Here is a 110921-nt window from a genome sequence, read left to right as displayed (position 1 = left end):
GCAGCGAGGCGTTCCACTGCAATCTCTTTTAATTCATCAGCCAGTCTTTTAACCGCTTTTTCTGTTTTCTCTTCAAGTGTAAAACCCAAGACAGCCCAAAAACGGAGAGCTCTCATGATACGGAGCGGGTCTTCCATAAACCGCTTTTCAGCGTCTCCGACCGTTTTGATTTTCTTTTCCTTTAAATGCTGCCGTCCGCCGAACGGATCGTGCAAATTTCCGGCCGCATCCATCGCCATGGCATTGATCGTAAAATCTCTTCTTGAAAGATCTTCGAACAATGAATCAATATACTCCACAGAAGAAGGATGACGGCGGTCAACATAAGTGCCTTCTTTTCTGAAAGTAGTCACCTCATATGAATTATGCTGTTCACGCACGATAACGGTCCCGTGCTCCATGCCGACAGGGATCGTTTTTGCAAAAAGCGAACACACCTCTTCTGGAAGCGCAGAGGTGGCGATATCAATATCTCCGATGTCCCGGTTCAAAAGGTAGTCCCTCACACATCCGCCAACCATATACGCCTGGTAGCCGGCTTGCATCAGCCGGTCCATGATAATATGTGCTCCGGCAAAAAGATCGCTCATGATTATCCTATCCTTTTAGCACACTGTAATATAAATCCTCATAATCTCCTACAATCTTAGAAGAATGGAAATGATCCCTGACGTGCTGCATCGCTTGATAGGCGAACGTCTGCTTTTTGTTCTCATCAGTCAGAATAGAAAGGGAGGCCGCTGCGATGCCGTCTATGTCTCCCAGCTCGCAGATATAGCCGGTCTCTCCGTCCAGGATCACTTCTGGAATGCCGCCAATATTCGTACCAACAACGGGCACCCCGCACGCCATAGCTTCAAGAAGAACAAGGCCGAAGCTTTCTTTCTCAGAAAGGAGGAGCTTTAAATCACTGATCGAAAATAGTTCTGCCACATTTTCCTGCTTGCCGAGAAAAAGTACATGATCCTCGATATCCAGTTCCTGCACCATTTTGCAGGCTACCGTAAATTCCGGCCCGTTTCCGATCAAGAGAAGTTTGGCAGGAATCGTGCTCACGATCTTATGGAAAGCCATGATGACATCCGGCACCCGTTTGACTGAACGGAAATTGGAGATATGGATGATCACCTTTTCTTCCGGTTTAATGCCGTATCCCTTTTTAAGATGTGTAGCTTCCTGCTTAAAGTATTCCCGTTCATCGACAAAATTGTAGATCGGTTGAATCTCGTTCTTTACGCCGAGCAGCTTATAGGTATCATCCTTCAGACTGTTAGAAACAGCGGTCACCGCATCTGAATTCTCGATGCCGAATTTGATCATCTCTTTCAGTGAAGGATCGTATCCAAGCACCGTGATGTCGGTTCCATGCAGTGTCGTCACAATCTTTAGTTGTTCGCCGGCCATCTGCTTGGCAAGAAAAGCGCAGATCGCATGAGGAATGGCATAATGCGCGTGGATGATATCAAGTTTCTCGCGTTTGGCGACCTCCGCCATCTTGCTAGCCAATGCCAGATCATATGGCGGGTATTTAAAAACAGAATAGTTGTTCACCTCAACCTCATGATAAAAGATGTTGGCGTATACTTTCCCGAGCCGAAACGGCAGGCTCGAAGTGATAAAATGGATCTCATGCCCCTTTTCTGCCAGCAGTTTTCCGAGCTCAGTTGCTACAACACCCGATCCACCTACAGTAGGATAACAAGTGATTCCTATTTTAAGCTTCATAGCTGTTCTCCTTATAATTTCTTTAATAACAGGGGTTTCTTCATCATAAAGCCTTCCGCATAGTCTACGCCCGCTTCCTGCCCGAACATCTTCTCCCTCGCGCTCACCGACTCGATATAGCCGTTGACCAGCGGTGTATCAAAGCTGTCATCCTGCTTTATGAACTGGCTCTTATAGCATTGAAGCGCAGCTTTCTTCTTCTCATAGACGCTTGAAACATCGACCAATATCTGAGGCTTATGAAAACCATTGATAAAATAATAATAGATTTTCTTTACCCTGTGTGGCGGCAGGTTGTCAGGATCAATAATATTCCTCACCCCGGCTGAAAAAGCGGCTTCCTCTGCGAGCCTTGAGCAGTTGCCATGATCGGGATGGCGGTCCTCCCAATACGGGATAAAGAGACAATCAGGCTTCTTGCGCCTGATCAATGAAACGATCGCCAGTATGTATTCTTCTTTCATCAACAGACCTCTGTCCGGCAGCTCAAGATTCAAACGCTCGGAAACACCTATAACTTCTGCCGCATGGCCTGCTTCTTCCTTGCGCAGCTCCACTGTTCCATTGGAAGACAGTTCGGCTCTTGTCAGGTCACAGATTGAAACCTTGCCGCCATTGGCCGTATGGATCGCTATCGTACCTGACATTCCGATCTCAACGTCGTCAGAATGGGCGCCGACAGCCAGCCAGCTCTCTTTGTTCATGATTGATTTCCTTCTCTTTCTTTAATAATATTTCTCCAGTTGAAATCGCCTCGCTCCATCGCCCGGATAAAAAGTTCCCCACTCGCCACGTTCGTCGCGACAGGAATCTGATATACATCACAGAGACGGATGAGTGCAGAGATGTCCGGTTCATGCGCCTGCGAAGTTAATGGGTCCCTAAAAAAGAGCACCAGATCCATTTTATTCTGAGCGATCAGTGCACCGATCTGCTGATCCCCGCCAAGCGGGCCTGATTGGAACCGATGGATGTCCAGTCCGGTTGCGTCCATTATCTTTTGCCCGGTCGTTCCAGTGGCAAACAGCTCGTGTTTTCTTAAAATCGGTTCATAAGCCATGGAAAAGTTAATCATTTCCTGTTTTTTATTATCATGCGCAACCAAAGCTATTCTCATCGTTCCCCCACCTTTTACTCTATAATATTTTCCAAGCCATACACGAGATGATCCACATTTACAACCGCTTCTACCGCCATCTTAACACCAGGCATAAACGAAGCACGGTTCATCGAATCATGTTTGATCGTTAAGGTTTGTCCCTCTCCGCCTAAAATGACTTCCTGGTGGGCAACAAGCCCCGGCAGCCTGACACTGTGAATCCGTATTCCATCAAGTTCAGCACCCCTTGCTCCAGGAAGATCTTCTCTCTCATCAGGATGCCCTTGGGATTTTGGCTCTCTGACCTCTCTGATCAGCTGTGCTGTCTTCAAAGCCGTTCCGGATGGGGCATCGAGTTTTTGGTCGTGGTGCTTCTCGATAATCTCAACATTAGGCAAATACTTGGAAGCCATCTGAGCAAACTTCATCATTAAGATGGCACCAACCGCAAAGTTGGGGGCGATGATCGCCCCCAGTTCGTTTTCTTGAGCGAGGTTTTTCAGGCGCTCTAAATCCTCATCCGAGAAGCCTGTCGTTCCGATGACAGGCCTGACATTATGCTCGAGCGCCTGTTCAAGATGGACTTTCCCGATCTCAGGCTTCGTAAGATCGATCAAAACATCCGGCCTGATTTCTGAAAAGCAAAGTGTTGCGTCATCGTATACCGGAATATCGAGGGATGGCATTCCCTCCAGATCTTTCAGTTTCATTCCTGCATGTCTGGAATCAATCACTGCTAAAAGTGTAAAATGTGGAGTTTCGTTGACCAAGTTCACGGCTTCACGCCCCATTTTTCCTCTTGGCCCGGCAATGACAATGGTTATTTGTTTGCTCATGCTACTTTTCCTCTCCTTCTTCGATGCGCGTCCATCGGTCTTTATCTCTCGTATTAAACTTATTCATGACCATATCAAAGGCTTTTTCCATACTAATATCTAGTGAATTGGCAAAACATAGTAAGACAAATAAAATATCACCCAATTCTTCTTCAATGGTCTGCTCTTTTTCAGTGGATTTTTTCGGTTTTTCACCGTAATAGTGGTTAACTTCACGAGCAAGCTCGCCAAGCTCTTCTGTCATCCTGGCCATCATCGCAAGGGGGCTGAAATACCCTTCTTTAAACTGGCCGATATATGTATCAACTTCTTGCTGCATTTCCTGCATGGTTTTTTTCAACGATATCACCTCTTCGACAATCCTACGTTTATGTTAGCGAAGAATAAGACATTTGACAAATTTCACGAGCGATTGAACCCCCCTTCTTTTTCCTTTATAATGAAAACGCAAACAGGGTATCGCATTAGTCTCAGGAGGCACATAAATGACATTTCCGATTCGCAGCAAAAACGTATTTTTTATTTTATTTGGTTCCGCCATCTTTTCATTTGGCATCGTTCACTTCAATATGGCAAACAATCTGGCAGAGGGCGGATTTACAGGAATCACCCTTATTCTTTACTTTTTGTTCCATATTGACCCTTCCTATTCCAACCTCGCCCTCAACATCCCTCTTTTCTTTGTAGGATGGAAGCTGCTTGGAAAAAACGCATTCATTTATACGATGATCGGCACGCTGGGTGTTTCACTGTTCTTGTTCCTCTTCCAGCGTTATTCAACTCTTACTATTAATTTAAAACAGGACATGCCTCTCGCCGCTCTTTTTGCCGGGGTTTTCATCGGTATCGGCCTAGGAATCATCTTCCGTTTCGGGGGAACGACAGGCGGTGTCGATATTATTGCGAGGCTCGGCCATAAATTCTTCGGCTGGAGCATGGGAAAGACCATGTTTATGTTTGACGCGGTGGTCATCACGATGTCGCTAGTTTACCTCAACTACAAAGAAGCGATGTACACACTTGTCGCCGTTTTTGTCGGCGCCCGCGTCATCGACTTTATGCAGGAAGGCGCCTATGCCGGCAAAGCCGCAATGATCATCTCCGAAAAAAATACCGAGATCGCTGCACTGATCATGAAAGAACTCGACCGCGGCGCGACCTTGCTCAGCGCTAAAGGAAGCTTTACTGGCAGCCAGAAAGAAGTTCTTTATTGCGTGTTCGCGCGTAACGAAATCGTCCGGCTTAAGCAAGTAATTGAACGGGTCGATCCCCATGCCTTCGTAACCGTTAACGACGTACACGAAGTCCTCGGAGAAGGCTTCACACTCGATAGTGATAAGAATCCGATAGGGATATGAGAAAAGCTGAAGCGCAAGGTTTTTGTGTTGGGGTGAGAGAGTGAAGTCATCGAGTCTTTAGGCGCTGAATCTGGATCCCAACTGAAGGAAGGCGTGTTGAAGTAATCAGACTTCAGCACGCTTTTTTTGCAGCAGCTGTGTGAAATTGAAAGAATATTCAGTGTGGTTCAAATAACCGCTAGTTTGGTTTAATTATTTTTTCTACGGTTCAATTCTTCACTCAATTGAATCAATTCCGCTCACATACCCGCATTCTTCATCCATCGCACCACAAAAAACAATAAAACCCCTGCCTGAGCAGGGGTTTCGTCATTTAATCGTCATTATTCATTCCAGCAAACATGAGCACGAAGCGTAGAAGCTCCAATACAGCGACCAATGCTGCTGCTACATATGTCAGTGCAGCGGCATTAAGGACTTTTCTTGCCTGGCGCTCTTCGTTGTTGCGGATCATACCGGTGGATACGATCTGATTCATCGCCCGGCTGCTTGCGTTAAATTCGACCGGGAGTGTGACCAGCTGAAAGAGAACCGCGGCTGCCATGAAGATAATACCCACTAAAAGAAGGTTAGCAGAGGCGAAAATAGCTCCTGCAATGATCAAAAGATAAGCAAAGTTGGAACCTAAGTTAGCAACCGGCACTAGTGCATGCCGGAAACGCAGCGGCGCGTAGCTTTCCTTATCCTGAATGGCATGGCCGACTTCGTGGGCGGCTACTGCAGATCCTGCAATGGAATGGCCGTAATAGTTTTCTTCGGATAGGCGGACAACTTTTGAACGCGGGTCATAATGGTCGGACAGCCGCCCTCTGACCGGCTCAACCGCGACATTGTATAGCCCGTTGCGGTCCAGTATTTCACGGGCGACTTCCGCCCCTGTTTTTCCGGTTGAGTTTTCAACTTTTGCGTACTTTTTATACGTGCTTTTCACCCTCATCTGTGCCCAGATCGGGATGATCAGCAACAATGCAAAATAGATGAGAAAAGACATTTATAGCATTCCTCCACTATAGTAATTACTTTAATTTTATGATTATCGCCATATATATGTCAATCAGAATGCTTTACCGCTTATCTACAGCCTTCACGTTTTCCTTCTCCGCTTTGTATTTTCTCCATCCTACATAAAATAATGTAGAGAAGATGATTCCCCCGATGGAAAAGATCAGCCAGAACAGGGAAGGTTCAGAGTTGTCTTCTTTTGCAGCAAACAGTTTTTCAAAATCGGCCCTCACGGATTCAAGTTTCTTCTTGTCCGCTGAGGATGTGAAAATGCTGGTCCGGCTGCTGTCGATGAACTCGATATCTTTATCCACCTGATCAAAAAAAGTATCTTCAACGTCCATGCTGACTGCCGGGCGGATCATGGCGTAGTTGGCCAGAAACTCGTTTGCCGCCTCCTGGTATTCCTGATTATGATTCTTCCGTAAAGCCAGCTGCATGTGCTTTAATGGATTGATGAGCTGATACTCCGTTTGTTTCCACAGCGGCTGATGGTCGGAAATCAAGGCGTCGACAAGCAGCCTTACACCTGTAAGCCGGTGGAGTTTAACGTCGCGCGGTTCTTCAGCTTTTCCAAGCGTTTCAATTGTATCTTCTACTGTGACATCAACCATGCGGATTTTATCTTCAGCCAATTCGGACTTCAGGGCGCCCTTACCAAATTGAGATGACAAATAGAAAAGGACTTCGCTCGCTTCTTTATACCGTTCCTCTTTGGCAAGCTCCAGCGCTTTATCCGATAATTGAGTGACGTTTTCAAGGCTGCTGTTCTGTCCGCCGTTCGCGTGCGCAGCAATCGGAAGACTAACCAGCAATAAACTGAACACAGCGGCAAATTTAAATTTCATTCCTTGTCCCTCCCATACGGTATAACAAATCATATGAGGAAATGGACAAGGTTAGACCTTTATTTGCCGGAGTGAGCCGGCTTCTCCCTCGTTAAATAATACACAAGGACGACGGATACCACACTGAGCCAGAAGGTAAGATATCCGATCAGCTGCATATGTTCCCAGAGTACGTCGTACCTCGGCATCATACCATAAACATAATCGATAATTTCGTTATGAAATACCCAGAGGCCCGCTACCGCCAGATGCCGGAGCTGAATTCGATAGTACGGTGTATAAAGGAGGCCTTCGATCGCCATCCCCAGATGGGAAACGATGAGCATATAATTGGCCCAATACATAGGAGGATCAACTACACCGCCTGCAATATTCATGCCAACCGCCCAGATTCCGTACTTAAAAAGGCTTACCGCGGCCAGTGCTTCGATGTATGGCAGGTTTTTTCCGAAAAGAAACGCAATGAGCACGAAGACAAAGAACAGACTGGCCGTCGGGCTGTCTGGCACAAAAAGAACAAACTTCAGCGGTGTTTCAGCGAGCTGGTCTTTATACCAGTAATATCCGTAGGCCGTTCCAAGAATATTGATGATAAGCAAACTGGACAGGAACCATTTTTGCTTCAAAATTCCATAAAGATAAATCATTCTTTTTCTCCTCACTTGCCGATGATGTAAAAAAAGCCGACTCTGCAAGCCAGCTTTTTTTGATGTTTATTTTTTCAGTTTTGAAATGAATGTGGCCAATTTTTTCAAATCGGCTTCATTGCCTTTATAAGCGTTTGCAGGCATAGCCCCTCGCCCTTCCTTGGCAATCTTCATGATCTGTTCAGGTTTTAAACCGGTTCCAATAAGTGATGGCCCCGTTCCGCCTGTCAATTCCGATCCATGGCAGCCTACACAGGACTGGCCTTTGAAGACTTGATAGCCGGGATCGTTCTTGTCGATGTTGGTCTCCACGATTTTACCCTGTTCTTTCGCCTTTTCCCAGTCATGGGTAACAACGGACTCCCATGTTAAATATGTAATGGAAATAAGGGCAAGCAGCATTAATCCTGTAGCAACAGGACGGCGTGAAGGACGGCGTTCCGGCCCTCTGTCCAGCCATGGTGCGAGCAGCAGCGCTCCGAAAGCAAGTCCAGGAATAACAATCGTTCCGATTAAAACGTAATCACCGGCAGCATACTTGTATTTCAAGAGCTGATACAAGAATAGGAAATACCAGTCAGGAAGCGGAATATATCCTGCATCTGTCGGATCTGCTTTACGCTCCAGCGGAGATTCGTGAGAAATGGTTAAGATTAAATACCCTATTAAAAAGACGGCACCTACCATCCATTCTTTCAAAAGGAAGTTTGGCCAAAACGCTTCCGTTTTTCCAGGATACTCAGAGTAATCCTTCGGAATGTTCGGCTTGCGCTCTGCAGGAACACGGGAGTCTCCTACAAACTTCATTCCTTTGCCTCGATGCATCTTTCTCCCTCCCTTTTTTAGCGTCTAGAAGCTTATCTGCTCTGACGCAGATGAGCTTTATCTGCCAAGATATATCTCTGATGTAGAGAATGGTCACTCAATTTTAAAAATAAAGATAATTAAAAAAGCAATTTTACAGCGGACCCGAGATACCCTGTTTGCGGATCATGATAAAGTGGGCACCCATGAGCGCGAGCAGTGCAGCCGGCAGGAAGAATACGTGTATCGCAAAGAAACGAGTTAATGTCTGTGCTCCGATGATTTCTCCGCCTGCTAGGAATGTTTTTGCGATCGGTCCGATCACAGGGATTGTTTCTGCGATCTGAATCCCTACTTTTGTAGCGAACAGCGCTTTCATATCCCATGGCAACAAATAGCCTGTGAACCCAAGTCCAAGCATAACACCAAAAATTAATACTCCTACTACCCAGTTCAATTCACGAGGTTTTTTGTAAGCGCCCTGGAAAAATACGCGCAAGGTATGTAAAAACATCATAACGATTACCAAGCTGGCTCCCCAGTGGTGCATTCCTCTTACGATGACACCGAATGCCACCTGATTCTGCAGATAATATACAGATTCCCAGGCATTCACAATATCCGGAACATAGTACATCGTTAAGAACATTCCAGACAAGATTTGGATTACCGTAATAAAGAACGTTAATCCCCCGAAACAATAAACGAACGCGGAAAAATGATGGGCCGGGTTAACGTGCTCTGGCACTTCATGGTCAGCCACATCGCGCCAAAGCGGCGTAATATCCAAACGCTCGTCTACCCAATCGTAAATTTTTTGCAGCATCTATTACGCCCCCTTTCGTGGTTTTGCCTTTCCTAGATACAACTTTCCGTCCTTCACCTTGCTGTCATAAACATCGAGAGGCGCAAGCGGCGGTGTACCTTTAATATTCGTACCGTCTTTCTCATAACGGCCTCCGTGGCAAGGACAATAAAATTGGCTTGGGTGGCTTGGATCAGTGTTCCAGTCGATGGTACATCCCAAATGCTTGCAAACCGGTGAAAGCGCTATTAATTCGCCCTTGCCGTTTTTGTAGACCCACGCAGATTGGGTGACCTCTGATTCGTACCATCCGTCTTTTTGCTTGATTTTAAAGTTAAATCGTTTTGGTTCCTTGCCGATCTTGCTGACTTCAGTAACCGCTACCATATCCTGGTCCGCACCCTTTTCAAGGATGGGGTCGATGGCAAAACGCACCATTGGCATTAGCATCCCTGCAGCCATGAACCCTCCGACACCGGTCAATGTGTAGTTCAAAAACTGGCGTCTGGAGATATCTTCCTTAGACATTTCGTTTCCCCCCCTTGCTGTAAATAAAGTCCATCCGGACAATTGTTTTACACACATATTACTAGGACATTAACATGATAGCGTAAGTTGTCTTTTACTGTCAATATGAACATGTATCTCCAGTGCTTGGTTTTTTAGCTTTCCTGCCACTTATGAAGGATGATCTGAAACAGCTGTTTGACCTGTTCTTTAACGATTTCTTCCTTATATGACGAATCCATCGTCTCCATCGGTATGACAGGCATCCAAAGGAGTGTTTCTCTTAGCTCATGTTCAGCTTTTTTCCAATCGGCATCGCTCGTCAAGAAAAAAATATGGCGGAACCCTTCTTCCTTAAGTTCACTGACCCATGAGTGGAGCCGGGCCATGAGAGCTTCTTCACTTTCCAGCTTCAAATAGGTAAAGGAAGGCATGAGAAACAACCGCCCGTGCAGCTGACGTTCTGTCTCTTCTGCAATGAGAAGGGAATAATCAGCCATCCCTGCACTTGTCCTCATGGAAGGGCCGAAAGACAGAGGCTGAAGGGGAATGATGACAGTATCCACAAACTCTTTCGACTGCTGATAAATATTAATATCACCTGAACTCCATTTCATCTGTGAAACTCCTTTTATGTATAAATAGTTTAATATGTATTCCATCGTATCAAAAAAAACAAAATAAAACCCTCTTTTTAAAAAAGAGGGTTACAATTTTCTAAGTTCTTCGGTAAGCTGCTGGAAAGTTTCTTCATCTTTTTGGTCCAGCGCACGGTCAATGTTAACGAGTATTTTCTGTTTTTTAAATTGGGATACCGATTGGTCAAGAATCAGTTCTGCCCACAGTCCATATTTTCGGTCTGTTACCATATTGTCAGGCAGATGCGGATTTTCTTCCAGTACCGAGGCATACTCGGGCGTCAATCTTGAAGAATTAAAGTTTAGTTCAATAAAGATGTCTTCTTCCTGGTTAAGCCGGATATCGTGGAATGATTTTTCTGCATCCGTTGTCAAGACATTCTGTTTATAAAAACGGAATGGAACACCATCGGTACATTGAGCGGACATAATAATGGCTTTAGGGCAATACTCTGCTTTCTCCACAAAGTGAACCTTTTCCATGAGCTGGTCGTCACTGACAAGGTAGTTTAACAACCAGACGCACTCACGTTTTTTTAGTTGATAATGATTTAAAAACCATTTAATAAAATCCTTCTTTTCAAGGACAGAAACGGTGCTGCTCATTGTGATCCCCCCATCATTCCTAACCAAAGTATATTACTTTAGTATATTCTTGCCCTGCTTGATAAATCCTTCTAACCGGAAAGAATATTTAAAGAAAAAAGCGGGTTGATTAGTACTCTTCCAGCCGGCTGATTATTTCTTCAACATGGTGAAGGTTCGGGTTCAATGACAAGGCTTGTTTCAGGATGCCGGCTGCCTTTACAGGTTCCCCTTCTTCGATCAGAAACATGCCATACTCTTCCAAAAAGACTTCATGGTTCGTGAAGGAAGGAAAGGCCGCTTCATATTGTTCTCTGGCCTGTTCATATTCTTCTGCTTCTTTGTATGCAAAGGCCAGATCCCAGATCATCTCCGGCGTTTCGTCACCCTGCTCTGCAACATGTGTGAGCAGTTCGACCATGTCAGCAAAACGTTCTTCTTTTTTAAGCATGGAAGACAAGTGAAGGACAGCTTCAGCATTTGAAGGATTGAGCGCGATAACCTCCCTCGCGTACTTTTCGCCTTCTTCTTTGTTTCCTGTCCGGTACATGAGGCGTGCGGCACGTACTTTAAGGTCTTCGTTGAATTCATCCTTGCTGATTCCTTCCCGGATCGCCTCGATCGCCTCGTCAAGGGCCCCCTCTTCCTCATAGGATGAAGCAAGCCAAGGATAAAGCGTCGTATACTCAGGGTCCAGTCCTTTTAATTCTTCAAGCGCAGATATCGCTGTTTTATACTCCCCTGTTTTATACGCGGTCAATCCGTATCCAAACAGACTGTGCAGTTCTTTTTTGGATTCCAGGCCTTTTTTATAATAGTCAAGAGCTTCTTCAAACTTACCGCCTCTGCTCAGCGCTTCGGCAAGCCTTAGGTAAAGATCCCCTTCGGGAAGAGTCGACGCAATCGGTTCGGCTTCCTTGAAGAAGGCAGCGCTTTTGATAAAATCGCCTCGTTCAAGATACAGTTCACCAAGAGCAAAAGCAAGAACTGGCTCATCTGGTTTGGTCTGCTTGGCTTTCAGGAGCTTTTGCTCCGCAACTTCATGGAGTCCTTGCATAAAATAAAGGTCAGCCTGCAATAGGAGCGATTGGATGTAAGAATCATCGTATGCACTGATTTGTCCCAGTATCTCCAGAGCTTCATCTTCCTTTTCCATCTCAATGAGCAGCTCGGCGGCAAAGATGCCGAGGTCGCCATCCTCCGGGTAAAAAGCTCTCAACTGAGCAACGATCTTCATCGCTTCCTCCAGATGTCCCCAGTTTTCATAAACCCTCGCAATATCATAGAGTGTTTGATGGTCGGCTTCCTTTGTAAGCATTTCGATGAGCTTCATGCCCTCACGGACATGTCCCATTTCAACAAGGGTGATGGCTTCTTGTAACTTTTCCAATAACAAAAACTCCTTCTCTTACGGCAATCTATTTTGTTTTCATTATACATGAGAGGGTGTGTTCACTTCAAAATCTACGATTCGCCTTCGCCCTTATATAGACAGGCTATGAGCGCACCTGCAAAGATATGAGTATAGGAAAACAAAAAAAACCCTGACTTTGAAAGCGCTGTCAGGGAAAACAATAATATGGATAGGAGTGGAGAGAAACCATATTAGTTATATTATAGCAGTAGCGCTTCAAAAATCAACAATATTTTTCGAAAATTTTGAATTTATCGAGAAAGAGGCCGAGCAGGCCCCTCTTCTCTGATGGATTTACACGGTTTCTTTTTCTGTGTTTCCTGACATCAGCAAATAATTTTCCAGATGCTCAATGATCTCCCCGTTCTGCTGCTTATCGCCGATCGTTATTCTGAGGCTTGTAGGAAAGCCCAGTGCTGATCCAGAACGCACAATGTAGCCTCTTTCAAGAAGATGCTGAAACAAAAGATTTGAGTCTTCCTTAAAATCAATTAGGATGAAATTCGCTTGAGAAGGATAGTAAACCAATCCGCGTTTCTGGCAGAAATCATAAAATTGCTGCAGCCCTTCTCTGTTTCTTTCAGAGCAGGTGCTGATGAAATCCTGGTCTTTGATCGCAGCACGGGCTGCTGCCTGTGCAATGCGTGATGTGTTGAACGGCTCTCTGGCCGGTTCAATGGCTGTGATAAGCTTCTCATCACCGATTCCATAACCGATCCGGAGTGCAGCAAGTCCGTAAGCCTTAGAAAACGTCCGCAGGATCACCAAATTCGGATATCGGTCCAAATAAGTGATGGTCTCTGGAAAATCTTCGGCTTCAACGTATTCATAATACGCTTCGTCACTCACTACCAGTACGTGCGGAGGAACTTCAGCCATAAATGTTTCAAACGATTTTTGATCAATGTAATGGCCGGTAGGATTATTCGGGCTGCACAGCCAAACGATTTTAGTTTGTCCGTCGATCGCTTTGAGCATCTCATTCAGGTCATGTTCTCCGTTAAGCAGCGGAACTTCGCGAACTTCCGCCCCTTCAATCACAGCGTTATGCTTGTACTGAGGAAAGGTGTTCGCTGCCATGACCGTGTTCGTTCCTTCATGCAAAAAGCTTCGTGACAAGATCTGCACGACTTCGTCGGAACCATTGCCAAAAATCAAATTTCCTTTTTTTACTCCTAAAAATTCTGAAAGCTCCTCCCGCAGTTCAGCGCTGTAGCCATCAGGATACAGCCCTAAGTGAGCGGCTTCTGAAACGATAGCGGCCTTAACCGAAGGCGAGCTTCCGTATGGATTCTCATTTGATGCCAATTTAACGATTTTGTCCAGCCCGTACTCGCGCTTCACTTCCTCGATTGGTTTTCCCGGCTGATAGGGTTTTAAATTCAACAGCTGTGATTTTGCCTCCACAAAGACCCTTCCTTTCTGTTAACTGTAAACATTCAGCGGGACCAGCTTGGAAAGAAAGTCAGAGAACGTTTGAAGCGCTTCTCTTTTCTTGTCCTCCCTGAGAAGATCTGGTCCCAGCTCCTCAATTTTTGATACGATCGTGCTCCCCATGATAAAACCATCACATTTCCCCTCAAATTGCTGCATCTGCTCTCTGCTCGACAAGCCGAAACCGATCAATACCGGAACCGAACTCGCAGATCTCGCTTCATCCAGAAAGCGGTCCAGGCCGTTGGCAAACGAAGTCCTTGCCCCGGTAACACCAAGTGAAGAGATGCAATAGAGAAACCCCTGTGCAGCCTCTCCGATTTCTTTTAGCCTTCCTTGAGAAGTAGTGGGCGCAGCGAGAGAAATGAAGCTTAGATCATGGGCGGAACATGACTTCTGAAGGTCTTTGCTTTCTTCAAAAGGCAAATCCGGCACAAGCAGCCCATCAATTTCGTTCTGTGATGCCAATTCAAAAAATTTCTGTTCTCCCAATTGTAACAAAAGATTGTAATAAGTAAAGATAATAACCGGAATGGTTAAACCGGCTGCGCGCATGTTTGCGACGAGCTTCATGGCTTTTTCCAAACTCATATCTTTTTCCAGCGCCCGTTTGGAAGCCCGCTGGATCACCGGCCCGTCTGCAAGGGGATCAGAATATGGAATACCCAGCTCCAGTGCATCCGCCCCTTCGTTTTGAAGAGCGAGAGCCAGGTCAACCGTAACCTCAGGAGAAGGATCACCTGCTGTGATAAAGGGTACGAACAATGGCGATTTCTTTGACTGAAACTCTTTCATTCTACTCCCCATGAGAGACTTCCTCCTTCTGCTGTTCAAAAAGTGTATGAACGTCTTTATCTCCCCTGCCGGACAGGCAGACGATGATGTTTTCGTGAGCACTCATGCTTCGTGCTTCTTTTAATGCTTGTGCCACAGCGTGTGCGCTCTCCAGCGCACATAGAATGCCTTCTTCACGGCAAAGGAGATTCAGTGCCTCAAGCGCTTCTTCGTCCGTGATGTTTTCATATTTGACACGTTCAGTTGATTTTAAGAAAGCATGTTCCGGTCCTACTCCAGGATAATCCAAACCTGCTGAGATGGAATAAGGCTCCTGGATCTGGCCTTCCTGCGACTGAAGGAGGTACGTCAGTGATCCATGGATAACACCGGCTGTCCCGTTCGCCATCGTCGCGGCATGCAGGCCGGTCAAGAGTCCTTTGCCTCCCGCTTCAACCCCGACAAGAGAAACATCTTCATCGACGAACGCTGAAAAAATACCGATCGCATTGCTGCCGCCCCCTACACAGGCCACCACTTTCTCAGGAAGGCTGCCCTCCTTTAGTTGAGCAAATTGTGCTTTTGCCTCGTATCCGATTACACTCTGAAACTCTTTGACGATCTTCGGATACGGATGCGGTCCAACGGCTGATCCAATCATGTAGAAAGTATCTTCAACCGATGCAACCCACTGCCTGATCGCTTCATTTGTCGCGTCCTTTAACGTTTTTGTTCCGCTGCTCACTGGAATCACTTCCGCTCCCAGCAGTTTCATGCGGAATACGTTTAGAGCCTGACGGCGGATGTCTTCCTCGCCCATATATACTTTGCATTCCAAACCATACCTAGAAGCAGCAGTAGCAGCCGCAACGCCATGCTGTCCTGCTCCTGTTTCAGCGATGATCTTTTTCTTTCCCATCCTTTTTGCGAGCAGCGCCTGGCCGATCGCATTGTTGATCTTGTGGGCGCCAGTGTGGTTCAAGTCTTCTCTTTTCAGGTAGATGGATGCTCCGCCGGTCTTTGCACTCAGCTTTCCTGCATAGGTTAAAGGTGTAGGCCTGCCGGAGTAATCTGTCAGTTCATGCTGAAGTTCCTCCATGAACTCAGCGTTTTCAATCGCTTCACTAAAACCTTTCTCAAGGTCTTCCAAAGCAAACATGATCGTCTCGGGTACAAACTTCCCGCCAAACTCTCCATATCTTCCCCGGCTGTCAGGATATACTGTTTTCATATTGCATCATCATCCCTTCTAAATCCTTTATTTTTTTCCGGCATTTTTTACCGTCTTCCTCAATTCCGCTGCTGATGTCTATGCCGTCCGGACTATAGCTCAGCAGTTTTGAAATGTTTTCTGCATGAATCCCCCCTGCAATAAAACAAGGAACACCTTGCCGTTCAGCCTCCTGTAAATACATCGGAACAGCGTCCCAGTCAAAGGCTGTCCCTGTTCCTCCGTAAGCTCCCTCTACCCGGGCATCAATTACATAACCGTCTGCGACCCCGGCAAACTCTTTCAGGTTGTTCCATCCGCCTGGCTCGTGGCGTACGGCTTTCCAAATCGTTATTCCTGTTTTTTTCTTTAGTTCTTTTAGAAATCCGGGAGTTTCATCACCATGGCATTGAACGATATCTAAAGGCACGTTTGCTAAAGCGGCCTGTATTTCATCAAGAGAAGGGTTCACAAATACTCCTGTTAATTGCTGTTTGAGCGGCTGATTTCCCCTCACCCATTTGCCCGCATCTTCAGGGGCTACCCTTCGTTTGCTCGGGGCAAAAATAAATCCTGCCAGATCTGCGCGTGACTCTTTTACAAGAAGCAGGTCTTCCTTGCTCCGGCATCCGCAAAATTTAAGAAACGGAGTCTTACCGGCCATACAGCGTCTTGATCCCTTCGGCCGGAGATGAAGCACGCATGAGCGTTTCGCCGACTAAAATCGCGTTGATGCTGTGACTGCGCAAGTAATGGAGGTCGTCAGTTTCTTTTATTCCGCTCTCACTCACGGTTAATATGCTCTCTGGAATATGGCTGGCGATGGCCGCTGTATGTTTTATATCCGTTTTGAACGTACGGAGATCCCTGTTGTTGATCCCGACGAGCTTTGGTGTGAACTGCTTAAGGACGCCTTCCAGTTCCTCTACAGAGTGAACTTCCACCAGGCATTCCAGATCATGCTCATGAGCAAACTCGTATAATCCGTGCAGCTTTTGCGGTGTCATCGCAGCTGCGATCAGCAAAATCGCATCAGCGCCGATATGAGCACTCTCGAGCACTTGGAGCTTGTCGATAATAAAGTCTTTTCTCAAGACCGGAAGAGAGACCATCTGTTTTACAGCGACCAGGTCTGCCGCATGTCCCTGAAAAAAACGCTGATCCGTAAGCACCGAGATTGCAGCCGCTCCTCCCTGTTCATATTCAGCAGCAATCTCTGCAGGAACGTAATGCTCCTTAATCGTCCCCTTTGAAGGCGAAGCTTTCTTAACTTCAGCAATGAGCGCAGGCGCATTTTCTGATGTTCTGATCGCCTCATAGAGAGATGCCTTTTTTCTGTTATGTTTTATAGTGAAGTTGTTTTCAAGCTTTGTGATTTCTTCCTTTTTTTGATCAAGAATTTGTTGCAGCATAAGGCAATCCTCCTGTTTGGTTCTGAATCATTTCTAAATGGCGGCTGGCTTTCCCCGTTGCAATAATGTCCCGTGCCAGTTTAACCCCTTCATGGATGGTTGAGGCTTTTCCTGTCAAATATAAAGAGGCTGCGGTATTATAGATCACGATATTTTGTGCAGAAGCAGAACCATTACCGCTCAGAACTGCTTTGATCAGGGCTGCGCTCTCCTGGCTGGAGGCCACCGTCACCTCTTCTAAAGTTCCATATGGGAGTCCTGCATCTTCAGGAGTGAGTGTGAATTCGTTCACGTTCCCATTATCCACTTCGAAAAAGTGTGTCGGTGCGAATATGGAGCATTCATCCAATCCGTCTGCTCCTGAAACCACTAAGGTTCTCTGCTCTTTGAAATCAGCAATCGCATGCGCCATTTTTTTTGCCGTTTCCTTGTTATATGCACCGATCAGCTGATGTGTTGGATGGGCCGGGTTGCATAACGGACCGAGAATATTAAAAACTGTTCGGAAAGACAGTCCCTTTCTTGTTTTGCTCGCATGCCGGAGTGCCGGATGATAGTTTGGCGCAAAAAGGAAACATAGAGAGAACTTCTCCAGACTCTCTGCGATTTCAGACGCATCGCCGCTTGATCCGATCCCGAGCTGCTGAAGCACGTCTGCGCTTCCGCTTTTCGATGTAACAGCTGAATTGCCGTGCTTGGCAACTTTAATGCCCGTTGATGCGAGCAATAAGGAAGACGCAGTGGATATATTAAAGGTTGACGCCCCGTCTCCGCCTGTTCCGCACGTATCAAGGATTTGCGGATATTCCAGGTGAAGCGGCACGGTATGATCCAATATTGAAGTTGAGAATCCAACGATTTCTTCGATGGTTTCCCCCCGCAGCCGGAGTATGGTCAGCAAACTGGAAAGCTGGACTTCCGTCACTTTTCCTTCCAGTATTTCGTTCATCATTTCGTAGGCTTCTTTTTGTGAGTAGGTTTCTCCAAGAATTCCTTTTTGGAGAAGTTCTTTGACGGCCATTGCAATCCCTCCTTAAGATTATAAATATAATAAGGCAGCAACGATCCGTTCATGTAGGGGATAAATAAAAAGATAGACATAACATTGTGATTATTCACCTCCATCAAAAATGGAGAATGAATGAGGCGAAAAAGAGGTGCAAAAAAACCCATGCACGAAGAGGCATGGGTACTATGTATTCATAACCCTCTGCTCGGCTCCACTCATCATTCTCAACTATTCTCATCTCTCAACTAAACTGCTCTCTGGGCTAAATTATCCTGAAAATCTAAATCGTTAAAACACAAGATAAAGCATTACGCACAGTTTGTCAACCCAAAGGGCTGTTCATTTCTGAACTAGACAAGCGGTTTCTGATAAAGAAAAGCTTCCCTTGGCTGCAGATTAAAGCGGCCGGGGTGAAAGATCTGCTCCGTGCTGCCCACGAACAGATAGCCTCCGGGGCGCAATGACTCTGAAAACTTATGAAACAATGCTTCTTTTGCATCTTCTGTAAAGTAAATCATAACATTACGGCAAACGATGAGATCAAAGCTCTTCTCAAAGGCATCTGCCAATAAGTTATGCTGTTTAAACACAATTGGTTTTTTTAGTGCTTCCGTAACCGCAAACCCTCCAGCTTTTTGCCGAAAACTGCTGTTCCTGACTGACTCAGGCACGTTCTTAATCGATGTTTCAGCATATAAGCCCTCCTTTGCCCTTCGCAGCGCAAGCTCATCGAGGTCCGTTGCCAGAATGGAATAGGTGATGTTCCGTCCTGTTTCCTGCAAAAGCGAAGCAAGGGTGTAAGGCTCCTCTCCCGTTGAACATGCGGCACTCCAGATCTTCAGTTTGTTCGTCCTGCTTAAAAGTTCTGGTATGATCTTATCCTTCAAAACCATCCATCGTTCCGGATTCCGATAAAACTCCGAAACATTGATCGTCATCCGGTCAAGTAATTCATCCAGCAAGCGGCGGTCTTTCATAAGAGCTTTCGAAAAGACAGAGAAACTTTCAAAGCTCTTCTTGTCACGAAAAGCAGTGAGGCGCCTCTTCATCTGTGCCTCTTTATACAGTGACAGGTCAATAGATGTTATGGATTGAACGTCTTTAATAAAATTTGAATAATCTTGATCCACGTTTCTTACCCCTTTATGCATAGCGTTACTTTAACTATCGGCAAATAAGAAACATTCCTTAACGCTAAACACGCCAAATAAAAAAACCAGCCGTGGCTGGCTGGTTTATAACGCTTACAATTAAATCCAAGAAGAAACCGCTTTCTCGTAATTGACAAGTTCTTCTTCCTTGAAGAAAAGACCAATTTCACGAACAGCACTTTCAGGAGAATCCGAACCGTGAATGATGTTATTGCTTACGCTTACGGCAAAATCTCCGCGAACAGTTCCTGCAGCTGCTTCTGAAGGATTGGTTTTTCCCATCATGTTACGAGCAGTAGCAATCACGTTATCTCCTTGCCATACCATAGCGAAAACTGGACCAGAAGTGATGAAGTTTACCAACTCGCCAAAGAACGGACGCTCTTTATGTTCTCCGTAGTGGTTTTCTGCAAGCTCACGTGAGATTGTCATCAATTTGGCTCCAGCAAGCTGAAATCCTTTTTTCTCGAATCTTGAAACAATCTCTCCGATCAAATTGCGCTGTACACCATCTGGTTTTACCATTAGAAACGTTTTTTCCATAATAGTTCTCCCCTATCTTCTATGTATTGGTTCAGGGCTTGTAAGCTAGCTGTGACCCCTAGAAAATAGTATCAAAAATAGTACGATTTAGCAATGAGCTAAAATTTGCGCTTTCCAATATATTTGGCAATCTTGATCATGCTGTTTCTTGCCTGTCCTGCCGGAAGCTGATCGGCGGCGGCAAAAGCATCTGCCAGATAGGATTGGGCAGCCATGGAAGCTTTCTGAATGGATCCGCTTTTTTTGATTTGAGCAATAATGCCGGAAAACTCGCCCTCATCCCAGGTTTGATAATAACGCTGGATACTGCCTTTTAATTCTGGTATCTGGTCCATTGCATAAAAAACAGGAAGGGTAATGTTTCCCTGCTTCAAGTCGCCGCCTGCAGGTTTGCCCAATTCTTTTTCAGTTGCTGTAAAATCCAGAATGTCATCCGTGATCTGATAAGCCATGCCAACGGAATAGCCAAAACGGTACAGCTGTCTTTGCAGCTGAACAGAAGCATTGGAAGCAATAGCTCCAAGCTGGCAGCTGATAGCGATCAAGAGGGCTGTTTTTCTTTTGATGCGCCGCAAGTATTGTCTTATGTTCTGATCCAGATCAAACTGCTCTTTGATTTGCTGGATCTCACCAAGACACATCTCTTTCATGGAATAGGACAAGACTTGATGTGCTGCAATCTGGCTGACATTGGTCATCATCTCGATCGCTTTGGCAAACAGAAAGTCCCCTGTATACATCGCCACTTTGTTGTCATACTCAGCTCTAACCGTCTTTGCCCCTCTTCGCAGCTCGGCATCGTCAATCACATCATCATGGACGAGTGATGCCATATGTATGGTTTCCAGTGCGGCAGCAACTTTCTTTACATTGCGGATATCGTATTCGCCGAAATGTGCGGAAAGCAGTACGAAAACAGGCCGGATTCGCTTGCCTCCAGCTTTCAGAAGCTGGCTTCCAGCCTTTTGCAAGATAGGGTGGTCTGCTGATATCGATTGCTCCAGTTCGGATTCAATCTGAAGCAGATCTTTTTTTACATGTGAATAGAGTTCAGTCAGTTTCATAGCTTTCACCTAAATGCCCTGTAAGGAGTAGTTAAAAAAAGTAAATTCGGGAACCGTCTGTATCAGTGAATGCTTATTGGCGAGCTCAAAATAATGCTTCAGCCCTTTCAAATGGCTTTCCCCGAAATCATAATTGATGCCATGAAAATAGTTTGCCCAAAAAGAGTATTCCCCTCCATGGGCAGGCAGGATATGGCTGATCATCTCATGATATTGGTCTGACTTTGTCTTTTGTTTGCTCTCTGACATTTCAAATAAGAGCTTCTCCAGAAGAGCCGGCTCTCTTTCAATGCTGTCGTTTCGCACGGCCATGACGGCATAGGTCATCGGAAGCTCTGTATGCTTATACCACAGTTCACCCAGATCATACACATGAATGTCTTTCTCCTGCCGCCAGTCGGCTTTAATGGCATCCTCCCCGATCAGCAGGCAGGCTGAATGATTCTGCAGCATCTGATCATAGTCTGGTGCCATCGTTTCATAGACAGGATCAAGTCCGTAAAATTCTTTAAGGATCACTTTCAAAAGAACGACCGAAGTTGCAGAACTTGAAGTAAGTGCGATGCTCTTTCCGTCCAGATCTTCAATGGCTGTTTTTGAGAACAATAGAATAGATCCTACCTTACCGAAAGTCGATACGGATAAATTAGGGAAAAGGCTGTATTGATGGCTGTTTTCACCAAAAGAAAAGGAAGAAATACCGCCAAGGTCAATTTCCCCCCTGGCCATTCTCCGGTTCAGCTCAGCCGGTATCTGCGGAATGAACTCCGCTCCGGTATTTTCAATCTCTTTTTTATTCAAATAGAAAAATAGAGGAAGGATGTTTGTATATTTAATCTCGCCGATATTGAGCGCCATTACTCTCCCCACCTTTTAAATAAATCATGTTGCACGCCGAGGCTGTCCAGCGCTTTGCCGACTAAGAAATCAACAAGGTCGTCAAGGGTCTTCGGCAGCTGATAAAAACCAGGCATCGCAGGCAGGATCTTGCCGCCTGCCTGTGATACTTTAAGCATGTTTTCCAGATGAATACTGTTTAGCGGTGTTTCACGCGGCACGAGTACGAGCTTTCGCCCTTCCTTAAGCATTACATCCGCCGCCCTCTCAAGCAGGTTGCCGGACGCTCCGTGTGCGATTCCTGACAGTGTACCCATCGAACAAGGAATGATGATCATGCCGCTGTTCTGATAGGAGCCAGAAGCGATCGGAGCTTTAAAGTCTCTTAGCGTATGATAGTGAAGTTCGCCGCTGCTCCCCTGTATAAAGTATTCTTGAAGAATGCTGCCGCGGTCTGTTGTATCCCATCCGAGCTCTTCGTGAAAAACCTGCCATCCGGCTTCAGTGACCATGAGGTGCACTTTATGGCCGCCCTTCAGCAGTTCCTGAACAAGGCGTACACCATATACAGCTCCGCTCGCTCCCGTAATTCCTACGGCAAAATTTTTCATAGCAGCAAATCTCCCAACGAGAAAATAAACATAACGACGCTCAGGATTCCATTCATCGTAAAAAAGGCAACGTTCAGCTTCGACAGATCTTCCGGAGAAACCATCGAGTGTTCATAGATCATGATCGCTCCTGATAAAAACACGCCGGCAAAGTATACCCAGCCGAACGATGAGACCGCGCCGAGAACCAAGAAAGCCGAGAAGCTGACGACATGGAAAAAGCGTGCGATGAAAAGTGCCTTTGGAATCCCAAAATAAGAGGGAATGGAATACAAGCCGTGGTTCCTGTCATAATCCGCATCCTGCGTGGCATAGATCACGTCGAATCCTGCCGTCCAGAACAAGACACCTGCATAGAGCAGAAAGGCTTCAGCAGAAAGGGTTCCCGTTGCTCCAACCCATCCTCCAAGCGGAGCGAGAGCGATTGTTGCACCGAGAATGACGTGGCATAAGTATGTAAAACGCTTCGTATAGGAATAGAATACTAGAAAAAATACAGCCAGAGGCAAAAGCCATACGGAAAGAAGGTTAAGCTGTGAGGCACTTACAAACAGCAGAACAAAAGAACCGGCAATAAACAGCACAGCTTCTTTCTTGCTGATTAACTTTGCAGGAATAGCCCTCGTCGCCGTTCTGGGATTCTTTTGGTCGATCCTGGCATCGATGACACGGTTGAGCGTCATCGCAGCGCTTCTCGCGCCTACCATCGCCAGTGTAATCCAGATCCATTCCGTTATGGACGGAAAAGTTCCTTCTTCCACTACATTTCCGAGAATCGCCCCCAAAAATGCAAATGGAAGCGCAAATAAAGTATGTTCAAACTTTATCATTTCAAGAATGATAGCTAATTTCTTATACACGAGCGATCTCTCTTTCTATGTTTGTTTAATTCCCATGTGCATAGCCGCCGTTCCGAACGTATATGGCTTAACTGTAACTTGGGATAACCCCGCTTCTTCAAATAACGCCTTCAATTCATTCCTATCAAGGAATTCTCCGGCAGATTCCTGAAGCCAGGAATATTCATTATAGCTTTTTGCCAGAAGTCTGCCGAGAAACGGCATGACGACCGAAAAATAAAAACGGAAGACATGCTTTACGATCGGTGTGGTCGTCTGAGAAGTTTCCAAACAGACCACTCTGCCTCCCGGTTTAACCACGCGTTGCATCTCCTTGATTACCTGGAGATAATCCGGAACGTTCCGAAGACCGAACCCGATGGTCACGTAATCGAACGTATTATCGGGAAAAGGCAGTTCCATAGCATTCCCGTGGATCAGCTTTACATTCGGGCACTTCAGCTCCGAAAGCTTTTTCTTGCCGACTTCCAGCATGTTCTTGCTGAAATCCAGTCCGGTTACCGACCCGGATGCTCCGACCGCTTTCGCGAGAGCGATGCTCCACTCCCCTGTGCCGCAGCATACATCGAGCGCACGGCTTCCTTCTTTCACAGCCATGCGCTTCATCGTATCATTGCGCCATCTCGTATGCTGCTTAAAGCTGATCACGTTGTTCATAAAGTCATATTGACCTGATATTTTTTCAAAGACCGAATGGACCCGCTGTTCTTTTAATTGTTCCATTGCTTATCCTTCCTCCGGCAATAAATAGTGAGGTGCTTCAAGCAGTGCCCTCATTCTCTTTTCCATGACAGCTTTTAAGGTAGCCGGCTGCTTTTGTGTCTTAAGTTTGTGGCGGGCTAGCAGCAGATCATTTTTAATCTGATGGTGATAATCTGAAAAAAGAGGATCAGGGCATTGAGAAGCAGCAGAAACAAACAAGAACTCAGAGATAAACGGAATGAACTCTTCCTTGCCAAAGTGGCGTGCTACCCTTGTCAGGATACCAGCCTCCATGCTTTTGATTCCGTTTGTGATCTCATCAGGTTTTGATTGTTTGCTGTAAAAAAGCTTCATCTTGCTTTCGTTTACATCCTGAATCCCAAGTGAGAGTACCCGTATTAACGGAAGATCTTCACAGAGGGATAGTATAAAATAGTAGAGGCTGCTGTAATAGTCTCCCGCCAGAACGGTCAATTGCCGCTCTTTTACTTCGTCCTTTTGAATCTTCAGTATGTATTCATGCATATCGAGTGCACTCTGGACGAGCATGACAGCTGCGTAATATTCCTGTAATTCCTCGCCTTCGTATCCGCTTTCTTTCAGAAGCGAATAGGCAATCAGGCATTTATCGTTATTGATCCGGGGAACATCGACATACTGCTTTAGAAAAGAATGTTCCCTCGTTCGTAAAACATATTCATTTAACTTATTTATTTCTTGGATGATCTTCATGTCCCTGCCCCCACATCCTGCAAATACAGCTTACTCTATCTATTATTTATTATATCATACCGGCCATTCAATAATTGTTTACACCTTTAAGTATCAGGCGTAAAGAAAACTTGGCACAAGCCAAGCTTTTATACTTCCGTGTCAACTTCACCGTGCCGTGTATAAATGACCGCCTTGCCTCTTACTTTAACCGCAGATGTATGCTCAGTGAACTGAGCGAGCATGACCTCTCCCTTATCAAGCTTCTCTGAATGGTGGAACCTGGTCTCAGTCCCCCTGGTCAATCCAATCACGTTAACTCCGTTTTCTTTCGCTTTAATCACAAAAAACTCATTCTCGTTCATTTTCTCGTTCGTTTTCATGCCGCACACTCCGTTTCTTTTAAATTAACCGCGAATAAACGTGAGCACTTCTGCTCTTGCAGCCGCATCCTTAACAAATATCCCTCTAACTGCAGATGTTATGGTTTTTGAGCCGGGCTTTTTCACTCCGCGCATGGTCATGCACATATGCTCAGCCTCGACAACGACGATCACACCATGAGGTTCAAGCGTGTCTACGAGCGCATCAGCAACATCTGATGTAATTCTTTCCTGAAGCTGCGGCCTGCGGGTCACTGCCTCAACAGCTCTTGCAAGTTTGCTCAGACCGGTTACTTTTCCTCCTCTTGGAATATAGCCGATATGCGCTTTTCCAAAGAAAGGAACAAGATGGTGTTCACACATGGAATAGAACGGAATGTCTTTCACGAGTACCAGCTCTTCATGATCCTCTCCGAAGATCGTAGCAAAGTGCTCTTTCGGATCCTGGTTCAGTCCCTGAAACACTTCCTGGTACATTTTAGCCACTCTTTTCGGTGTATCAACAAGTCCTTCACGCGACGGATCTTCTCCAATGGCCTCAAGGATCATGGTAACTGCCTGTTCAATTTTTGCTCGATCGAATTCCTTCACTGCGGTAGCCTCCATTTTCATTCCTGCAACGTTTCATGTAGGTTCATTTTCACGTTTGCTGTACGTTTTTCTAAAACCGATTCTAGCATATGTAACAAGCAATGGCAAAAAAGGAGAGCTCATTCCACACTTTTAACACAAAAATAAAAGAACCGCATAATGCGGTTCTTGCTTGCCCTATGTATAAGATTATTTTAGAGCATCCTTAAGGGCTTTTCCTGGTTTGAAAGCAGGCACTTTGCTTGCTGCGATTTCGATCTCTTGACCAGTTTGCGGGTTGCGACCCTTACGAGCTGCACGCTCACGAACTTCGAAGTTACCAAAACCGATAAGTTGTACCTTGTCACCTTCTTTAAGTGTTTCAGCGATCGCCTCGAATACTGCATCAACAGCTTTAGTGGCATCCTTTTTAGAAAGTTGAGTTTGTTCAGATACTGTATTTACAAGATCAGTCTTGTTCATTCCATTCACCTCCTCTCAAAGAACGCTATTATCTATGCATTTGTTTTTCGGCTGTCTTACTATCATAAAGCGCTGGGCCCTGTTTTATACAAGATTTACTAAATACTTTCGTAACAAGCCTTATATTAAACGATAAGTCATAAGAATTCAATATTTTTATGCGGAAAATAGCGAAAAGCCGACTTTTATAGAGTTTTTTGCCTATTTCCAACAAAAAAAGACTCCATTTAAGGAGCCTCTCATTATAAAATAATAGCGATTAATCCTCCAGAGCCTTCGTTTATAATGCGCTCAAGGGTTTCCTTCAGCTTGTATCTTGCATTCTCCGGCATGAGTGAAATCTTGCCCTGAATGCCTTCCCTCACGATGGAATTCAGCGATCGTCCAAAGATATCAGAGTTCCAGATGGATAGCGGATCCTCTTCAAAATCCTGCATAAGATACCTTACGAGTTCTTCGCTCTGTTTCTCTGTGCCGATGATCGGCGCAAATTCTGATTCCACATCAACTTTAATCATATGGATAGAAGGCGCTACCGCTTTCAGCCTGACGCCGAACCTGGAGCCTTGTCGGATGATTTCCGGTTCATCGAGGCTCATGTCGGTCAAGGCTGGAGCAGCTATTCCGTAACCTGTTTGTTTGACCATTCTCAGTGCATCAGCTACCTGGTCATATTCCTGCTTTGCATAGGCGAATTCTTGCATCAGCTGCAGCAAGTGATCTTTGCCCCTGATCTCTACTCCTACGACTTCTTTTAAGATCTGATCATAGAGGTCATCTGGAGCAAACAGGTCAATCTCTGCAATCCCCTGACCCATCTCAATGCCTGCAAGCCGTGCTTCGTCTATAAATTCGAAGTCGCTGAAGCTGCCTACTACCCGGTCGACATCCCTCAGCCTTTTGATATCCTTCACCGTTTCCCTTACTGCTTCTTCATAGCTTTCCCGCAGCCAATGTTCCTCCCTCAGCACCATGACCCAGCTTGGCAGGTTCACATTGACTTCAAGAACCGGGAACTCATACAGCACTTCTCTGAGAACATTGTTTATATCATGCTCTGTCATGCTCTCTACACTCATGGCCAGAACTGGAATATCATATTTCTCGCACAGTTCTTTGCGCAGCTGTTCTGTATCAGGATGATGCGGCTGCACAGAGTTGACCACCAGGATGAACGGCTTGCCGACTTCTTTCAATTCATCGATAACTCTTTCTTCCGATTCGATATAGTCGTACCTTGGAATCTCTCCGATCGAACCGTCTGTGGTGACAACCACTCCGAGAGTGGAATGCTCCTGGATGACTTTTCTTGTGCCGATCTCAGCAGCTTCATGGAAAGGAATCGGTTCGTCATACCATGGTGTATGAATCATTCTTGGCCCGTTCTCATCCTCATAGCCTTTTGCGCTCGGCACTGCATAGCCTACACTATCCACCAGCCTTACATTAACATCCAGGCCTTCTCCGACATGGATTCTGACCGCATTGTTCGGAACAAACTTAGGTTCCGTTGTCATGATGGTCTTTCCTGCTGCACTTTGAGGAAGCTCATCCTGTGCCCGCTGGCGCTCACCGTCATTTTGGATGTTCGGCAGCACGACCAGCTCCATAAACCGTTTAATAAAGGTAGATTTCCCTGTACGAACAGCACCGACTACTCCGAGATAAATGTCTCCTCCTGTCCGTTCAGCGATATCTTTGAAAATATCGATTTTTTCCATTCATTTCCCTCCCGATCCAAATAAGTTCCGGATGCTATTCTTGGACATTACATAATATGATGTTGTCCCAAAAATATGATAAGGAATGAAAGTTTTTTCATACAAAAATCAGCGATGGACCTCAGTTCGTTTTATAGACCGGGAGAGAAGCACAATCAATTGTGATCTTCCGTGTGCAAACTGTCCAGGTTATCACCATGTCCGTTTTTATATAAAAAACCCTCCTCCTTTTCTATGAATGTATTAAAAAGGAGGAGAGTTCATGCCAATTATTTATCTCGTGTTGTATAAAGTTATTGATCAGATGCCAAAAAAACAGGCTCTCCGTTCTTTACAGTATAGGGAACGGAACGCACCGGCACAAAAAATGAGTCCTGCACAAGGAGCGGACGGATGTCTTCTCCCTTTTTTACATGCTGCCCCTTTTTCAGCAGATGGTAGAGATCGATAGAATAATCCACATGAACTTTTGAATCATTATCTACAATAAATGGAAGGTTCTTGCCGGAATAAGGGCTTACTGCGTATGGTGCTTCTTTGTAGCCCATCTTTTTATAATCAAGGGTATACCTGCCATTAGCCAATATCTTTTGATATGGCGGATATTTATGGGTTCGAATATATTCTTTCAATCTGGTTTCCAGATCCTGAGCTTTATTTACGATCACCAGGTCAATCAGCCTTACTTTTGGTTTCGTTTCCGCATCGATGAGCACGTATTGAAACGTGCCTCCTTTTTCGAATGAATTGCCGGGAGGCTGCTGCATGTATTTTGGAATCAGCCTTCCAAAATCAATCGGATACTTTTCATAAACGTCTGTGGAGGCGTCTTTGTTTTTAATCGGAAGCACAGACGTGTCTTTATGGTAATCATCCACTGCGGACTGAACCATGGCCATCTGATCCTTGTATGGTATACGGTTTTCGCTTTTTTGGCTGTCTGGATACAGGCAGCCCGTCAGGCTGAAGAGCAGGCAGACTAAGAACGTGAGAGAACAGATTTTTTTCATGGTTCTGGCGTACCTATCCTTTCACCGGTCCGCTAAAGACTACGAGAACAATTAAGATGCCTGCTGTAATCATGCAAATATATGCGATAGCCGCCAGTATGTATTTAAAGATTCCTTTCAGTTTCGATCTGCTGATCATAATAGAAAAAACCGCAATAAACATCAATGCGATGGATGAAAGCGCAACCCACATTTTCATTAATCCTGCGTCCATATGTATCCCCCTTTGCATACAGCGTAAATTATAGCATAAAACAAAAGAAAAGCGTAAGCGCTCATGTTTTGGTCCGACAAGCGCTGGAGCAATTACACAGCAACACGCTCTTTGTGTTGTGGTGGAAGTGTGAAGCGACCAAAGACGAATTGTTTTCAATTCGTCCAGCCTTGGGCGCTGTAGCTAGACATTACTTCTTTCTTACAACAAAAAAAGGCAGGCCGATGTCTGATACACCGCCTGCCGAACGACTAAAAACCCCAATTTGCAGATTGATTGGCTATCCGTTAAAGTTGTCCCTACTTGTTCTCGAACATTTTAGATAATGTGCTGAAATCAAGAGGCACATTGTTATTGATTACAGCACTGACAATTTGGTCTTCTTTTTGTTTGGAAACAGGGACACCGGCCAAGGAGGCTACCTGGGAAATCAGTCTTCTTAGAGTGCGCTCATCCCGCAGATTTTCATTGCTGACGGTCTGGGCAAGTTTAAAGATATCTTCTTTCTTAACGTTTGTTTTCTTTTCAACTTTATCAAAAAATTGATTGTTACGATCCATTTTTCGTCCTCCTCCAACAACCTATTCACCATTATCCTATGCGTTAGTCTAATAATCGTGAAAGAAATCGGAGAGATAAACCAAATGGATTATTCCGTAATATTTAAATTAGATAAAAGAGAAGAGACGTCTTCCACTTCATGGGTCCTGCTTCTTCTCATCAGTTCATCCACAGCTTCTTTCGCATTTTTTCCGTCGAACAGCACGTCATGAAGAACATTTGTAATCGGCATCTCTACATTTTCCTTCTGGGCCAGCTGGTAAGCCGCTTTTGTTGTTCTGACTCCTTCGACAACCATGCCCATTTTTTCAAGTACCGCATCGAGCGCTTCCCCTTTGCCGAGCATGTTTCCGGCTCTCCAGTTCCTGCTGTGGACACTCGTACATGTAACGATGAGATCTCCGATTCCTGTCAAGCCTGCGAATGTCAGCGGGTTGGCTCCCATTTTCGTTCCAAGCCTGGCGATTTCAGCAAGCCCACGCGTGATAAGAGCGGCTTTGGCATTGTCTCCATAACCAAGCCCGTCAGACATACCGGCTCCAAGCGCGATAATATTCTTCAGTGCTCCGCCGAGTTCAACCCCTACAATATCCGGGTTCGTGTAGACCCTGAAGTTCTGGTTAATAAACAGATCCTGAACAAACTCCGCTTCTTCTACATCGGCTGAGGAAACCGTAACCGTGGTCGGCTGCCGTAATGAAACTTCTTCCGCATGGCTTGGCCCTGAAAGCACAACAATGGATTTGCGCACTTCAGCAGGTACTTCTTCTTCAATGATTTCAGATACACGCTTATACGTTTCCGGTTCTATTCCTTTGCTGGCATGGACGATCGTTACCGGATGATCCAAGTGCGGTACCAGATCGCCAAGCACTTCTCTTATCGCCTTTGTAGGAGCGACAAGCAAGATCATGCCCGCGCCTGAGACCGTTTCCTGAAGATCGGTAAATCCGCGGAGCTCTTCTGGAAGCGAGATACCCGGCAAATATTTTTCATTGGTATGTAAAGAATTGATTTCGTTGATCTGTTCTTGCCTTCTTCCCCATAACCGGACATCGTGTCCATTATCCGCCAAAACGAGGGCCAGCGCTGTACCCCAGCTGCCGGCACCGATTACTGCTACTTTTTCCATTCCTACTCCACTCCTTACTTAATGCCCTATTTTTCTTTCATTTCCTTTTAAAAGTCTGGAGATATTGGTGCGGTGCCTCCATATGGAGAGAACACCGATCAGTGAAGCGCATAGCGCCGCGTCAAAAGGTATTGTTTTTAAAATAAACATTAATGCAGGTGTCAAAATCATAAAAACGATGGAACCTAAAGAAACATAACGGGTAGCTGCAATGAGAAGAATCACAACGATCCCAGATATGAGTGAAGGGATGAACGAAGCTACCATAAAAACACCGATGGTCGTCGCTACCCCTTTACCTCCTTTAAATCCGTAATAGATGGGCCAATTATGCCCGATAATGGCCATCGCTCCCGCAGCGATGGCTGCGGTCATATTGTAATGGAGGCCAATTGCAGCCCACACAGGGATCATCCCTTTTAGCCCGTCCAGCAGCAGCACGCCGATGGCAGGTCCTACACCGATAACCCGCAGCGTGTTCGTGGCTCCTGCATTTCCGCTCCCCAATTTGCGTATATCCTCTTTTTTCAGCCCTTTAGTGATGATATAACTGAAACTGATGGAGCCTAATAAATAAGCACCGATAAACAGCAAGACAATCTGCATGCCGTCTACCTAATCATTTTTTTTGCGGGCAACGATTCTGATCGGGGTACCAATAAAGCCAAACGTCTCCCTTACCTTGTTTTCAAGGAACCTGCGGTATGAAAAGTGAAGAAGTTCAGGATCATTGACAAAAAGAGCGATCGTAGGCGGCTTAATGGCTACCTGAGTGGCATAGTTGATTTTCAGGCGCTTGCCGTTGTCCGTAGGTGTAGGATTCATTGCCACAGCATCCATGATCACATCGTTCAGAACGTTCGTCTGAACACGAAGGGAATGGTTTTCGGCCACTTGATTGATCAAAGGATAGAGAGTATGAAGTCTCTGTTTTGTTTTTGCTGATACAAAAAGAATCGGAGCATAGCTTAGGTACAGGAAATGATCCCGGATCTTCTGTTCAAATTCACGAAGTGTTTTATCATCTTTTTCAACGGCATCCCATTTATTCACGATGATAATGACCGCTTTTCCTGCTTCATGGGCAAAGCCTGCCACTTTTTTATCCTGCTCGATGATTCCTTCTTCCGCATTCAGAACAACACAGACAACATCGGCTCTTTCAATGGCTTTTAAAGCACGAAGAACACTATACTTTTCGGTATTCTCATAGACTTTTCCTCTTTTTCGCATCCCTGCAGTATCAATAATCGTATATTTCTGTCCTTCACGGGTAAATTCTGAATCGATCGCGTCTCTTGTTGTGCCGGCAATATCGCTTACAATCACACGCTCCTTGCCTAAGATCGCATTAACGAGTGAGGATTTACCAACATTTGGGCGTCCGATTAGGCAGAAACGGATCGTTTCATCATCTTCCTCTTCCTCGGGCTGTTCGGGAAAATGGCTGAATACCGCATCGAGAAGGTCTCCAAGGCCAATACCGTGCGAACCCGAAACTGGAAAAGGCTCTCCCATTCCAAGGGAATAAAAATCATAGATCAAATCCTTGCGTTCAGGATTATCTATTTTGTTGACTCCAAGAACAATGGGTTTCTTTGAGCGATGAAGAAGTTTTGCCACCTCTTCATCTGCGGCGGTTACCCCTTCTTTCCCATCGGCAAGAAAAACAATAACATCCGCTTCATCGATAGCGACCTCAGCTTGCTGTCTCATCAGATGCAATAACGGTTCATCTCCGATTTCAATTCCGCCCGTATCAATTATATTAAATTCACGGTTCAGCCATTCAGCTGAACTATAGATTCTGTCTCTTGTCACACCTGGCATATCTTCCACGATAGAAACCCGGTCTCCGACAATACGGTTAAATATTGTGGACTTCCCCACATTTGGTCTTCCGACGATGGCCAAAACTGGCTTTTGCATGTCGACACATCCTTTTTACTTAATAGTCCAAAAAAAGAAAACCCTTCCGCGATGAAGGGCCGCAATAATAGCTAATTTATTTTAGCAGATAAAAGTATAACCCACAACCGTCATTCAGCGCAGACTCACCTTGATACACGTTTTATCATTTTTCCTCTCCCTGCTTCTGCGGACAAAAAATGTCCGAATTGCTTTACGCCTTCAAAGACAAAGCACAGGGCAACTGACAAGGAAACAACATCAAGGAAATTAAGACTTCCCAGTTCAATGCTCCACGTTAGTTTTTTAATAACAACGTGATAGACAGCCTCCCCTTCGCAATATCCCGCTGCGAGCACGATGGGACGAAAACGCGGATGTTTGATTAATAATAAAGAAAGAACAAAGAGAGCACCGGCAAGCAGCCATTTTACTTGTACAACCATCCAAACTGGATCATACATCGAGAGTAGAAGCATGGCATTATAGAAAAGAGCGATCAGAAAAGAACAAAATACGTAATATAGAACCATCTTAAACGGCAATCTAAAAATCCATAAATAACAGCTTAAAAACAGAAATAGAAATGTAAAATTAATGCTCACAAGACCGGTGTCCAATACGAAGCCATGCGCGATCAGCAGGGTGAGAAGCGAGGCTGAATAGACCGTCCGCAGGGGCGATGCTTTCATTAAAAACGTGCTGTAGGCCCATCCAATCCATGCAAACCAATAAAAGAAAATTCCATCCATCATGCTCTCCTCCTCTACCCCCATTATGGCTCAATCGAATAAAACCTAATCATGCAGTCATAATAAAAGCAAACAGAAAGGAGGCAGCAGCATGGGAAAAGACCGTCAGGAAAAAAAACTCCGCGAATCACACAGAGTAGAATCCGACCGTGACCAGAGTCTGAAATATTCTGGAGCTACATCGCTGGAAGGCCCGGAAGAAGCCAAAAGAAGAAATAACCAAAAAAGCTGAAACAAAAGAAAAGAACTCCGCAGCGGGAGTTCTTTTTTTATCTTAATCTTTTTTTAATCCTTTAAGCTGGTCACCGATCATATCGGCAAGCGAGAAGCCTTTTTCTTCTTTCGGGAAGTTCTCACGGATGTTCTGCTGCTCTTTCGCTTCCTGCGCAGCACGGATACTGAGGGAAATTCTTTTTTCTTTCCGGTCAATATCCAACACTTTTACAGTAACCTTCTCACCTTCAGAAAGCACTTCTCCAGGACTTCCAATGTGGCGGTTGCTGATCTCTGAGATGTGTACAAGCCCTTCAACACCTTGTGCGATTTCAACAAAAGCACCGAAGGAAACAAGACGTTTAACCGTACCCTGGATCACTTTGCCTGGGGCAAGACCAGATTCAAGGCTCTCCCAAGGTCCTGGCTGGGTCTCTTTAATGGAGAGAGAAACACGCTCATTATCCCTGTCAACGGAAAGGACCTTAACTTTGACAGCATCCCCTTCTGAGACGACTTCAGACGTATTATCCACCCGTTTATGGGAAAGCTGAGAAATGTGAACGAGGCCGTCAAGACCGCCGATGTCAACAAATGCACCGAAATCGGTTAAACGCTGTACAGTGCCATCAAGCACTTGGCCGGATTCCAAATTGTTCAGGAGCTCTTGTTTCCGCTGTGATTCCACCTCTTCCTCGACGGCGCGATGGGAAAGAATGACGCGGTTTTTCTCTTCATCGAGCTCCATAATTTTAACCGTCAGAGAGCGGTTTTTGTAATCACTGAAGTCTTCAATGAACCTTTTTTCGACCATGGATGCGGGGATGAAACCGCGTACGCCAAGATCGACGACGAGTCCTCCTTTTACAACTTCATGAACCGTTACTTCAAATGTTTCATTCTGACCAAACTTTTGTTTCAGTTCTTCCCAGGACTTGACAGTGTCGACCGCTTTTTTGGAAACGGTGAGCTGTTCTTCAGTAAGAGATGTGACTTTTACCGCCACTTTATCTCCTTCTTTTAGAAAATCTGATGCTTTTTCTACGAAAACATTGGAGATTTCATTCACAGGCAATACAGCATCCTGCTTGTAGCCCACATCTATAATGGCCAGCTTATCTTCAACCTTTAAGACAGTCCCTTCAACTACATCTCCAACTTCGAGCACTTTTGTCTCTTCTAAACTTGTGTTCAACTCATCAGCCATAAAACAATGCCTCCTCAATTTCGTATAAGTATATATTTCAACCTTCAATATGAAGGAAGTATACAGTATTCCTTTTACGATACAGAATCCATAAGAAGCTTTTCTATATTTAACATTATAAGGTTTGTTGCATCTTTTGCGGAAGCTTTTTGCTCTCTCATTTCTGTAAAATCGATCGGCTTCCCGAAAATAATGGTGATTTTTTTGCCGCGTTTATACTCGCCTTTAATGGCACACGGCACGACAGCTGCTTCTGATTTAAGAGCGAAAAAACCTGCGCCTGCAAGTCCCTGGCCCAATTGGCCTGTTTTGCTCCTCGTGCCCTCAGGGAATAACCCGAGTACTTTTCCCTCTTTCAGTATGCTCAATCCATTCCTTAATGCCTGTTTGTCGCTCATTCCCCGCTTTACAGGAAACGCATTGATTTTTGGAAGGATTGTCTTTAAGACAGGCATACTGAACAGTTCAGCTTTGGCCATAAAATGAACATCTCGTGGTGCGGCCACTCCGACTAGCGGAGGATCAAAATTATTAATATGGTTGCTGCAAAGAAGAATTCCGCCATCGGCAGGTACATTTTCAAGCCCTTGAATATCAATTTTGTACATACTTTTCAAAAAAGCACCGCACACCGCTTTACCGAATTTGTAAAGGTTCACTTTATCCAGCCCTTTCACTCACCAAATGAAGGATTTCATTAACAACATCTTCAATGGACATTGATGTGGTGTCAAGCTCAATCGCGTCATCCGCTTTTTTTAACGGAGCAAACTCGCGCTCTGAATCGCGTTTATCGCGGAGGCTGATCTCTTCTTTCAGTTTCTCAAGATCGGTTTCATACCCTTTGCTTTTATTTTCATCATATCTTCGTTTCGCACGCTCTTCTACAGATGCGATCAAAAACACCTTCAATTCAGCATCAGGCATAACATGGGTGCCGATGTCACGGCCGTCCATTACTACTCCGCCTTCGCTTGCAAGTTCCTGCTGCCGCCTGACCATCTCTTCTCTGACCTCTTGCGGTGTAGCGACAAAGGAAACGTTGTTCGTCACATCCGAGCTTCTAATTTCTTTGGAGACATCACTTCCATCAAGGATGACAGCCTGGCCGTCTCCTGTAATCTCCAATTCTATGGTCGTTTCTTTTAGAAGAGATTGCAGCATGCTGCCGTCATGCAGATCAGACTTGGAAGACAGGGCTTTGTAGGTTAATGCCCGGTACATTGCACCCGTGTCTATGTATATATAGGAAAGCTTGTCCGCGACCAATTTTGCAACTGTACTTTTGCCCGCTCCTGCTGGGCCGTCAATGGCGATTTTTAATTTCTTGTTCATGTTTCCTCCTGCATACACAAAAATCTTTTTTTTGAAACCATACGAATAAAAGCAGGTATACACCCTGCTTTTTATAGTTAAGAAATTATATTATTCAACTCCGCTTACAAGGGTACTGGCTCCATCGCTTCTGCTTTTCTTAACTATTCATAGGCAACTTTTCGCCATTAACTATAACATAAACGCATCTAGCGGTCTATGGTTTCCATAGTGCCTGGGTTCTTTCCTTTAATGACGCCTTCATAATAAATACTTTTGTTTACGTTCCGTTTCCAAGTGTCATGAGTCAGTATCCATTGTGAAAGGATCATGAATACAAAATGGATAATGGCCAGCCTTATGAGCAGACCTTCAATTTTTTTCAAGCCGATCAGCCTCCGATACATGAAAATAATATATCCAAGCCTGAAATGTTCTATTCGTTTAAAAGCTTCTTTTTCTCAGCGAGCTGCTGTTCAAAACAATAGCGGACAAGGTTTTGCTGTGCGGCTTCCCCCAGATTTTCAAAATGGACAGATGCTTTTTCTCTCTCTCCGTCATGCAGGATCCGCAGCACTCTGCATTCTGCTTTCAGATAATGGATAGCGCCTGTCCGCATAGGAAGAACCACACCGCATAAAACCTGCATCCCTTCCTGTAAAGGATGTCCCTCCTGCAAAACAATTCTTAGCCCTCCCGCACTGATATCCGAAGTGACAGTAGTGAAGGGATCAAAAGAAGAGGGTTCCTCTAATGGATGAACCGCAATATCCAGCATGGTTTCGATTCTAATAAATTGCCTCCGCTGCAGCTTTACCAGCGAATTTTCAACCGGATAATGGATGGCCAAGAGCGGAATCCTGTCGATCTTGCGTCCGCATAGTTTTGTATGAAACATATATACATTTTGATCATCATGATAAAATGTTGCTTTGAATGCTGTTCCATTCATGAAAAATTCCATTTTCCCTGTTTTTTCATTGAACGGATAATCAATATAGATCTGTTCATCCGACAGTTCCATCACTTTACATTTGTAGCGCGTCCCGTAATCCGATACTGCCGTCTCTAAAAATAGAGTGTCTCCTATAGCAAACAACCAAATCCCCCATTATAAGACTATTTTACCATTAATTATGCCATATTTCCCAGAAAGTTCAAGACCATTTAAAAAAGGAAAGCGCTGGCGCTTTCCTTTTACTATCTTACATGGAGCTGTAATCAGGTTCTCCTTCTTTCAATTTCTTAACCTGTTCTTCGTCTCCGTTTAGTGCACTGATGTAGATTACATACGTTTCGTCGCCGAGAAGACCTAAGAACTCATAACAGTAAACTTCCTGCTGCACATCATTCTTGATGATCGCCATGTGTTTTTCCATGACCTTGAATTTCGGGTTAAGCTTCGTTCTTGCCTGTTTTTCATTGATTTTTGCAGGAGGAATGGTCCGGTCGTGATGGGAAGTCAAGAAATCGGTTCCCTGGTACCCCATTATATCTCCATTGTCCAGAGCAACTTTGATGGAAATGCTGTCCGGATAAATCCTTACGCCATCCTGAACACTTACGAAAGTGAAGACAGCGATGTTATCGTACTGGTTGGCTGAAACGACCTCCATCTTACTTTTCATATGAAGAGTAAGGAACGAAATGGCTTCCTTCTGTGCATCGTTCAAGCTGATCTTCTGGGCCGCTACTTTCCTGTCTTGCAGCACCCATAAAGGATAACCGCCTTTTTTCGTCACATCCATGTAGGTTGTGGCTTTTGTGTCAGGATTGTACATCGTGATGGAATATGCTTTATATTGCGAGCCCTTTCCCGTTTCCTTTACGTTGATCCTTACATTTTTCTTGAGCTGAAAGAACTTGATCGCGAGCTTTTTCGCCTCCTGTTTCGTGATGTTCTTTCCTTCAAGCTTTGATACATTTCGCTTTTTCGCATTATGCATATTCGAAACTTCAGGACCAAAATCCGTCTGAGAATAACCTTCTGAAGATTTGTCCACGGTCTTAAAACCATCGATAATCGTATTGTCCTCCGGCTGTTTGTTGTTAGCGAGCGCCATTTCAACATCCATCCAGCGAAGGTTGTTTTTTGAAGCCAGTGCTTCGGTCCTGCGAAGTTCATTCTGTATTTCTGAAGAGTTGGCATACAATTTTTTGAGTGTAGCATGTTCTTTATCCGAGAGCGGCTTCTTTTCAAGATCTCTCAGTGAGACACGATAACTGAAATCCCCCATCTTGGTTAAAAAATCTTCCGTCTTATTAAATGGAAGCAAAGAAAGCGGCAATTGCCCAACATTGTTATGTGCTTCTGACGTAAGCCTCCACACTTGTGCCAGCGTCGGTGAAAGCTGGCGCTTGGAGTTCATGGCCAATGTTTCCCCAATTTTGTCATGCAGAGAATCTACATTAAAGTTTAAGTCATGGAATGCACGCTGATAGTTATTTTCCGCCTGAATGAGGATAGCGTTCTTTTGCTGGTGTTCACTGTATCCCCAATACCCTGTACCCGCTATGGCTAATACTAAAAGAGCAATTAATACTGTTCGTATCAATGAAATCACCTCCGTTATTTGGTATAGATGTGCTTACCAATTTTTTTGATTTGAGGCCTTGTCCAGATCCATCCGGATGTCGCTGTATCCGGATTGAAATAATAAAGCGCTTCTCCTGTCGGATCCCATCCGTTCAGAGCATCCATCACAGCTTTTTTCGCTTTCTGATTCGGCGTCAGGTAAATCTGTCCGTCTGCAACGGCTGTGAACGCACCTGGTTCAAAAATGACGCCGGATACGGTATTAGGAAACTCCGGACTTTCCACCCGGTTGATGATGACAGCTGCTACAGCAACCTGGCCGATATAAGGTTCTCCGCGGGACTCACCGTAAACGGCGTTTGCCATCAAATTAATATCATTCTGAGAATAGCCATCCGGGATGTTTTTGCCTGGTCTCGGCTTGCTTACCTTAGCAGCCGGCTTGTTACCTGGCTTTGCGGGTGCAGCTTTTTTTCCTGGTCTTGCAGGCTGGGCTGCCTTCTTCCCGCCTCCCTGCTTGACTTGTTTTTCTTTTGGAACGCCGCCATAAGTGGTAAACTTATTGCCTTTGCGGATCTGCTTATGAACCCATCCATAATTGAATTTTGTCTGGTCCGCCAGCTTCTTCTTTGTTGTAAACCCAGCGAGCCCATCAATCTTTAACCCGTTCTCATACTGGAAATTGCGCAGAGCCCAATAGGTTCTCCAGCTGAAGACACCATCTATGGGGCCATTGTAATATCCGATATACTGCAGCCTTGACTGCAGCTCCACTACATCTTCACCCGTGGCACCTTTTTGGATGACTTGGGGCGTAAAGGCATGAGTGGTCTCCGGAGTGTATCCGGCCATAATACATGACATAGCAACTAAAAAAAACAGCGTCCTTTTTATGTAACGCATTGGTTTTTTCATGAGAAAGTGCCTCCTGTGAAATATTCTCAGCTTTGTATGATAAAAGTAGCTTTTGTAAATCTCAGCATTTTATGCAACGTATTGTACAAGAAAAGCGCAAGCGTCCTGCTTAAGTCTGACAAGCGCTGAAGGTCTTACACAGCAACACGTTTTTTGTGTTGAGGTGTAAGAGCGAGCGACCAAAGACGAAAACAGTACTCTATTTTCGTTCTCCGGGGACCTATGACGAAATAGCTATTTCGTCCATGGACGCTGTAGCTAGACAAGAATTAGACATAAAAAAACCCGGAGATTTTTATCTCCGGGTTAGGATCCTACATTTTTCTGCCGTGTCAGCCAGGCTGTTTTATGGGCATTTGCGAGCTTCACTTTTTTTAGTCCCAGCCACCATAAGAACAGCATGAAAGGCAGCATGGCGATGAGAAAGTCTTTTTCAAAAACAAGCAGAATCCAGTTATAGATTCCATGCAGTCCGAACGGAATTATGATCGAAAGACTTAAAAACACCTTTTTCCGGGAACCGGATGAAAACTTGGCCTTCCCAAAGTAATATCCACTGATGACTCCGAAAAGAGCATGGCTGGAAACCGGCATTAAAGCTCTGCCCATCGCTTCGTTAACCCCATGCACGTACAGGTAAAAAATGTTCTCCATTGAAGCGAACCCAAGGGATAAGGCCACGGCATAAACGATACCGTCATAAGGCTCATTAAATTCGGCATGCTGATAAGCGCAATAGAAAACAAGAAACCACTTCAGAAACTCTTCGAGCAGAGCAGAAAGAAAAAAGCCTTCTGTAAAAGAAGAAACCATCATTTCCTCTTTAAATCCAAATTGGATGACCATAATCGGAAAAACAAGCAAAGCTCCAAAAATATATAATCGAATGACCATGGAAACAGGCTCGGTTTCATATTTATCTTTTAAATAAAAGAAAGCAAGCAGGGCGACAGCAGGAGCGACCCCTGCCGAAACAATTCCTAACATAGCAGCCCTCTTTTCAGCTGTTTTTTTACAATGGTATCATGGAACACCCAGAATGGAAACCCTAGCTGATGTTTATGAAAAAATTGTAACATCTTCCTAGAAAATATTTTGGATGCGATCTCCCTCACCGGCAGCCAGGAGCACAGCCAGACGAATCCTTGCTTTCTTGCTGTCATAGTCTTTTCCAAGGATAACCCCGTGTTCAGCAAGATCAAACGTACTTCCAAGATAATCATAAGTCGGATATACTTGGCCCTCCTCAGAACTGGTCGTAATGACGACCTTTATGCCAGCATCAACTGCTTCAATAATGGAATTCATCATCAGCGGAGCTACCTGCCCTCTGCCTGCTCCTTCTAGAACAATGCCCTGAACGCCGCTTTCGATGGCCGCTTTAATAAATTTGCCGTCTGCGCCAATATAACATTTGATGATATCAACGGGAGGCACTGCTTTTTCTACAGTATAATATTCCCTTCCGATCGGCTTTTGGTAGGCTACGACCTTATCGTTATCGATAATTCCTAAGTACCCAAAACCAAAAGAATTAAAGCCCTGCAGGTTGGATGCATGGACTTTTTTTACATACCTGGCCGTAAAAATTCTCTCGTTAAATACAACTACTGTTCCCGAACCTTTTAAATCAGGGTCACATGCAGTATAGATGGCGTGCCTCATATTCGTATAAGAGTCACTGCCGATTTCTCCGGGTGAACGCTGTGAACCCGTAACGACTACTGTCCTCGGATCTGCGATGGTCAGATCAAGAAAATAAGCGGTTTCTTCAATACTGTCTGTTCCATGGGTAATGACTACACCATCATAATCTGAATCCTTAAAAAGGTTTTCAATGGCTTCCTTAAGCACGTTAAGATGTTCAAACGTCATATGCATACTCGGGACCTGAAACAGTGAAAAAATACTAACTTCAATATCGTTTGGCAGCTCAATCATTGCCGCCAGCTCTTCCCCCGTCAGAGCGCCTGAAGATAAAAGGCCTGACGTTTCATTCGGCTTGCTGGCAATGGTTCCGCCAGTAGTTATCAACGCTACTTTTTTCATATGTAAACACCTCTTAAGTATCATAACACATGCTTTTCACCGCAAAAACCCACCAATTAATCGGCTTACATAAATAAAAGCAGCACCTGTTTTTATTTATGAGATGCCGATAACGTATCGGCGATCAGTCCGCCATGGAACCTTCCATTCTCAATAAAGATCTCATTAGCATTGTTGCCTGCAGCAATGACACCGCAGATGAACACATTTTCCACATTCGTTTCCATCGTCTCAGGATTGTGGGCGGGCCGGCCTGTTTCATGGTCAATATGGATACCGATTTTTTCAAGGAACCCGTGATCCGGATGATATCCTGTCATGGCAAACACAAAATCTGCCTTGACCGTTTCTTTTTCTCCGTTTTTATCAAAGGTTACTGTATTTTTTCCGATTTCAAGAACGTTCGACTGAAAGTGCATGGCGATCTTGCCGCTGTTTACATGCGATACAAACTCAGGCAATACCCATGGTTTTACACTCTTCGAATAATCTTCACCCCGGTAGAGAACCGTCACCCTCGCACCGGCTTTTTGAAGTTCAAGCGCTGTATCGACCGCAGAGTTTTTTCCGCCGATCACCGTCACGTCTTTATCATAATAAGGATGACCTTCCTTAAAATAATGAAAAACATGCTGCTGCTCCTCACCTTGTATGTTCATATAGGTCGGATTATCATAGTATCCTGTCGCAATTATAACGGCCTTCGCCTCGTATACATTGGAGTCACCTTTAGCCGTTTCTGTCTGGACATGATAAGTTGTACTGTCCCCTTTTTGTACAGCAGTTACTTTCTCAAACGTGCGGATGTTCAGTTCTTTCCGTTTGGCCACCTCGCGATAGTAAGTCAGTGCGTGGATTCTTCTCGGTTTTCTTTCCTCATTGACAAAAGGTACATCACCAATTTCAAGTTTTTCACTAGTGCTGAAAAACGTTTGGTGAGTCGGGTAGTTATAGATTGACTCCACGATATTCCCCTTCTCGATCACCACATAGGAAAGCCCTATTTCCTTCACAGCGATGGCTGCGGATAAGCCGCACGGCCCCCCGCCGATAATACAAACATCGTACTTCATTTCTCCACTCTCCTGGTTCACAAATCTATAGCTTGCTCTTTTTATATAGGCTCACACATAGCCTTTCATTAATAAAAATGATTTATCCCTTAAACCATAAAAAACCCCTATCAATTAATGATAGGGGATTCTTCTGGCATTTGCAAAAGATTAAATCCATCCTCTGAAACGGGAGGCTTCAGCCATCTTGCGCACGCCTACCATATAGGCTGCGAGGCGCATGTTTACTTTACGGTTCATGGCCGTTGTGTAAACGTTATTAAAAGATTTCACCATTACAGTTTCAAGCTTCTCTTCTACTTCTTCTTCTGTCCAATAATATCCCTGGTTGTTCTGTACCCACTCGAAATAGGAAACCGTTACACCGCCGGCACTTGCCAGTACGTCCGGTACAAGAAGGATGCCGCGTTCTGTTAAAATCTTTGTTCCTTCAAGTGTTGTAGGGCCATTGGCTGCTTCGACTACGATGGAAGCTTTAATATTATGGGCATTTTCTGCTGTAATCTGATTTTCAATCGCTGCAGGAACAAGAATATCGCAATCCAGTTCTAAAAGCTCTTTGTTGGATATGGTATCTTTGAATAATTTAGTAACCGTACCAAAGCTGTCGCGCCTTTCCAAGAGATAGTCAATATCAAGGCCTTCTGGATCGTGGAGTGCACCATAAGCATCAGAGATCCCAATGACTTTTGCGCCTGAATCATGCATAAACTTCGCTAAGAAGCTGCCTGCGTTTCCGAATCCCTGGATAACGACTCTTGCACCCTCAATTTCAAACCCGCGTTTTGCAGCTGCTTCACGAATGCAGATCGTTACTCCTTTTGCTGTAGCTGTTTCACGGCCGTGTGAACCGCCTAGAACAAGCGGCTTGCCTGTGATGAAGCCAGGTGAGTCGAATTCTCTGATCCGGCTGTATTCATCCATCATCCAGGCCATGATTTGAGAGTTGGTAAACACGTCTGGTGCCGGAATGTCCTTTGTTGGACCAACAAGCTGACTGATCGCACGTACATAACCGCGGCTTAGACGCTCCAGTTCACGGAACGACATGTTGCGGGGATCACAAATGATTCCCCCTTTACCTCCGCCGTATGGAAGATCCACAATTCCTGCTTTTAAGCTCATCCAAATCGAAAGTGCTTTCACTTCTGTCTCTGTTACACTCGGGTGAAAGCGGACTCCCCCTTTAGTCGGGCCGACTGCGTCATTATGCTGGGAACGGTATCCCGTAAATATTTTAGTAGAGCCATCATCCATTTTTACCGGGATGCGAACAGTCAGCATCCGGATCGGTTCTTTGAGAAGTTCATATACTTCTTCAGGGTACCCTAATTTATCAAGTGCTTCCCCAATCACTGATTGTGTTGCGGTTAGCACGTTATTATTTTCATGGTTATCAGATTTGTGATCTGCTGCGTTTTGGGCAGTCATTTGGTTACCTCCCATTATTGTCACCTCTAAAGTTTAGTCAATCTTCAGAGACAGTATACACCTTTGTTAGTCCTATGAGAAGGGGATTTTCAAGATAATCGCGAAAAAGGTAAGCGCTTTCGGTACTTTTTTACTATCAGACGACCGGCATAATGAAGCCCCCCCTAGACTTGAAGGGAGGGCGGCCGTTTATTTTTGAAGCGAAAGCTGAATGAGCTTCTCGATCATATCAGGGTAAGAAAGACCTACTTCTTTCGCCGCGTCCGGGAATAAGCTGGTTGGTGTCATTCCCGGCAGCGTATTGACTTCAAGAATGACAGGTTCACTTCCGTCGCTCGGAATAATGAAATCAACTCTGGAATAAACTTCGCACCCCAATACCTCATGAGCCAAAACGGCTTGTTTCTGAAGCAATGATGTGGTTTTTTCATCAAGGCGTGCCGGTACATAATGAACACTTCCGCCTTCCGCATACTTGGATTCATAATCGTAATATTCATTTTTTGGGACAATCTCAACGACAGGGAGAGCATTGACACTTCCTTTTTCCCCCATAACCGCCACTGTCACTTCTTTGCCGGATACAAATTCTTCAACCATTACTGTATGATCATGCAAAAGGGCTGATGCGATGCCTTTCAGCATTTCATCTTTGTTTTTTGCGATGGTCAATCCGATCGTAGATCCCTCATGATTCGGTTTGACGACAAGTGGAAATCCGAAAGGAACATCGAGTTTATCCTCGCGGTAGAGCTTTTTCTCCAAAACAACCTCTTTAGCTGTTCTGATTCCAGCATTTTTAAAAAACTGTTTGGAACGGGCTTTATCCATTGCCAGTGCCGATGCAAGAACACCAGAACCAACATAAGGAATCTTCAGCATATCAAGCAAGCTTTGCAGCTTGCCGTCCTCACCGTATTTTCCATGCAATCCGATGAATACGATATCTGCATTCAGCTGAATGATTTCTTCCAGTCGATCAGGATGAAAGTCCACTCCGATTACTTCATGCCCTTTCGCTTCCAAAGCGTTCATAATCTGTTTTCCACTAGATAAGGATACCTCGCGCTCAGCGGATACTCCTCCGTATAAAACTGCAATTTTCATGTGTGTAATCACTCCCACCCCAAAAATATATGTAGTTCATTATATTCCCTGCCACTTTTTGTGAGCTTTTCTATAAGGAAATCCCATATATCATACCATGTTTGCAGGTTGATGTAATGGCTAATGTGTTTTTTTTAAATAAAAAACTCCCGGATTTTCGGGAGTTTAATTAAAATAAGAATTGATTTGGGAAATTGCATTGCTTTCCATCAGGGCTTTGCCGTATTCGATCACTCTGTAGCTCGTAATGGTAGAAGAACTGCCAAATTCAGCTAATAATGCAATGAGTGTATCCAGTTCAATATCGGGAAGATCCTGTTCTTCAAACTTCAGATAGAAACAGTTTTCAAATGAATAGAGTGTTCCACCGTCAATGCTGAGCTGACCAAGGCGTTTTGCCAATGATATGACATCTTCAAATGAAGAAAATTCATAGAAGATTTCGTCACTTTCATCCAAGGTTACTTGCATTTCAATATAGTCTTCATCATATTCATCTTCGAGTTCATACTCGTTATGACCTTTTGTCACAATGACCACCATTCCTTGCGCCGGTAAAGCAAAAACTTCAACAGCAATCGGTCCGTCTGCTTTGAATCCCACTTCGTCGTCTGCTTCGGTCATCATATCTCTGAATAGTTGGTGAACTTTAGGAATATCCTGCCATATTTCATCTTTGGAGATTCCGCGTTCTTTTAAATCATCAAACGTTAGGAAGATCTTGATCTTGTTATAAGTTAATCGCTCTACCCGCATTTCTGGTCCCCCTTACGATCGATTCCGCAACTCTTTAATACACTATATGAGTGAGAAGGAAGTTGGTGCTAAACTTCTCTTACCACACTTTAATGATCAAGAGCCGGTCGCTTTTCTTGTTTTAATTTTTTATGAATCCATTGTTCCCAATCTGTTTTGGTGTTCCCTATTATGATGTCTTTAAATTTGGTTTTTATATCATTGGATAAATATTCAATTCCCAGTCCTCCTAAGCCGATTTGAAGGTTTGGATACTCTTTATCCACCTTTTCAAGCCATTTCAGGGTCTGAGAAGTATGTTGTTCCATCGTACAGGAAACAACTAACAATTTAGGGTCGATTTCTTTAATGACAACATTAAGATCCTCGGGAGGGATTCCTTCACCGAGATAGATGACTTCAAACCCTTTTTGCCTCAGGTACAGTGTGAAGATCAGTAAACCTAATTCATGGGTCTCTTTTAATCCGCAAACCGCCATTACTTTTGGCAAGTAACCGTCGACAGGAAGATGATAGAGTATGTTCCCGATCTTCGCCTTCAAAAAAGAGGTCGAATAATGCTCATGGGCAACCGTAATTTTATGGTTCTCCCACATATGGCCGATTTTTACGAGTAAAGAGCCTAGTATATCAATCGTTACTTTTTCTATGGTAAACAGGCTGAATGCACGGTCCAAAACTTCCTTGGCTTTGTTTTCATGGAAAGAAAGGAGTGCTGACAGCAGCTCGTCCGCCAGTTGGACAGCCCTATCCTTCTGGCTGCTGTTCTCGACGACGAACTGATCGATGTTATTTTCATGATGTTCAAGCAGATCTACAGCCTGGCTAATGGTGAAACCGTGATTAATTTTATTCATGAGCCATTTAATGATATAGATGTGTTCATCCGTATATAGCCTGTGGCCAGCTTCATTGCGCTTGGGCTGGATGATGGAATATCTCCGCTCCCAGGCTCTTAATGTTCCCGCCTGGATTCCAAGCATTTTTGAAACGGCTTTAATATTGTATTTCCCTTCCTGTGAAGCCATTTCTATATCCTCCAATAGCTGATTATACCTATAAGTATAGCGGACTGCTTACCTTGTGTAAAATTTGTACAACGCCTCACAAATATACTCGTACATGCATAGAACTAAAAAGATAGGGAGTATGATGTTAATCCCCGTTAATAACTTTTTGTAAAACACATTTTAACTGAAAATTGATAAAAAGGACAGCCCCGGTATACAGGGCTGGCCGGATCAATCCTCATGTATGCTTAAAATTCTGAATCCAGACTGGCTGAGCTTTTCCACAAACTTTTCAAGATTTGGTGTTTTTTCCACTTTCATTACCATCCGTCTTACGAGCTGATCCGTTTCATCAAATGTAGTCAGTGAGATAATATTCTCGTGAAATTGCTTTGTAATCTCAGACAATCGGGCAATCCTCCCTTCCGTTTCAAGGGAAGCGAAGGATAATCTAATCCCGGGCTTTTTCATGCCGAACGCGCTTTGAAACTGCTCCAGCACATCATACCGGGTAACGACGCCAAGCAATTGATTATGTTTGTCAGTTACGCCAACGATCGGCATATCTTTTACCATCAGCAGGGTCCTTTCAAACATTTCATCTTCACTGATGGTCAGGTTTCTGCAGCAGGCAATATCGCCGGCTTTTGTTTTTGCTAAAAATTGCTCCTTTGTCTTGCCGCTCGCAAAAAAAGCTTCATAGATGGAATGCCGTGTAAGAATCCCTTTAAACCTGTTATCAGAGACGACCGGAACTCCGTCAATATCATACTTTTGCAGAAGATCAAGCACTTGTTTTACAGAATCTTTTTCCTTCACAAAATGTGTCTTACGCAGTGGGATCATATTGCTTTTTACAAACATACCCTTTCACTTCCTCCCCGCAGCCACTCGTTTTAAATTTTAAGAATATTTAAAATCTTTTATTGAAAATACTGTAAAATTGACTTATCATTGAATTAACCAGTGAAAAACTTAAAAAAGAATGGAGAGGAACATCATGACTTTATTAAAAATCAAGACAAAATCTCTCGTGTTAAATAAAGATCTAAGATATAACGAAAAACTTGGCCTCCCAGTTGAAGTCTATTGTCCGAATTCCCATAGAACTATAGCTTTCGGGCGCATCGAGACGATGGATGACCATTTTGTAGTCATTAATTCAGAGAAACATTCCATCGCTGATCACTTCTTTTTCGGATGCCCCAGCGCGATCTAGCTCTTCATTTATGATACAGATTTATGTTGTACTCAGATTTAACATACTCCAATACCTGATACCTGTTCTTCCACATTTCCGGCCTTGGCCATAAATCGTCTCCGCGTTCAATAATCTCTTTCCTGATGCTTTCATATTCATCATCCGCTTTTGCACATTTCTTTTTGAGCCGTTTCCACTGAACCCCTGCCACTAGAAAATAAATCCCGATAAACCAGATCATCCTGTCACCTGCGAGTGAAAACAACGCCGCCCGTACACTTTCAGCATGGGTTAACTTAAAACCATACAAGTAGATCAACGCCAGGCAGCCCATGAGCGAACTATAAAACGCCCACCATTTCATCTGTCTATCATACTGGTCTTTCTGTTCTTTCTTTTCAATCAGCGTCTGAAGCACCACTTTGCAGATTTCTGAGATAAAAGGCTCGACCTTCCAGTAGTTGATTGCGTTCATATAAGCCCCCTCCTGCTTCAACGTATGCAAAATAAGATTAAATCATTCCCAATGGCTTCCCGTTTTTAATCTCGTCTCCAGAGGCCTTTTTAATGGGCTTTGTTATAAAAAAAGGATGCTGACGAATTTTGCATCAGCATCCTTTTACTACTTCATGATTCTATTTTCACCTTCTGCACATCGTCATTTCCTTTTAACGGATCCGTTACTCTCGGAAACCAATAGTTATATGTAAGGATAAAAACAACGAGGAGCAAGAAAATAACAAGCAGAGATTGGGCCAGCGGCAGCCGGTTCTTTTTTTTCTCTTCTGAAGAACTCTCAGGTTCCACTGCATTTTCTTTCCTTATCTGTTCCGTTTTTCTTTTATGAAATTCCTTCCTCGAAGGCAGCGGACGATCGTTTATTAGTTCAGATTGTTCACTCATGTTCTTCATGAGTACCACCTCCGTTGTCCTCTATTGGATAAGATTTAGGATGGGTCGTGAGCCATCCTTTGGAAATCAGCAGCCCAAGAAAAAAATCGATAAAAAAATGAGCGGTCATCGGAACAAGCAGATTCTCAGTGTATTGGTATAAATATCCGAGAAGAAAGCTAAGTAGAACCGCTGCACTGAAAAGTACAGGCTTTTTTATATATCGTACATGGAGGACTGCAAAAAGTATACTTGTTAAGCTCAAGCCGAGCAAGGGCTGTACAGCACCCCGAAAGAGCCACTCTTCTGAAAACGAAATGACAGCTGTTAGTACAGCAATATGCCAGACCGGAACCGAGCGGAAGATGCGCTCATTGATCCCTCCGTCATCCAAGTAACGTTTCGGCATCCATTTATGCAGAAGGAGGTTAATAATGACTACCGCTAATGCGGTTCCTGCTCCCAAAACTATGATATTAAAGCTTTCCCATCGAAACTTGTTCAGATCAAAGCCCGCAAACCACATGATGGCTGTTCCGGCAGCAAAGAATAGAAATTGGGAAATATATATATTAGTGCGTAATTCTCGGTCGCTCATTAGCCGGATCAGCTGTGCTTGATCCCAATTCTTCATGATGATCATCACTTTCCTGATTAAAAATTAGTTGCAGCTCATTTTGCCAATTCACAGCTGCAGCAGGCTGAGGATTTGTACGAGTTTCCTTTTGGATGAAATGTCCGATATCTGCCTTGCAGTGGCTGCAGCAATTATCCGGGCGTTCCCCCATCTCATCATGAAAGATGTGTGCAATCTTTTCTCGTTTGCAAAAATCTCCTCTTGTCCATTCTACCATTTCTTCTATTTTTTTGCGTTTCAGAGCTTTTCTGTTTTTCATTTTTTGAAGAATACGTTCCTTGGCTTCATCCGGCATCACATTTCCTTCGTTTAAAAAGTAACCCTCTTTTTCAAACTGATAAAGCAAAAATCTTCTTGCGCTGTCACTCATCTCAAACCTTTCCAGCATACCCGAAAATGAAACGCGGTCAGCCGCAGGAAGTGAAGCACAATGGAGTACCTGTCCCTCATCTGGAAACTCATGGTCAATAAACATCCCCGGAATTTCTTCATCCCCTCTGCAATATAACAAAACAGCGAGACTCTCTTTGCCGTCTCTTCCCGCCCGGCCGATTTCCTGGACATAAGACTCCATGGCAGAAGGCATATGAAAATGGACAACAAACCGGATGTTTGGTTTGTTGATGCCCATGCCGAAAGCATTTGTACAGCAAATGATATCAAGTTCATCATTTAGAAACTGTTTTTGGATCAACAGCCGATCCTCATTTTCAAGCCCCCCATGGTAGGCAGCTACACGATTCATCCCCTTTTCTCTCAGATTTTCTGCAAGGTTTTCAGCCCATGATCTTGTCGAGGCATAAAGAATTCCAGGTCCATTTAATGAGGAAGCGAGTTCAATGGCACGATTCAGTTTATCCAGATGCTCCGTGCAGTGCACTACTGTTAACGTGATGTTCGGCCGGTCCACACGATAAACATGCATCGTACAGCTTTTCATTTTAAGCTTTGCTGTGATATCATCTCTGACTTCCGGTGTAGCGGTCGCTGTCAGAGCAAGACAAGGAGGATTCCCAATATTGCTTCGAAACGACGCCAGTTTTAGATAACTGGTCCGAAATTCATGGCCCCATTGGGATATACAATGCGCCTCATCAACAACGAACAGAGAGACGGAGATTTTTTTCAGTTCGTTGAGTACAAATTCATTTTCAAGTATTTCAGGAGAAACGTATATAAATTTATAAGAAGAGAGCCTGTGAAGCACTCTTCTTTTTTCTTCAAAATCCATAAAACTGTTTAAAGCCACCGCTCTTTTTTCCCCAGAACGCTTAAGCTGTTCCACCTGGTCTTCCATCAGGGAAAGAAGAGGTGAGACAATGATGATTGAGCCGGAAAGAATGTTGCCTGGAAGCTGATAGCATAATGATTTTCCTTTACCAGTAGGCATCATGGCCAGTACGTCATTTCCCGTCAGAATGTCTTCGATCACTTCCTTCTGTCCAGTGCGGAATTCATCATATCCGAATTTTTTACTTAACAGGGCTTCCAGCTCCAATTCGATCACCTGCTCTTCCTAGTACGAGACGTATTTTAAAGTAAGAGATGTCATCTCCGAGGCTTTCTTTTATGCGTTTTAGTTTTTTAGTCTGCAGCTTTTCAAAGGCAGCTATTATCTTTTCTTGTTCCTGCTCGGTTACGTAAGGTTCGACCGAAAAGTTGGGATAGTGGATCGCAATCTCTACTAAGTGGTCTTCAATTGTGCTTTTTTTCATCTTTCTGATCATGATGATCTGTTCCATGCTATTTCCAGATCTCAGCAATCTCCACGTCTTTTGAGCGGATACTGTGAGAGGATCGTTTATTTCCAGACAGTTTACGAGTTTGTTCAATACGGGGTAAAATTTTTGCCCTTCTTCTGCATGCATGAGAAGATAGTGGAGCACAGAACGGAAAATAAGCTCAGTATCCTCTACAGGCAGCCCTAATACACTAGCCGCTTGGTTATTCGTGAGACCTGTTCTTCCGTACCTGCTTAATTTTAATACAAATATCTCTGCATGGCGGCCGGGCAGTTCACCGAGGAGTGAAAGAAATTCTCTGTATAACTGATCCGCCTCCGCCTGCCTCTCGTTCTGCTTCGGAAATATTCTTCTCACAAGATAAAGCGTCACCGGGTCTCTTGAAACCGGCAGAAAATCATAATTGTTTCGGGTACTGTGAGATACTGCTTGTATGTATAGAGCAAGAAGCCTGTAAAATGGAAGTTCTGCGTTTCTGTAGCGAAGACCGTTAAAGGCAAATAGATACGGACGATCCTTCAGAAGCTTGGCTAATTGTTCATCCCCTTCTTCTGTAATGATATACCGGTCTTCCAGCCTTTTGGCCAAACTGCGCTCAATGAGATGGCTGATCGTTTTTTCAAACTCTTCACGTTCGAGGCTCGGCAAGACCCCAAATAAAAAAGAGAGATTAAAAAGGTGTCCGTCAGAAAGTGTCTGCGAGGTTTTCTTCCCTTTTACCAAATGCAAGATTCCTGACAGACTTCGTTCACCGTTAAATTGTTTCAAACAATAGAGGAGTATGCCATCTCGTGTATTCATCATCCATCACCACACTTAAATAATCTTTAGACTAACACGCATCTGAAAACTAATAAAGAAGCAGAATTCGTTTAGCGGAGAAAAACCAGGGGAAACATGAAGTTAAAGGGAGTTGTGACATAAACCATTATTTTTTCTATTGAATTATTGGTAGCTAATAAATTACAATATGAATAGCACACATATATTGAAGTATAACATTTTGAATGTATTCGTGTTTTATTGCATTACCATGATTAGGAGGATATAAATATGCCAAAGTACACAATTGTAGACAAAGACACTTGCATTGCCTGCGGAGCTTGCGGAGCTGCTGCGCCCGATATTTATGATTATGATGATGAAGGCATCGCCTTTGTTACTCTCGATGAAAACCAAGGAATTGTTGAAATTCCAGATGTATTGATCGACGATATGCAGGATGCTTTCGAAGGCTGCCCAACAGATTCTATTAAAGTGGCAGACGAACCGTTTGACGGCGATGCATTGAAATTCGAATAGAAGAAAATACAAAGCCCTTCATGCTGATGCTGGAGGGTTTTTATTTTCTCTTTCATTTAAAATTAAATGATAACCATTGTCAATTATAAATTTTGCGTAAACGATTTCACCGTCCTTCTCTAAAGTTCTCCCCTTTTTCTTCTTTATTTCGTTTTAGATTTTCTCTCAAATTTCGTTTGTACTCTAAATAGCCCTGTGTTAAATTATCAATATTATATAAATATTCTGGCTATATAAGCTGTAATTACAAACTGGGAGTGGATGAGATGTTTCGTGTGCTGGCAGCAGATTCAATAGCAAAAGAAGGAATGGCAGCTCTGGAGAAAGAGTCCGGCATTTCAGTCATTTATGGCAGTGTTAAGGACGTTCAAGATCCAGAGAGTATCGACGCTTTGGTCGTAAGAAGTGCCACTAAAGTAACAAAAGAACTTCTATCCCTTTTTCACAACATTAGAATTGTAGCGCGTGCAGGTGTCGGTGTGGATAACATTGATATCGATGCAGCAACACAGCGCGGAGTTCTGGTCATTAATGCACCTGATGGAAACACGATTTCCACAGCTGAGCATACATTTGCGATGATCATGGCAATCCTTCGAAAGATTCCTCAGGCGAACCAATCGATTAAAGAAGGAAAATGGAACCGTTCAAGCTTTACAGGAGCTGAGCTTTCCGGAAAAGTGCTCGGGATCGTAGGACTTGGGAGGATTGGAACAGAGCTTGCCAAACGGGCTCGTGCGTTTGGTTCAAAAGTGCAAGTGTTTGATCCGTTTCTAACGACAGAAAGGGCAAAAACACTGCAGGTCGTTCCTGTTACCCTGGATGAACTTCTCGAGAGCAGTGATATTATTACCGTCCATACACCGCTTACGAAAGAAACAAAAAACCTCATCAACACCGAGAATCTATCAAAGACCAAACAAGGCGTTTATTTGATCAACTGTGCGAGGGGAGGCATCCTTGATGAAGAGGCCCTTTACACCTACCTATCAAACGGCCATATTGCAGGCTGTGCCCTTGATGTGTTCGTGCAGGAACCGGCTGTTGAGAACCGGCTTGTTCACCTGCCGAACGTGATCGCCACTCCTCACATCGCGGCTTCAACCGCAGAAGCACAGATGAATGTTGCTGCACAGGTTGCCAAAGAAATCTTAACCTTCTCCAAAGGCAAGCCCGTCAAAAACGCGGTGAACCTTCCAGCCGTCTCCAATGACGACTTTCAGAAGATCTATCCTTATTATCAACTTGCTAAAGTTTCCGGCCAGTTTCTATCACAGTCATTCTCTTCTCCGATTAAAGAGATTAAGATTACCTTTGCCGGAACTATCACAGAATTGGATACAGGATTAGTATCAAGAGGCCTTCTGTCCGGATTCTTACAGCCAAGAGTAGACCGCATTGTCAATGATATCAATGCCACGCTCATCGCGAAAGAGCAAGGCTTCTCATTTGGCGAAAAATACAGCACAGAAACACAAGGCTATGAAAATATCATTGAAGCCCGTGTTATCGGCGAAACAGAAAGCTTCAGCCTTCAATCCACGTATATCAACGGCTATGGCCCAAGAGTGGTCAACATCAACGGATATTCCACTGATTTTGTTCCTGCAGGATTCCTCGTATACATTGAGCATGTCGATAAGCCTGGTGTCATCGGCAGAGTCGGAAAACTGCTCGGTGATCTGGAGGTCAACATCGCTGCAATGCAGGTGGGGAGAAAGATGGCCGGCGGTGAAGCGATCATGATGCTTACATTTGACAAAGAGCTGGATCAGGATGTATTACTGAGGATCAAGGAGCTCTCTGACGTAGTATCCGCTACTACTATAAACCTGTAATAACAACAAAAAAAGGGGCTGTCCAAGAAGTCTGTAAGCTGTTGATTTCCGTTCCAGGGTGCTCGCTTTCCGCGGGGCGTGCGGTGAGCCTTACCGGCGTGAACGCCTACTTTTTGGCGCTAGCGCCTGCGGGAGTCTCACCTGTCACGCTAGTCCCGCAGGAGTCTCGCACCTTCCACTTCAATCAACTTTTCATTGAAGATTTTCAAGCCAAAAAGGAGCTGCTGAAAGTCAATTTTCGACTTTCAGGACAGCCCCTTTTTTTATGCTTTAAAACGAGATTTCTTTTCGTTCTCCTTTTGTAAACGTCATTACAGACGTATAACCGGCTTCCCTTGCCAGTTGGAAAGCCTGTCCATAATCAGCACCCACATGGGACGGTTCGTGAGCATCAGAAGAAAATACGATCGGAATCCCTTTGCTTCGACACATTTTTAGTAATACTGGTTCTGGATAAAGCCGCTGAACCGGTTTGCGCAATCCGGCAGTAGAGATCTCAACGCATGTTTTTGAATTCTTGAGCGCGTCTGTCGCCCGTTCATATTGTTCAAGAATAAATTCCTCATCATTCGGTATGTAGTTGAAAATTTTAACAAGGTCGATATGCCCAATGATATCAAAAAGATTGGAATCTGCCAGTGTTACCACTTGATCATAATATTGTCTGTAGACCTCATAAAGATCCCTGCGTTCCCACTCTTTCCGGTACTCAGCAAGATCAATGCCAAAGTCTCCAACCCAATGGACGGAACCGATCACATAATCAAAATCATACCTTGATATAAAACTTTCCATCTCTTTATGCCGGCCTGGCGTATAATCCATCTCGATCGACATCTTTACATCCAGATCTTTCGACCATGCTTCATGAAACAAGTCTACATAGTCTTTCATGTCATAATATCTTCGTTCTTCCATCCAAGGTTTGCTCACTATATCTTTCGTTTGGTAAAAATGATAGGCATGTTCAGAGATTCCAAAATGGCTGATCTCTCTTTCTCTAGCCCGGTTAACAAACCTTTCAAGATAGTCCAGTGTTAGCGTTCCCTTTTCTAAATGATTGTGATAGTCTGTCGGCAAGCTTGTTCCTCCTCTAATTTTTCAACCTAATTCTTGGGCAAATCCTTATCCACTTTTGTAACATGAATTTCGGCCTCCTTCAAGTGTTTTTCAAAACTTTCTCCTGACTTTGCCTTGCCGCCCTTGCCGCCCACAAACAGAATTCCGATGCACAAGGTGATAGCCAATACAACAAGAAATCGCCTTCCGTAATCTTTCATCTTTTCCTCCCTGAAACTAGAATCACCTTTTCATGTTATGCGGCTCTGCATTAAACAGAACAAAAAAACTGCTCCTCCCGTTGTTAGTTGTGTCTAACAAGAGGAGTGCAGTTCACTTCAGCCGTTTGTTTTATGGTGTTTTTGTTTCTTATGGAACAAGAATAATCGAGGTGTTTTCCTATTCTTCAACAGATAGCGGCAAAAAGATCGAAAATGACGTACCTTCGTTCAGCTTGCTGTGAACAGAAATCGTGCCGCTGTGGCTGACCACGATATTTTTGGCGATCGCCAAGCCAAGCCCGGTTCCGCCTTTCTTCCCCCGTGTTCTGGCTTTATCCGCTTTATAAAAACGTTCGAAAACAAAAGGCAGATCTTCTTCTGCGATTCCTGATCCATTGTCGGTAACTTCGATCTTCAATCCTTGCCCAGCGGAACCGACCCTGATGGAAACTTTACCGCTGCTGGCTGTATGGCGGAGTGCATTGTCGATCAGGTTGGTCAACACTTGTTCGATCCGGTCAGGATCAAGTCTTGCCGTACCATCTGTATTGATATCCAGGATGAGCTCGATTTCCCTTTCCCTCGCGATTCCATAGAATTTGCGGACTACCCGTTCAAAAAATTCAGTGACAGATACATTAACGGGGTGCAGTTTCATCTGGCCCGCTTCAAGCCTCGCAAGATCAAGCAGTTCATTTACAAGGCGGCCCATGCGCAGAGATTCATCATGTATAATCTTAACGATTTCCTTTTCTTCTTCCTTGGAGCCGGCCACATCATCAACGATTGCTTCACTGTATCCTTGAAGCATGGCAATCGGTGTTCTGAGTTCATGAGAGACATTCGCGATGAAATCTTTTCTTAATTTATCCAACCGTCTTTCTTCTGTCATGTCCCGTAAAACGGCAACAGCTCCCCTTACATAGGACTGGTTATAGAGAGGCGTCATGAGCACCACCCAGCTTCGCCCCTGAATATCAATTTCAATGTACTGTTCTTTTTCAAGGGTAACAACATTCTCAAACAGCTCTGTAAGCTGATCAGGCAAGGTCTTATCTTTGTTACGGTCCATCCCCTGTTCATAATACCAGGCCTGCAAGAAGCGTTCAGCCGGCGGATTGGATACAAGTATGCTCATTCTCCTGTCAAAGGTAATAACCCCGTCTGCCATTGAACTAAGGATTCCTGAGAGCTGTTCTTTTTCCTGATTCAGAGCAGTAATAAAGTTTTTCAGCTGCCTTCCCATCCGGTTAAAGGCCATGGCAAGTTCTCCGATCTCATCGTGCGTCAGCATCGGAACCTTCATATCAAACTCTCCTCTGGCCATATGGGAGGCCGCCTCCCGCATTTTACGCAGTGGGGCGGTGATTCGGCTCGAAAGAAAGAACGCAAAGATCGTCGTTAAGATAATGGCGATTCCTGCTGATAAAAAGATAAGGCGCTTCGTATAGTTCGTACTTTCGGCGATGTTTTCGAGTGACTGGTAGATGTACACCGCACCCGTTTTCCCGTTCTCCATTTTAAAAGGCAGCCCGACGATCAGCAGCCGGTTATGTTTTTCTTTACCATTTGACATAACGGGAAAATCGCCTTTTTTAACGACTTTGTTTCCTTTTTTGTAGACGGACGCCAGTGAATCATTTTTAAAGAACACTTTAACTGGCAAGTCCGGTTCCTCATTCTTCCTCGGTGTCGGAGAATAGTATTCTTTTTTATCCATGATGAACATCGCATTTAATGAATAAGCGTCGACAAGCTCTGAAGAAATCCGCAAAGCCTCTTCCCTGCTGTCATAATGCTCCACGAGCTCCACCATTTTTTGGGCAAGCTTGGTAAGCTGCTGCTCTGCTTGTTCATCGTGGTATCTTTCTACGAATTGTGTAAGCAGCACTGTTAAAATAAAAAGGACTACGGAAACAAGAAGCAATATGGTTACCCAAAGTTTTCCGACTACACTGCGCCAGATCATTCTTGTTCAGCTACCTCAAATTTGTAGCCCACTCCCCACACTGTCGCAATCATCGATGCTGCCTGAGGGGAAACTTTATTTAGCTTCTCGCGCAGCCGTTTGACATGAGTATCAACCGTCCGAAGATCTCCGAAGAACTCATAATTCCAAACATCTTTTAAAAGCTGCTCCCTTGCATACACTTTATCCGGGGTCTTCGCCAGATAATACAGCAGTTCATACTCTTTAGGAGTCAGGTTGACTTCTTTTCCCCCAGCGATCACGCGATGAGCGTCATGATCGATCGTCAGGTGCGGAAACACGATGATATTTTTAGCGACGGATTCAGTCTGCAGGAACTTGGTAGATGAAGACCTGCGCAGCAGTGCCTTCACTCTGAGGATGACCTCTCTGGGGCTGAACGGTTTTACGATATAGTCGTCAGCACCTGATTCAAATCCTTGTATCCGGTTCATCTCCTCACCTTTAGCCGTTAGCATGATAACAGGCGTGGCTTTCCTTTGCCGGAGTTTTTCACAGACTTCCGTTCCATCCATGCCGGGCATCATCACGTCCAGCAAGATCAAGTCGTAATTTAAGGTCAAAGAGTAGTCAAGCGCTTCCTCTCCGTTCTCCGCTTCATCTACTTCGTAATTTTCTCTTTCAAGATACATTTTTAAAAGCTTGCGAATCCTTTCTTCATCATCAACAACAAGAATTTTCGCTTCTTTTTCCACTGCTGTTCCTCCATTTCATATGTATCTGCCCTTCTATCATACATGAACACTTTGTATATCACAAAACCCTTCATACCAGGAAACAAACCTGGCATGAAGGGTATAGGCCTGCGCTAATTATGCGTAGGAATGAAGACCGGAAATCACAAGGTTAACCGCAACAAGGTTAAACATGATGATGACAAATCCGATGACGCAGAGCCAGGCAGACTTCTCGCCATGCCAGCCTCTTGAAAGCCGAAAATGCAGATAGGCCGCATAGAACAAGAAAGTGATCAGTGCCCATACTTCTTTTGGATCCCATCCCCAGAACCTTGTCCATGCCTGCTGTGCCCAGATCATCGCAAAAATGAGTGCGCCAAGTGTGAAAACAGGAAAACCGATGGCAACAGAGCGATAGCTGATCTCATCAACAAGATCCGGTTTTAGATTCATAAGTTTTGGCTGAATGGCTGCGGTGATCCGCTTTCTTAAGATCAGCCGGATGATCCCATACAGTACTCCGCCCATGAGCAGGGACCAGATGAATGTGTTAAATTTCTTTGGTGCTTCATCACCATTCATCCAGGATGGAGAATTCAGTAGCGGTCCGAAATGATTGTCTGCCTGCGTTCCGTTCGGAGGGCCTATGAGAGCCGGCAAATTGTACGTCAACTCCGTTTTTTGATCCCTCTTGTCCGTCCAATCAAACTTCGTCTCATAGCCGGCTGCTGAAGAGATCGCACTTACAAGAACGAAACCGAGTACACATAAGAGCAGATACATAATGATCTCAAGCATCTTTGTCTTTTTGGATGAAATGCTTTGATCAACCACGCGAATCAGGTAGATGAACCCTGCCGCAAATGAGATGGACAGGATGCCTTCGCCGAGGGCTGCAGTCGTTACGTGTATTTTCAGCCAATCACTTTGAAGTGCCGGAATGAGCGGTGCGATATCTTTCGGGAACATGCTGCCATATGCGATGACCAGCAGGGCGATCGGCATCGCGAACACCCCAAGGGCATTTGTTCTGTAAATGCCATATAAAAGGATGAAAGCAAACACCATCATCATCCCAAAGAAAGTAGTGAATTCAAACAGGTTGCTGACCGGTGCATGTCCGCTCGCGATCCATCGCGTAACGAAATATCCAAGCTGTGAGATGAAGCCCAGGATGGAAAGTACATACCCAGTTCTTCCCCATTTCTTAGTATAGGCTGCTTTTTCCTTTCCTTTTTTGTCAGAAAGAGACATGGCAAAGACAGCTGTTGCGATTAAATAAATAATAAATGCAATGTAAAGCAAATTACTGCTAAGTTGAGCCATAATAACCTCCAGTCAGGGCTTAAGCGCTTTTTTCGTCACTTTGGTCAACAGGCATGACCAGCCCGGATTCCTCCGAAATGGCCTGCATTTCTTTTTTCAGGCCAAACCAGTTTTTATTCGTATGGGCAGCAATCCATAATTGCCCGTTTTTCTGCTGAATCCAAATTCTGCGGTGATTCCAGTACAGTCCCTGGACCACCCCAAGCATGAAGATAATTCCGCCAACAATAATGATTGGAAGTGTTCTGTCCTTCTTGACGGTTAACGCTGATACGTTTTTCGTTTCGAGACCGGAGAAGGTCATCTTATACTTGTTGTTGCCGGCTTCTACGTTCTTACGAATTCCTATAAAAGCGGTTTCTCCTTTTGGCGTCTCTGGGGTAAACATCTTAAATACGAATGCCGGGTTGTCGGGCACGCTGTTTTCTGTTGTCGGCTGGCCGTCTTCATCGAGCTTAAAGTTCGGGAAGTATTCAACCATTTTCACTTTGTAGCCGTTTCCAAGATCATACGCCGACTTTGGATTAAAGAGATTGATCTTGATTTCCCCAAAGCTTTTCCCCGTCGATTTCTTTTCAAGCTTCAGGTTCATTCTATGAAACTCGTTCAGCTTGAAATCTACTTGGTAAAGGGCATAATCCCCGAATGTCAGCGGCTCATTCACTTTAATCTTAGCATCTTTAACTTTCTTCAGTTCCGGAGCTGCTCCTACAACTTGGGCAGGATTTGCATGATAGAGCGTGATATTGCTCTGATAGTTCTTCGGCACCTCGTTGCCCACCTGGTTTAGTGCGTTGGAGAACTGCTTGTCCTTTTTATTGTAGAGCTCCATAACAAACTTATGGTTCTTTAAATAATACTGGCCTTCGTCTGTTTTCGTTCCAGGTACAGCAGTCGTTTCCCCTTCTCTGATCCAAAGTGTCTGATCTGTATACATATCCGGGAAAAAGCGAAGCATGGCTCCGATCAAAAAGATGATGAGCCCTGTATGGTTCACATAAGGACCCCATCTGGAAAACCGGTTTTTCTCTGCCAGTATGTTGCCGTTATCTTCTTTAATTCTGTAGCGTTTGCCTGACAGAACCTTCTTCACCTGCTCAAGTGAGATCCCATGATCAGAAACCGCAAAAAGACGCTGCCTCTTCATAAAGCTTTCATGGCGTGTCACCCGCTGGTGTTTAAGCGCCCTGTAAAGAGGAACGCCCCTGTCGATGCTCACGATAATGAGAGAAATACCAAGAGCTGCAAGGAGCAGTAAAAACCACCAAGAACCATATAGGTTGTGAAAACCGAGCAGATAGAAGATTTGTCCCGGTGTTCCGTATTCCTGTTTATAATACGTCGTTGGATCCACATTGGGAGGTATGTACATTTCTTGCGGGAAAATGGTGCCAATTGCTGCTGCTATTAAAATAACAATAATGATTCCAATGCCCACTTTTACGGATGAAAAGAAGTTCCAGATCTTATCAATAAACGTTTTGTTATAGGTCTGGGAACGAATCGCGCTGCCCTCATACCTCATGTTGATCAGCTCGCGCGAATTTTCGTTGCTTAACGGCTTCCCGCACGATTCACAAATCTCAGTTCCGAACGGATTCTTGTGGCCGCATTCACATTGTATCGTTTTCAAATTTGCACACCCCGTTACGGCTTGATTTTTTCCATATACTCTTTAATCGTTTCATTAGAAAGTGATTCACTCGTTTTCTCAATGATGTTTCCGTTCTTATCAACAAGGAATGTTGTAGGAATCGGTCCGATGCCATAAGCCTTCGTCACTTCCCGTGAACCATCGAGTGGAATAGGAAAGGACAGATGAAAGCGGTCCGCAAAATTTTTCACAGAAACATTGGATTCCCCAACGTTGACGGCCAGAATCTCTACTCCATGTTTCTGATACTCTTTATATTCCTTTTGCATATATGGCATCTCGCGCTGACAAGGCTTGCACCATGTTCCCCAGAAGTTCAAGAACACTCCTTTTCCTTTGTAATCTGACAGCTGGACTTTGTTTCCCTGCAGATCCGTCAGCTCAAAATCAGGTGCCTTATCGCCCTTTTGCACACTGCCGCTCTTATCTTGAAACACATTATTGTAAAAGGTATAACCGACGGCAAGAGCTATGACGGCAAGAAGAATTGAGCGAAACACCAGTCTTCTTTTCTTATTCAATTATGACGCCCCCATTTTATATGTTCCCAACTTAACTATAACGCTTGAAATTTTATTTATGGCCTCTCTTTTTTGACGGTTGTGTGACAGCCTGGTTGCGCAGCTGTTTCACTTCATGCGGCGTCAGTTCTCTGAATTCGCCGGGATTCAGCCCTTTCACATCTAAAAAGGCATAACGCTCCCTCTTCAGTTTCATCACAGGATGTCCGATCGCTTCAAACATTCTTCTAACTTGCCGGTTTCTTCCTTCGTGTATGATCAGTTCAATAATTGAGGTCTGTTTCTTCCTGTCCCCTGAGATGAACTTCACTTTTGCAGGCGCGGTCTTGCCATCTTCAAGCACGACCCCCTTTTCAAGCTTTTTCAGCACTTCACGTTCGGGAATACCTTTTACTTTCGCAATGTACGATTTGTCCACCTTATATTTCGGATGCATCAGTTCATTGGCAAATGCACCGTCGTTGGTCATGATCAAAACACCAGAAGTGTCATAGTCCAAACGGCCGACCGGAAAGATCCGCTCTTCCACGATATCCTGAAAATAATCCGTAACAACCTTTCTACCTTTGTCGTCCGAAACAGCAGTGATGACACCCGAAGGCTTGTACATCAGAAAGTATACAGGCTGTTCCCTTTCTATTTGCACTCCATTTACTTCGATGCGGTCTTTTGGAGAAACCTTCGTACCAAGCTCCTGCACAACGGTTCCATTGACTTTAACTTTTCCTTCCAATATTAATTCTTCAGCTTTTCGCCTTGATGTAATGCCGCTCTGGGCAATTACTTTTTGTAAACGTTCCATGATTTCACCTCATTTAACATCATACTCTCTACACTTCCATTTCTCAAGCTGAGCTTCAATGTTCTTCACACAAAAACACACCGAACATTTGTGGGTTCGGTGTGTTCTATGAAAATACGATGGTAACGACTATGATAGAAGCGATAAATCCAACCAGGTCAGCAAGGAGTCCTACTTTCAGCGCGTACCCCATCTTGCGGATGCCGACCGCTCCAAAGTAGACGGTTAAAACATAGAACGTCGTATCTGTGCTTCCTTGAATCGTAGAGGCCAGTCTGCCTATAAATGAATCAGGCCCGTTGGAAGCGATAAGATCAGAGGTCATGCCAAGTGCTCCGCTTCCTGAAATGGTGCGCATCAGACCGAGCGGCACCACTTCTCCGGGGACGTGAATAAAATCAAAGAACGGTTTCCCGAAATCAAGCAAGAGATCAAGCGCACCTGAAGCCCGGAACACGGATATAGAAACGAGCATTCCAACCAGATAAGGTATCATGGAGACAGCGAGGGAGAACCCTTCTTTTCCGCCTTCTACAAAGGCTTCATAGGTCGGAACTTTTTTTACTGTTCCATACAGTAAAATAAAGCCGATCAAAAATGGGATAAACCAGATTGAAAATGAATTTATGAAACTCATAATCTATTTCTTCCCCTTCCTGCTTGACCGATAATAGAAAAAACGGTCAATACAAAGTGCAAACACCGTCGAGACTCCCGTTGCGAGCAGCGTTGTCCCGACAATGTCTGTAGGATTGGAAGATCCATAATTCATTCTGATCGCAATAATCGTTGTTGGAATCAGCGTGATGCTTGATGTGTTGATCGCCAGCAGGGTGATCATCGAGCGGCTCGCTTCATTTTTCCCGCCGTTCAGTTTCTTCAGCTGTTCCATCGCTTTGATCCCCATTGGTGTGGCTGCGTTCCCAAGGCCAAAAAGATTAGCTACCATATTGGATAAAATATAGCCGAGTGCAGGATGGCCTTCGGGCACATCCGGAAAGAGGCGCTTGACGATTGGACGGAACAGAAGGGCAAGCATTTCCAGCAGTCCGCCCTTTTCGGCAATTTTCATGAGGCCGAGCCAAAAAACAAGGATACTGACCATTCCTAGACTGATCGTTACTGCTTCCTGTGCGCTTTTAAAAACAGCCGCGTTCACCTTATCGATGTTTCCAGTCAGCATGGCGACAATGAACCCTGTCACCATCATCCCCACCCAGATGTAATTAACCATGTCTTACACCTGAGCTGATTGAGAAAAGGGATGCCACCATGTCCTTGAACACACTCCAGAATGTCTTGCTGTCTTCCTTCACCAATCCTTTTCCTTCATAATATAAAGGCAAATCGGCGATCATCGTTTCCCCCAGCATGACTTTCATTTTCCCAATCGGTTTGGGAATGGCTCCTTCTTTCCACTTCCCTCCTTTTGGAGGCTGGTATAGAGTGACGGATTTCTGAACTTCTTTTTTCTCGCCTTTCATAAGAGGGTATCGAAAATCTCTTGAAGCTTCAATCTTATTTTTATAGGCTTTCAGCTTGATTCCGTCAACGACCCCTTTTTTCACGATGCTGGCAAGGTGAAACGTCCGATAGCCCCAATTAAACATAGCAGCATGATCTTCCCAGTCGTCCGGATCGTTCAGCGTTACCGCAATGAGCCCCATTCCGTCTTTCTTGGCTGTCGATACGAGTGTTCGTTTTGCAAGCCTTGTATAGCCGGTCTTTCCTCCCGTAGAATAGGGATACCGTTTAAGCATTTTATTTTTGTTTCGCCAAACCCGATCCCACTTCTCGCCTTCTTGAGGAGACCGGTAGATAGCAGAGGACGATATCTCTCGGAACTGAGGATTCTCCATTGCATAACGTGTGAGCACCGCCATATCATAGGCGGTGGAATAATGGTCATCATGATCATCAAGTCCGTGCGGGTTGCGGAAAAGCGTGTTCTTCATGCCGATTTCCCGGGCTTTTTGATTCATCATGTAAACGAAACCATCAAAGCTGCCTCCGACATACTCTGCGATGGCTACAGCTGAATCATTCCCTGAGCGAAGCATTAAACCATATACCAGATCATTTAGGGAAATATGCTCACCTGGCTTTAAATAAAGTGAAGAACCTTCCGTTTTGGTCGCTTTTTCGCTGACCGTCACCCGGTCCTGAAGTTTTCCAGATTCAATCGCGAGTATAGCAGTCATGATTTTGGTGATGCTGGCGATCCGCATCGGCCGGTGTTCATTTCTGGCATAAAGGATTCTTCCTGATTCCTGATCCATGAGGATAGCAGCTCTCGCGGAAATACCAGGACCATCAGCATGAGCTGAAAATGGCGCATAAGGAAAGATCATTACGGCTATTAATATCGGCAGAATCCATTTTTTCGATGTATAGAGCATAAGTATCCCGTCCTTAGTTGTTTTGTACAAGTTTATGCAAAAACAGGACGGTTATGATGGTAAATTATATCCAATTATGTTTCGTCACCAGGTAAGAATCTGTGTTTCCCGTCGAATCGCTGTCCGTAATCGGTTGCCTCCTGAAGGGCTCTCTCTTCTGTTGGAATTCGGACAGATAGGATAACAGCGTTTAAAACAAGAAAAAGAAGAGCTGTGAAATAGGCCTGAAAGACAAGAGGGATCGTGATGATCTCCATGGTTACGATACAATAGTTTGGGTGTCTGATATATTTGTAAGGGCCTCTTGCCACCACTTGTGCCCCAGGCAGAATAATAATTTTCGTGTTCCAAAAGGCCCCGAGCGATCTGAGGCACCAAACACGGGCCATCTGGGCGAGTAAAAAAAGAGAGAAAGGGATCCACCACCAGGTGGCCGGCTCTTTATGGAATAGTGTGACTTCGAGGAGCAAGAAGAAAAAAAATGAAGCATGAATCGCCACCATCCATTTGTAATGTTCCTGTCCTGCTTCAAACGCTCCTTTCGAACGAAGAAACGTTTCATTCCTCCTTGCGATTACAAGCTCTGCAAGCCTTTGAAGAATCAGTGCACCGAGAAAAAGAAAAAACACGATCATTCCCCCCTATGTCCATTGTATGTACAGCAGTTCAGAAGAAAAACCGGGTCCAAGCGCTGCCATCAGTCCGGTTTCACCCCGTTCAGGCATTCTTGCCATAAACCGTTCCATCACATAAAACACCGTAGCTGACGACATATTGCCAAACTCCTTCAGCACCGCTTTGGAAATCTCCGTCTTTTCCGGCGGTATCTCAAGAGCATCAATGTAGGCATCTAATACTTTTTTTCCTCCCGGATGAGCGATAAAGTGTTTGATATCCCTCCCGGTTAAGCTGTTCTTTTCGAGGAACTCGTCCACGTTCGGTTTCAGCCAGCCCCGGATAATATTCGGTATGTCCCTTGAAAATACCACATAGAGTCCGTTATCTTTCACATCCCACCCCATGACATCTTCAGAGTTCGGCATAAGTGTGGACATCGTATCTTTCACTTCAGGTATCGCTTGAAATGCTGAGGCTTCTGCCGCATCCGACTCATCGCCGCAAAGAAGCGCACAGCCGACCCCGTCTGAAAAGAGCGATGTGCCGACAAGGTTGCTTTTACTGTGATCATCATGCTGAAACGTTAAGCTGCACAGCTCCACACTTAGTACGAGGACGTTTGCTTTCGGATACGCCCGGCAATAATCATAGGCTCGGGAAAAACCCGATGCCCCTCCCGCACAGCCAAGCCCCCAGATCGGCACCCGTTTTGTATGGGGTGAGAATGGCAGTTCATTCATGATTCTTGCCTCAATGCTCGGTGTGGAAAAACCAGAACTGGAAATAAAGAAAATCGCATCAATCTCCTTATATTCAATATTCCTTCTTAAAAAGGGGGAATCTTGCAGACATTTTTTAATCGCTCTTCCGCCATACTTGGTTGCGGTTTCGATGTAAAAATCGTTCTTCTCCTGAAAAGAGTGCGTTTCTTTGAACCACTCCAGCGGCTTCGCAAAATGGCGGGTCGCAATCTCGCCATTGTGAAACACCTTCAGAAGTCTCTCAATATCTTTAAATGACTGAGAAAATAATCCCCGTGCAAATTCGAGAGCCTGTTCTTGTTCCAGCTTATGTGGAAGATTCGTTGTTTGAACGGATACAATTTTGGGCATGTTGAAACCTCCGTATGGGTAGTTACGTAAGTTTTCCCTTTTAATACCGGTTTTACGCCCTTATTTCTTTCTAATAAAAAAAGCCTCCATTAAGGAGACGTTTTTTTACTGCTGTTTTACCGTTTTCCAAATCTTTTTAACATCAGACCAATCCACGTTCTGAAAGAGAGAAAGAAAGTTTTCCTCCCTGTTCATGTAAAGTCTTCTTCTTTCCAGGGCATCCTTCAAATGAAGCAAGCAAACCAGGGCTGCGATGTCTTTAATCGCCAGCTGCTCTCCATCATCCGTGATTAATTGTTCCGAGATGCGCGGCAGGAGCTGTTCCTCAAAATATCTCACGTAAAGAAGCTGAAAACTTTTTTCTTGTCCTTCTTGTTCATAGAATACTTCTGAACGGTTAAAAAAATCTTCCGGCGAGTTCGGCTTTTCCTTTTCCAGCTCATATCCTGTACATGCTCTAATTTTCAAGGCCTTCAACTCCTGTTCCCATTATTCCATCGTTTCTTGAAACTTTGAAAAAAACAGATCCGCTTCCTCTTCAATCGATTGATCGTTCACTTTCTCAGGGAGCGGCGGAAGTTCGTGCAATGACTTTAAACCAAAATGCTCCAGAAAATTCTTTGTCGTACCGTATAGAATAGCCCGGCCGGTTCCTTCTGCACGGCCTGTTTCTTTGATGAGCCCTTTAGAAGAGAGCGTCTGCAGCGGCTTTTCAGTCTTTACCCCTCTGACTTCCTCTATTTCAGCCCTCGTGATCGGCTGTTTATAGGCGATGATTGCAAGTGTTTCCAAAGCTGCCTGTGACAGGCTGGAGTGGGAGGGAGCAGATACAAGCCTTTCATAATAGCAGGCATGTTCGCGCTTCGTAACAAACTGGAATGAACCGGCGATTTCAATGATTTCCATGCCTCTCGTATCAGACTTGTAGTCTTTGACCAGCTCATCAAGAAGCTCTTCAGCCGCATCCATGCTGATCTGCAGAACGTCTGCTATCTGCTTTTTTTCAATACCCTCTTCCCCCGAAACAAATATTAGCCCTTCAATGACCGCTTTATGTTCTGCTGATTGACTCAAACTTCATTCTCCTTTGTTGCATAAATAAAAATTTCGCTAAAATTGTTTTCTTGCTCACATGTCACATCTTTCGTCTTCATTAATTCCAGCACAGCCAGAAAAGTGACAACAAGATGTTCCCGGTTTGAGGAGGTGAAAAGATCGGAAAATTTCTTTCTGCCGCTCGAATAACGGATCTCATTGATGATCTGCTTCATCCTTGTCTCAATCGGGATCTCCTGGCGCTCAATCGTTGTTTTTCTCGGCGCCTTCTCGAGTTTTTTAGTAAAAATCTTCTGCATGGCGGCGAGCATATCATAGATCGTTACGTTAGCTACGGGATTGACTTCTTCTTCTTGGTTTTCATAGTACGTCAGATCCATAGCCTCCCTTGTAAAGATCATGCTTCTGGCCGTTTCTTTCTCCTTCAGGCCGACTGCCGCCTGCTTAAATTTTCGATATTCAATAAGCCTGCGGACGAGATCTTCCCGGGGATCTTCATCCATCTCAATCTCCATCTGCTGATCAAGATCCTGTACGTCCTGTTTTGGGAGCAGCATCTTGCTCTTGATGGCGAGAAGCGTTGCCGCCATGACCAGGTATTCACTGGCCACATCCAATTTTAATTCCTGCATCGTATGTATATAGTTCATATATTGCTCTGTAATCGCAGCAACGGGTATATCGTATATATCGATCTCGTACGAAGTGATCAGATGCAGGAGCAGATCGAGAGGACCTTCAAATGCATCGACTTTCACGCTATACTTCATAGTAGTAACCCCTGTTTCCAAATTCAATATTGTACCGGAATTATACCATATTTTAAACACAGTTCCTTTTTGCATCTTAAAATTTTTAGTAAGATAGATTGTAAAAAGCAAACCAGGAGGCCATTGATGTACCCAGAAGCATACATTGAATACCTTGCCTACTTCCACGGATCGAGGGACTTTTTCGAATGCCATGAAGTACTTGAAGAGCATTGGAAAAGCGAAGGTCAGCAAAACGGCGTCTGGGTCGGATTGATCCAGGTCGCGGTCTCACTCTACCATCAGCGCAGAGGCAATGACATTGGAGCACTCAGAATGATGAAGAGCGCAATCGGTAAACTGTCCGCACATAAAGAGGATCTCACGAGGCTCGGACTTGATGGCACAGCGCTGCTGGAAAGGCTCATGATAAGATTGGATGAGATCGAATGTCGAATGCCTTTTACAGATCTGAATCTTCCTGTTGCAGATGAAGCACTCATGGACCAGTGCTGCCGCTGCATCGAAAAACAAGGCTCGGTTTGGGGCAATGAAAGCGATATGGCGGATGAAAAGATCGTGCACAAGCATAAACTGCGTGACCGGAGTGATGTTATTTTAGAACGTGAAGCGCAAAAGCAGCTGCGGATGAAAAAGAAGAGCTGAGGCCGAGCGGCGCACTTCAAACCTTTTCCCACAAGAATATCCCACAAAAAAACCCCCGGGAAACCGGGGGTTTTCACTATTCTTATTCTTCCCAAACTTTAACTTCTTTCATTACATCGCCTTGTTTGATTCGAAGAACCGTGTCCATGCCTTCGGTAACTTGTCCGAAAACAGTATGAACGCCGTTTAAATGCGGCTGCGGCTCATGAACGATAAAGAACTGGCTTCCGCCTGTGTCTTTGCCGGCATGTGCCATTGAAAGAGAACCAGCCACGTGTTTGTGAGGGTTTCCGGCTGTTTCGCATTTGATCGTATAGCCAGGGCCGCCTGCACCTGTTCCTGTCGGATCTCCGCCTTGTGCTACGAAGCCAGGAATTACACGATGGAATGTTACCCCATTGTAGAAACCTTCGTTTGCTAATTTTTCAAAGTTAGCTACTGTCCCCGGTGCTTCTTCCGGAAAAAGCTCGATGGAAATTTTTTCGCCGTTTTCAAATTCGATAGAACCTTTTTTCATAGATATAACCTCCTGAATTCAACATACTTCATTATTTTATGCTTTTTTTGGCCCAGAGTCCAGCGAGGTCAGCAAGCTCATCTTAATTGCCGGCAAACACGCCGTTCTTTAAAGGAAGATCCAGGCGTAAGAGATCTTCATAAGATTCTCTTTTCACAACGAGGCGAGCTTCCCCTTTTTCAGCAAAAACGACCGCCGGCCGGGGTATGCGGTTATAGTTGTTGGACATGGAATAGCCATAAGCACCCGTGCAGAAGACAGCAAGCAAGTCTCCGCTCTTCGTCTCCGGGAGCATGATGTCCCAGATCAGCATATCCCCTGATTCACAGCATTTCCCGGCGATTGAAACTTTTTTCGTCCCTTTTTCACCGGCACGGTTTGCAAGCGCGGCTTCATACTGGGCTTGATATAGAGCAGGTCGAATGTTATCGCTCATGCCCCCGTCGACAGCCACATAGTGACGGACAGAAGGTATATCTTTTTGAGATCCGATTGAGTAGATGGTCGTTCCTGCATCTCCGACCAGTGAACGCCCGGGTTCAATCCAAATTTCCGGAACAGCAACAGAGGCGCTAGATGATAACCTGGTGATCTCCTGGATCATCGCGTCAATGTATTCTTTCGGTTCGAGCGGTTCATCTTCTTCTGTATAGCGGATGCCGAATCCGCCTCCGAGGTTCAGGACTTCAGGAAGGAAAGAAAATTCTTTATCCCATCTACCGAGATATTCGTAAAGCTTTTGAATCGCCAGAACAAATCCCGTGGTCTCAAAGATTTGTGAACCGATATGGAAATGAACGCCCAAGAGGTTAAGACGGTGTGATTCAAGCGACTCTAGAACCGCCTGTTCTGCCTGGCCGTTCTGAAGGTCAAAACCGAACTTGGAATCCTCCTGCCCAGTCAGGATGTACTCGTGTGTATGAGCTTCAATACCCGGAGTGATCCTCAGCAAGATGGATGTGTTCTTGTTCAGCTGATTGCAAAGGCTTTCGAGCATGCGGAGTTCATGAAAGTTATCGACAACAAAACATCCGATCTCCGATTGAAGAGCATATTGAAGTTCCTGGTAACTTTTGTTGTTTCCATGAAAATGAATACGATCCGCCGGAAAACCAGCTGAAAGAGCGGTATACAGCTCCCCGCCTGATACAACATCCAGGCTCATTCCCTCCTCGTCCATCAGCTGGACTTGCGCCAAACATGAGAACGCTTTGCTTGCATAAGCCACTTGTGCTTTGATCCCTTGTTCCTCAAACGCTTTCTTGAACGACCTCGCACGCTTTCGGATTAGCTCTACATCATAAATATAAAGCGGTGTACCATATTCACGCGCCAGCTGAACGGTGTCAACCCCGCCGATTGTTAAGTGATTGTCATCATTGATTGAACTAGTACCATGTAAATACATGAAAAAATCTCCCCTCTGCTTTTCCATTAGAGATTCTGTTCCGACTAAAAACAAAGACAGCTAATGTATTAAGGTACATTAGCTGTCTTACACCGTACCCCCATTTGCCGGAATAGTTCTCCACTGCATGATGCAGTGACAGTCCGCTGTCTGTTCGGCAGCGACCCAGCATGAGGATGTATGGACCATCTTCACACTTCGGCAAATTGGCCTTTAAAATGATTTCTTCATGTCCATTCACTCCATCATCCTACTGATCCGCTTTGCGCCTCTACCCCATTATATATAAATGAGGCATATCCAATTGTTATGAACAAATTTATCACAAATTTTTTCTTTCGGCAATACTTCTTAGGAAGTCGGCTGTTTTTTGCTGTTCTGCGGATGGACGATGCTTGGCCTGATCTTTGAGAGCGGCACAGCGAGCCGGATGACAATCTGCAGGAAGGCTTTTGCGTTAAACGGTATGAATGGCCATAAGTAAGGGGTATTCAAGTTTTTCATCGAGCACAGATAAAGCATTATTAGGGTGATCCCACCTACAAATCCCGGCACATGGAAAATGGCAGTTAAGATAAGCAGCAGGAGCCGGAGCATCTTATTGGCTACACTCAGCTCATAGCTTGGGGTCGAGAAACCGCCGATCGCCGCTACGGAAACATAGAGAATAACTTCTGGAACAAACAGTCCAACATCGATCGCGATCTGTCCGATCAATACGGCAGCGATCAAACCCATGGCCGTTGACAGCGGACTGGGGGTATGGATGGCGGCTACCCTCAATATTTCTATCCCGATCTCGGCAAAGAGGATCTGCAGAAATAAAGGAATATGCGTCGTTTTGTTCGGACCGATAAAATCAATATTAGGAGGAAGCAGGTTTTCCTGAGTGGCATAGAGGTACCAGAGAGGCACAAGTAAAAGTGAAGCGATAATCCCTGCGAAACGGACCCATCGGATAAAAGCTCCTACCATCGGGGTCTGCCTGAACTCTTCAGCATGCTGAATATGGTGGAAATAAGTAGTCGGGGTAATGATGACCGATGGGCTTGTATCCGTAATAATCAGAACATGCCCCTCCATGAGATGCTGTGCAGCGACATCCGGCCGCTCGGTATAACGGACGAGCGGAAAAGGATCCCAGCCTTGCTTTACAAGAAATTCTTCGATCGTTTTATCGGCCATTGGAATACCGTCGATGTCAATGCTCTGCAATTCTTTTTTGACAAGGTTGACGAGCCCGGGATCGGCAATGTCATCAATATAGCAGATACAGATGTCTGTTTTGGATCGTTTACCGACCTGCATTATTTCGTGGCGGAGCCGTTCATCCCTGATCCGCCTGCGAGTAAGAGCTGTATTGACAATTATATTTTCCGTATATCCATCACGGGAGCCGCGGACTACCTTTTCAGTATCCGGTTCTTCCGGCTGCCTGCCCGGATAGCTACGGACATCCACGATGAAAGCTTGGTCTTCCCCTTCAAGAAAGACGGCAATCAATCCAGAAAGCATGCGGTCAATAGCAATCTCCAAATTGTCGGTCAGTTCCACCTGCTGGTGAGACAGATGTTCATGAAGAATTTCTTTTACATTGGAGGGAGCCCGATGCCCATGGTCCATGTCCATGAGCTCTCTCATGATCTCAATGATAAAAAGGCTGTCACATAGTCCAGTGCAATAATAGATCTGGACTTCTTTTTTTAATAGATGCAGTTTCCTGACACCCACATCAAAGCTGATTCCGATGCCCAGCCGTGATTTCAGCTGCTGTTCGTTCTCTTGGATTTTTTTACTGATTGGTGTCTTTTTCCTTTCTTTCGATCCCTGCATTATAACCGCTCCTTTCTAAAATGGTTTCAACCGCCATACTTGTAATCGGGGCTCCTTTTTCCACTGCGTCATGGCCGGCCATCTTTCCGATATCACCGATACCGATGACGATCGGGAGGTTCAATTCATCAAGTATATAGACGGTATCTCCGTTGATCCTGCCTGTCTCAAAATCGGGAACACCGCTCTTGTCAATCCCGTATTCTGTAAAGCTCCCATACCGGTCGATGGAAAAATGAACTTTAGTCCATTCCGAATGATGGGTTTTGGATGCGACGGCTATTGCGCCGAGCACCTCGATGTCCGGTTGGCTGCACACAATTCTCATTGCGAGTTCTCCCGGGCCTTCGCCGCGGAATCCGCAATCATCGAACATGACGAGGACGGGATCGTGGGGCGTCTGCATGATCATTCTTACAAGCTGGTGCCCGCTTATTTTCGAAGGGTTCCCCCAGGACTGGGAAATACAGCGTCCACCTATTTTTCTGGCTACATGCTCTACTGCTCGCAAAGCATATAAATCTCCGTCTGTAATGAGGATGACACGCTTCTTTCCCAATGTTTTCACCCCTTAGGCTTAAATATTAATGCGACCAGAAAACCGAATAGAATGGCAGATGAGATACCGGCTGAAGTCAGTTCAAAGATTCCCATGGCTATTCCAATAAACCCATGATCGTCTGCTGATGCCATCGCACCATGCAGCAGGTTATGCCCAAAGCTCGTGATCGGAACAGTAGCTCCTGCACCTGCAAATTTAATAAGATTATCATAAATTCCAAATGCATCCAGCGCTGCTCCAACGACAACAAAGGAGGTGGTGACGTGTGCAGGAGTTAATTTAAACACATCCATCATGAGCTGGCCGACTACACATATGGCGCCTCCGACTAAAAATGCCCATAAATACTCCATTACTTAAGCACCTCCTTTGTACTTTCAAGAACTACTCCGTGAGCAATCGTTGGAATGGATTCTTTCTGCTGCATCATCGTCGGATTCAGGAGTGCCCCAGTGGCTACGACTAAAATCCGGTTCAAATTACCTGATTGGAGTTCTTTTACAAGGTGGCCGTATGTTACGACTGCAGAGCAGGCACAGCCGCTTCCGCCGGCAAACACTTCCTGATCAGGACGGTACATCATCAGACCGCAATCTCTGTGATTCTTTGAGATATCTACACCTTGCTCACTTAAGAGCATCTTAACGATCGGTGAACCGACTGCTGAAAGGTCCCCTGTTACGATTAAATCGTAGTAATCCGGGTTATTCCCTGTCTCTTTAAGGTGAGCCGCGATAGTATCTGCTGCTGCAGGCGCCATCGCTGAACCCATATCAAAAGGATCCTTGATCCCAAAGTCTTTTACTTTTCCAATCGTGGCTGCGGTTATTTTTATGGATGATGGTTCTCTGCTGACGAGAGCAGCCCCCGCTCCTGTCACCGTGAACGTTGCCGTATCCGGCTTCTGTCCGCCATATTCGGTTGGATACCGGAATTGGCGTTCAGCTGTAGCGTTATGTGAACTTACGGCCGCTACTACCCGGTTGGCGTAGCCCCCATCTACCAGGGCAGCACCGACTGCAAGAGATTCCATCGAAGTGGAACAGGCTCCGAAGACACCAAGGAAAGGAATTTCATTAGCTCTTGCCACATAGTTTGCTGTTACAACCTGATTGAGCAGATCACCAGCAAGGAAAAAATTAATATCCTCGTTTGACAATTTTGCCTTGTTCAGACAGCTCGTGATTGAATCTTCCATCAAACGGCGCTCTGCGAGTTCCCAGTTCTTTTCATTACAATGAAGTTCTTTGTACTTTACATCAAACATCGCTCCGAGCGGGCCTTCACTTTCCATTGGGCCTACAGCTGTTCCTGTTGAATTTAAAAAGACCTGTTCTCCAAATTTCCACGTTTGCCTTCCGAGCAGTTTCATATCCATCGTTCCTTTACATTAGTGTTTTAAACGCATACCTGATCATTCCGAAGATATAGGCTGATACAGCTCCGAAAACAATAACTGCACCTGCAAGTTTGAATAAGTTGGTAGCAATTCCCAATACGATCCCTTCACTCTTGTGTTCAAGAGCGGCGCTCGTTATAGCGTTGGCGAACCCTGTAACCGGGACAGCTGATCCTGCACCGCCGAACTGTCCGATCTTGTCATACACCCCGATGCCTGTCAGCAAAGCCGCGATGAGGATCAGTGTAGCTGCGGTCGGATTGCCTGCCGTCTGTTCATTAAAATTAAAATAGGTCATGTAAAATTTCTGAAGCGCTTCGCCTATGATACAAATGAATCCACCCACCAAAAATGCCTTCAAGCAGTTTATGAAATAAGGTGGTTTCGGCTGCAAGGGTTTGATTTTTTCGGCATAAGCCTGCTGCTGTTCTTTACTGGACATGTTCATTTCTCCTGTCTTATTGATTTACATATACCATCCAATGAAACAAAGATCCCAACACTTTTCCTAATACGATCGCCATTAGTATCACGAGAAGTTTTTCTCCGAACCCGATTCTTTTTGCCAGGATCGGGAGTACGTTCAGCACTTCGGTTAAGGCTGCGGCAAGCATTCCGATAAATACACCGCAAAAGATCCCGATCGGAATGAGAAGCAGCGGCGAGGCATGGATGGAGGCATTTCTCAAGTTCAGCCATCCCCCGATCACTGCCCCTAACACAACACTCCACTCATAAGCCCGTATAAAACAGTACGTTTTACTGAGCTGCATCAGCCGGGGAATAATCCCAAGAACCGTTAAAAAAGCAACAAATCCCGATCCTACAGCAATACCACCGCCTAAACCGATAAAAGCAAGGAAAACACTCTTAATCTCCATGGATCTTCTTCTCGGTCTCTTTGTTCTCATGGATTACGACATACTGATCCAGATCCTGCTGGTATTTAAACATTTCAACTTCCAGAGGACTCGGTTCTTCGTTCAGCCTCTTCTTGAATACATGGTTAAAAAATAAGACCATTCCGAGCCCAAGCCCAAATGAATAGGGAATCTGCAGAAGAAGAGGCTGATTGTTATAGCTGCCGGTAATCATAAAATAGATCTTCTGATGGACCACCTGCATGCTTACATCCTCGTGAAAATTCATAATGGCAAGGGCTGAACCGATAAACAGGAGCAGCCAAACAAGTACAAAATATACAGGTGCCATTTTCTTCTTTTTAAATTGTATTTCAAGTATCGTTTGGGCGGGGCCTACCGTTTGGATATCACAATTTGGCAGAACATCCTGGATCTTTTTCACGACTTTCATAACATCAAGAACAACCAGATGCTTATCTGCCGGTTTTACTTGATGAATAATCAGGTCCTGCAGCTTTTTGGCAGCTGCCGGTGATGCGACAATCTGTGCGACCGTTCCAAGTGTAACGGGCTGCTGAAGAACAACCTGAACCTTTTGTCTCATACGTATGTAAACAGTAGATTCCTCCATGGTTGTGCCTCCTGTTTTCTTCGACATTCGTTTTTAGTATGTATTTGGCAAAGTTGTCTCATTCTTCATACCCGGATTATCCATCAATTGCCAACGAGAAAAGCAAAAGCGCCGATCTTGACATTCCATCTATGCAAAATCTTTGCAAAATAAAAAAGCCAAATGGACTGGTTAATCCATCTGGCTTTTCATCTGAGCTAATATTTTCTTTTCAAGGCGAGAGACTTGGACCTGTGAGATGCCAAGGCGCTCAGCCACTTCCGATTGTGTCTGGTCTTTGTAGTAGCGGAGATAAACGATAACCCGCTCCCTTTCATCTAGAGATTCTATGGCCTCCTGCAAGGTGATTTTGTCAAACCACTTGTTATCAGCTGTATCTGCGATTTGGTCAAGAAGTGTGATAGGATCTCCGTCGTTTTCATAGACGGTCTCGTGGATCGACGTCGGTGCACGCACAGCTTCCTGTGCAAGCACAACTTCCTCAACGGTGATCTCCAGCTTTTCAGCGACTTCATTGACTGTAGGTGTTCTGCCAAGACCTTTTGACAATTCATCCTTCGCTTTCCTTACTTTGTTCCCCATTTCTTTCAGCGATCTGCTGACCTTTACTGTACCATCATCCCGTATGAACCGCTGGATCTCTCCGATGATCATCGGAACGGCATACGTAGAAAAGCGTACGTCATAACTCAGGTCGAACTTATCCACCGACTTTAGGAGGCCGATGCTGCCGATTTGAAAAAGATCGTCCGGTTCGTATCCCCTGTTGATAAAACGCTGTACAACTGACCAGACAAGGCGCATGTTCTTCTCCACGATCAAATCACGGGCAGATTGGTCGCCTTCCTGGCTTCGTTTGATCAATAACTTGATTTCCTCATCCTTAAAGTACGATTCATTCTTACCGCCTTTAACCTCGACATCCATAAGGCATACCCCTTAATTGATAACCGCTTTATTTTTTGCCAGGAATTTAGTCAAGTGAATCGTGGTGCCATAGGAAGGTTCTGAGATCACTTCCACCTCATCCATAAAATTCTCCATGATCGTAAAGCCCATTCCAGACCGTTCAAGCTCCGGTTTTGAAGTGAACAGCGGCTGTCTCGCCTCGTCGAGATCCTGGATTCCTATCCCCTTATCTCTGATTGTCAGCTTAACCGTATCTTCATCAATAGTGACTTCAATGTATACGATTCCATCCGCACGATTCTCATAGCCATGAATAATAGCATTGGTTACCGCTTCAGAGACGACCGTCTTAATCTCTGTCAATTCATCCACTGTCGGATCCAGCTGGGCAATAAAAGCAGCGACTGTAACCCTCGCGAACGATTCATTCTGGCTCAGCGCCGAAAACTGGATTTTCATTTCGTTTCTCATGTTAAGCCACCCCCAGTGTTTGTAGGGCATATTCTTCATTTTCTTCCAGCCTGATAATCTTAAAGAGGCCAGACATGTCGAATAGACGTTTAACTGCCGGAGAGATCGCGCATACCACCATCTCACCGTGATTGTTCTTGATCTGTTTATACCTGCCAAGGATAACGCCGAGGCCAGAACTGTCCATGAAGGCCAAACCTTCAAGGTTCAGCATGATATGTTCAATCTTTTTGCTCTTTAAAATATCATCAACCTTTGACCTCAGTTCATCAGCGGTATGATGGTCCAGTTCCCCTTCAAGGCGTATACATAAAACGGTATGCTTAATCTCCAGCCCGATGTTAAGACTCAACTTTCTCTCCTCCTTTTTCTTGATACGAAAATGTTTCGATAAAAAAAGGACGAAATCCTCCACTATTACAAAACTAGTGCGGATTCGTCCATATTAGTCAAATCATGCAATTAAGACGATTTTGCCATATGGCCAATCGTACGTTTAAATAAACTCCACCATGAAGCGCTCTTCACATTCTCAGATGCAAGCAGCGGGCTTTTGGTGATCGTTTTTCCACCTTTAACAATACTGAGTGTCCCTACCTGCTGGCCTTTTTTAATCGGCATCTTCAGATCAGGAGTCACTGTGATCTTTGGATTCACTTTGTTTTCTTTTTCACCGCGCTTGGAAAGGACAGAAATACTTTCAGAAGTTACAACCGCCAGCCTCTGCATGTTCCCCTTCTGGATTTTAACCTGCTTCACAATTTGATGGCGATCATACAATTTCTTAGTTGCGTACTGAGAGAATGCATAATCAAACATTTCGGTGATCTGCTTGTTCCGTTCTTTCGGATTCGGTGCACCCATCACAACAGCGATGACACGCATATCATGCTTTTTAGCTGTAGCTGTAAGGCAATACTTGGCCTCCTGGGTAAATCCGGTTTTCAAACCGTCTGTCCCGGGATAAAACTTTACAAGCCTGTTCGTGTTCACGAGCCAGAATTTTTTCGATGTGTTTTGGCGAAGGTATTCTTCGTAAAGGCCGGTATATTTCGTAATCTCTTCATGCTTCAAAAGTTCCTTGCCCATGATTGCCATATCATGAGCAGAAGAATAGTGGCCGGCTGCAGGCAGTCCCGTCACATTTTTAAAGAATGTCTCATTGAGTCTCAGCTGTTTTGCTTTTTTGTTCATCATGTCTACGAAAGAAGACTCGGATCCTCCGATTTTCTCAGCCATCGCGACAGAAGCATCATTGGCACTGCCGATGGCGATTCCTTTCATCATGTCATGAACGGTCATCTCTTCGCCCGGCTCAAGGAAAATTTGAGAGCCTCCCATTGACGCGGCATACTCACTTACCCGGACGGGATCAGTAAGTTTAATTTTACCGGAATCCAGTGCTTCCATGATTAAAATCATCGTCATAATTTTTGTCATGCTCGCAGGCGGCAGCTTTTTATGGCTGTTCTTATTAAATAATACCGTACCTGTATCACGCTCGATTAAAATGGCAGATGAAGAATTTGGAGCAAGCTTTAATGTTTTTTCAGCAGCAAACGTACGACCTCCGCCAACGGATAGCAGGAGTGCCATCGCAACAACAACCACTATGTATCGTTTCATTGCATTTTCCCTCCAATTCATGATACCCCTATTTTTTCCATTAATTTTCCGTTTATACAGGGGATGGAAGAAAAGCAAAAAGGATCATCCGATTGGATGATCCTCAAGAGAAAAAATTATTCTTTGATCTCTTTGTATACAAGAGTAGGAGCTGTAACACTTTCTGATGATACCGTGTAAGCCGCATGAATTTTCTCAACGGTTGCTTTCACGTCTTCTGTGTTGCTGTAGATCGTAACCAGCGATTCTCCAGCAGCAACTTGATCGCCGACTTTCTTCTTCAGCATTAGTCCGACAGCCAAATCAATTTCAGATTCTTTTGTCGCACGGCCTGCGCCTAGAAGCATAGCTGCTGTTCCGATTTCATTAGCAACGATCTCTGAAACATATCCATCTTGTTTGGCTTCTACTTCAAACGTATATTTCGCCTGCGGAAGTTTAGAAGGATCATCGACTACGGATGCATCCCCGCCTTGTGCACTCAAGAACGTTTTCAGCTGTTCCAATGCCTTGCCGTTCGTCATGACTTCTTTTAATTTCCCGCGTGCTTCTTCAAGGGATTCAGCTTGTTTAGCCAGATAAACCATGTGGCTTCCAAGCGTTAGGCAAAGCTCTTCAAGATCTTCAGGACCTTGGCCTTTTAAAGTATCAATGGCTTCTTTTACTTCAAGTGCGTTACCGATGGCAAACCCGAGAGGCTGGCTCATGTCAGAAATGACAGCCATTGTATTTCTGCCTACGGTATTCCCGATTTGAACCATTGCTTTTGCGAGTTCGTCTGCTTCTTCAACGGTTTTCATGAACGCGCCTGCACCCGTTTTAACATCAAGAACGATTGCATCTGCACCAGCTGCGATCTTTTTGCTCATGATCGAGCTTGCGATCAATGGAATGGAGTTAACAGTCGCTGTAACATCACGCAAGCCGTATAATTTTTTGTCAGCCGGCGTCAGATTACCACTTTGGCCGATAACGGCTACCTTATTTTTATTCACGAGAGAGATGAACTCTTCGTTATCGATCTCAACGTGGAAACCTGGTACAGCTTCAAGTTTGTCGATCGTTCCGCCGGTATGGCCAAGGCCTCGGCCAGACATTTTAGCGACAGGAACATTCAGAGCAGCTACCAATGGAGCCAGGACTAATGTTGTTGTGTCACCTACGCCGCCAGTAGAGTGTTTATCCACTTTGATTCCTTCAATGCCGGACAAATCAATCTGATCGCCGGACTCTACCATCGCTAGGGTAAAGTTCGCACGCTCTTCTGTTGTCATGTCCTGGAAATAGACAGCCATCGCGAAGGCTGCCATCTGGTAATCAGGCACGCTTCCGTTAGTATAGTTCGTAATAATAAAATTAATTTCTTCTTTCGTCAGCTCTTTGCCGTCTCTCTTCTTTTCAATCAAATCAACCATTCTCATATTCAAACACCGCTTTCTTTACAAAGTAACATTTTTGACTAATTCTTTAACTAAGTTGATAAATTTCGGTTTTGTCCGGTTGGCAACTGCCACCACTTGTTCATGCGTAAGCGGTTCAAGCTCATCCGCGATCGCCATGTCGGTTATACAGGAGATTCCGATGACTTTCATGCTCATATGGCTGGCAACGATTACTTCCGGAACGGTAGACATTCCTATTGCATCTCCGCCTACCGTACGCAGCATGCGAAGCTCGGCTTTGGTCATGTAGGTCGGGCCAGTGATCCCGGCGTACACTCCCTGCTGCACTTTAATTCCAAGGTTTGCTGCTGTATCTTTCGTAAATTGAACAAGTTCAGGCGTATATGCTGTGCTCATGTCAGGAAAACGTGGTCCAAGTTCAGCATCATTTGGCCCGATCAGAGGGTTCGCTCCTGTCATATTCAAATGATCATCAATGATCATGAGGTCACCAGCCGAAAATTCAGGGTTCATACCTCCGCAAGCGTTTGTCACGATTAGAAGTTTTACGCCAAGGCCTTTCATCACACGGACAGGAAAGGTAACATCCTGCATGCTGTAGCCTTCATAGAAATGAAATCTTCCTTGCATTGCTAAAACCGTTTTTCCGTTAAGCGTTCCGATGACCAATTTACCTGCGTGGCCTTCAACCGTTGATACCGGGAAATGAGGGATTTCGCTGTAATCGATCTGAACTGCGTTTTCGATCTCATCTGCTAGCTCCCCAAGACCTGAACCAAGAATAAGGCCGATTTCAGGATGCATCCCCTCTGTTCTGGATTGGATCATATTTGCTGCTTCATTCATTTTGGTTAATAGTGTAGCCATTTTTCTTCCTCCCCTTAAATGCTTTTTACGATTCCTTTTACAAGACCAAGAAAATTGGATTTAACCCGTTCTGTTGTTTCCATTACTTCATCATGGGTCAACGGCTGATCTAGAATTCCTGCTGCCATGTTCGAAATGCAGGAAAGTCCGAGAACCTTCATTCCAGAATGGCGGGCTATGATTACTTCGGGGACAGTGGACATACCTACTGCATCTCCGCCCAATGTTCTGAGCATGCGAATCTCTGCCGGCGTTTCATAGCTTGGACCAGAATTCGCCACATAGACTCCCTCTTTTAACGTTATGCTGAGGGATGAAGCTGTACTGCGCGCAATTTCCTGCAGGCACTGAGTGTAAGCTTCAGACATATCGGGAAACCTGACCCCAAAGGAGCTGTCGTTTGGTCCGATTAAAGGATTGTCGCTCAGATTATTGATATGATCCGTAATCAGCATCAGATCTCCTGCTTCAAAAGAAGTGTTGATCCCGCCTGCTGCATTGGTCACGAGGACACTCTCCACACCAAGCTCCTTCATGACTCTGACAGGGAAGGTGACTTTCTCCAGAGTGTAGCCTTCATAATAATGAAAACGGCCCTGCATCGCAATGACCTGTTTGCCTTCAAGCTCCCCAATAACAAGCTGGCCGGCATGCCCCTCAACCGTCGATACAGGAAATTCAGATATTTCGCCGTAAGGAAGAATAACAGCATTTTCGATTTCATCAGCCAATATCCCCAAACCTGATCCTAGGATGAGGCCGATTTCCGGTTTTGCGGACAGTTTTTCTTGAATAAAGTTTGCAGCAGTCTGTATCTGTTTCAATTCTCCCATTTCTTTTCCTCCTAATTAAAGTTGATCAAGAAAACTTTTTCCATATTCAGGCATCTTCACGTTGTAGTTGGCGGCTACCGTCGCCCCGATATCGGCAAAGGTTTTACTCACCTTTAAAGGTTTTCCTGATTCGATTCCTTTGTAATACACAAGAAGCGGAACATATTCTCTCGTATGGTCTGTTCCATGATGAACCGGATCATTTCCGTGATCGGCTGTAATAATAAGAACATCATCTTCGTTAAGTTTTTCAAAAACCTCCGGAAGGCGGGCGTCAAACTCTTCAAGAGCTTGTCCATAACCTTTTGGATCCCTTCTGTGTCCGAACAGGGCGTCGAAATCAACAAGGTTTATGAAGTTCAGTCCCGTAAACGATTGATCCATCGATTTAACGAGCTGATCCATGCCATCCATATTGGATTTGGTGCGGATCGCTTCCGTAACTCCTTCACCGTCATAGATGTCGGAAATCTTCCCGAGCGCGATCACATCATAACCGCTGTCCTTCAGTTCGTTCATAACCGTTCTCCCAAACGGTTTCAACGCATAATCATGACGGTTGGCTGTCCGTTTGAAGTCACCGGGTTTGCCGACAAATGGCCGCGCGATAATGCGGCCGACCATATATTTATCGTTTTTGGTAAGTTCTCTTGCTATCTCACAGATTTTGTACAGTTCTTCAAGCGGGACCACTTCTTCATGAGCCGCGATTTGCAGAACGGAATCCGCAGAGGTATAGACGATGAGCGCTCCTGTATTCACATGCTCCTCACCCAGTTCATCCAGAATTTCCGTCCCTGAAGCCGGTTTGTTGCCGATGATCTTACGTCCGGATTTTTCTTCAAGCACCTGAATCAAGTCATCAGGAAATCCTTCTGGGAACGTTTGAAAAGGCTGTTCGATATGAAGGCCCATGATTTCCCAGTGCCCTGTCATCGTATCTTTGCCGTTCGATGCTTCCTGAAGCTTAGCAAAATGTGCTTTCGGCTTTTCTGCAGGCTTGATCCCTTTGATTTCCCGAATGTTGCTCAGGCCTAAAGATTCCATGTTCGGCATATGAAGCCCGTTCATTTTTTCAGCGATATGGCCAAGTGTATCCGATCCTTTATCATCAAACTTTCCGGCATCCGGTGCTTCTCCGATTCCGACAGAATCCATTACAATCAAAAACGTGCGTTTGAACTTTTTATATTTCATTCTCAAAAAACCTCCAAAACTAATTAATTCATCTTTAGATACTATATCCTCACAACCGTTTGAACAAACTCGGAGCGATGATGTCAGAAGTCAGACATCTATGTGAAAAAAAAGGCTAAGCCCTTGGATGATAGGCAGCGTAAATATCTTTAAGCCTTGTTTTCGACACGTGGGTATAGATTTGCGTTGTGGAAATGTCTGCATGGCCGAGCATCTCCTGTACCGCCCGCAGATCCGCTCCATTTTCCAGCAAATGCGTCGCGAACGAATGTCTAAGCGTATGGGGAGTCAATTCTTTTTCAATATTTGCTTTTTTGGCAAGCTGTTTTAAAATTTTCCAAAAACCTTGCCTTGATAAACGGTTTCCGTGGTGGTTCAAAAACAAAGCGTTCCCGCTCTTGCCTTTTGAAAGTGCAGGACGGCCCTTATCCAAATAGGTTTGTATGGCCCCTGTCGCCATTTTACCGAGCGGAATAATACGTTCTTTGTTTCCTTTTCCAAGACAACGCAAAAACCCCATCGATAAATGGACATCGGCAAGATCTAGGCTTACCAGTTCCGTCACCCTGATCCCGGTCGCATATAGGAGCTCGAGCATGGCCTTGTCCCTGATCCCGAACGTTTCATGGGTATCAGACGTATCTAAAAGCGCTTCCACTTCGTTCATAGCCAGCACCTTCGGAAGCTTGCGTTCAGCTTTGGGTGTTTCAATATGTACAGATGGGTCAGATTCGCTCGCCTTTTCACGAAGCAGAAACTGGTGAAACGAACGGATAGATGCAATGTTCCTCGCAATAGTTGTTGTAGCCTTGCCGTTTTCTTTAAGATGAAGCAGGTAACCTATTATATTTGCACGCTGAATCTGGTTGATATCTGAAATGTTTTCCACTTTTTCAATGAAAAGCACATACTGCTCAAGGTCGCGGCGGTAAGAATCCACCGTGTTTTTAGAAAGACCACGCTCGACTATTAAATAATGAATAAAATCCTGGACATGATCTGTCATATCTGCGCTCCTTATTCACTGGATTCGTAGAAAAACAGCAATCGGATGAGCCAATTGCTCTCCTCTTTATTCGTAGTGGCAGCGTCACTTTGGAAAACCTTGACCGCTTTCCCCTTCGGCACATCGTACCGGTGATAATCCTGGTACTCCTGGTTGATCCAAAGCAGCCCAAAGTAGAATAACAATGTGCAAGCTGTAAAAGATAAAAATATTTTTGATGTGTTCCAGCATAATCTCAGCCAAGATCTCATGGTTCAGCGGCCTCCCCGTACTATAATATTAGTACAGGTTATGCCAAAGAATTGCGGTTATATACACATTTTCTAATTTTACTACAACTTTACGTTAACTGATTCTTTCGGATTTGTAAATAAATAAAAAATGATGAGTACCTTTCATCAAGGGGTCTCATCATTTTTATCATTTTCGTTACAGCGGTGGCAGATGCCGTGAAAAGTGAGGCGGTGGTCTTTAATTTTAAAATTCCAGCCCTCTTCAACGACCTTTTCCACATCTTCCAGCAGATCCTCTTGGATTTCATCGACCGCTCCGCATTCAAGGCAAACGAGATGATGATGGAAGTGAGCTGCTCCTTCTGTACGAAGATCATATCTCGATACGCCATCTCCAAAATTTATTTTATCGACTACTTTCAGTTCAGTTAATAGTTCTAATGTACGGTAGACAGTAGCAAGACCTATCTCTGGTGATTTCTCCTTCACAAGAAGATAGACGTCCTCTGCACTTAAATGATCTTCCTCATTTTCCAGGAGGACCCTAACTGTAGCTTCTCGCTGGGGAGTAAGCTTATAGCTCTGGGAATGCAGCTGTTTTTTGATCCGGTCAAGACGGCTTTCCATACCTAATCCTCCCTTATGTTTCACATGATTATTATAAGGCATGGAAAGAAAAGGTGTCAATTTAAAATAATTATAATTTGCAGTTTATAATTATTATTTTATGGTAGTTTTTATTCTTTATTTGGACCCCAAACTCATGACTCCTTCCATCAGAAGCGGTGAAAGATACGCTTCAAAGGCAGATGCAACAGCCAGGAACAATCCTACTGCGATAATGAGAGCTGAATATTTAAAGAACTTTGGAAAAAAGGGGTCGCTCGATTTTTTCAAAAACTGCTGTCTGATCATTTTAACGGAAAATAGAATAGAAGCGGCAGCTGCCACGATCAAACCCGGAACCAGAATGAGGTTCTGTGGAAGAACGGAAACAAAAGCGAGCAAGAATCCGTGCCAGCCCATCTGATTCACGAGAAAACCGACCGTAAACCCGATGACTACCCCTTTAATGAAGAGCATGATCAAGATGACCGGCAGTCCGATAACAGACAGCCCAAGAATCCACATCACCGCTATATATTTAATATAATGGCTGTAGCTTTGTGAGAACATATCCTCTGGATCAGCAAAACTCCCTTTGGAGACCTCCCCGAAAAACCGGGACAAATAATTCAGCAGGTCCTGTTTTTGGCTCAGTGTCAGGCTGTTTACAATAACAGCTCCAAAAATAACGCCCATCAGTAAGAGGACGGATACAAACACATACAGCGAATAATGCTCTTGAAGGTGAAACAGTACAAACCTTTTAATAGACCGCATCTCTATTTCCTCCCTTAATCTCTTATTTCATTCTATGAAAGTCAGAGGGAGGTATGTCTATTTTTTATCTGCTAGATTTGCCTGATGCTACTTTCCCGTACTTGCCGCCCCCGCCAGACTGGAAAGATAGCTTGCCTTCCCTTGCACGCAGAATATGATGCACGATCGTTTGCGGAGCAGCTTCCATTAAATCTTTTTCTTCTACCTCATGAAGGATCGCCATGTCCGTTCCAAAATGATCCCTTAGTTTTTGCAGCGTTTTCGGTCCAAGAGCAGGAATGAACTCCAGTGGAACTTGATGGATATAAGGCGGCCTTTCTTTGTGATCTGACTGGTGCATGGCGCATTTTCCTAATTCATTGATCCGGTTTTTAACACCTCGTATCGTAGATGAACTCCCGCATTGTTTGCATACGGTCCCTTTCTCTTCCTCGATGAACGCAGAGCATTTAGCGCAGGTCGTTTCATAATACTTGCCGAGTCTCGGATTTAAGCCGTAGTTGGCTGTAATCCCCCTCCCCTGTTCCTCTTTTAATGCCTGTTTGAATTCCAGAAAAGTAGGTTTCTCCATCCGGATCGTCTGGTATTCCCGTCCGATCTTTTCCAGAGAATGCGCGTCTGAATTTGAAAGAAATGGATAGGACATCAGTTCTTCAACAGCAAAAGCCATAGACGTATCCGAACTTAAACCGAGTTCGATGGCATCTATGAGATCTGGAAGGAAAACTTCTGAAAGAGAAGCGTTTACCCCTTTTCCATACAAGCTCTTATGCGGAGTGAACACGTGAGCCGGGATAAACAGTCCTCCCAGTTCTTTCGTTTTTCTTTGAAGGTTATGGGCCGACTCGTAGATTCGCTGCGAGCTTAACGTAATATTTTTCATCCGCCCGGCCATATAAAAACTGAACTGTTTCATCTTTTCAAGTGTAGGAAAAAACACTAGAACATGGATAGGCCCATTGCAGTTCTCATCATAGATTTCGATTTCGGACCCTGGCAGAAGGCACACCTTCTCATACCATAATCCGCCTTCTTCGTGTTCAGCCATGACACCCGATTCTAGCATCTCCTCTAGTTCTTGAATCACTTCCGGCACGTGGCAGTCAATGATACCAAGAAGATCGATTCCTTTAACGGCAGAAGCCATATCTAAAATAGCAGATAAAGTCAGGGATTTGGCCCCCGTAATCTTTACAGGCTTTCCAGAACGCGACCTTCCGATATGTACATGCAGGTCCGCGTAATACGTATTAAGCATCTTTCTCAAGCTTTCTCTTCAATAGTACATATTGTACGGCATAAGTGGTCTTCGCATCGTGAATCTGCTGGTTTTTTACGAATTCCTCCGCCTCTTCAATAGATACTTCAAGAACATCCAGAAACTCATCCTCATCGGGCTGCTGTTCTTTGCACTCTTTAAGGGAATCCGTGTAATACAGGTGGATCAATTCGTCTGCAAATCCCGGTGAGGTATAGAACGATGATAAATACTCAAGCGATCCGCATTCATAGCCTGTTTCTTCGAGTAGTTCACGCTTCGCACACTCCAGCGGATCTTCATTCTTCTCAAGCTTTCCTGCTGGTATTTCAACGATCGTCTTTTCCAAGGCTTTACGGTACTGTCTCACAAGCAGCAGTTTATTTTCCGGTGTAAGGGCAATAATAGCTACTGCCCCGGGATGTTTTACAATCTCGCGCTTGCTTTTGTTGCCGTTGGGAAGCAGGACTTCCTGTATTTCTAAATCTATGATCTTTCCAGAATAAACCGGGGTTGTTGATATTGTCGTTTCTTTTAAATGATCCATTGCTTGTCTCACTCCTGGTTCTATATCTTATTTGGCTACATAAAGTCTATCATAAGCCGGTAATGATGAACAAGATAACGCCATATTGAGGAGGAAACCCGTGAAAGTGTATATCCAGCATAATGGTGTAACATTGGTAGGAAAAGCTTGGCAGATTAAATATATGCTCAAGCACTATATGAAGCAGCATTCCACTGTAAAGGAGTGGATCACTTCCTCCCCAGGACATAAACGCTGACCCCTTCCAGGCTGGAAGGTTTTTTTTTGCCTGTTTTCATGCTACTCTTTTTGTAATTCACTCAAACAAGGAGATGATTTTCCCATGAAGCAGAATAAACTTGGAGCCTCTGATTTGTTTGTAAGCGAAATCGGGCTCGGCTGCATGTCCATTGAGCCTGGTAATGAAACAGAAGGAAGAGAAATGATTCAAAGAGCGTATGACGAAGGCGTCACTTTTTTCGACACCGCTGACCTTTATCACTTCGGCTGGAATGAAGAATTTGTAGGAAAAAGCGTAAAGCCTTTCAGAGACAAGATCGTTCTCTCCACTAAAGTTGGCAACCGCTGGACCGCGGGTAAAGAGGGCTGGGACTGGGATCCATCAAAGACATACATAAAAACAGCGGTAAAAGACAGCCTCCACCGCCTGCAGACGGACTACATCGACTTATATCAGCTCCATGGGGGAACCATTGAAGACAATATGGATGAAACCATCGCCGCCTTCGATGAACTGAAAAAGGAGGGCCACATCCGGGAATATGGTATCTCTTCGATCAGACCAAACGTGATATCGTATTATGCGGAACATTCAGACATCGTGAGTGTCATGATGCAGTACAGCATTCTTGACCGTCGCCCGGAGGAAGAGATGCTTGATTTTCTTCATGATAAAAACATCAGCGTGATCGCACGCGGACCTGTTGCGAAAGGCTGGCTCTCTAAACGAGCGCTGCAGCGCAACGAAAGCGATCAGTACTTGGATTATGAAGGAAAGGAGATCCAGGAACTCGTCAAACACTTGCACAGCGAATTTGGAAGTGAAAACCGTTTGAGCCAGACTGCGATCCGTTATGCTCTTCATCACCCTGCCGTCGCTTCGGCTATTCCAGGCGCGAGTTCTGTGGAACAGCTTCTTTCCAATATCGGTGCCAGCACTATGCATGAACTGGCTTCCGATGAGGTTAGCGCCGTCCGTTCGTTGTCTAAAAAGAACGTCTATGAACAGCATAGAAGATAAAATGAAAAAGCTTCACGGCTGTCATCATGGGCGGCCGTGAAGCTTTTATTTATGAAACGTTCTCTATAATCATGGCAATTCCCTGGCCTCCGCCGATGCACAGGCTCGCTAAACCATACTTACCGCCCCGGTTCCGGAGTTCATAAGATAAAGAAAGCAAGAGCCTTGCTCCGCTTGCTCCCACTGGATGGCCGAGTGCAATCGCTCCGCCGTTGACATTGGTTTTTTCCCGATCTAGCCCCAATTCTTTCTCAACCGCCAGATACTGTGAAGCAAACGCTTCGTTTACTTCAACCAGGTCCATGTCTCCAATCGTCAGGTTTGCTTTGGCCAATGCCTTTTGTGCGGCAGGAACTGGGCCGATTCCCATAATCTTTGGATCAACCCCGCAGACTGCCCATGACACAATTTTCGACATCGGTTTAACTCGTTTGTTCTGGACGCTTTCCTCTCCTGCCAGAATAAGAGATACAGCACCATCATTGATCCCGCTTGAATTTCCTGCTGTTACGGTTCCGTCTTTTTTAAACGACGGTCTCAGTGCTAAAAGCTGTTCCAGAGTGGAGTCGGGTTTGACGAGTTCGTCCGTTTCCAGCTGCTGCTTCCTCTTTTCATCAACTGCAACCGCAATGATCTCTTCAGCAAAACGGCTGCTGCTAATCGCTCTTGCGGCTCTTTGGTGGCTCAAAAGCGCATATTGATCCTGTTCTTCTCTTGTTATACCGTACATCTCTGCCAGGTTTTCAGCGGTAATCCCCATTCCGCACCCGATATACTGATCTGTTAAGGTGTGAAGAAGCATATCTTCAAGCTGGAGGTTTCCAAATTTCTGTCCCTGAAAGCGCTGGTTAAAGGTCGAATGAGGGCTCATGGACATGTTCTCAATCCCTCCGCATAACGCCAGCTGTGCGTCTCCGGTTTGGATGGAAAGCGCACTGCTGATCACCGCCTGAAGGCCGGAACCGCATAACCGGTTAACTAGCATCGCCGGCACCGTTTCAGGAATATCCGACCTTAGTGCGATATGCCTTGCTGCGTAAGCCGCATCAATGCTCGAATGAATCACATTTCCGTACACCACTTCTCCTATTTCTTCAGGATTGACTTTTGCACGCTGAAGCGCTTCATGGGCGGTTATTGTTCCAAGCTGCAAGGATGAGATATTTTTTAATGATTTACCAAAGCTCCCGAAGGGTGTCCTCGCCCCTTCCACCACATAGACTGAACTCATCATCTTCCTCCCCGTTTGTTTTAACTGTTAGTAAGCGTCCGTTTTTACATTTTCATCAATGATCAAATCAGGGTCCGTGCATGCTTGAATGTCCTCAACGGTATAACCCGCAGCTACCTCTGCCAGCTTAAGACCCTGTTCTGTCACATCTAGAACGGCCCTGTCTGTAATAATGCGGTGTACGACACCTTTTCCTGTTAACGGCAGGCTGCAGTTCTTCAAGATCTTGCTTTGGCCGCTTTTATTCACATGCTCCATGATCACGATGATTTTTTTTGCGCCATGGACGAGATCCATCGCACCGCCCATGCCTTTGATCATTTTGCCCGGAATCATCCAGTTGGCCAGATCACCATTCTCTGAAACTTCCATCCCGCCAAGAATGGCGATGTCAACATGGCCGCCCCTGATCATGGCAAACGATTCGGCACTGTCAAAGTAAGATGCTCCCTTAATGGCCGTAACCGTTTCTTTCCCTGCATTGATCAAGTCCGGATCTACGTCAGATTCCCTCGGGTACGGACCGATTCCGAGCAGGCCGTTTTCGGACTGCAGGACAACGCTCTTGTTTTCACTTATGTAATTCGCAACCATGGTAGGCATTCCAATGCCAAGATTGACGTAGAATCCGTTCTCAATCTCTTTTTCTGCTCTTCTTGCGATTTTTTCTCTAGTATTCATCGCCATTCCCCGCTTTCTCTGCTTATGATTGAACGGTCAGTCGCTCGATGCGCTTTTCCTGCTGTGCGACGATCATCTTCTGTACGTAAATTCCCGGTGTATGAATACGGTCTGCGTCCAATTCTCCTATTTCATGCAGCTCTTCCACTTCTGCAATGGTTACTTTGCCTGCCGCTGCGATCATAGGGTTAAAATTTCTTGCTGTTTTGTTGTAGATCAAGTTTCCTGCCTTGTCTCCATGCGCAGCACGGATCAGGCTGTAGTCAGCGGTCAGCCCTTTTTCTAAAAGGTACTCTTTCCCATTAAATGTGCGGACTTCTTTGCCTTCTGCGATCGGTGTACCGACTCCGGCTGGTGTGTAAAAGGCGGGAATGCCTGCACCCCCCGCGCGGATCCGTTCAGCAAGCGTCCCTTGCGGAATCAGCTCGACTTCAATTTCGCCGGAGAGCACCTGTCTCTCAAACTCCTTGTTTTCTCCCACATAGGAACCTACCATTTTTCTAATCTGCTTGTTCTTCAGGAGCAAGCCAAGCCCCCAATCATCCACGCCGCAGTTATTGGAGATGACGGTTAAATCCTTCGTCCCCTTTTCAACGAGCGCCAGAATCAATTTTTCAGGAATTCCAACGAGACCGAATCCGCCGACCATCAGCGTTGATCCGTCCTTAATCTCTTCAATCGCATGCAGTGCACTGGTTTCTATAGATTTCATTCTGCTCCCCCCTTATTGCCACTTTTCATTTTCTACGATTGTAGCTACTCCCTGGCCGCCGCCGATGCAAAGGGTAGCAAGCCCGTACCGGTTCTCTCTTCTTCTCATCTCGTGCAGAAGGGTCACAAGGATTCTCGCGCCGCTTGCTCCGATCGGATGGCCAAGGGCGATTGCGCCTCCGTTGACATTCAATTTTTCATCTGAGAACTGAAGCTCTTTTCCTACAGCAAGCGACTGTGCCGCAAACGCTTCGTTCGCTTCGATCAAATCGATATCTTCAAGCGTTATCCCTGACTTTTCGAGCACTTTTTTCGTGGCATCTACCGGGCCGATTCCCATTATGCTTGGATCAACACCTGCACTTGCATTGGCTACAATTCTTGCGAGAGGTGTCAGGCCAAGTTCTTCTGCTTTTTTTCTGGATACAACAACAAGAGCAGCTGCGCCGTCATTTATGCCTGAAGCATTTCCTGCTGTTACTGTGCCGTCCTTTTTAAATGCCGGTCTCAGCTTTCCTAGCTTTTCAGCTGTCGTCCCTTTCTTCGGATATTCATCCTCTGAGAACAGCAGTGGATCTCCTTTTCTTTGCGGAATCTCAACCGTTACGATCTCATCCGAAAATTTGCCATTCTCCATGGCTCTTTCACATTTCTGCTGGCTGTCTGCTGCAAACTCATCCATCTCCTGGCGGGTCAAGCCATAGGCGTCACAGAGATTCTCAGCCGTAATTCCCATATGGTAATCATTAAAGGCACACCATAATCCGTCATGAACCATGGAATCAACCAGCTTGCCATCTCCCATGCGCAACCCGTTTCTTGCTTCGTTCAAAAGATATGGCGCCGCACTCATATTTTCCATTCCGCCGCATACGACCACTTCCGCTTCTCCGAGCATGACCGCCTGGCTGGCTAAATGAAGAGCCTTCAGTCCGGAACCGCAGACCTTGTTGATCGTCATGCTGGAAACCCTCTGCGGCAGTCCCGCTTTCATGGCCGCCTGGCGTGCCGGGTTCTGGCCCAATCCTGCCTGAAGAACATTCCCCATGATCACTTCACTCACTTCATCCGCTGAAACGCCTGCACGCGACAGTGCTTCTTTAATTACAATGGCTCCCAGCTCTGTGGCGGGGATATCCTTCAAACTTCCCAGGAAGCTGCCAATCGGTGTTCTGACAGCGCTTACAATCACTGCATCTTGTAGTGCCATAATTTCTTCTCACTCCCGTATTTTTTTCTGAATATTCCTTATTATCATACCATAATTCCCTGCTCCGTATTGCAACTTAAGGAGGTAAAACGTAAAATAAAGGAAAGATTTCATACATAACGCAATGACTAGGAGGAGCTATGGAACTACCCCAAAGAGTCACCATCATTGAAGTTGGACCGCGCGACGGACTGCAAAACGAAAAGCAGCTCGTGCCGGCGGAAGACAAGATCCGTTTTATTCATAAACTGAAATCTTCGGGAATTCAAGAAATGGAGCTTACCTCGTTCGTCTCTCCCAAATGGGTGCCGCAGATGGGTGATGCTGAACAAGTGATCGAGCATTGCACCGATGACAGCACTCGAAATATCGTGCTCGTTCCGAACGGAAAAGGAGTAGAGCGCCTCCTTTCTTCCGGATGTAAGAACGCAGCTTTTTTTGTCGGTGTGAGTGATACGTTCAACCGGAAAAATATTAATAAAAGCACGAGAGAGAGCATGGATGAGCTTACTCCGCTCATCAGAGACCTGAAACGGAAAGGCTTTTTTGTGCGGGCATGTATTTCGACGGCTTTTTATTGTCCGTATGAAGGAAAAATGGACGAACAGGCTGTCCTGAAACTATGTGAGGAATTTTCAGATCTGGGAGTAGATGAGCTCTCCGTCGCCGATACGATCGGGCTTGCTAATCCTCAGGAAGTTTATGACTTGTTTGCTCTGCTTAAGCATCATCTTCCTTCTGCCCTGCTCATCGCTGCCCATTTTCATGACACACGCGGCATGGCCCTGGCTAATATCTTTTCTGCCCTTCAGGCAGGTGTGGACCGCTTCGACACGTCCGCAGGGGGGCTTGGCGGCTGTCCGTTTGCTCCGGGAGCAACAGGAAATGTGGCAACAGAAGATACTGTTTACATGCTGAATCGTATGGGTATCTCGACCGGCATCCAGCTCGATCTTCTCCTTGAGGCTGTGGAGTTTATCTCTCCTTTTGTTTCCCGCAGCCTTCAAAGCAGGCAATACCTTCTTTCAAAACATGAAAGGGGCTGTCCAAGAAGTCTGTAAGCTGTTGATTTCCGTTCCAGGGTGCTCGCTTTCCGCGGGGCGTGCGGTGAGCCTCTTGGCGCTAGCGCCTGCGGGAGTCTCACCTGTCACGCTAGTCCCGCAGGAGTCTCGCACCTTCCACTTCAATCAACTTTTCATTGAAGATTTTCAAGCCAAAAAGGAGCTGCTGAAGGTCAATTTTCGACTTTCAGGACAGCCCCTTCATCATCATTGATGCACTAAAAAATAGGAAAGACGCCCTTTTAGGCGTCTTTTTTCAGTATTGAAACACTGGATTTAAAAAAAGACGCTTTTTTAGGCGTCTTTTCCTGTTTTGATTTTATTCTCGAGTCTCAGATGCGGATTAAGCATCTGGTTCGGGCTTTTCAGCTGAAACGTATGCTGTTCCTTTTTAAAATCGATCGTCATCTGCTCATCAAAGAATACCATTTTGGTTTTCTCCATATAAACGGGCAGGAAGTTCGTTTCAAGCTGGACCGTGCCCTCCGGTTCTTCATCCACAATCCAGAGTGCGGACACCCCGCTGACAACACAGCCGCACCCTTCCGTATCATACTTTAGCAGTACGCTGTCTCCTTCCTGCATCTTACTCTTTATCTTTTCGATCGCCCTTTCCGTCCATTCCAGTTTCATATTCACTTCTCCTTGCTGTTCATGGTTTGTATGACCTGAATGGCCCAGTCGCACCATTCAATCCAGTTTTGCAGGTATCTTCTCCCGAATTCCGATGTTAAATATTCTCCTAGATCCTCCTGCTGAAAGCTGTCTTCAGGAAAATGGCTGTCTTTCCAGTCTTTCATCAAGCCGAGGCCGAAAGAATGCTGCTCTTTGGCCCGTTCTAAAAAAGCAACAGCCGTATCTGGAGGTATAAGATGAAACAATGAAACACGCAATAACAGGTCATCCTTTAGTTTCGACTGTGAGATTTCCTTGCTCAGCAGCCATTTCAGCAGCCTCTCATAGCCTTTTGGTTCGATTTGATATACCTTCTTATCCGGATAGTCCACCTGATGAATCACTTGCGAGGTTACAAGCTCCTCTTCCTCCATCTTTACAAGTTCCCGATAAATCTGGGTATGATGGGCTGTCCAGAAGTGGATCATCGTTTCTTTAAACTGCTGATTCAGTTCATATCCGGTTGCCTCGCTCTTGGCCAACAATCCAAGCAGCGCATATCTCAACGCCATCCTCTTCATTCCTTCTTTCCGTATCTGTTTGTCATTTTAACATATTCTACACAATTTTTAAGGGAAAATGCTTGATGAACATATGTGAAAATACACATATCAATAATAAGGTGAAAAGAGAGCAAAAGCTATAGAAGATCTCAAAAATCAAAAAGCGGAAACCTTCGAGATTTCCGCTTTTTTGATTTGTCTCTTATTTTAGCTTGCCGTCCTTTTCTTATAAACGAATTTATACAGTAAAAAACCAACCAGCAGGACTCCTGCCCCTGCAAGAATATAGGACTGTGAAGCCTGCAGCACATGATTAACGGTCTTGACTTCCCCCAGCCTGCCTAAAAACAGCATGGCAACTGCTAAAGGAAAGATGCCGATAAAGGTCAGCCCGCCGAATTTCCACCGATTGACCTTGCTCATCCCTGCTGCGTAGGAAACATAATTTCCGATTCCCAAAGGCCGGGAAAGAGCAATGCTCCACTCTCCGTATTTTTTAAACACTTTCTTCGTTTTCTCTACTTTCTTCTCGTTGAACTTCTCTTTCATCTTGCTTTCAAGCTTATAACCTATCATATAAGGTACATAGCTGAATATGGTGTATACTGCACTTACTGCCAATGCCAGAAGCAAGCTCTCGACCAGGTTTGGCTTCAGCAGAAATCCGTAGATCAGAATGACCAGCGCACCGGGAAAAGGAATCGAGGAAGCCTCCAGGGCGGTCCCGATAAATAGCCCGACCGCTCCCAACTCTTTTAAAAAATGAAAGATCATTTCAAACATCCGTGCATCCTCCTCCTTCTTTCTCCCCCTCTCTATTCCCTTTCCTGATGTTTTCAATCTCACTTGGTTTGAAACGGTTTATTACAGGGTAGATACGCTGTAGATAACTATTACAATCCATTTCAGGAGGATCCTATATATGAAAAAGATTTGTTCAAAAACCGTCTCCATTACCAGTGACGCTTCTAAATTCACCATTCAAAAGGTTACGGATTTCGTAAAAATATCCAGATCGTTTCAGTCCAACGTCTTTTTATGTAAAAACGGAGTCACCCTGCACGCGAAAAAACTAACATGCCTTGTTTCGTTTTTCATGATGCTCCGAAAAGGTGAATCTTTTCTGCTGATCACCGAGGGGGCCGATGCTGATTCGGCCATCCAGCAGCTTCTTCAGCAGCTTCTCCCTTCCAAAGCGACTACATAAGCATAAAAAAGAAGCGCTAATGCCATTCAGCGCTTCTTTTTCCATGAGAGAGGCTAGAGGCCCAGTTTTTTTTGCCATCTCTTCCTTGTTACAACCGGAAGAATAATCAAAGTAATAATGATGATGGATGAAATTAAAATTTCCTTCATTCCTGTATTCGCCACTGAAGCTCCTATGTACGTGTATGCCAATGTGCCCGGTATGATTCCGATGGCCGTGGCTGCCGCGTAATCTTTAAACTTGACGTTTGCGGCAGCCGTCAAGTAGCTCACAAGATCATAATTCAATATCGGCAGGAGGCGGAGGATCAGTACATAAATAAATCCACGCTGCTTGATGCCCTCCTGGATCTTCTGATAATTTCCCTTCCATTCCTTTTTTACGCTTTTTTTGCCGATCCATTTCACTGCTAAAAACGTCATGAGTCCGCCTGACAAGGATCCCAGGTATGTATACAGACACCCCCAATATAACCCGAAGGCCAAGCCGCTTGTCACTGCAAACACGGATGACGGAAACAGCACAAACGGCCGGAAGGCATATAAAGCGATATAAACGATTGGAGCCCAAACTCCCCACGACAGAATCCAGCCTCTAAACCGCTCCGGCGTTAAATTTAAATACCGATGGTTGATATATAAAAGGCAGACTGCCAAACTTAATATAATTAAATAGTTCATTATTCTTTTTTTGTTGCGAATCACTCTTTACTGCTCCTCTCCACACATCTTACTTTCTATATTTTCCTTTATTTTCCGATAGAAGTCACTTTAATTTAAAATAAATTTTATGACATTTCTCAATTCACCCTTCATAAGCTGTATAAAAAGGATATGCAGGGAGAGAGATTAACTTGAGAATTATTGCGAAAAAACCCATCTATGCCGGAAACGCAAGCCAATTCGTCCAGTTCACGGGAAGTTATGAAGAAGCCGTGTATGTTAAAAAAGGAGATAAGACAGCCGACGGAAAAAGCCTGCTCGGCCTTATCGCATTATCCATACAGCCAGGGCAAGAAATCGAAATTTCAAGCGAAGCGAATCTTGACTCCCTGCAGAGAAAATTATTGGCCTCTGATCTGTTTGCTGAGGCCGAATAAGGGGCTGTCCAAGAAGTCTGGTAGCTGTTGATCTCCGCTCCAGGCTGCTCGCTTTCCGCGAGGCGTGCGGTGAGCCTTACCGGCGTGAACGCCTACTTTTTGGCGCAAGCGCCTGCGGGAGTCTCACCTGTCACGCTAGTCCCGCAGGAGTCTCGCACCTTGCACTCCAATCAACTTTTCATTGAAGATTTTTCACGTCAAAGGAGCTGCCTGAAGGTCAATTTTCGACTTTCAGGACAGCCCCTTTTTTTATTTGTCTTTAAACATCCATCTCTATCCCTATGATGGCATCGAGAGAAACATCCTGTTTCTTTCCTTCATCATTCATTATTCTGAGCAGACGGCGATGAGGGTCATAGTAATGGATGAGGCCCAGTATTGCTTTTTCACCAAGGGGGTTACGGCAAAGGACGGCTACTTTCCTTGCCTCTTCCATCGCAAAAAAGATCTGCTGGTTCATTTCCTCCAACTGCTGTTCATCAAGCTCAGTGTTCTCAAGCCACGCCTCTTCCCGCTCCCAGTCCCTTAACTGCTTTACGTGCTCAGGCAGCATCATTGCCGTCCATTTGATGCTTCCGCGGTCTTTGATCATTAGAGACCCTCCATTCTGGTTTTATGCTTTATGCCCGCCTAAAAGGGTGCTGCGGTGCAGAGCCGTTCCTCCGCTCGTATAGGAAACGGCCCGGAGAAGAGCATTGGAGCCGTATTTCCTGCGGATATCGTCCATCACGTATCCAAGCTTTCGCTTTTTAGGATGCTCAAGTGTAAAGATGCTGAGCTGCGTTTCGTTATCTTCACATACATTGGATAGAGCAATGGTGATTTTACGGACCGTCTTTCCTTCATAAAAGGTATGAAAGAGTTCCAGGCACACCTGGTAGATCTCCATCGTAATGTTAGTCGGTTCAGCTACGGTCTTTGAACGGTAAAAACCCCCGCCCCATTCTTCTTTGCTGTAGCCGATTCCCAGACTGACCGTTCTTCCTGCTTTTTTCGCTGTTCTGGCCCGCCTTGCCACTTCTTCGCACATTTCTAAAATAACATGCTGAACCTCTTTCGGATCGGTATAATCACGAAGAAGGATCTGGCTTTTTCCATAGCTGATCTGGCCTTGCATGATGGGAGCCCCCACCTCCGAGAGATCCACTCCCCACGCATGATAATAAAGCTGATTTCCCATCACGCCGAATTTTTTTTCCAAGAGCTCCAGCGGATAATGGGCAAGATCGCCTACGGTTGTAATGCCCATCAGATTAAGCGTCCGTTCCACACGGGAACCGATGCCCCACATCTTGCTCAAGGGAGAAAGTTTCCATAGCTTCTCCGGAATGTCCTCATACGTCCATTCTTCCACGCCTTTCTTCTTCGCATCCAAATCCAGACAGAGCTTAGACATCAGCATGTTCGGCCCGATTCCGATGGCGCAAGGCAGACCGAACTCTTCTTTTATGGCAATCCGGATGGCCTGGGCCAGCTGCACCGGCCCTCCCCACAGGCGTTCTGTCCCGTCTGCCTGAATAAAACTTTCATCCACACTGTAAGTATGAATGGCCTCTTTTGGAACAAACCGATTGAGCAGGCGCGTGATCTCCATGGAACGCTGTAGAAAAAAAGCCATTTGGGCATCCACGATGTGAATACGGCTGTCTTTCGGAATCTCAAACAGCCGGCTTCCGGTTCTTATTCCAAAATCTCTTTTCAGACAAGGAGAAGCAGCCAGGACCACACTTCCCTGCCTCTCTGTATTCCCTACTACAGCAAGGTAACAGGTCAGCGGGTCCAGCCCTAAGCGCACAGCCGCACAGCTGGCATAAAAACTTTTCATGTCCATGCACAGAATTGAACGATTTTGAATCATAGAATAATCGATCAACTTCCTTCACCCCTCCAAAAGCAAACGTTCGTTCTCATTTATTATGTATACCCATTTTAACCGAATATATGTTCTCTTCTCAATGGAAATTTTTTCAGGGGGCTTTCCGGCTTAAAAAATCCATTGACCGGCAGGCATTCGTAGGCTACATTGTTGGGAGGGGAAAGGAAGTGCAGAATGGAAAATCAGCTGCTGCGCAAATGGCTGGAAAAGGCTTTGCTGGATTATTTTTACGAGAAAGAGGCCATCCCTTATACTGAAAAGGATTATGCTCTCCTGCAGGAACGAATAAAAAAAGAACTTCAAACCGAAGAGGCAGAAGATCCTTATTTGACGGTTCAAGATGTCGTATACAGCTTTATTACAAAAGAATAAGCAAACCCCCGATAAGCGAGGCTTATAAGGGGTTTGCTTCCTTTATATGCTATTCTTAACTGGAGTTTTTTCAAAGAAATGCTCCCACGCTTCATGAATTCCGCCTGCACAATGCTTTTGCGCACGGAAAATCATAGGGTGGTCTGGCAGCTGTTTTAATTCCTTTTGGCAGTTTCCGACAACGACAGCCGGATATCCAAGTGTAATCATATCACGGTCATTGCCGGAATCGCCGGCAACTAATACATTTGCTTTCTCCCAGCCTTTTTCCCGAAGCAGAAAGGATAGCGCCTCTCCCTTCCCTGCATTTGGCGGAAGAATGTCTACATCTCTTCCAGAACTGAAAATCAGCTTGTGCGGCACCGTACTGCCGCTCAACTTCTGTTTCACTTCCTCAACCGCCTCATCGCTTTCTGCAAAATAGGAAAGCCGATGCACGGATGGAATCGATTGAGGCGTTAATCCGCTGCAGGATTGAACGATGCGAGAAATATCAACGGGATTCCACTTTTCTTCCAATGTTTTTTTCCAGCGCTCATGAAGCTCTGGATCATTCAAATCATACATTTCCGTACCAACATCCGAAATGAGGATGGAAGGCATCGGAAGCTCTTCCTCTTTGATCAGCTCCATAGTAGAAGCATAGTGTCTTCCTGTAACATAAACGAGCTGCACATTGTAGGGACGTTCTTTATAATAATCAAACAGCAAAGAAGTCAGTTCCTTCTCTCCCACTAAGGTTCCGTCTAGATCAGTAGCTAAAAGATGTGTAACGTTTTCTCGTTTCACCTGACAGAACCTCCTCGTACACCTGCTCTACCCTCGCTGCCACATTCGGCCAGCGGTAATCGCGTTCTGCAAGAGAGGATGCCTGTTTGCCGAGCCTTTGCGCAATGATGTCATTGTTTAAAATAATTTCCAGGGTGAGCGCCAAGTCCTGAGCGTCTTTCGGGTTGACGAGCAGCCCTGTTTCTCCTTCAACGACCACATTTTGAAGCCCGCCGACACGTGAGGCAATCACTGGACATCCGCATGCCTGTGCCTCTGCAGCCACCATTCCGAACGATTCATAATAGGAAGGCACGACAGCAACGTTGGCAGCGTTAAAGTATTCCGCCAGCTCCTCCTGGCTTTTCGGCCCTACAAACTGAACATAACGCTCAATTCCTTTCACCCAAGAACGCTGTTTTTCCTGAATCGGAAGCTGGTCATCACCGATTTCTTCTTTCTGTCCTCCAGCAAGAATCAGTCTTGTGTTTGACGGGACGTCACCCCATTGAATCAAGTATCTGAATGCTTTAAGGAGGGTTTCAACACCCTTGGTTTCTTCCAGACGGCCGGCATAAAACACGAGGGGGCCGTAAACGTCCAATTTTTGTTTTATTGCGGGTTTTTGGTTTAAAGGATAAAAAGTTGGAGATACACCGATCGGAATGACATCAACAGGTGCAGGCTGTTTAGTAAAGTCATGGATCAGGCTCTTCTCGCTGTTGGTCGTGGCGATCACGCGGTTAGCGGAACGGAGAATGGTTCGTTCATACTGGAACCTGCGCTCATCCCTTTCTCCTGTGGCCCGTTCTTTAGCTGCTCCAAGGGAATGTGAAGTATGGACAAACGGTATATTGTACTTTCTGCGAAGCTGGCGGCCTAATATTCCTGACAGCCAGTAATGAGTATGAATTATATCATATTGTTCAACAGGAACAAGTTCCTCGATTTCTTTAAAAAAGGCGGGTAATATTTGAAACATTTCATTTTTGGATACAAAGCCTTTGATACCGGCTTGGATACGGATAACTCTAGAGCGTTTTCCAAACGCCTCCATCTGCGGAGCATCTTTATCACACCAGTGGGTTATGACATCAACATCCCATCCCCTATTTTCCATGGCAAGCGCCAAATGGTACACATAATTATTCTGTCCTCCAGCTTGCTTTCCGCCCAGTTTTGCCAGCGGGTCTCCATGGTCTGATATAAATAAAACTTTTTTATTCATAACTGCTACCCCTCTTTCTGTTGTTGCGGTCTATAACCTGTAAGTTACTTATACCCGTTCTCTCCCCAGACAAACCACAATAGGTTCTTTAGACCTATCAAATTAAGACTTTCTTCCTTTTGGTGAAGGTTTAGGAAAAGAAAAAAGATGCGTATATCAGCGCATCTTTTTGTTTACATAATATAATTATTGTCTATTTTTGTTTGAATGCATTTCCGCCAAGCTTTTCTACAAGCCGGGGAAAAAGCTGATAAAGCGTACTGCCTGCATTCATCCAAAGAGGCAGATTGATCTCACGGACAGGACGGCCGATCGCCGAAATGATTTTTCTAGAAACATACTCTGGGGACAGCATCCACTTCTTGATGTTTTTCTCATAGGAACCCGATTTGTCTGCGATGGAAAAAAAGTTCGTTTCAATCGGCCCCGGGTTGACGGCTGTTACCCATATTCCACTGTCTGCGAGTTCCATCCGCAATCCGTTTGAGAAGCCAAGAACAGCGTGTTTAGAAGCGGCATATCCGGTCGACTTCGGAGTGGATATCTTTCCTGCCTGTGACGCAATATTGATAATATGGCCAGAACGCCGTTCCAGCATTTGCGGCAGCACTGCCTGTGTACAAGCCATCAGGCCGACCACGTTGGTCTGAAGCATGCAGGAAAGATCATTTAGGTCCGCATCAATGAAGTAGTCGAATATTCCAAATCCAGCGTTGTTGATCAGAACATCGACAGAAACCGTACGAGTGATCTCTGCGAAAACCGCTTTCACCTCTTCTGCGTTGCTAACGTCCAGCGAATAGATCAGCGCTTCCACCTCAAAATGTTCTTTTAGATCTTTTTTTACGTTCACTAGTTTGTCCAGACTTCTGGCGATCAGCACCGGCTTAGCACCAAGGCTTGCCGCATCAAACGCGATCCGGGCTCCAAGCCCTCCGGAAGCCCCTGTGATAACCACCGTTTTTCCTTTTAGTTCCTTCATATCTTACGCTCCTTCTGCCCGCTTGTAGTAAATAATACCCTTTATGTCCTCCGTTTGAATCCTTCCCTCCTCTTCAAGCAGATCAAGATGCCCAACGGTTTCGGAGAGAGTAAGCCCAGGTTCCTTTTGATAGATGCTCGGGAATAAAAGCTTGCTTAATTCATAAGCCGTCTTATATCCGGCGAGCATCTCCCATAGGACATCCGCCCGGTTGTTCTGCTGTGCAAGCCTTTCTTCGATCAACTCAGAACTGTTGGAGATCGGAAGTCCATGCCCCGGCAGGATGACGGTTATAGGGAGTTCGGCTGCTGTCTTTAGTGAATCCCGGTATTGCAGCAGCGGTTTAGGCCGGTCTCTTTTCGTGAGAGGGGGAGGCTCGATGAGTGCGTTGGAAGAAATACGCTGCAGCAAAAAGTCCCCTCCGATCATAATACCGCTCTCTTGATGAAACAGAGAAAGATGATCTGGAGAATGGCCCGGTGTTTTCATGATTGTCCACCCTGGCAGCCCTGGCACTTCTTCTCCTTCATACAACGCCGGGGAAGCATGGACCACAGCAGAAAACTCAAGATACTTCTTTAATTTCCTATGTTCAAACCGGACGGCTTCTTCCGGCATTCCCATTTTTTTGTAAAACCCCTCATAAAATTGATTTCTATGTACAAAAAATTCTTGCTGCTGGCTGAGATAGGGTATTTCTTCTAAACTTGCGAGCACAACAGGCACCGGGCTCGTAAAGTATGAATAAAGTCCGACATGGTCCGGGTGATAATGGGTAAAGACCACCTGTTCAATATCGTTTTCTTCCAGCCCGTTCTCCGCCAGTTTCTCCCGGAAGATGCTCCATGCCTCAGGCGTTTTTGGTCCGCAGTCAACAAGGGTAAGCTTTTCTCCCCGTATGAGATAGACATTGACATCCCCTACCGGAAACGGTGTCGGAAGCGCGATGGTTATAATATTCTGGTTCAACATTTTCACCTGACCTCTTCTCATGCATATATATATCAAACAGTATAGCAAAAGATCAGCACTATAAAAAAAGTAAATATTCAAAATTATCTTTTTTATAAACTTGACATACTGTACTGACTCATTGCATAATGTTTTGTAATAACTGAACGCTGAACACGGCGCTGAAAGGGACCAGTAATTCATTAAACGGCTGAAAGAGAATGGAATCCACCGGCTGAAAGATTCCAGCAGTGCGAAATGAATGAACCTATCCCCCGAGCCATCAGGGATTGAACCTGATCGTATGCCTTCGATACAGGCGATAAGCTGGGCTTTTTACCAAGCCAATTAAGGTGGTACCGCGGACCGCACTCCTCCGTCCTTTTCCAAGGATCGAGGAGTGCGTTTTTACGTTAACCTAAGTTGGAGGGATTGCCGTGAATAAAAAAATCGCGTTTATCGGAGCAGGTGCCATGGCAGAAGCAATGATTTCAGGATTGATCGCCAACAAGCTGGCCTCACCTGAACAGATCATTGCCACAAACAGAATGAACACAAAAAGGCTTCTTGAACTGCAAAGGAAGTATGAGATAAAAATTTCCGCCTCAGCCGCAGATGCAGTGCGTGAGGCAGAAATCATCATCCTTGCTATGAAGCCGAAAGATGCTGAAGACGCCCTGCACTCGATCAGGGACGCTATCCATAAACAGCACCTTGTCATTTCCGTACTTGCGGGGATATCAACAGATCACATCTCCACTCTGCTTCATACGGATGCCCCTGTCATACGGGCGATGCCGAACACATCTGCTGCGATCGGTTATTCTGCAACCGGCCTCGCCGCTGGAAAGTATGCTGAAGAGCAACATGTAAAACGGGCCGAAGAGCTTTTTAATTGCATCGGAACGACCACCTGCTTGAAAGAAGAAAGCCTGCACGCCGTAACCGGGTTGGCAGGAAGCGGTCCCGCTTATGTTTATTATTTAGTAGAAGCGATGCAACAGGCAGCCTCCTCGCTCAATCTCAGTGAAACTGAGGCAAGGGATTTGATCGCGCAGACCCTGTTGGGTGCTGCCCATATGCTGAAAATGAGCGGCGAACATCCCCGGCTGCTTCGGCAAAAGGTAACCAGTCCGGGTGGAACCACCGAAGCCGGAATTCAAATGCTGGACCATTTTAAAGTAAAAGAAGCGATTGAATCATGCGTCAAGCGTGCCGCACAGCGCTCTGAAGAGCTCGGGAGCATGTACACCCCGCCCTCTGCCGAAGGAATAGTTTGACAATTCTGTTATTTAATTTTATAATAAAACGACTATAGAGCAGCAACGGGAGGTATAAGATGCTTGATCAAGAAGAATTCAAGCGGTACAATCTGTTGTTTAAAGAGTTTGAGCAGTTTCTTACACGGCCACTGACAAAAAAGGAAAAAGATTTTATAAAATGGATCGTAAAAAATGATGTGAGCATCGAACGCACATCGGCGCGAGCCACCTAAACAAGCCCCTGAAAGGGAATGGGCTTGTTTTTTTCTTGGATTTAGAACGTTTGACCTGCTTATGTTAAGGTAAAATATAAAGAGGAAAGGAGTTTTTCCCGCTATGACAAAAATCTTTGGACACCGGGGCGCAAGCAAGGTATGCCCCGAAAACACAATGGCCTCCTATACTCGGGCTTATGAAATGGGCGCAGACGGACTTGAAATTGATGTCCATTTAACAAGCGACGGTGTTCCTGTCGTCATTCACGATGATACGGTCAAACGGACAACCAACGGAAAAGGATATGTAAAAAATTTCACGCTCGCTGAAATTAAACAGCTGGACGCGGGAAGCTGGTTTTCTCCAACCTTTCAAAATGAACGGATCCTCACACTAGAAGAGTTCCTGCAATGGATCTGTACCAAGCCGCTGCTTCTCAATATAGAATTGAAGAATAACAAAGTGATGTATGAAGATTTAGAGAAAAAAGTATACAATCTCGTAAATGCTTATGGAATGAAAGAAAAAACGATCTATTCATCTTTTAACCATTACAGCCTTGTGAAATTAAGGAGCATGGACTCTTACATTGACATTGCTCCCCTCTACTCTTCGGCCATCTACGAGCCATGGAACTATGCAAGAAGCATGGGTTCGCTGAGTGTGCATCCTCAATTTAAGAGCCTTCATCCCGTGATACTGCAAAGCCTTCATGAGCATGGGATACGGGTCAGGCCTTATACGGTCAATCAAGAAAAATGGCTGCATTATTTAATGAATTGGCGGGTGGATGCCATCATCACAGATGTACCCGATGTGGCGTTGGCTGTTAGAAATGGAGAAATTACTGAACAAAAAAGCTTAATCCTTGAAATGTATAATAAGTTAAAAAAAAAATGAGCGGCTGCCCGCTCATTTTTTGCTGAGCTTTTCAATTGGAAAGACACTGAAGTCATCGGCAATCTGCGTATTCGGAAAGACTTCCCGTGCCTCTTTTAAAAGAAGAGTCTTCTCCTCTTTATGATATCTGGAACTGATATGGTTCAAGATCAAGGCAGCTGCATTCGCCCGTTTGGCGGTAACAGCAGCCGATCTGGCTGAAGAATGGCCGAATTCCGCTGCCTTTTCAGCCAGTTCGTGAAGAACAGTAGCCTCATGAATAAGTACCTCAGCATCTCTTCCCAGCTCCACCGCATTCTCGCAGTATTTAGTATCGCCAAGGATAGCGACAATCCGGCCAGGAACAGGAGGGGAAACAAATTCACTGCTCTTGAGCACCGTTCCGTCCTCCAGAGTAATATCCCTGCCTTCTTTCAATTGCTGATATAAAGGACCGGGCGGAAGGCCCATCTTTTTTAACAAGCCGGCTTCCAGCTTTCCGGGCTGTGCCTGCTCTTCTACGCGAAAACCGAAACAAGGGATCACATGCTCAAGTTGCTTGGCGTATACCCGGCGGCCTTCCTCTTCACAGATCAGCCCTTCATCTATTTCTATCACTTGAATCGGATAGGTAAGATGCGTCTGGCTTATGTTCAAAGAGGTGTCGATGAAGGCCTTTATTCCCTTTGGTCCGTATATGGATACCGGACTCTCTTCACCATTTTGGAAGGAGCGGCTTCCCAGCAGGCCCGGCAGACCGAATAGATGGTCACCGTGCAGATGAGTAATGAAAATTTTATTGATCTTACGCGGTTTGAGAGAAGTGTGCAGGATTTGATGCTGTGTAGCTTCTCCGCAGTCAAAGAGCCAGATTTCTCCTCCCGTCTGCAGGAATTTAAGGGCAACCGAAGAAACATTCCGTTCCTTTGAAGGCATTCCGGCTCCCGTTCCCAGAAAATGAAGTTCCATATCAGCTATTCCTTTCATGCTTTAAAATAGAAATCATGAGGCGATAAGTGACAACGAAAAAAAGGAGCAAGCTTCCTCCCGCAAGAAATCCTGCCAGCACATCACTCGGATAATGCACACCAAGATAGACTCTGCTTAATCCGACAAGCACGATATAAACACATCCCCCAGCGGTTATAAGATGCCGCATCCAACTATGCTTAGCCTGTCTCACAAGAAGGTAGAATAACAGTCCAAAAAAACCGATGGAGATCATGGCGTGTCCGCTCGGGAAACTATATCCTCCGATATCAACTAGGCGATGGAGGGATGGCCTCTTTCTTTCATAGATTCCTTTAAGAAAAGCGTTACCGTAACGGATGACAAACAAACAAATCCCCAGGATTACCGGTTCAAGCCAGCTCCTCCTCCATAAAATAGAAAAAGCAGAGAACACGGCAAGCACTATAAATTCATTGGTCCTTGCTGCACTGTTTGTGATCACTATAAAAGCTCGGGTCAGCTCGTGGGGCTGATATGCCGTTACTGCATCAATCACCGTCTGATCCAGTCTCTTTACGCCAGCCTCCCGATAGACGGCTGCAAGCAGAAAAAAGAAAATAAAAAGCAACAAAAATCCAAGCACGTATGGCAGATGGATACTTTTCTTCAATTATAATCACCCGGCCTTTGGCTCGATAAAAAGCTGTCTACAACCTATAGCTATGATGGATCATCTGTTAGTTTGCCTCGAATAATGGAATGATCACCAAACTTTTTTTGAATATCACTGATCAATCGATTTACATCATCCCGTTTTTTTTCCTGTTCAAAAGTAAACAAGTCCATCTGTTTATAGGCTTTTTCTTTAGGGATAACATCCGCGGCCGTAATGCCGAGCAGCCGTACAGGTTCACCGTTCCAGTGTTTTGTAAACAAGGACCAGGCATGTTCCAGGATTTCACTCTTATCATGAAAGGGATTCTCCAGTGTCTTGCTTCTCGTAACCGTCTTCCTGTCTCCATACCGGATCACGATCTGAAGATTTTGACCGACGACTTTCTTCCCTTTCATCCGGCGTTCAACTGAATCAGCCAGAACTGAAAAGACGCGTTTAAGCTCCGTTTCATCTCTCACGTCTTCAGCCAGAGTGGTCGAGTTGCCAACGGATTGAAATTCTGAGGCGCGCTCCGGGTCTACTGGGCGGTCATCGATCCCGTTCGCACGCTCCCACATCCTCACTCCGTTTTTTCCGAAGCGGTGTTTTAAACTGTACGCGTCTTCCTTTGCCAGGTCACCGATCGTATGAATATTATATTTTTTTAGTTTTTCTTCTGTGGCCTTTCCGATCCCATGCATTTCACCTACGGTCATCGGCCAGAGGATCTGCCGGATCTCCCGCTTTCGCAAGACGGTAATCCCCATAGGTTTCTTCATATCTGAAGCCATCTTCGCAAGAAATTTATTCGGGGCAATCCCTATGCTGGAGGGAAGACCCAGTTCATGATACAGCCTGTTTTGAATTTCCTCGGCAGCTTCGATGGGGCTCATGGATATCCTCGTAATATCAAGATATCCTTCATCGATTGAAACAGGCTCTACAAGCTCAGTATATTCCCGAAGCAGCTGAAACATCTTCTGAGACATCGTCCTGTATTTTTGAAAATCCGGCCGTAAGACGATAAGAGATGGACAAAGTTTTTTTGCCTGCCACAGAGGCATCGTAGTTTTCACTCCAAACTTACGTGCTTCATAGCTGCAGGTTACGATGATGCCGCGGCGCTCTTCGGGATTGCCGGCGATCGCAAGAGGCTTTCCCTTTAAAGTGGGATCCATCATACTTTCTACAGAAGCATAAAAGCTGTTCATGTCGACATGCAGGATAAATCTTCGTTTTATATTGGCAGACCTATCCATGTTGTTCCATCTCCTTCAATCCTTTTCCTTTCCCATTATATGAAATGGGAGATCATAAGAAAAGCGAAAGCCGTTCACTATCACAGGGTTCACACCATAAAAAAGACAAGGTTTATTCACCTTGTCTCCACTTTATCCCGCAGCTGCCTGCCTGTGTTTTCAATCCATTCCACGTATTCTGTTCCGTGAAAATGCTCATTCATATCCCTATGTAAGTTTACAAGCTGCACCAGAAATTCCTGGTTCCCATGATCCTTGCTCCAGGCCTGCAGATAACTGTACACTGAGTATTTGCCTTCAGAAGACATCTGCTGTCTTTTTGCTCCTTCTTCCGTAAGCGTTACGTACGAAATTCGCCGATCATGATCTTTTTTCAATAATTGTATTAAGCCTTTATCTTTCAGGCGTTTTATAACCTGCATGACTGTCGAAACATCCCATAATCCGAGGTGTGCTATGCGGGAAATCGTCGCTTCTCGTTCAAAGGATACAATCCATAGAATATGCTGTTCAGCTTGGGTCAATCCCAATGACTTCGCTGATTTTTGCCATTCATCTTCAAGAACCTTGTACACTCCCCGCAAATAATTCATCATCATATGCATGTTCGCAAGTTCACTCATCCAATCCCTCCGGCTTCCCATCCTATTTAGACATTTTTTTCCATGATTAAACTACAACCAAATATACTAATTCGAGCTATATATGTCAACCTTGACCTGAGGGGGACATAACAAAAGGCTGTTTTCGTAATCTTTGTTGCTCTTAGAAGTGGTTGATTTCCGTTTCAGGCTACTCGCTTTCCGCGGGGCGTGCGTTGAGCCCCCCGGCGCAAGCGCCTGCGGGTCTCATCTGTCACGCTCGTCCCGCTGGAGTCTCGCACCTTCCACTCCACTCAACTTGTCATCGAAGATTTTTTTGCATGTAATGTTTCCACAGTCAAATTTTTTTAAAAAAGGAGCTGCCAGAAGGTCAGTTTATGACTTTCTGGACAGCCCCTTAGCTTTACTCTCCTGCTACTTCCTGAATGACTGCAACCACGATCTCGGCTGTTTTCACCAGTTCCTCGATCGGCATTTTTTCATTTTTAGTGTGTATTTCCTCGTAGCCTACAGCAAGGTTGACAGTTGGAATCCCATGACCGGCAATCACATTCGCATCACTTCCGCCGCCGCTTTGCAGCAAGCGGTGAGAACGTCCGATCCTTTCAGCAGCTTTCTTAGCCACTTCAACGACATGGTCTCCATCACTAAACTTAAATCCAGGGTACATGACTTTCACATTCACTTCAGCACGTCCGCCGAACTTAGAAGCCGTTGCTTCAAATGCCTCTTTCATCTTAGCAACCTGAGCTTCCATTTTCTCTGTTACGAGAGAACGGGCTTCTGCCAAAATGGCCACATGATCACAAACGATATTGGTCTGTGTGCCTCCTTCAAACCTTCCGATGTTAGCCGTGGTTTCTTCATCAATTCTTCCGAGCGGCATTTTAGAAATGGCTTTTGCAGCGATTGTGATGGCTGATACACCTTTTTCAGGAGCAACACCGGCATGCGCGGTCTTTCC

The 110921-nt window shown here is 45.1% G+C and carries 136 protein-coding genes and 1 riboswitch (2 of these 137 running past the window's edge); of the genes, 18 read left to right on the top strand and 118 right to left on the bottom strand.

The genetic code is table 11. The features are described from left to right. The 6 genes in view from AR335_RS11065 to AR335_RS11040 are tightly spaced (at most 14 nt apart) and all read right to left on the bottom strand, a layout consistent with a single transcriptional unit that may run on beyond the window. Positions 1-590, bottom strand: the start of a protein-coding gene (locus tag AR335_RS11065; RefSeq protein ID WP_062235418.1) for a CCA tRNA nucleotidyltransferase. The gene continues 598 nt to the left of window position 1, outside the view; only the first 590 of its 1188 coding nucleotides appear in the window; its start codon is at positions 588-590; its stop codon lies off the left edge, out of view. 7 nt (positions 591-597) lie between these two features. Continuing rightward, on the bottom strand, positions 598-1725 hold the full coding sequence (bshA, locus tag AR335_RS11060; RefSeq protein WP_062235415.1) for an N-acetyl-alpha-D-glucosaminyl L-malate synthase BshA: 1128 nt from the start codon (positions 1723-1725) through the stop codon (positions 598-600). 11 nt (positions 1726-1736) lie between these two features. Further along, positions 1737-2429 (bottom strand): bacillithiol biosynthesis deacetylase BshB1, encoded by a 693-nt coding sequence (gene bshB1 / locus AR335_RS11055; RefSeq protein ID WP_062235412.1) that lies wholly within the window; start codon positions 2427-2429, stop codon positions 1737-1739. Then, the gene (mgsA, locus tag AR335_RS11050; RefSeq protein ID WP_053358075.1) at positions 2426-2842 is read right to left on the bottom strand and encodes a methylglyoxal synthase; all 417 of its coding nucleotides are present in this window, start codon (positions 2840-2842) and stop codon (positions 2426-2428) included. The genes bshB1 and mgsA overlap by 4 nt, the downstream gene beginning before the upstream one ends. A 14-nt stretch (positions 2843-2856) precedes the next feature. Further along, positions 2857-3660 carry a 4-hydroxy-tetrahydrodipicolinate reductase gene (gene dapB / locus AR335_RS11045; protein ID WP_062235409.1) on the bottom strand — a complete coding sequence of 268 codons (804 nt, stop codon included), beginning with the start codon at positions 3658-3660 and terminating at the stop codon, positions 2857-2859. A gap of 1 nt (position 3661) precedes the next feature. After that, positions 3662-3988, bottom strand: a complete 327-nt coding sequence (locus AR335_RS11040) for a nucleotide pyrophosphohydrolase (RefSeq protein WP_053358538.1) — start codon at positions 3986-3988, stop codon at positions 3662-3664. A gap of 157 nt (positions 3989-4145) precedes the next feature. On the opposite strand from AR335_RS11040, the gene AR335_RS11035 reads away from it, so the two are divergent. Further along, positions 4146-5018, top strand: coding sequence for a YitT family protein (locus AR335_RS11035; RefSeq protein ID WP_053358073.1), 873 nt, complete (start codon positions 4146-4148; stop codon positions 5016-5018). Positions 5019-5331: 313 nt separating this feature from the next. Here the strand turns inward: AR335_RS11035 and AR335_RS11030 are convergent, their stop codons facing one another. The 34 genes from AR335_RS11030 to AR335_RS10860 form a co-directional block, all read right to left on the bottom strand. After that, positions 5332-6009: a zinc metallopeptidase gene (locus AR335_RS11030; protein WP_053358072.1), complete on the bottom strand. Its 678-nt coding sequence runs from the start codon at positions 6007-6009 to the stop codon at positions 5332-5334. Positions 6010-6082: 73 nt separating this feature from the next. After that, positions 6083-6868: a sporulation protein YpjB gene (locus AR335_RS11025; protein WP_062235406.1), complete on the bottom strand. Its 786-nt coding sequence runs from the start codon at positions 6866-6868 to the stop codon at positions 6083-6085. A gap of 59 nt (positions 6869-6927) precedes the next feature. Further along, entirely contained in the window at positions 6928-7515 is a 588-nt protein-coding gene (locus tag AR335_RS11020; protein ID WP_062235403.1) for a DUF1405 domain-containing protein, read from the bottom strand. Between the two features lie 66 nt (positions 7516-7581). Continuing rightward, on the bottom strand, positions 7582-8340 hold the full coding sequence (locus tag AR335_RS11015) for a menaquinol-cytochrome c reductase cytochrome b/c subunit (RefSeq protein ID WP_053358069.1): 759 nt from the start codon (positions 8338-8340) through the stop codon (positions 7582-7584). A gap of 133 nt (positions 8341-8473) precedes the next feature. Further along, positions 8474-9145: a menaquinol-cytochrome c reductase cytochrome b subunit gene (gene qcrB, locus AR335_RS11010; protein ID WP_053358068.1), complete on the bottom strand. Its 672-nt coding sequence runs from the start codon at positions 9143-9145 to the stop codon at positions 8474-8476. Positions 9146-9148: 3 nt separating this feature from the next. Continuing rightward, positions 9149-9652, bottom strand: a complete 504-nt coding sequence (locus AR335_RS11005) for a ubiquinol-cytochrome c reductase iron-sulfur subunit (RefSeq protein WP_062235401.1) — start codon at positions 9650-9652, stop codon at positions 9149-9151. A 134-nt stretch (positions 9653-9786) separates the two neighbouring features. After that, on the bottom strand, positions 9787-10248 hold the full coding sequence (locus AR335_RS11000) for a YpiF family protein (protein WP_053358066.1): 462 nt from the start codon (positions 10246-10248) through the stop codon (positions 9787-9789). Between the two features lie 90 nt (positions 10249-10338). After that, a complete protein-coding gene (locus AR335_RS10995) occupies positions 10339-10875 on the bottom strand; it encodes a ReoY family proteolytic degradation factor (protein WP_053358065.1) in 537 nt (178 codons plus the stop codon). A gap of 109 nt (positions 10876-10984) precedes the next feature. Next, a complete protein-coding gene (locus tag AR335_RS10990; RefSeq protein WP_062235398.1) occupies positions 10985-12244 on the bottom strand; it encodes a tetratricopeptide repeat protein in 1260 nt (419 codons plus the stop codon). 318 nt (positions 12245-12562) lie between these two features. Next, positions 12563-13675, bottom strand: coding sequence for a histidinol-phosphate transaminase (hisC, locus tag AR335_RS10985; RefSeq protein WP_062235395.1), 1113 nt, complete (start codon positions 13673-13675; stop codon positions 12563-12565). A gap of 18 nt (positions 13676-13693) precedes the next feature. Continuing rightward, complete coding sequence (gene trpA / locus AR335_RS10980; protein WP_091004903.1) at positions 13694-14509, bottom strand: tryptophan synthase subunit alpha; 816 nt, start codon at positions 14507-14509, stop codon at positions 13694-13696. Next, a complete protein-coding gene (gene trpB, locus AR335_RS10975) occupies positions 14499-15707 on the bottom strand; it encodes a tryptophan synthase subunit beta (RefSeq protein ID WP_062235391.1) in 1209 nt (402 codons plus the stop codon). The genes trpA and trpB overlap by 11 nt, the downstream gene beginning before the upstream one ends. Then, positions 15688-16350 (bottom strand): phosphoribosylanthranilate isomerase, encoded by a 663-nt coding sequence (locus AR335_RS10970; RefSeq protein ID WP_062235388.1) that lies wholly within the window; start codon positions 16348-16350, stop codon positions 15688-15690. The genes trpB and AR335_RS10970 overlap by 20 nt, the downstream gene beginning before the upstream one ends. Then, positions 16340-17098, bottom strand: a complete 759-nt coding sequence (gene trpC, locus AR335_RS10965; protein WP_062235384.1) for an indole-3-glycerol phosphate synthase TrpC — start codon at positions 17096-17098, stop codon at positions 16340-16342. Before trpC ends, AR335_RS10970 begins: the two co-directional genes overlap by 11 nt. Beyond that, positions 17079-18119 carry an anthranilate phosphoribosyltransferase gene (gene trpD / locus AR335_RS10960; protein ID WP_062235381.1) on the bottom strand — a complete coding sequence of 347 codons (1041 nt, stop codon included), beginning with the start codon at positions 18117-18119 and terminating at the stop codon, positions 17079-17081. The genes trpC and trpD overlap by 20 nt, the downstream gene beginning before the upstream one ends. Positions 18120-18457: 338 nt before the next feature. Continuing rightward, the gene (locus AR335_RS10955; protein WP_369795812.1) at positions 18458-19237 is read right to left on the bottom strand and encodes a CheR family methyltransferase; all 780 of its coding nucleotides are present in this window, start codon (positions 19235-19237) and stop codon (positions 18458-18460) included. 120 nt (positions 19238-19357) lie between these two features. Then, complete coding sequence (gene ndk / locus AR335_RS10950; RefSeq protein WP_053358056.1) at positions 19358-19801, bottom strand: nucleoside-diphosphate kinase; 444 nt, start codon at positions 19799-19801, stop codon at positions 19358-19360. A gap of 98 nt (positions 19802-19899) precedes the next feature. Beyond that, entirely contained in the window at positions 19900-20865 is a 966-nt protein-coding gene (gene hepT / locus AR335_RS10945) for a heptaprenyl diphosphate synthase component II (RefSeq protein ID WP_062235374.1), read from the bottom strand. Between the two features lie 9 nt (positions 20866-20874). Continuing rightward, complete coding sequence (locus AR335_RS10940) at positions 20875-21723, bottom strand: menaquinone biosynthetic enzyme MqnA/MqnD family protein (protein ID WP_062235371.1); 849 nt, start codon at positions 21721-21723, stop codon at positions 20875-20877. Then, positions 21723-22313: a UbiX family flavin prenyltransferase gene (locus AR335_RS10935; RefSeq protein WP_062235368.1), complete on the bottom strand. Its 591-nt coding sequence runs from the start codon at positions 22311-22313 to the stop codon at positions 21723-21725. Before AR335_RS10935 ends, AR335_RS10940 begins: the two co-directional genes overlap by 1 nt. Further along, positions 22310-23173 carry a UbiA-like polyprenyltransferase gene (locus AR335_RS10930; protein ID WP_082316216.1) on the bottom strand — a complete coding sequence of 288 codons (864 nt, stop codon included), beginning with the start codon at positions 23171-23173 and terminating at the stop codon, positions 22310-22312. Before AR335_RS10930 ends, AR335_RS10935 begins: the two co-directional genes overlap by 4 nt. A 15-nt stretch (positions 23174-23188) precedes the next feature. Continuing rightward, positions 23189-23896 (bottom strand): demethylmenaquinone methyltransferase, encoded by a 708-nt coding sequence (locus AR335_RS10925; protein ID WP_053358052.1) that lies wholly within the window; start codon positions 23894-23896, stop codon positions 23189-23191. A 3-nt stretch (positions 23897-23899) separates the two neighbouring features. Continuing rightward, positions 23900-24607 (bottom strand): heptaprenyl diphosphate synthase component 1, encoded by a 708-nt coding sequence (locus AR335_RS10920; protein WP_062235365.1) that lies wholly within the window; start codon positions 24605-24607, stop codon positions 23900-23902. A 128-nt stretch (positions 24608-24735) separates the two neighbouring features. Beyond that, positions 24736-24969, bottom strand: coding sequence for a trp RNA-binding attenuation protein MtrB (gene mtrB, locus AR335_RS10915; RefSeq protein ID WP_053358050.1), 234 nt, complete (start codon positions 24967-24969; stop codon positions 24736-24738). 24 nt (positions 24970-24993) lie between these two features. After that, the gene (folE, locus tag AR335_RS10910; RefSeq protein ID WP_369795811.1) at positions 24994-25575 is read right to left on the bottom strand and encodes a GTP cyclohydrolase I FolE; all 582 of its coding nucleotides are present in this window, start codon (positions 25573-25575) and stop codon (positions 24994-24996) included. A 174-nt stretch (positions 25576-25749) separates the two neighbouring features. Further along, positions 25750-26022: an HU family DNA-binding protein gene (locus AR335_RS10905; protein ID WP_053358048.1), complete on the bottom strand. Its 273-nt coding sequence runs from the start codon at positions 26020-26022 to the stop codon at positions 25750-25752. A 242-nt stretch (positions 26023-26264) separates the two neighbouring features. Continuing rightward, positions 26265-27743: a stage IV sporulation protein A gene (spoIVA, locus tag AR335_RS10895; protein WP_053358047.1), complete on the bottom strand. Its 1479-nt coding sequence runs from the start codon at positions 27741-27743 to the stop codon at positions 26265-26267. Between the two features lie 293 nt (positions 27744-28036). Then, entirely contained in the window at positions 28037-28753 is a 717-nt protein-coding gene (locus AR335_RS10890; RefSeq protein ID WP_053358046.1) for a hypothetical protein, read from the bottom strand. A gap of 13 nt (positions 28754-28766) precedes the next feature. Next, positions 28767-28967, bottom strand: a complete 201-nt coding sequence (locus AR335_RS10885) for a DUF2768 domain-containing protein (RefSeq protein ID WP_053358045.1) — start codon at positions 28965-28967, stop codon at positions 28767-28769. 299 nt (positions 28968-29266) lie between these two features. Further along, a complete protein-coding gene (locus tag AR335_RS10880) occupies positions 29267-29527 on the bottom strand; it encodes a stage VI sporulation protein F (protein ID WP_053358044.1) in 261 nt (86 codons plus the stop codon). Positions 29528-29616: 89 nt separating this feature from the next. Continuing rightward, positions 29617-30660 carry an NAD(P)H-dependent glycerol-3-phosphate dehydrogenase gene (locus AR335_RS10875; protein ID WP_062235354.1) on the bottom strand — a complete coding sequence of 348 codons (1044 nt, stop codon included), beginning with the start codon at positions 30658-30660 and terminating at the stop codon, positions 29617-29619. An 18-nt stretch (positions 30661-30678) separates the two neighbouring features. Then, positions 30679-31266 carry a glycerol-3-phosphate 1-O-acyltransferase PlsY gene (gene plsY, locus AR335_RS10870; protein WP_062235351.1) on the bottom strand — a complete coding sequence of 196 codons (588 nt, stop codon included), beginning with the start codon at positions 31264-31266 and terminating at the stop codon, positions 30679-30681. A gap of 9 nt (positions 31267-31275) precedes the next feature. Beyond that, positions 31276-32589, bottom strand: coding sequence for a ribosome biogenesis GTPase Der (gene der, locus AR335_RS10865; RefSeq protein ID WP_062235348.1), 1314 nt, complete (start codon positions 32587-32589; stop codon positions 31276-31278). Between the two features lie 125 nt (positions 32590-32714). After that, positions 32715-33323, bottom strand: coding sequence for a YphA family membrane protein (locus tag AR335_RS10860; RefSeq protein WP_156418928.1), 609 nt, complete (start codon positions 33321-33323; stop codon positions 32715-32717). A gap of 88 nt (positions 33324-33411) precedes the next feature. Between AR335_RS10860 and AR335_RS23130 the strand changes: the two genes are divergently transcribed. After that, a complete protein-coding gene (locus AR335_RS23130; protein WP_082316214.1) occupies positions 33412-33552 on the top strand; it encodes a YpzI family protein in 141 nt (46 codons plus the stop codon). Between the two features lie 42 nt (positions 33553-33594). On the opposite strand, the gene rpsA is transcribed toward AR335_RS23130, so the two are convergent. From rpsA to AR335_RS10790, 15 genes are all read right to left on the bottom strand, one after another. After that, positions 33595-34740 (bottom strand): 30S ribosomal protein S1, encoded by a 1146-nt coding sequence (gene rpsA / locus AR335_RS10855; protein WP_062235341.1) that lies wholly within the window; start codon positions 34738-34740, stop codon positions 33595-33597. Between the two features lie 74 nt (positions 34741-34814). Then, entirely contained in the window at positions 34815-35399 is a 585-nt protein-coding gene (locus AR335_RS10850; RefSeq protein WP_062235338.1) for a lysophospholipid acyltransferase family protein, read from the bottom strand. Position 35400: 1 nt separating this feature from the next. Beyond that, positions 35401-36075, bottom strand: a complete 675-nt coding sequence (cmk, locus tag AR335_RS10845; RefSeq protein ID WP_062235333.1) for a (d)CMP kinase — start codon at positions 36073-36075, stop codon at positions 35401-35403. A gap of 188 nt (positions 36076-36263) precedes the next feature. Further along, complete coding sequence (locus AR335_RS23965; protein ID WP_156418927.1) at positions 36264-36440, bottom strand: DUF5359 family protein; 177 nt, start codon at positions 36438-36440, stop codon at positions 36264-36266. A gap of 50 nt (positions 36441-36490) precedes the next feature. Then, positions 36491-37153, bottom strand: coding sequence for a flagellar brake protein (locus AR335_RS10840; RefSeq protein ID WP_062235330.1), 663 nt, complete (start codon positions 37151-37153; stop codon positions 36491-36493). Between the two features lie 106 nt (positions 37154-37259). Continuing rightward, positions 37260-38609 carry a germination protein YpeB gene (ypeB, locus tag AR335_RS10835; RefSeq protein WP_062235327.1) on the bottom strand — a complete coding sequence of 450 codons (1350 nt, stop codon included), beginning with the start codon at positions 38607-38609 and terminating at the stop codon, positions 37260-37262. 14 nt (positions 38610-38623) lie between these two features. Beyond that, complete coding sequence (sleB, locus tag AR335_RS10830) at positions 38624-39454, bottom strand: spore cortex-lytic enzyme (protein ID WP_234293287.1); 831 nt, start codon at positions 39452-39454, stop codon at positions 38624-38626. Between the two features lie 357 nt (positions 39455-39811). Continuing rightward, positions 39812-40492 carry a glutamic-type intramembrane protease PrsW gene (gene prsW, locus AR335_RS10825; RefSeq protein WP_053358033.1) on the bottom strand — a complete coding sequence of 227 codons (681 nt, stop codon included), beginning with the start codon at positions 40490-40492 and terminating at the stop codon, positions 39812-39814. 96 nt (positions 40493-40588) lie between these two features. Further along, entirely contained in the window at positions 40589-41554 is a 966-nt protein-coding gene (locus AR335_RS10820; RefSeq protein ID WP_053358032.1) for an asparaginase, read from the bottom strand. A 92-nt stretch (positions 41555-41646) separates the two neighbouring features. Next, on the bottom strand, positions 41647-42627 hold the full coding sequence (locus tag AR335_RS10815; RefSeq protein WP_062235321.1) for a YpdA family putative bacillithiol disulfide reductase: 981 nt from the start codon (positions 42625-42627) through the stop codon (positions 41647-41649). A gap of 150 nt (positions 42628-42777) precedes the next feature. Further along, positions 42778-44058 (bottom strand): Glu/Leu/Phe/Val family dehydrogenase, encoded by a 1281-nt coding sequence (locus AR335_RS10810; protein WP_053358030.1) that lies wholly within the window; start codon positions 44056-44058, stop codon positions 42778-42780. 189 nt (positions 44059-44247) lie between these two features. Continuing rightward, positions 44248-45165, bottom strand: coding sequence for a D-alanine--D-alanine ligase family protein (locus tag AR335_RS10805; RefSeq protein WP_062235317.1), 918 nt, complete (start codon positions 45163-45165; stop codon positions 44248-44250). 165 nt (positions 45166-45330) lie between these two features. Beyond that, on the bottom strand, positions 45331-45921 hold the full coding sequence (locus tag AR335_RS10800) for a genetic competence negative regulator (RefSeq protein ID WP_053358028.1): 591 nt from the start codon (positions 45919-45921) through the stop codon (positions 45331-45333). Between the two features lie 89 nt (positions 45922-46010). Next, positions 46011-46949 carry a MerR family transcriptional regulator gene (locus AR335_RS10795; RefSeq protein WP_062235314.1) on the bottom strand — a complete coding sequence of 313 codons (939 nt, stop codon included), beginning with the start codon at positions 46947-46949 and terminating at the stop codon, positions 46011-46013. A gap of 213 nt (positions 46950-47162) precedes the next feature. Then, complete coding sequence (locus AR335_RS10790) at positions 47163-47795, bottom strand: CBS domain-containing protein (RefSeq protein WP_062235312.1); 633 nt, start codon at positions 47793-47795, stop codon at positions 47163-47165. 136 nt (positions 47796-47931) lie between these two features. On the opposite strand from AR335_RS10790, the gene AR335_RS10785 reads away from it, so the two are divergent. After that, positions 47932-48150, top strand: a complete 219-nt coding sequence (locus AR335_RS10785; RefSeq protein WP_053358025.1) for a hypothetical protein — start codon at positions 47932-47934, stop codon at positions 48148-48150. A gap of 4 nt (positions 48151-48154) precedes the next feature. On the opposite strand, the gene AR335_RS10780 is transcribed toward AR335_RS10785, so the two are convergent. The 5 genes from AR335_RS10780 to AR335_RS10760 all read right to left on the bottom strand — a co-directional run bounded on the left by AR335_RS10780 (position 48155) and on the right by AR335_RS10760 (position 52203). Next, positions 48155-48607, bottom strand: a complete 453-nt coding sequence (locus AR335_RS10780; RefSeq protein WP_062235309.1) for a DUF2663 family protein — start codon at positions 48605-48607, stop codon at positions 48155-48157. Between the two features lie 152 nt (positions 48608-48759). After that, positions 48760-49044: a hypothetical protein gene (locus AR335_RS10775; RefSeq protein WP_053358023.1), complete on the bottom strand. Its 285-nt coding sequence runs from the start codon at positions 49042-49044 to the stop codon at positions 48760-48762. Beyond that, entirely contained in the window at positions 49028-49657 is a 630-nt protein-coding gene (locus AR335_RS10770) for a CPBP family intramembrane glutamic endopeptidase (protein ID WP_199805077.1), read from the bottom strand. Before AR335_RS10770 ends, AR335_RS10775 begins: the two co-directional genes overlap by 17 nt. Beyond that, positions 49596-51167, bottom strand: coding sequence for a RecQ family ATP-dependent DNA helicase (locus AR335_RS10765; RefSeq protein ID WP_234293248.1), 1572 nt, complete (start codon positions 51165-51167; stop codon positions 49596-49598). Before AR335_RS10765 ends, AR335_RS10770 begins: the two co-directional genes overlap by 62 nt. Then, positions 51133-52203: a helix-turn-helix domain-containing protein gene (locus tag AR335_RS10760; protein WP_234293247.1), complete on the bottom strand. Its 1071-nt coding sequence runs from the start codon at positions 52201-52203 to the stop codon at positions 51133-51135. Before AR335_RS10760 ends, AR335_RS10765 begins: the two co-directional genes overlap by 35 nt. A gap of 252 nt (positions 52204-52455) precedes the next feature. Between AR335_RS10760 and AR335_RS10755 the strand changes: the two genes are divergently transcribed. From AR335_RS10755 to AR335_RS23960, 3 genes are all read left to right on the top strand, one after another. After that, positions 52456-52704 carry a ferredoxin gene (locus tag AR335_RS10755; protein ID WP_062235300.1) on the top strand — a complete coding sequence of 83 codons (249 nt, stop codon included), beginning with the start codon at positions 52456-52458 and terminating at the stop codon, positions 52702-52704. A gap of 266 nt (positions 52705-52970) precedes the next feature. Further along, entirely contained in the window at positions 52971-54542 is a 1572-nt protein-coding gene (gene serA / locus AR335_RS10750; protein WP_062235297.1) for a phosphoglycerate dehydrogenase, read from the top strand. Positions 54543-54583: 41 nt separating this feature from the next. After that, a complete protein-coding gene (locus AR335_RS23960; protein WP_156418926.1) occupies positions 54584-54847 on the top strand; it encodes a hypothetical protein in 264 nt (87 codons plus the stop codon). Here the strand turns inward: AR335_RS23960 and AR335_RS10745 are convergent. The 16 genes from AR335_RS10745 to AR335_RS10675 form a co-directional block, all read right to left on the bottom strand. Beyond that, on the bottom strand, positions 54813-55622 hold the full coding sequence (locus tag AR335_RS10745) for a histidinol-phosphatase (RefSeq protein ID WP_062235293.1): 810 nt from the start codon (positions 55620-55622) through the stop codon (positions 54813-54815). The two genes, AR335_RS23960 and AR335_RS10745, sit on opposite strands and share 35 nt — an antisense overlap. A gap of 26 nt (positions 55623-55648) precedes the next feature. Further along, positions 55649-55822, bottom strand: coding sequence for a hypothetical protein (locus tag AR335_RS23955; RefSeq protein ID WP_156316370.1), 174 nt, complete (start codon positions 55820-55822; stop codon positions 55649-55651). Between the two features lie 178 nt (positions 55823-56000). Then, positions 56001-57791, bottom strand: coding sequence for an ATP-binding protein (locus AR335_RS10740; protein WP_062235288.1), 1791 nt, complete (start codon positions 57789-57791; stop codon positions 56001-56003). After that, a complete protein-coding gene (locus AR335_RS10735; RefSeq protein ID WP_062235285.1) occupies positions 57788-58507 on the bottom strand; it encodes a response regulator transcription factor in 720 nt (239 codons plus the stop codon). Before AR335_RS10735 ends, AR335_RS10740 begins: the two co-directional genes overlap by 4 nt. A gap of 117 nt (positions 58508-58624) precedes the next feature. Beyond that, complete coding sequence (ccsB, locus tag AR335_RS10730) at positions 58625-59815, bottom strand: c-type cytochrome biogenesis protein CcsB (protein ID WP_062235282.1); 1191 nt, start codon at positions 59813-59815, stop codon at positions 58625-58627. Positions 59816-59834: 19 nt separating this feature from the next. Next, positions 59835-61448, bottom strand: a complete 1614-nt coding sequence (gene resB, locus AR335_RS10725) for a cytochrome c biogenesis protein ResB (RefSeq protein WP_062235279.1) — start codon at positions 61446-61448, stop codon at positions 59835-59837. A gap of 14 nt (positions 61449-61462) precedes the next feature. Continuing rightward, positions 61463-61990 (bottom strand): thiol-disulfide oxidoreductase ResA, encoded by a 528-nt coding sequence (gene resA / locus AR335_RS10720; protein ID WP_062235277.1) that lies wholly within the window; start codon positions 61988-61990, stop codon positions 61463-61465. A gap of 52 nt (positions 61991-62042) precedes the next feature. Further along, positions 62043-62792 carry a pseudouridine synthase gene (locus AR335_RS10715; protein ID WP_053358012.1) on the bottom strand — a complete coding sequence of 250 codons (750 nt, stop codon included), beginning with the start codon at positions 62790-62792 and terminating at the stop codon, positions 62043-62045. 106 nt (positions 62793-62898) lie between these two features. Further along, positions 62899-63429 carry a spore maturation protein gene (locus tag AR335_RS10710; protein ID WP_053358011.1) on the bottom strand — a complete coding sequence of 177 codons (531 nt, stop codon included), beginning with the start codon at positions 63427-63429 and terminating at the stop codon, positions 62899-62901. Between the two features lie 3 nt (positions 63430-63432). Then, positions 63433-64026 (bottom strand): nucleoside recognition domain-containing protein, encoded by a 594-nt coding sequence (locus tag AR335_RS10705; protein WP_062235274.1) that lies wholly within the window; start codon positions 64024-64026, stop codon positions 63433-63435. After that, positions 64019-65191 (bottom strand): D-alanyl-D-alanine carboxypeptidase family protein, encoded by a 1173-nt coding sequence (locus AR335_RS10700; protein WP_062235271.1) that lies wholly within the window; start codon positions 65189-65191, stop codon positions 64019-64021. The genes AR335_RS10705 and AR335_RS10700 overlap by 8 nt, the downstream gene beginning before the upstream one ends. A 74-nt stretch (positions 65192-65265) precedes the next feature. Next, positions 65266-65826 carry an isoprenylcysteine carboxyl methyltransferase family protein gene (locus tag AR335_RS10695; protein WP_175501823.1) on the bottom strand — a complete coding sequence of 187 codons (561 nt, stop codon included), beginning with the start codon at positions 65824-65826 and terminating at the stop codon, positions 65266-65268. A gap of 6 nt (positions 65827-65832) precedes the next feature. Further along, positions 65833-66921, bottom strand: coding sequence for a type III polyketide synthase (locus tag AR335_RS10690; RefSeq protein ID WP_062235269.1), 1089 nt, complete (start codon positions 66919-66921; stop codon positions 65833-65835). 105 nt (positions 66922-67026) lie between these two features. Further along, the gene (locus AR335_RS10685; protein WP_062235266.1) at positions 67027-67389 is read right to left on the bottom strand and encodes a hypothetical protein; all 363 of its coding nucleotides are present in this window, start codon (positions 67387-67389) and stop codon (positions 67027-67029) included. Between the two features lie 21 nt (positions 67390-67410). Further along, positions 67411-67995 carry an SMC-Scp complex subunit ScpB gene (scpB, locus tag AR335_RS10680; RefSeq protein WP_062235263.1) on the bottom strand — a complete coding sequence of 195 codons (585 nt, stop codon included), beginning with the start codon at positions 67993-67995 and terminating at the stop codon, positions 67411-67413. Then, the gene (locus AR335_RS10675; RefSeq protein ID WP_053358005.1) at positions 67992-68747 is read right to left on the bottom strand and encodes a segregation/condensation protein A; all 756 of its coding nucleotides are present in this window, start codon (positions 68745-68747) and stop codon (positions 67992-67994) included. Before AR335_RS10675 ends, scpB begins: the two co-directional genes overlap by 4 nt. Before the next feature lie 126 nt (positions 68748-68873). Here AR335_RS10675 and AR335_RS10670 point away from each other — a divergent pair, with 126 nt between their 5' ends. Continuing rightward, positions 68874-69392: a DUF309 domain-containing protein gene (locus AR335_RS10670; RefSeq protein WP_062235261.1), complete on the top strand. Its 519-nt coding sequence runs from the start codon at positions 68874-68876 to the stop codon at positions 69390-69392. 82 nt (positions 69393-69474) lie between these two features. On the opposite strand, the gene AR335_RS10665 is transcribed toward AR335_RS10670, so the two are convergent. The 23 genes from AR335_RS10665 to AR335_RS10550 all read right to left on the bottom strand — a co-directional run bounded on the left by AR335_RS10665 (position 69475) and on the right by AR335_RS10550 (position 88338). Continuing rightward, the gene (locus AR335_RS10665; RefSeq protein ID WP_053358003.1) at positions 69475-69909 is read right to left on the bottom strand and encodes a peptidylprolyl isomerase; all 435 of its coding nucleotides are present in this window, start codon (positions 69907-69909) and stop codon (positions 69475-69477) included. A gap of 82 nt (positions 69910-69991) precedes the next feature. Then, positions 69992-71317 carry a diaminopimelate decarboxylase gene (lysA, locus tag AR335_RS10660; RefSeq protein WP_062235258.1) on the bottom strand — a complete coding sequence of 442 codons (1326 nt, stop codon included), beginning with the start codon at positions 71315-71317 and terminating at the stop codon, positions 69992-69994. A gap of 105 nt (positions 71318-71422) precedes the next feature. Then, positions 71423-71599: riboswitch (Lysine riboswitch) on the bottom strand. 69 nt (positions 71600-71668) lie between these two features. Continuing rightward, on the bottom strand, positions 71669-73150 hold the full coding sequence (locus AR335_RS10650) for a spore germination protein (protein WP_062235252.1): 1482 nt from the start codon (positions 73148-73150) through the stop codon (positions 71669-71671). Then, positions 73110-73709, bottom strand: a complete 600-nt coding sequence (locus tag AR335_RS10645) for a stage V sporulation protein AE (protein ID WP_062235249.1) — start codon at positions 73707-73709, stop codon at positions 73110-73112. The genes AR335_RS10650 and AR335_RS10645 overlap by 41 nt, the downstream gene beginning before the upstream one ends. Positions 73710-73714: 5 nt before the next feature. After that, on the bottom strand, positions 73715-74065 hold the full coding sequence (spoVAE, locus tag AR335_RS10640; RefSeq protein ID WP_062235246.1) for a stage V sporulation protein AE: 351 nt from the start codon (positions 74063-74065) through the stop codon (positions 73715-73717). Beyond that, complete coding sequence (gene spoVAD / locus AR335_RS10635) at positions 74065-75084, bottom strand: stage V sporulation protein AD (protein ID WP_062235244.1); 1020 nt, start codon at positions 75082-75084, stop codon at positions 74065-74067. Before spoVAD ends, spoVAE begins: the two co-directional genes overlap by 1 nt. Positions 75085-75097: 13 nt before the next feature. Continuing rightward, positions 75098-75553: a stage V sporulation protein AC gene (gene spoVAC / locus AR335_RS10630; RefSeq protein WP_053357998.1), complete on the bottom strand. Its 456-nt coding sequence runs from the start codon at positions 75551-75553 to the stop codon at positions 75098-75100. Positions 75554-75569: 16 nt separating this feature from the next. After that, positions 75570-75992, bottom strand: a complete 423-nt coding sequence (locus AR335_RS10625; protein WP_053357997.1) for a stage V sporulation protein AB — start codon at positions 75990-75992, stop codon at positions 75570-75572. Further along, positions 75982-76605 carry a stage V sporulation protein AA gene (locus tag AR335_RS10620; protein WP_053357996.1) on the bottom strand — a complete coding sequence of 208 codons (624 nt, stop codon included), beginning with the start codon at positions 76603-76605 and terminating at the stop codon, positions 75982-75984. Before AR335_RS10620 ends, AR335_RS10625 begins: the two co-directional genes overlap by 11 nt. Positions 76606-76776: 171 nt before the next feature. Next, complete coding sequence (gene sigF / locus AR335_RS10615; RefSeq protein ID WP_062235241.1) at positions 76777-77532, bottom strand: RNA polymerase sporulation sigma factor SigF; 756 nt, start codon at positions 77530-77532, stop codon at positions 76777-76779. A 12-nt stretch (positions 77533-77544) separates the two neighbouring features. Next, the gene (gene spoIIAB, locus AR335_RS10610; RefSeq protein WP_053357994.1) at positions 77545-77985 is read right to left on the bottom strand and encodes an anti-sigma F factor; all 441 of its coding nucleotides are present in this window, start codon (positions 77983-77985) and stop codon (positions 77545-77547) included. Position 77986: 1 nt separating this feature from the next. Continuing rightward, positions 77987-78337 carry an anti-sigma F factor antagonist gene (gene spoIIAA / locus AR335_RS10605; RefSeq protein ID WP_053357993.1) on the bottom strand — a complete coding sequence of 117 codons (351 nt, stop codon included), beginning with the start codon at positions 78335-78337 and terminating at the stop codon, positions 77987-77989. A gap of 110 nt (positions 78338-78447) precedes the next feature. Continuing rightward, positions 78448-79611 (bottom strand): D-alanyl-D-alanine carboxypeptidase family protein, encoded by a 1164-nt coding sequence (locus AR335_RS10600; protein ID WP_053357992.1) that lies wholly within the window; start codon positions 79609-79611, stop codon positions 78448-78450. A gap of 116 nt (positions 79612-79727) precedes the next feature. Continuing rightward, complete coding sequence (locus AR335_RS10595) at positions 79728-81032, bottom strand: pyrimidine-nucleoside phosphorylase (protein ID WP_062235239.1); 1305 nt, start codon at positions 81030-81032, stop codon at positions 79728-79730. 18 nt (positions 81033-81050) lie between these two features. Then, on the bottom strand, positions 81051-81881 hold the full coding sequence (locus AR335_RS10590) for a purine-nucleoside phosphorylase (protein WP_062235236.1): 831 nt from the start codon (positions 81879-81881) through the stop codon (positions 81051-81053). A gap of 14 nt (positions 81882-81895) precedes the next feature. Then, positions 81896-82714 carry a purine-nucleoside phosphorylase gene (locus AR335_RS10585; RefSeq protein ID WP_062235232.1) on the bottom strand — a complete coding sequence of 273 codons (819 nt, stop codon included), beginning with the start codon at positions 82712-82714 and terminating at the stop codon, positions 81896-81898. A 15-nt stretch (positions 82715-82729) separates the two neighbouring features. Beyond that, positions 82730-83911 (bottom strand): phosphopentomutase, encoded by a 1182-nt coding sequence (gene deoB, locus AR335_RS10580; RefSeq protein WP_062235228.1) that lies wholly within the window; start codon positions 83909-83911, stop codon positions 82730-82732. Between the two features lie 115 nt (positions 83912-84026). Then, positions 84027-84917, bottom strand: coding sequence for a site-specific tyrosine recombinase XerD (gene xerD / locus AR335_RS10575; protein WP_062235225.1), 891 nt, complete (start codon positions 84915-84917; stop codon positions 84027-84029). An 11-nt stretch (positions 84918-84928) separates the two neighbouring features. Further along, positions 84929-85168, bottom strand: a complete 240-nt coding sequence (locus AR335_RS10570; RefSeq protein WP_053357986.1) for a YqzK family protein — start codon at positions 85166-85168, stop codon at positions 84929-84931. Between the two features lie 147 nt (positions 85169-85315). Then, positions 85316-85777 (bottom strand): Fur family transcriptional regulator, encoded by a 462-nt coding sequence (locus tag AR335_RS10565; RefSeq protein WP_062235223.1) that lies wholly within the window; start codon positions 85775-85777, stop codon positions 85316-85318. 117 nt (positions 85778-85894) lie between these two features. Continuing rightward, entirely contained in the window at positions 85895-86533 is a 639-nt protein-coding gene (spoIIM, locus tag AR335_RS10560) for a stage II sporulation protein M (protein WP_053357984.1), read from the bottom strand. A 64-nt stretch (positions 86534-86597) separates the two neighbouring features. After that, positions 86598-87791, bottom strand: a complete 1194-nt coding sequence (locus tag AR335_RS10555) for an endonuclease Q family protein (RefSeq protein ID WP_062235219.1) — start codon at positions 87789-87791, stop codon at positions 86598-86600. Continuing rightward, on the bottom strand, positions 87784-88338 hold the full coding sequence (locus AR335_RS10550) for an NUDIX hydrolase (RefSeq protein WP_062235214.1): 555 nt from the start codon (positions 88336-88338) through the stop codon (positions 87784-87786). Before AR335_RS10550 ends, AR335_RS10555 begins: the two co-directional genes overlap by 8 nt. A gap of 100 nt (positions 88339-88438) precedes the next feature. On the opposite strand from AR335_RS10550, the gene mciZ reads away from it, so the two are divergent. Next, the gene (gene mciZ / locus AR335_RS10545; protein ID WP_062235211.1) at positions 88439-88576 is read left to right on the top strand and encodes a Z-ring formation inhibitor MciZ; all 138 of its coding nucleotides are present in this window, start codon (positions 88439-88441) and stop codon (positions 88574-88576) included. A gap of 84 nt (positions 88577-88660) precedes the next feature. Further along, positions 88661-89578 carry an aldo/keto reductase gene (locus AR335_RS10540; protein ID WP_062235208.1) on the top strand — a complete coding sequence of 306 codons (918 nt, stop codon included), beginning with the start codon at positions 88661-88663 and terminating at the stop codon, positions 89576-89578. Between the two features lie 49 nt (positions 89579-89627). Here AR335_RS10540 and AR335_RS10535 read toward each other — a convergent pair whose 3' ends face one another. The 4 genes from AR335_RS10535 to AR335_RS10520 are packed head-to-tail and all read right to left on the bottom strand — an operon-like array spanning position 89628 to position 93411. After that, on the bottom strand, positions 89628-90809 hold the full coding sequence (locus AR335_RS10535) for a thiolase family protein (RefSeq protein ID WP_062235205.1): 1182 nt from the start codon (positions 90807-90809) through the stop codon (positions 89628-89630). Positions 90810-90836: 27 nt separating this feature from the next. Next, on the bottom strand, positions 90837-91490 hold the full coding sequence (locus AR335_RS10530) for a CoA transferase subunit B (RefSeq protein ID WP_156418925.1): 654 nt from the start codon (positions 91488-91490) through the stop codon (positions 90837-90839). Positions 91491-91512: 22 nt separating this feature from the next. After that, positions 91513-92202 carry a CoA transferase subunit A gene (locus tag AR335_RS10525; protein ID WP_062235200.1) on the bottom strand — a complete coding sequence of 230 codons (690 nt, stop codon included), beginning with the start codon at positions 92200-92202 and terminating at the stop codon, positions 91513-91515. 12 nt (positions 92203-92214) lie between these two features. Continuing rightward, positions 92215-93411 carry an acetyl-CoA C-acetyltransferase gene (locus AR335_RS10520; protein ID WP_062235197.1) on the bottom strand — a complete coding sequence of 399 codons (1197 nt, stop codon included), beginning with the start codon at positions 93409-93411 and terminating at the stop codon, positions 92215-92217. A gap of 140 nt (positions 93412-93551) precedes the next feature. Here AR335_RS10520 and AR335_RS10515 point away from each other — a divergent pair, with 140 nt between their 5' ends. After that, complete coding sequence (locus AR335_RS10515; protein ID WP_062235194.1) at positions 93552-94472, top strand: hydroxymethylglutaryl-CoA lyase; 921 nt, start codon at positions 93552-93554, stop codon at positions 94470-94472. 4 nt (positions 94473-94476) lie between these two features. Next, on the top strand, positions 94477-94686 hold the full coding sequence (locus AR335_RS23950; protein WP_156418924.1) for a hypothetical protein: 210 nt from the start codon (positions 94477-94479) through the stop codon (positions 94684-94686). An 80-nt stretch (positions 94687-94766) separates the two neighbouring features. Here AR335_RS23950 and AR335_RS10510 read toward each other — a convergent pair whose 3' ends face one another. From AR335_RS10510 to AR335_RS10500, 3 genes are all read right to left on the bottom strand, one after another. Then, the gene (locus tag AR335_RS10510; RefSeq protein WP_062235191.1) at positions 94767-95105 is read right to left on the bottom strand and encodes an iron-sulfur cluster biosynthesis family protein; all 339 of its coding nucleotides are present in this window, start codon (positions 95103-95105) and stop codon (positions 94767-94769) included. A gap of 2 nt (positions 95106-95107) precedes the next feature. Next, positions 95108-95659 carry a PadR family transcriptional regulator gene (locus AR335_RS10505; RefSeq protein ID WP_062235188.1) on the bottom strand — a complete coding sequence of 184 codons (552 nt, stop codon included), beginning with the start codon at positions 95657-95659 and terminating at the stop codon, positions 95108-95110. A 198-nt stretch (positions 95660-95857) separates the two neighbouring features. Further along, entirely contained in the window at positions 95858-96433 is a 576-nt protein-coding gene (locus AR335_RS10500; RefSeq protein ID WP_062235186.1) for a DedA family protein, read from the bottom strand. 139 nt (positions 96434-96572) lie between these two features. Between AR335_RS10500 and AR335_RS10495 the strand changes: the two genes are divergently transcribed. Further along, entirely contained in the window at positions 96573-96857 is a 285-nt protein-coding gene (locus AR335_RS10495) for an HPr family phosphocarrier protein (RefSeq protein ID WP_062235183.1), read from the top strand. Between the two features lie 53 nt (positions 96858-96910). Here the strand turns inward: AR335_RS10495 and AR335_RS10490 are convergent, their stop codons facing one another. Next, entirely contained in the window at positions 96911-97561 is a 651-nt protein-coding gene (locus AR335_RS10490) for a TVP38/TMEM64 family protein (protein ID WP_062235182.1), read from the bottom strand. Between the two features lie 149 nt (positions 97562-97710). On the opposite strand from AR335_RS10490, the gene AR335_RS10485 reads away from it, so the two are divergent. Together AR335_RS10485 and AR335_RS23945 are read left to right on the top strand one after the other, a co-directional pair. Then, positions 97711-97956, top strand: a complete 246-nt coding sequence (locus AR335_RS10485) for an HPr family phosphocarrier protein (RefSeq protein ID WP_053357969.1) — start codon at positions 97711-97713, stop codon at positions 97954-97956. 27 nt (positions 97957-97983) lie between these two features. Further along, positions 97984-98241, top strand: coding sequence for a hypothetical protein (locus tag AR335_RS23945; RefSeq protein WP_156418923.1), 258 nt, complete (start codon positions 97984-97986; stop codon positions 98239-98241). Here the strand turns inward: AR335_RS23945 and AR335_RS10480 are convergent. Both AR335_RS10480 and AR335_RS10475 read right to left on the bottom strand, forming a co-directional pair. Beyond that, on the bottom strand, positions 98216-98548 hold the full coding sequence (locus tag AR335_RS10480; RefSeq protein WP_062235179.1) for a YolD-like family protein: 333 nt from the start codon (positions 98546-98548) through the stop codon (positions 98216-98218). The two genes, AR335_RS23945 and AR335_RS10480, sit on opposite strands and share 26 nt — an antisense overlap. A 21-nt stretch (positions 98549-98569) precedes the next feature. Further along, on the bottom strand, positions 98570-99829 hold the full coding sequence (locus tag AR335_RS10475) for a DNA polymerase thumb domain-containing protein (RefSeq protein ID WP_053357967.1): 1260 nt from the start codon (positions 99827-99829) through the stop codon (positions 98570-98572). Positions 99830-100006: 177 nt separating this feature from the next. On the opposite strand from AR335_RS10475, the gene AR335_RS10470 reads away from it, so the two are divergent. Then, positions 100007-100204: a YqzH family protein gene (locus tag AR335_RS10470; RefSeq protein WP_062235177.1), complete on the top strand. Its 198-nt coding sequence runs from the start codon at positions 100007-100009 to the stop codon at positions 100202-100204. Positions 100205-100246: 42 nt separating this feature from the next. Here AR335_RS10470 and AR335_RS10465 read toward each other — a convergent pair whose 3' ends face one another. From AR335_RS10465 to AR335_RS10450, 4 genes are all read right to left on the bottom strand, one after another. Then, positions 100247-100993 (bottom strand): HAD-IIB family hydrolase, encoded by a 747-nt coding sequence (locus AR335_RS10465; protein WP_062235174.1) that lies wholly within the window; start codon positions 100991-100993, stop codon positions 100247-100249. Next, positions 100956-102200, bottom strand: a complete 1245-nt coding sequence (locus AR335_RS10460) for a glycosyltransferase (RefSeq protein WP_062235172.1) — start codon at positions 102198-102200, stop codon at positions 100956-100958. The genes AR335_RS10465 and AR335_RS10460 overlap by 38 nt, the downstream gene beginning before the upstream one ends. A gap of 193 nt (positions 102201-102393) precedes the next feature. Then, positions 102394-103182, bottom strand: a complete 789-nt coding sequence (locus tag AR335_RS10455) for an SDR family NAD(P)-dependent oxidoreductase (RefSeq protein WP_062235169.1) — start codon at positions 103180-103182, stop codon at positions 102394-102396. Between the two features lie 3 nt (positions 103183-103185). Next, positions 103186-104154, bottom strand: coding sequence for an MBL fold metallo-hydrolase (locus AR335_RS10450; RefSeq protein WP_062235166.1), 969 nt, complete (start codon positions 104152-104154; stop codon positions 103186-103188). Positions 104155-104564: 410 nt separating this feature from the next. Here AR335_RS10450 and proC point away from each other — a divergent pair, with 410 nt between their 5' ends. The 3 genes from proC (at position 104565) to AR335_RS10440 (ending at position 106511) form a co-directional block, all read left to right on the top strand. Continuing rightward, positions 104565-105413 carry a pyrroline-5-carboxylate reductase gene (proC, locus tag AR335_RS10445; protein ID WP_156418922.1) on the top strand — a complete coding sequence of 283 codons (849 nt, stop codon included), beginning with the start codon at positions 104565-104567 and terminating at the stop codon, positions 105411-105413. 59 nt (positions 105414-105472) lie between these two features. Continuing rightward, positions 105473-105628 (top strand): hypothetical protein, encoded by a 156-nt coding sequence (locus AR335_RS23940; RefSeq protein WP_156316367.1) that lies wholly within the window; start codon positions 105473-105475, stop codon positions 105626-105628. 103 nt (positions 105629-105731) lie between these two features. Next, complete coding sequence (locus AR335_RS10440; protein WP_082683443.1) at positions 105732-106511, top strand: glycerophosphodiester phosphodiesterase; 780 nt, start codon at positions 105732-105734, stop codon at positions 106509-106511. A 12-nt stretch (positions 106512-106523) separates the two neighbouring features. Here AR335_RS10440 and rnz read toward each other — a convergent pair whose 3' ends face one another. The 5 genes from rnz to AR335_RS10415 form a co-directional block, all read right to left on the bottom strand. Then, positions 106524-107459, bottom strand: coding sequence for a ribonuclease Z (rnz, locus tag AR335_RS10435; RefSeq protein ID WP_062235164.1), 936 nt, complete (start codon positions 107457-107459; stop codon positions 106524-106526). Position 107460: 1 nt separating this feature from the next. Continuing rightward, complete coding sequence (locus AR335_RS10430) at positions 107461-108111, bottom strand: phosphatase PAP2 family protein (RefSeq protein ID WP_062235160.1); 651 nt, start codon at positions 108109-108111, stop codon at positions 107461-107463. Between the two features lie 50 nt (positions 108112-108161). Then, positions 108162-109355, bottom strand: a complete 1194-nt coding sequence (locus AR335_RS10425) for a DNA polymerase IV (protein WP_062235156.1) — start codon at positions 109353-109355, stop codon at positions 108162-108164. 116 nt (positions 109356-109471) lie between these two features. Next, entirely contained in the window at positions 109472-109978 is a 507-nt protein-coding gene (locus AR335_RS10420; protein ID WP_062235153.1) for a winged helix DNA-binding protein, read from the bottom strand. 382 nt (positions 109979-110360) lie between these two features. Beyond that, on the bottom strand, positions 110361-110921 hold the 3' end of the coding sequence (locus tag AR335_RS10415) for a tripeptidase T (protein WP_062235151.1). The gene runs 561 nt beyond the window's last position; 561 of the gene's 1122 nt are visible here — the last part of the coding sequence; its start codon lies off the right edge, out of view; the stop codon is at positions 110361-110363.

Origin of the sequence: Fictibacillus sp. FJAT-27399, from assembly GCF_001510655.1 — a bacterium.
GTDB classification, from domain to species: domain Bacteria; phylum Bacillota; class Bacilli; order Bacillales; family Fictibacillaceae; genus Fictibacillus_C; species Fictibacillus_C marinisediminis.
Note: the sequence above shows the minus strand (reverse complement) of the source record. Positions and strands in the feature narration are given on the sequence as shown.

Coding starts and splice junctions, on each gene's coding strand:
- bshA (WP_062235415.1), bottom strand. CDS start 1,725: ATGAAGCTTAAAATAGGAATCACTTGTTATCCTACTGTAGGTGGATCG.
- bshB1 (WP_062235412.1), bottom strand. CDS start 2,429: ATGAACAAAGAGAGCTGGCTGGCTGTCGGCGCCCATTCTGACGACGTT.
- mgsA (WP_053358075.1), bottom strand. CDS start 2,842: ATGAGAATAGCTTTGGTTGCGCATGATAATAAAAAACAGGAAATGATT.
- dapB (WP_062235409.1), bottom strand. CDS start 3,660: ATGAGCAAACAAATAACCATTGTCATTGCCGGGCCAAGAGGAAAAATG.
- AR335_RS11040 (WP_053358538.1), bottom strand. CDS start 3,988: ATGCAGGAAATGCAGCAAGAAGTTGATACATATATCGGCCAGTTTAAA.
- AR335_RS11035 (WP_053358073.1), top strand. CDS start 4,146: ATGACATTTCCGATTCGCAGCAAAAACGTATTTTTTATTTTATTTGGT.
- AR335_RS11030 (WP_053358072.1), bottom strand. CDS start 6,009: ATGTCTTTTCTCATCTATTTTGCATTGTTGCTGATCATCCCGATCTGG.
- AR335_RS11025 (WP_062235406.1), bottom strand. CDS start 6,868: ATGAAATTTAAATTTGCCGCTGTGTTCAGTTTATTGCTGGTTAGTCTT.
- AR335_RS11020 (WP_062235403.1), bottom strand. CDS start 7,515: ATGATTTATCTTTATGGAATTTTGAAGCAAAAATGGTTCCTGTCCAGT.
- AR335_RS11015 (WP_053358069.1), bottom strand. CDS start 8,340: ATGCATCGAGGCAAAGGAATGAAGTTTGTAGGAGACTCCCGTGTTCCT.
- qcrB (WP_053358068.1), bottom strand. CDS start 9,145: ATGCTGCAAAAAATTTACGATTGGGTAGACGAGCGTTTGGATATTACG.
- AR335_RS11005 (WP_062235401.1), bottom strand. CDS start 9,652: ATGTCTAAGGAAGATATCTCCAGACGCCAGTTTTTGAACTACACATTG.
- AR335_RS11000 (WP_053358066.1), bottom strand. CDS start 10,248: ATGAAATGGAGTTCAGGTGATATTAATATTTATCAGCAGTCGAAAGAG.
- AR335_RS10995 (WP_053358065.1), bottom strand. CDS start 10,875: ATGAGCAGCACCGTTTCTGTCCTTGAAAAGAAGGATTTTATTAAATGG.
- trpA (WP_091004903.1), bottom strand. CDS start 14,509: ATGGGGAGTAGAATGAAAGAGTTTCAGTCAAAGAAATCGCCATTGTTC.
- trpB (WP_062235391.1), bottom strand. CDS start 15,707: ATGAAAACAGTATATCCTGACAGCCGGGGAAGATATGGAGAGTTTGGC.
- AR335_RS10970 (WP_062235388.1), bottom strand. CDS start 16,350: ATGGCCGGTAAGACTCCGTTTCTTAAATTTTGCGGATGCCGGAGCAAG.
- trpC (WP_062235384.1), bottom strand. CDS start 17,098: ATGCTGCAACAAATTCTTGATCAAAAAAAGGAAGAAATCACAAAGCTT.
- trpD (WP_062235381.1), bottom strand. CDS start 18,119: ATGGCCGTCAAAGAACTTCTCCAAAAAGGAATTCTTGGAGAAACCTAC.
- ndk (WP_053358056.1), bottom strand. CDS start 19,801: ATGGAAAAAACGTTTCTAATGGTAAAACCAGATGGTGTACAGCGCAAT.
- hepT (WP_062235374.1), bottom strand. CDS start 20,865: ATGAAACTGACTGAACTCTATTCACATGTAAAAAAAGATCTGCTTCAG.
- AR335_RS10940 (WP_062235371.1), bottom strand. CDS start 21,723: ATGGCGCTCAATATCGGCGAGATTAAATATACAAACATCCTTCCTCTA.
- AR335_RS10935 (WP_062235368.1), bottom strand. CDS start 22,313: ATGAAAAATTTTGCCGTAGGAATTACGGGAGCGAGCGGAGCTGTATAT.
- AR335_RS10925 (WP_053358052.1), bottom strand. CDS start 23,896: ATGGAACAATTAAAAGAACAGCGGGTCCATTCGGTCTTTGAAAAAATA.
- AR335_RS10920 (WP_062235365.1), bottom strand. CDS start 24,607: ATGAAGATCATCCAAGAAATAAATAAGTTAAATGAATATGTTTTACGA.
- mtrB (WP_053358050.1), bottom strand. CDS start 24,969: ATGAAAACGAACGAGAAAATGAACGAGAATGAGTTTTTTGTGATTAAA.
- folE (WP_369795811.1), bottom strand. CDS start 25,575: ATGGAGGCTACCGCAGTGAAGGAATTCGATCGAGCAAAAATTGAACAG.
- AR335_RS10905 (WP_053358048.1), bottom strand. CDS start 26,022: ATGAACAAGACTGATCTTGTAAATACAGTATCTGAACAAACTCAACTT.
- spoIVA (WP_053358047.1), bottom strand. CDS start 27,743: ATGGAAAAAATCGATATTTTCAAAGATATCGCTGAACGGACAGGAGGA.
- AR335_RS10890 (WP_053358046.1), bottom strand. CDS start 28,753: ATGAAAAAAATCTGTTCTCTCACGTTCTTAGTCTGCCTGCTCTTCAGC.
- AR335_RS10885 (WP_053358045.1), bottom strand. CDS start 28,967: ATGGACGCAGGATTAATGAAAATGTGGGTTGCGCTTTCATCCATCGCA.
- AR335_RS10880 (WP_053358044.1), bottom strand. CDS start 29,527: ATGGATCGTAACAATCAATTTTTTGATAAAGTTGAAAAGAAAACAAAC.
- AR335_RS10875 (WP_062235354.1), bottom strand. CDS start 30,660: ATGGAAAAAGTAGCAGTAATCGGTGCCGGCAGCTGGGGTACAGCGCTG.
- plsY (WP_062235351.1), bottom strand. CDS start 31,266: ATGCAGATTGTCTTGCTGTTTATCGGTGCTTATTTATTAGGCTCCATC.
- der (WP_062235348.1), bottom strand. CDS start 32,589: ATGCAAAAGCCAGTTTTGGCCATCGTCGGAAGACCAAATGTGGGGAAG.
- AR335_RS10860 (WP_156418928.1), bottom strand. CDS start 33,323: ATGATGGATGGAATTTTCTTTTATTGGTTTGCATGGATTGGATGGGCC.
- AR335_RS23130 (WP_082316214.1), top strand. CDS start 33,412: ATGGGAAAAGACCGTCAGGAAAAAAAACTCCGCGAATCACACAGAGTA.
- rpsA (WP_062235341.1), bottom strand. CDS start 34,740: ATGGCTGATGAGTTGAACACAAGTTTAGAAGAGACAAAAGTGCTCGAA.
- cmk (WP_062235333.1), bottom strand. CDS start 36,075: ATGAACAAGAAATTAAAAATCGCCATTGACGGCCCAGCAGGAGCGGGC.
- sleB (WP_234293287.1), bottom strand. CDS start 39,454: ATGTCATGTATTATGGCCGGATACACTCCGGAGACCACTCATGCCTTT.
- prsW (WP_053358033.1), bottom strand. CDS start 40,492: ATGTTAGGAATTGTTTCGGCAGGGGTCGCTCCTGCTGTCGCCCTGCTT.
- AR335_RS10820 (WP_053358032.1), bottom strand. CDS start 41,554: ATGAAAAAAGTAGCGTTGATAACTACTGGCGGAACCATTGCCAGCAAG.
- AR335_RS10815 (WP_062235321.1), bottom strand. CDS start 42,627: ATGAAGTACGATGTTTGTATTATCGGCGGGGGGCCGTGCGGCTTATCC.
- AR335_RS10810 (WP_053358030.1), bottom strand. CDS start 44,058: ATGACTGCCCAAAACGCAGCAGATCACAAATCTGATAACCATGAAAAT.
- AR335_RS10805 (WP_062235317.1), bottom strand. CDS start 45,165: ATGAAAATTGCAGTTTTATACGGAGGAGTATCCGCTGAGCGCGAGGTA.
- AR335_RS10800 (WP_053358028.1), bottom strand. CDS start 45,921: ATGCGGGTAGAGCGATTAACTTATAACAAGATCAAGATCTTCCTAACG.
- AR335_RS10795 (WP_062235314.1), bottom strand. CDS start 46,949: ATGGCTTCACAGGAAGGGAAATACAATATTAAAGCCGTTTCAAAAATG.
- AR335_RS10790 (WP_062235312.1), bottom strand. CDS start 47,795: ATGTTTGTAAAAAGCAATATGATCCCACTGCGTAAGACACATTTTGTG.
- AR335_RS10785 (WP_053358025.1), top strand. CDS start 47,932: ATGACTTTATTAAAAATCAAGACAAAATCTCTCGTGTTAAATAAAGAT.
- AR335_RS10780 (WP_062235309.1), bottom strand. CDS start 48,607: ATGAACGCAATCAACTACTGGAAGGTCGAGCCTTTTATCTCAGAAATC.
- AR335_RS10775 (WP_053358023.1), bottom strand. CDS start 49,044: ATGAAGAACATGAGTGAACAATCTGAACTAATAAACGATCGTCCGCTG.
- AR335_RS10770 (WP_199805077.1), bottom strand. CDS start 49,657: ATGAAGAATTGGGATCAAGCACAGCTGATCCGGCTAATGAGCGACCGA.
- AR335_RS10760 (WP_234293247.1), bottom strand. CDS start 52,203: ATGAATACACGAGATGGCATACTCCTCTATTGTTTGAAACAATTTAAC.
- AR335_RS10755 (WP_062235300.1), top strand. CDS start 52,456: ATGCCAAAGTACACAATTGTAGACAAAGACACTTGCATTGCCTGCGGA.
- serA (WP_062235297.1), top strand. CDS start 52,971: ATGTTTCGTGTGCTGGCAGCAGATTCAATAGCAAAAGAAGGAATGGCA.
- AR335_RS23955 (WP_156316370.1), bottom strand. CDS start 55,822: ATGAAAGATTACGGAAGGCGATTTCTTGTTGTATTGGCTATCACCTTG.
- AR335_RS10740 (WP_062235288.1), bottom strand. CDS start 57,791: ATGATCTGGCGCAGTGTAGTCGGAAAACTTTGGGTAACCATATTGCTT.
- ccsB (WP_062235282.1), bottom strand. CDS start 59,815: ATGGCTCAACTTAGCAGTAATTTGCTTTACATTGCATTTATTATTTAT.
- AR335_RS10715 (WP_053358012.1), bottom strand. CDS start 62,792: ATGGAACGTTTACAAAAAGTAATTGCCCAGAGCGGCATTACATCAAGG.
- AR335_RS10710 (WP_053358011.1), bottom strand. CDS start 63,429: ATGAGTTTCATAAATTCATTTTCAATCTGGTTTATCCCATTTTTGATC.
- AR335_RS10705 (WP_062235274.1), bottom strand. CDS start 64,026: ATGGTTAATTACATCTGGGTGGGGATGATGGTGACAGGGTTCATTGTC.
- AR335_RS10700 (WP_062235271.1), bottom strand. CDS start 65,191: ATGCTCTATACATCGAAAAAATGGATTCTGCCGATATTAATAGCCGTA.
- AR335_RS10695 (WP_175501823.1), bottom strand. CDS start 65,826: ATGATCGTGTTTTTTCTTTTTCTCGGTGCACTGATTCTTCAAAGGCTT.
- AR335_RS10690 (WP_062235269.1), bottom strand. CDS start 66,921: ATGCCCAAAATTGTATCCGTTCAAACAACGAATCTTCCACATAAGCTG.
- AR335_RS10675 (WP_053358005.1), bottom strand. CDS start 68,747: ATGAAGTATAGCGTGAAAGTCGATGCATTTGAAGGTCCTCTCGATCTG.
- AR335_RS10670 (WP_062235261.1), top strand. CDS start 68,874: ATGTACCCAGAAGCATACATTGAATACCTTGCCTACTTCCACGGATCG.
- AR335_RS10665 (WP_053358003.1), bottom strand. CDS start 69,909: ATGAAAAAAGGTTCTATCGAATTTGAAAACGGCGAAAAAATTTCCATC.
- lysA (WP_062235258.1), bottom strand. CDS start 71,317: ATGTATTTACATGGTACTAGTTCAATCAATGATGACAATCACTTAACA.
- AR335_RS10650 (WP_062235252.1), bottom strand. CDS start 73,150: ATGCAGGGATCGAAAGAAAGGAAAAAGACACCAATCAGTAAAAAAATC.
- spoVAE (WP_062235246.1), bottom strand. CDS start 74,065: ATGGAGTATTTATGGGCATTTTTAGTCGGAGGCGCCATATGTGTAGTC.
- spoVAD (WP_062235244.1), bottom strand. CDS start 75,084: ATGAAACTGCTCGGAAGGCAAACGTGGAAATTTGGAGAACAGGTCTTT.
- spoVAC (WP_053357998.1), bottom strand. CDS start 75,553: ATGTCCAGTAAAGAACAGCAGCAGGCTTATGCCGAAAAAATCAAACCC.
- AR335_RS10625 (WP_053357997.1), bottom strand. CDS start 75,992: ATGGAGATTAAGAGTGTTTTCCTTGCTTTTATCGGTTTAGGCGGTGGT.
- AR335_RS10620 (WP_053357996.1), bottom strand. CDS start 76,605: ATGGAGGAATCTACTGTTTACATACGTATGAGACAAAAGGTTCAGGTT.
- sigF (WP_062235241.1), bottom strand. CDS start 77,532: ATGGATGTCGAGGTTAAAGGCGGTAAGAATGAATCGTACTTTAAGGAT.
- spoIIAB (WP_053357994.1), bottom strand. CDS start 77,985: ATGAGAAACGAAATGAAAATCCAGTTTTCGGCGCTGAGCCAGAATGAA.
- AR335_RS10600 (WP_053357992.1), bottom strand. CDS start 79,611: ATGAAACGATACATAGTGGTTGTTGTTGCGATGGCACTCCTGCTATCC.
- AR335_RS10595 (WP_062235239.1), bottom strand. CDS start 81,032: ATGAGAATGGTTGATTTGATTGAAAAGAAGAGAGACGGCAAAGAGCTG.
- AR335_RS10590 (WP_062235236.1), bottom strand. CDS start 81,881: ATGGCTACACTATTAACCAAAATGAATGAAGCAGCAAATATGATCCAA.
- AR335_RS10585 (WP_062235232.1), bottom strand. CDS start 82,714: ATGGGAGAATTGAAACAGATACAGACTGCTGCAAACTTTATTCAAGAA.
- deoB (WP_062235228.1), bottom strand. CDS start 83,911: ATGAAATATAAAAAGTTCAAACGCACGTTTTTGATTGTAATGGATTCT.
- xerD (WP_062235225.1), bottom strand. CDS start 84,917: ATGACAGATCATGTCCAGGATTTTATTCATTATTTAATAGTCGAGCGT.
- AR335_RS10570 (WP_053357986.1), bottom strand. CDS start 85,168: ATGAGATCTTGGCTGAGATTATGCTGGAACACATCAAAAATATTTTTA.
- AR335_RS10565 (WP_062235223.1), bottom strand. CDS start 85,777: ATGGAAAGCCGTCTTGACCGGATCAAAAAACAGCTGCATTCCCAGAGC.
- spoIIM (WP_053357984.1), bottom strand. CDS start 86,533: ATGCGGTCTATTAAAAGGTTTGTACTGTTTCACCTTCAAGAGCATTAT.
- AR335_RS10555 (WP_062235219.1), bottom strand. CDS start 87,791: ATGCTTAATACGTATTACGCGGACCTGCATGTACATATCGGAAGGTCG.
- AR335_RS10550 (WP_062235214.1), bottom strand. CDS start 88,338: ATGGATCATTTAAAAGAAACGACAATATCAACAACCCCGGTTTATTCT.
- AR335_RS10540 (WP_062235208.1), top strand. CDS start 88,661: ATGAAGCAGAATAAACTTGGAGCCTCTGATTTGTTTGTAAGCGAAATC.
- AR335_RS10535 (WP_062235205.1), bottom strand. CDS start 90,809: ATGAGTTCAGTCTATGTGGTGGAAGGGGCGAGGACACCCTTCGGGAGC.
- AR335_RS10530 (WP_156418925.1), bottom strand. CDS start 91,490: ATGAATACTAGAGAAAAAATCGCAAGAAGAGCAGAAAAAGAGATTGAG.
- AR335_RS10525 (WP_062235200.1), bottom strand. CDS start 92,202: ATGAAATCTATAGAAACCAGTGCACTGCATGCGATTGAAGAGATTAAG.
- AR335_RS10520 (WP_062235197.1), bottom strand. CDS start 93,411: ATGGCACTACAAGATGCAGTGATTGTAAGCGCTGTCAGAACACCGATT.
- AR335_RS10515 (WP_062235194.1), top strand. CDS start 93,552: ATGGAACTACCCCAAAGAGTCACCATCATTGAAGTTGGACCGCGCGAC.
- AR335_RS10510 (WP_062235191.1), bottom strand. CDS start 95,105: ATGAAACTGGAATGGACGGAAAGGGCGATCGAAAAGATAAAGAGTAAG.
- AR335_RS10505 (WP_062235188.1), bottom strand. CDS start 95,659: ATGGCGTTGAGATATGCGCTGCTTGGATTGTTGGCCAAGAGCGAGGCA.
- AR335_RS10500 (WP_062235186.1), bottom strand. CDS start 96,433: ATGTTTGAAATGATCTTTCATTTTTTAAAAGAGTTGGGAGCGGTCGGG.
- AR335_RS10495 (WP_062235183.1), top strand. CDS start 96,573: ATGAAAAAGATTTGTTCAAAAACCGTCTCCATTACCAGTGACGCTTCT.
- AR335_RS10480 (WP_062235179.1), bottom strand. CDS start 98,548: ATGATCAAAGACCGCGGAAGCATCAAATGGACGGCAATGATGCTGCCT.
- AR335_RS10470 (WP_062235177.1), top strand. CDS start 100,007: ATGGAAAATCAGCTGCTGCGCAAATGGCTGGAAAAGGCTTTGCTGGAT.
- AR335_RS10460 (WP_062235172.1), bottom strand. CDS start 102,200: ATGAATAAAAAAGTTTTATTTATATCAGACCATGGAGACCCGCTGGCA.
- AR335_RS10455 (WP_062235169.1), bottom strand. CDS start 103,182: ATGAAGGAACTAAAAGGAAAAACGGTGGTTATCACAGGGGCTTCCGGA.
- AR335_RS10450 (WP_062235166.1), bottom strand. CDS start 104,154: ATGTTGAACCAGAATATTATAACCATCGCGCTTCCGACACCGTTTCCG.
- AR335_RS23940 (WP_156316367.1), top strand. CDS start 105,473: ATGCTTGATCAAGAAGAATTCAAGCGGTACAATCTGTTGTTTAAAGAG.
- AR335_RS10440 (WP_082683443.1), top strand. CDS start 105,732: ATGACAAAAATCTTTGGACACCGGGGCGCAAGCAAGGTATGCCCCGAA.
- rnz (WP_062235164.1), bottom strand. CDS start 107,459: ATGGAACTTCATTTTCTGGGAACGGGAGCCGGAATGCCTTCAAAGGAA.
- AR335_RS10425 (WP_062235156.1), bottom strand. CDS start 109,355: ATGGATAGGTCTGCCAATATAAAACGAAGATTTATCCTGCATGTCGAC.
- AR335_RS10420 (WP_062235153.1), bottom strand. CDS start 109,978: ATGAGTGAACTTGCGAACATGCATATGATGATGAATTATTTGCGGGGA.